Origin of the sequence: Pseudomonas sp. MYb327 (assembly GCF_040438925.1) — a bacterium.
Taxonomy (GTDB): Bacteria; Pseudomonadota; Gammaproteobacteria; order Pseudomonadales; family Pseudomonadaceae; genus Aquipseudomonas.
Genome location: NZ_CP159258.1, coordinates 1,254,249 through 1,369,591 on the forward strand (window position 1 = coordinate 1,254,249; position 115,343 = coordinate 1,369,591).

At 59.9% G+C, this 115,343-nt stretch carries 98 protein-coding genes (2 of these 98 cut by a window edge); 48 read left to right on the forward strand and 50 right to left on the reverse strand.

Features of this window, described 5'->3' with window-relative positions; translation table 11 throughout:
- From ABVN21_RS05600 to ABVN21_RS05660, 13 genes are all read left to right on the forward strand, one after another.
- On the forward strand, positions 1-275 hold the 3' end of the coding sequence (locus tag ABVN21_RS05600; RefSeq protein WP_339553019.1) for an acyl-CoA dehydrogenase family protein. It extends 889 nt beyond the left edge of the window; only the last 275 of its 1,164 coding nucleotides appear in the window; the start codon falls outside the window, past its left edge; it ends in the stop codon at positions 273-275.
- Positions 276-284: 9 nt separating this feature from the next.
- The gene (locus ABVN21_RS05605) at positions 285-1,343 is read left to right on the forward strand and encodes an acyl-CoA dehydrogenase family protein (protein WP_339553020.1); all 1,059 of its coding nucleotides are present in this window, start codon (positions 285-287) and stop codon (positions 1,341-1,343) included.
- Between the two features lie 3 nt (positions 1,344-1,346).
- Positions 1,347-2,498, forward strand: coding sequence for an acetyl-CoA C-acetyltransferase (locus ABVN21_RS05610; protein ID WP_339553021.1), 1,152 nt, complete (start codon positions 1,347-1,349; stop codon positions 2,496-2,498).
- A 57-nt stretch (positions 2,499-2,555) separates the two neighbouring features.
- The gene (locus ABVN21_RS05615) at positions 2,556-3,434 is read left to right on the forward strand and encodes an SDR family oxidoreductase (protein ID WP_339553022.1); all 879 of its coding nucleotides are present in this window, start codon (positions 2,556-2,558) and stop codon (positions 3,432-3,434) included.
- A 581-nt stretch (positions 3,435-4,015) separates the two neighbouring features.
- Positions 4,016-4,801 carry an SDR family oxidoreductase gene (locus tag ABVN21_RS05620; protein WP_339553023.1) on the forward strand — a complete coding sequence of 262 codons (786 nt, stop codon included), beginning with the start codon at positions 4,016-4,018 and terminating at the stop codon, positions 4,799-4,801.
- A 10-nt stretch (positions 4,802-4,811) separates the two neighbouring features.
- Complete coding sequence (locus ABVN21_RS05625) at positions 4,812-5,282, forward strand: MaoC family dehydratase (RefSeq protein ID WP_339553024.1); 471 nt, start codon at positions 4,812-4,814, stop codon at positions 5,280-5,282.
- Positions 5,283-5,289: 7 nt separating this feature from the next.
- A complete protein-coding gene (locus ABVN21_RS05630; protein WP_339553025.1) occupies positions 5,290-6,498 on the forward strand; it encodes an acetyl-CoA C-acyltransferase in 1,209 nt (402 codons plus the stop codon).
- A 76-nt stretch (positions 6,499-6,574) separates the two neighbouring features.
- Positions 6,575-7,777: a helix-turn-helix transcriptional regulator gene (locus tag ABVN21_RS05635; protein WP_339553026.1), complete on the forward strand. Its 1,203-nt coding sequence runs from the start codon at positions 6,575-6,577 to the stop codon at positions 7,775-7,777.
- Positions 7,778-7,878: 101 nt separating this feature from the next.
- On the forward strand, positions 7,879-9,255 hold the full coding sequence (locus tag ABVN21_RS05640; protein ID WP_339553027.1) for a DUF1329 domain-containing protein: 1,377 nt from the start codon (positions 7,879-7,881) through the stop codon (positions 9,253-9,255).
- Positions 9,256-9,433: 178 nt separating this feature from the next.
- Positions 9,434-10,474, forward strand: coding sequence for a Rieske 2Fe-2S domain-containing protein (locus tag ABVN21_RS05645; protein ID WP_339553028.1), 1,041 nt, complete (start codon positions 9,434-9,436; stop codon positions 10,472-10,474).
- Positions 10,475-10,597: 123 nt separating this feature from the next.
- Positions 10,598-10,771 carry a hypothetical protein gene (locus ABVN21_RS05650; protein ID WP_339553029.1) on the forward strand — a complete coding sequence of 58 codons (174 nt, stop codon included), beginning with the start codon at positions 10,598-10,600 and terminating at the stop codon, positions 10,769-10,771.
- A gap of 140 nt (positions 10,772-10,911) precedes the next feature.
- Positions 10,912-12,951, forward strand: coding sequence for an NADPH-dependent 2,4-dienoyl-CoA reductase (locus tag ABVN21_RS05655; protein ID WP_339553030.1), 2,040 nt, complete (start codon positions 10,912-10,914; stop codon positions 12,949-12,951).
- A 152-nt stretch (positions 12,952-13,103) separates the two neighbouring features.
- Complete coding sequence (locus ABVN21_RS05660) at positions 13,104-14,027, forward strand: pyridoxal-phosphate dependent enzyme (protein WP_339553125.1); 924 nt, start codon at positions 13,104-13,106, stop codon at positions 14,025-14,027.
- A gap of 46 nt (positions 14,028-14,073) precedes the next feature.
- Here the strand turns inward: ABVN21_RS05660 and ABVN21_RS05665 are convergent, their stop codons facing one another.
- The 3 genes from ABVN21_RS05665 to ABVN21_RS05675 all read right to left on the reverse strand — a co-directional run bounded on the left by ABVN21_RS05665 (position 14,074) and on the right by ABVN21_RS05675 (position 16,871).
- Positions 14,074-14,622, reverse strand: a complete 549-nt coding sequence (locus ABVN21_RS05665; RefSeq protein WP_339553031.1) for a cytochrome b — start codon at positions 14,620-14,622, stop codon at positions 14,074-14,076.
- Between the two features lie 188 nt (positions 14,623-14,810).
- Positions 14,811-15,638 (reverse strand): phosphonoacetaldehyde hydrolase, encoded by an 828-nt coding sequence (gene phnX / locus ABVN21_RS05670; protein ID WP_339553032.1) that lies wholly within the window; start codon positions 15,636-15,638, stop codon positions 14,811-14,813.
- Positions 15,639-15,761: 123 nt separating this feature from the next.
- The gene (locus ABVN21_RS05675) at positions 15,762-16,871 is read right to left on the reverse strand and encodes a 2-aminoethylphosphonate--pyruvate transaminase (RefSeq protein WP_339553033.1); all 1,110 of its coding nucleotides are present in this window, start codon (positions 16,869-16,871) and stop codon (positions 15,762-15,764) included.
- 109 nt (positions 16,872-16,980) lie between these two features.
- Between ABVN21_RS05675 and ABVN21_RS05680 the strand changes: the two genes are divergently transcribed.
- Positions 16,981-17,844: a LysR substrate-binding domain-containing protein gene (locus ABVN21_RS05680; RefSeq protein WP_339553034.1), complete on the forward strand. Its 864-nt coding sequence runs from the start codon at positions 16,981-16,983 to the stop codon at positions 17,842-17,844.
- 55 nt (positions 17,845-17,899) lie between these two features.
- On the opposite strand, the gene ABVN21_RS05685 is transcribed toward ABVN21_RS05680, so the two are convergent.
- Complete coding sequence (locus tag ABVN21_RS05685; RefSeq protein ID WP_339553035.1) at positions 17,900-18,772, reverse strand: LysR family transcriptional regulator; 873 nt, start codon at positions 18,770-18,772, stop codon at positions 17,900-17,902.
- A gap of 268 nt (positions 18,773-19,040) precedes the next feature.
- On the opposite strand from ABVN21_RS05685, the gene ABVN21_RS05690 reads away from it, so the two are divergent.
- Positions 19,041-20,366: an MFS transporter gene (locus tag ABVN21_RS05690; protein WP_339553036.1), complete on the forward strand. Its 1,326-nt coding sequence runs from the start codon at positions 19,041-19,043 to the stop codon at positions 20,364-20,366.
- Positions 20,367-20,436: 70 nt separating this feature from the next.
- A complete protein-coding gene (locus ABVN21_RS05695) occupies positions 20,437-21,828 on the forward strand; it encodes an FAD-dependent oxidoreductase (protein ID WP_339553037.1) in 1,392 nt (463 codons plus the stop codon).
- A 9-nt stretch (positions 21,829-21,837) separates the two neighbouring features.
- On the opposite strand, the gene tssI is transcribed toward ABVN21_RS05695, so the two are convergent.
- Entirely contained in the window at positions 21,838-23,253 is a 1,416-nt protein-coding gene (gene tssI, locus ABVN21_RS05700) for a type VI secretion system tip protein TssI/VgrG (RefSeq protein ID WP_339553038.1), read from the reverse strand.
- 218 nt (positions 23,254-23,471) lie between these two features.
- Between tssI and ABVN21_RS05705 the strand changes: the two genes are divergently transcribed.
- Entirely contained in the window at positions 23,472-24,176 is a 705-nt protein-coding gene (locus tag ABVN21_RS05705) for a YebC/PmpR family DNA-binding transcriptional regulator (RefSeq protein ID WP_034146852.1), read from the forward strand.
- 118 nt (positions 24,177-24,294) lie between these two features.
- Here ABVN21_RS05705 and ABVN21_RS05710 read toward each other — a convergent pair whose 3' ends face one another.
- The 4 genes from ABVN21_RS05710 to ABVN21_RS05725 all read right to left on the reverse strand — a co-directional run bounded on the left by ABVN21_RS05710 (position 24,295) and on the right by ABVN21_RS05725 (position 28,306).
- Positions 24,295-25,599 (reverse strand): leucine-rich repeat-containing protein kinase family protein, encoded by a 1,305-nt coding sequence (locus ABVN21_RS05710; protein ID WP_339553039.1) that lies wholly within the window; start codon positions 25,597-25,599, stop codon positions 24,295-24,297.
- 122 nt (positions 25,600-25,721) lie between these two features.
- On the reverse strand, positions 25,722-26,846 hold the full coding sequence (zapE, locus tag ABVN21_RS05715) for a cell division protein ZapE (RefSeq protein WP_339553040.1): 1,125 nt from the start codon (positions 26,844-26,846) through the stop codon (positions 25,722-25,724).
- Positions 26,847-27,050: 204 nt separating this feature from the next.
- Entirely contained in the window at positions 27,051-27,803 is a 753-nt protein-coding gene (locus ABVN21_RS05720) for an anti-sigma factor (protein ID WP_339553041.1), read from the reverse strand.
- Positions 27,800-28,306 (reverse strand): sigma-70 family RNA polymerase sigma factor, encoded by a 507-nt coding sequence (locus tag ABVN21_RS05725; RefSeq protein WP_339553126.1) that lies wholly within the window; start codon positions 28,304-28,306, stop codon positions 27,800-27,802. The genes ABVN21_RS05720 and ABVN21_RS05725 overlap by 4 nt, the downstream gene beginning before the upstream one ends.
- A 164-nt stretch (positions 28,307-28,470) precedes the next feature.
- On the opposite strand from ABVN21_RS05725, the gene ABVN21_RS05730 reads away from it, so the two are divergent.
- Both ABVN21_RS05730 and ABVN21_RS05735 read left to right on the forward strand, forming a co-directional pair.
- Positions 28,471-29,556: a catalase family peroxidase gene (locus ABVN21_RS05730; protein WP_339553042.1), complete on the forward strand. Its 1,086-nt coding sequence runs from the start codon at positions 28,471-28,473 to the stop codon at positions 29,554-29,556.
- Entirely contained in the window at positions 29,553-30,098 is a 546-nt protein-coding gene (locus ABVN21_RS05735; RefSeq protein ID WP_339553043.1) for a cytochrome b, read from the forward strand. The genes ABVN21_RS05730 and ABVN21_RS05735 overlap by 4 nt, the downstream gene beginning before the upstream one ends.
- Positions 30,099-30,200: 102 nt before the next feature.
- Here ABVN21_RS05735 and ABVN21_RS05740 read toward each other — a convergent pair whose 3' ends face one another.
- On the reverse strand, positions 30,201-31,340 hold the full coding sequence (locus ABVN21_RS05740) for a M14-type cytosolic carboxypeptidase (protein WP_339553044.1): 1,140 nt from the start codon (positions 31,338-31,340) through the stop codon (positions 30,201-30,203).
- 332 nt (positions 31,341-31,672) lie between these two features.
- On the opposite strand from ABVN21_RS05740, the gene ABVN21_RS05745 reads away from it, so the two are divergent.
- From ABVN21_RS05745 to ABVN21_RS05765, 5 genes are all read left to right on the forward strand, one after another.
- Entirely contained in the window at positions 31,673-32,341 is a 669-nt protein-coding gene (locus ABVN21_RS05745; RefSeq protein WP_339553045.1) for a GntR family transcriptional regulator, read from the forward strand.
- A 135-nt stretch (positions 32,342-32,476) separates the two neighbouring features.
- Positions 32,477-33,283, forward strand: a complete 807-nt coding sequence (locus ABVN21_RS05750) for an ABC transporter substrate-binding protein (protein WP_339553046.1) — start codon at positions 32,477-32,479, stop codon at positions 33,281-33,283.
- A gap of 11 nt (positions 33,284-33,294) precedes the next feature.
- Positions 33,295-34,062: an amino acid ABC transporter permease gene (locus tag ABVN21_RS05755; protein WP_150701265.1), complete on the forward strand. Its 768-nt coding sequence runs from the start codon at positions 33,295-33,297 to the stop codon at positions 34,060-34,062.
- A gap of 1 nt (position 34,063) precedes the next feature.
- A complete protein-coding gene (locus ABVN21_RS05760) occupies positions 34,064-34,843 on the forward strand; it encodes an amino acid ABC transporter ATP-binding protein (RefSeq protein WP_339553047.1) in 780 nt (259 codons plus the stop codon).
- A gap of 31 nt (positions 34,844-34,874) precedes the next feature.
- Positions 34,875-36,485 (forward strand): gamma-glutamyltransferase family protein, encoded by a 1,611-nt coding sequence (locus ABVN21_RS05765; protein ID WP_339553048.1) that lies wholly within the window; start codon positions 34,875-34,877, stop codon positions 36,483-36,485.
- A 407-nt stretch (positions 36,486-36,892) separates the two neighbouring features.
- Here ABVN21_RS05765 and ABVN21_RS05770 read toward each other — a convergent pair whose 3' ends face one another.
- On the reverse strand, positions 36,893-37,234 hold the full coding sequence (locus ABVN21_RS05770) for a DUF3077 domain-containing protein (protein ID WP_339553049.1): 342 nt from the start codon (positions 37,232-37,234) through the stop codon (positions 36,893-36,895).
- Positions 37,235-37,364: 130 nt separating this feature from the next.
- Between ABVN21_RS05770 and ABVN21_RS05775 the strand changes: the two genes are divergently transcribed.
- Entirely contained in the window at positions 37,365-38,003 is a 639-nt protein-coding gene (locus ABVN21_RS05775; RefSeq protein ID WP_339553050.1) for a LexA family transcriptional regulator, read from the forward strand.
- A gap of 39 nt (positions 38,004-38,042) precedes the next feature.
- Here the strand turns inward: ABVN21_RS05775 and ABVN21_RS05780 are convergent, their stop codons facing one another.
- From ABVN21_RS05780 to ABVN21_RS05795, 4 genes are read right to left on the reverse strand one after another with little or no spacing between them, the layout of a single operon-like run.
- Entirely contained in the window at positions 38,043-39,998 is a 1,956-nt protein-coding gene (locus ABVN21_RS05780; RefSeq protein ID WP_339553051.1) for an acetyl/propionyl/methylcrotonyl-CoA carboxylase subunit alpha, read from the reverse strand.
- Positions 39,998-40,813 carry a gamma-carboxygeranoyl-CoA hydratase gene (locus ABVN21_RS05785; protein WP_339553052.1) on the reverse strand — a complete coding sequence of 272 codons (816 nt, stop codon included), beginning with the start codon at positions 40,811-40,813 and terminating at the stop codon, positions 39,998-40,000. Before ABVN21_RS05785 ends, ABVN21_RS05780 begins: the two co-directional genes overlap by 1 nt.
- A gap of 13 nt (positions 40,814-40,826) precedes the next feature.
- Entirely contained in the window at positions 40,827-42,434 is a 1,608-nt protein-coding gene (locus ABVN21_RS05790) for a carboxyl transferase domain-containing protein (RefSeq protein WP_339553053.1), read from the reverse strand.
- A 12-nt stretch (positions 42,435-42,446) separates the two neighbouring features.
- Positions 42,447-43,610: an isovaleryl-CoA dehydrogenase gene (locus ABVN21_RS05795; protein WP_212627054.1), complete on the reverse strand. Its 1,164-nt coding sequence runs from the start codon at positions 43,608-43,610 to the stop codon at positions 42,447-42,449.
- A gap of 226 nt (positions 43,611-43,836) precedes the next feature.
- On the opposite strand from ABVN21_RS05795, the gene ABVN21_RS05800 reads away from it, so the two are divergent.
- On the forward strand, positions 43,837-45,531 hold the full coding sequence (locus ABVN21_RS05800) for an AMP-binding protein (protein ID WP_339553054.1): 1,695 nt from the start codon (positions 43,837-43,839) through the stop codon (positions 45,529-45,531).
- A gap of 662 nt (positions 45,532-46,193) precedes the next feature.
- Here ABVN21_RS05800 and ABVN21_RS05805 read toward each other — a convergent pair.
- The 3 genes from ABVN21_RS05805 to ABVN21_RS05815 all read right to left on the reverse strand — a co-directional run bounded on the left by ABVN21_RS05805 (position 46,194) and on the right by ABVN21_RS05815 (position 48,722).
- Positions 46,194-47,093 carry a hydroxymethylglutaryl-CoA lyase gene (locus tag ABVN21_RS05805; protein ID WP_339553055.1) on the reverse strand — a complete coding sequence of 300 codons (900 nt, stop codon included), beginning with the start codon at positions 47,091-47,093 and terminating at the stop codon, positions 46,194-46,196.
- A 142-nt stretch (positions 47,094-47,235) separates the two neighbouring features.
- Positions 47,236-47,637, reverse strand: coding sequence for a MerR family DNA-binding transcriptional regulator (locus ABVN21_RS05810; RefSeq protein WP_339553056.1), 402 nt, complete (start codon positions 47,635-47,637; stop codon positions 47,236-47,238).
- 149 nt (positions 47,638-47,786) lie between these two features.
- On the reverse strand, positions 47,787-48,722 hold the full coding sequence (locus tag ABVN21_RS05815; RefSeq protein WP_339553057.1) for a LysR family transcriptional regulator: 936 nt from the start codon (positions 48,720-48,722) through the stop codon (positions 47,787-47,789).
- Between the two features lie 165 nt (positions 48,723-48,887).
- On the opposite strand from ABVN21_RS05815, the gene ABVN21_RS05820 reads away from it, so the two are divergent.
- Positions 48,888-50,117, forward strand: a complete 1,230-nt coding sequence (locus tag ABVN21_RS05820) for an acyl-CoA dehydrogenase (RefSeq protein ID WP_339553058.1) — start codon at positions 48,888-48,890, stop codon at positions 50,115-50,117.
- Between the two features lie 53 nt (positions 50,118-50,170).
- Here ABVN21_RS05820 and ABVN21_RS05825 read toward each other — a convergent pair whose 3' ends face one another.
- Positions 50,171-51,511, reverse strand: a complete 1,341-nt coding sequence (locus ABVN21_RS05825; RefSeq protein ID WP_339553059.1) for a phosphate ABC transporter substrate-binding/OmpA family protein — start codon at positions 51,509-51,511, stop codon at positions 50,171-50,173.
- Positions 51,512-51,664: 153 nt separating this feature from the next.
- On the reverse strand, positions 51,665-52,477 hold the full coding sequence (gene xthA, locus ABVN21_RS05830; protein WP_339553060.1) for an exodeoxyribonuclease III: 813 nt from the start codon (positions 52,475-52,477) through the stop codon (positions 51,665-51,667).
- Between the two features lie 297 nt (positions 52,478-52,774).
- On the opposite strand from xthA, the gene ABVN21_RS05835 reads away from it, so the two are divergent.
- The 7 genes from ABVN21_RS05835 (at position 52,775) to ABVN21_RS05865 (ending at position 63,979) form a co-directional block, all read left to right on the forward strand.
- Positions 52,775-53,425, forward strand: a complete 651-nt coding sequence (locus ABVN21_RS05835; RefSeq protein ID WP_339553061.1) for a GNAT family N-acetyltransferase — start codon at positions 52,775-52,777, stop codon at positions 53,423-53,425.
- A gap of 65 nt (positions 53,426-53,490) precedes the next feature.
- The gene (locus tag ABVN21_RS05840; RefSeq protein ID WP_339553062.1) at positions 53,491-55,218 is read left to right on the forward strand and encodes an autotransporter assembly complex family protein; all 1,728 of its coding nucleotides are present in this window, start codon (positions 53,491-53,493) and stop codon (positions 55,216-55,218) included.
- Positions 55,215-58,889, forward strand: coding sequence for a translocation/assembly module TamB domain-containing protein (locus ABVN21_RS05845; protein WP_339553063.1), 3,675 nt, complete (start codon positions 55,215-55,217; stop codon positions 58,887-58,889). The genes ABVN21_RS05840 and ABVN21_RS05845 overlap by 4 nt, the downstream gene beginning before the upstream one ends.
- Before the next feature lie 238 nt (positions 58,890-59,127).
- Positions 59,128-59,610 (forward strand): MarR family transcriptional regulator, encoded by a 483-nt coding sequence (locus tag ABVN21_RS05850; protein ID WP_339553064.1) that lies wholly within the window; start codon positions 59,128-59,130, stop codon positions 59,608-59,610.
- Entirely contained in the window at positions 59,600-61,069 is a 1,470-nt protein-coding gene (locus ABVN21_RS05855; protein ID WP_339553065.1) for an efflux transporter outer membrane subunit, read from the forward strand. The genes ABVN21_RS05850 and ABVN21_RS05855 overlap by 11 nt, the downstream gene beginning before the upstream one ends.
- 15 nt (positions 61,070-61,084) lie before the next feature.
- Positions 61,085-62,287, forward strand: a complete 1,203-nt coding sequence (locus ABVN21_RS05860) for an HlyD family efflux transporter periplasmic adaptor subunit (protein WP_339553066.1) — start codon at positions 61,085-61,087, stop codon at positions 62,285-62,287.
- A gap of 159 nt (positions 62,288-62,446) precedes the next feature.
- Positions 62,447-63,979 carry a DHA2 family efflux MFS transporter permease subunit gene (locus tag ABVN21_RS05865; RefSeq protein ID WP_339553067.1) on the forward strand — a complete coding sequence of 511 codons (1,533 nt, stop codon included), beginning with the start codon at positions 62,447-62,449 and terminating at the stop codon, positions 63,977-63,979.
- A gap of 123 nt (positions 63,980-64,102) precedes the next feature.
- On the opposite strand, the gene lpxH is transcribed toward ABVN21_RS05865, so the two are convergent.
- Positions 64,103-64,855, reverse strand: a complete 753-nt coding sequence (gene lpxH, locus ABVN21_RS05870; protein WP_339553068.1) for a UDP-2,3-diacylglucosamine diphosphatase — start codon at positions 64,853-64,855, stop codon at positions 64,103-64,105.
- A complete protein-coding gene (locus ABVN21_RS05875; protein WP_339553069.1) occupies positions 64,852-65,355 on the reverse strand; it encodes a peptidylprolyl isomerase in 504 nt (167 codons plus the stop codon). The genes lpxH and ABVN21_RS05875 overlap by 4 nt, the downstream gene beginning before the upstream one ends.
- Before the next feature lie 265 nt (positions 65,356-65,620).
- Between ABVN21_RS05875 and ABVN21_RS05880 the strand changes: the two genes are divergently transcribed.
- Both ABVN21_RS05880 and cysS read left to right on the forward strand, forming a co-directional pair.
- On the forward strand, positions 65,621-67,318 hold the full coding sequence (locus tag ABVN21_RS05880) for a glutamine--tRNA ligase/YqeY domain fusion protein (protein WP_339553070.1): 1,698 nt from the start codon (positions 65,621-65,623) through the stop codon (positions 67,316-67,318).
- A gap of 39 nt (positions 67,319-67,357) precedes the next feature.
- Positions 67,358-68,740 carry a cysteine--tRNA ligase gene (cysS, locus tag ABVN21_RS05885; protein WP_007970481.1) on the forward strand — a complete coding sequence of 461 codons (1,383 nt, stop codon included), beginning with the start codon at positions 67,358-67,360 and terminating at the stop codon, positions 68,738-68,740.
- A 177-nt stretch (positions 68,741-68,917) separates the two neighbouring features.
- Here the strand turns inward: cysS and ABVN21_RS05890 are convergent, their stop codons facing one another.
- Entirely contained in the window at positions 68,918-70,753 is a 1,836-nt protein-coding gene (locus ABVN21_RS05890; RefSeq protein WP_339553071.1) for a sigma-54-dependent Fis family transcriptional regulator, read from the reverse strand.
- Positions 70,754-71,133: 380 nt separating this feature from the next.
- On the opposite strand from ABVN21_RS05890, the gene ABVN21_RS05895 reads away from it, so the two are divergent.
- Genes ABVN21_RS05895 through ABVN21_RS05920 form a run of 6 tightly spaced genes read left to right on the forward strand, consistent with a single transcriptional unit; the run spans position 71,134 to position 77,088 of the window.
- Positions 71,134-72,228, forward strand: a complete 1,095-nt coding sequence (locus tag ABVN21_RS05895) for an ABC transporter ATP-binding protein (protein WP_339553072.1) — start codon at positions 71,134-71,136, stop codon at positions 72,226-72,228.
- Positions 72,228-73,343, forward strand: a complete 1,116-nt coding sequence (locus tag ABVN21_RS05900; RefSeq protein WP_339553073.1) for an ABC transporter ATP-binding protein — start codon at positions 72,228-72,230, stop codon at positions 73,341-73,343. Before ABVN21_RS05895 ends, ABVN21_RS05900 begins: the two co-directional genes overlap by 1 nt.
- Complete coding sequence (locus ABVN21_RS05905; protein ID WP_034146896.1) at positions 73,340-74,206, forward strand: sugar ABC transporter permease; 867 nt, start codon at positions 73,340-73,342, stop codon at positions 74,204-74,206. The genes ABVN21_RS05900 and ABVN21_RS05905 overlap by 4 nt, the downstream gene beginning before the upstream one ends.
- A gap of 8 nt (positions 74,207-74,214) precedes the next feature.
- A complete protein-coding gene (locus ABVN21_RS05910) occupies positions 74,215-75,015 on the forward strand; it encodes a carbohydrate ABC transporter permease (protein WP_034146897.1) in 801 nt (266 codons plus the stop codon).
- Positions 75,016-75,025: 10 nt separating this feature from the next.
- Positions 75,026-75,298 carry a DUF2160 domain-containing protein gene (locus tag ABVN21_RS05915; protein WP_034146898.1) on the forward strand — a complete coding sequence of 91 codons (273 nt, stop codon included), beginning with the start codon at positions 75,026-75,028 and terminating at the stop codon, positions 75,296-75,298.
- A gap of 47 nt (positions 75,299-75,345) precedes the next feature.
- The gene (locus ABVN21_RS05920) at positions 75,346-77,088 is read left to right on the forward strand and encodes an ABC transporter substrate-binding protein (RefSeq protein ID WP_339553074.1); all 1,743 of its coding nucleotides are present in this window, start codon (positions 75,346-75,348) and stop codon (positions 77,086-77,088) included.
- Between the two features lie 284 nt (positions 77,089-77,372).
- Here the strand turns inward: ABVN21_RS05920 and nuoN are convergent, their stop codons facing one another.
- The 22 genes from nuoN to ABVN21_RS06030 form a co-directional block, all read right to left on the reverse strand.
- On the reverse strand, positions 77,373-78,836 hold the full coding sequence (gene nuoN / locus ABVN21_RS05925; RefSeq protein WP_339553075.1) for an NADH-quinone oxidoreductase subunit NuoN: 1,464 nt from the start codon (positions 78,834-78,836) through the stop codon (positions 77,373-77,375).
- Between the two features lie 7 nt (positions 78,837-78,843).
- A complete protein-coding gene (gene nuoM / locus ABVN21_RS05930; RefSeq protein ID WP_339553076.1) occupies positions 78,844-80,376 on the reverse strand; it encodes an NADH-quinone oxidoreductase subunit M in 1,533 nt (510 codons plus the stop codon).
- A 39-nt stretch (positions 80,377-80,415) separates the two neighbouring features.
- Positions 80,416-82,269, reverse strand: coding sequence for an NADH-quinone oxidoreductase subunit L (gene nuoL / locus ABVN21_RS05935; RefSeq protein WP_339553077.1), 1,854 nt, complete (start codon positions 82,267-82,269; stop codon positions 80,416-80,418).
- Positions 82,266-82,574 (reverse strand): NADH-quinone oxidoreductase subunit NuoK, encoded by a 309-nt coding sequence (nuoK, locus tag ABVN21_RS05940; RefSeq protein WP_007946416.1) that lies wholly within the window; start codon positions 82,572-82,574, stop codon positions 82,266-82,268. Before nuoK ends, nuoL begins: the two co-directional genes overlap by 4 nt.
- Positions 82,575-82,576: 2 nt before the next feature.
- Positions 82,577-83,080 carry an NADH-quinone oxidoreductase subunit J gene (nuoJ, locus tag ABVN21_RS05945; RefSeq protein ID WP_339553078.1) on the reverse strand — a complete coding sequence of 168 codons (504 nt, stop codon included), beginning with the start codon at positions 83,078-83,080 and terminating at the stop codon, positions 82,577-82,579.
- A 9-nt stretch (positions 83,081-83,089) separates the two neighbouring features.
- Positions 83,090-83,638: an NADH-quinone oxidoreductase subunit NuoI gene (gene nuoI, locus ABVN21_RS05950; protein WP_060543552.1), complete on the reverse strand. Its 549-nt coding sequence runs from the start codon at positions 83,636-83,638 to the stop codon at positions 83,090-83,092.
- Between the two features lie 9 nt (positions 83,639-83,647).
- On the reverse strand, positions 83,648-84,655 hold the full coding sequence (gene nuoH, locus ABVN21_RS05955) for an NADH-quinone oxidoreductase subunit NuoH (RefSeq protein WP_339553079.1): 1,008 nt from the start codon (positions 84,653-84,655) through the stop codon (positions 83,648-83,650).
- A complete protein-coding gene (nuoG, locus tag ABVN21_RS05960; protein WP_339553080.1) occupies positions 84,652-87,366 on the reverse strand; it encodes an NADH-quinone oxidoreductase subunit NuoG in 2,715 nt (904 codons plus the stop codon). The genes nuoH and nuoG overlap by 4 nt, the downstream gene beginning before the upstream one ends.
- Positions 87,367-87,502: 136 nt before the next feature.
- A complete protein-coding gene (gene nuoF / locus ABVN21_RS05965; RefSeq protein WP_339553081.1) occupies positions 87,503-88,858 on the reverse strand; it encodes an NADH-quinone oxidoreductase subunit NuoF in 1,356 nt (451 codons plus the stop codon).
- Complete coding sequence (gene nuoE, locus ABVN21_RS05970; protein ID WP_008020715.1) at positions 88,855-89,352, reverse strand: NADH-quinone oxidoreductase subunit NuoE; 498 nt, start codon at positions 89,350-89,352, stop codon at positions 88,855-88,857. Before nuoE ends, nuoF begins: the two co-directional genes overlap by 4 nt.
- A gap of 2 nt (positions 89,353-89,354) precedes the next feature.
- Complete coding sequence (gene nuoC / locus ABVN21_RS05975) at positions 89,355-91,139, reverse strand: NADH-quinone oxidoreductase subunit C/D (protein WP_339553082.1); 1,785 nt, start codon at positions 91,137-91,139, stop codon at positions 89,355-89,357.
- Between the two features lie 72 nt (positions 91,140-91,211).
- Complete coding sequence (locus ABVN21_RS05980) at positions 91,212-91,886, reverse strand: NADH-quinone oxidoreductase subunit B (RefSeq protein WP_007970441.1); 675 nt, start codon at positions 91,884-91,886, stop codon at positions 91,212-91,214.
- Between the two features lie 10 nt (positions 91,887-91,896).
- Positions 91,897-92,310, reverse strand: a complete 414-nt coding sequence (locus tag ABVN21_RS05985; protein WP_003223812.1) for an NADH-quinone oxidoreductase subunit A — start codon at positions 92,308-92,310, stop codon at positions 91,897-91,899.
- Positions 92,311-92,950: 640 nt separating this feature from the next.
- Positions 92,951-94,276, reverse strand: coding sequence for an isocitrate lyase (gene aceA, locus ABVN21_RS05990; protein WP_007970439.1), 1,326 nt, complete (start codon positions 94,274-94,276; stop codon positions 92,951-92,953).
- A 477-nt stretch (positions 94,277-94,753) separates the two neighbouring features.
- On the reverse strand, positions 94,754-95,515 hold the full coding sequence (locus ABVN21_RS05995) for a secretin N-terminal domain-containing protein (protein WP_339553083.1): 762 nt from the start codon (positions 95,513-95,515) through the stop codon (positions 94,754-94,756).
- Positions 95,516-95,705: 190 nt separating this feature from the next.
- Entirely contained in the window at positions 95,706-96,131 is a 426-nt protein-coding gene (locus tag ABVN21_RS06000; protein WP_339553084.1) for a GNAT family N-acetyltransferase, read from the reverse strand.
- Positions 96,124-97,293: a cupin domain-containing protein gene (locus ABVN21_RS06005; protein WP_339553085.1), complete on the reverse strand. Its 1,170-nt coding sequence runs from the start codon at positions 97,291-97,293 to the stop codon at positions 96,124-96,126. The genes ABVN21_RS06000 and ABVN21_RS06005 overlap by 8 nt, the downstream gene beginning before the upstream one ends.
- Before the next feature lie 85 nt (positions 97,294-97,378).
- Entirely contained in the window at positions 97,379-98,749 is a 1,371-nt protein-coding gene (gene purB, locus ABVN21_RS06010) for an adenylosuccinate lyase (protein ID WP_339553086.1), read from the reverse strand.
- Between the two features lie 124 nt (positions 98,750-98,873).
- Positions 98,874-99,497, reverse strand: coding sequence for a high frequency lysogenization protein HflD (hflD, locus tag ABVN21_RS06015; protein WP_339553087.1), 624 nt, complete (start codon positions 99,495-99,497; stop codon positions 98,874-98,876).
- Positions 99,494-100,627: a tRNA 2-thiouridine(34) synthase MnmA gene (gene mnmA, locus ABVN21_RS06020; RefSeq protein ID WP_339553088.1), complete on the reverse strand. Its 1,134-nt coding sequence runs from the start codon at positions 100,625-100,627 to the stop codon at positions 99,494-99,496. The genes hflD and mnmA overlap by 4 nt, the downstream gene beginning before the upstream one ends.
- A gap of 59 nt (positions 100,628-100,686) precedes the next feature.
- A complete protein-coding gene (locus tag ABVN21_RS06025) occupies positions 100,687-101,133 on the reverse strand; it encodes an NUDIX hydrolase (protein WP_339553089.1) in 447 nt (148 codons plus the stop codon).
- Between the two features lie 194 nt (positions 101,134-101,327).
- On the reverse strand, positions 101,328-103,553 hold the full coding sequence (locus tag ABVN21_RS06030; RefSeq protein WP_339553090.1) for an NADP-dependent isocitrate dehydrogenase: 2,226 nt from the start codon (positions 103,551-103,553) through the stop codon (positions 101,328-101,330).
- Positions 103,554-104,047: 494 nt separating this feature from the next.
- On the opposite strand from ABVN21_RS06030, the gene icd reads away from it, so the two are divergent.
- Positions 104,048-105,304 carry an NADP-dependent isocitrate dehydrogenase gene (gene icd / locus ABVN21_RS06035; protein ID WP_011062175.1) on the forward strand — a complete coding sequence of 419 codons (1,257 nt, stop codon included), beginning with the start codon at positions 104,048-104,050 and terminating at the stop codon, positions 105,302-105,304.
- A gap of 81 nt (positions 105,305-105,385) precedes the next feature.
- Here icd and cspD read toward each other — a convergent pair whose 3' ends face one another.
- Positions 105,386-105,658, reverse strand: a complete 273-nt coding sequence (gene cspD / locus ABVN21_RS06040) for a cold shock domain-containing protein CspD (protein ID WP_339553091.1) — start codon at positions 105,656-105,658, stop codon at positions 105,386-105,388.
- 218 nt (positions 105,659-105,876) lie between these two features.
- Here cspD and clpS point away from each other — a divergent pair, with 218 nt between their 5' ends.
- Positions 105,877-106,239, forward strand: a complete 363-nt coding sequence (gene clpS / locus ABVN21_RS06045) for an ATP-dependent Clp protease adapter ClpS (protein ID WP_046032480.1) — start codon at positions 105,877-105,879, stop codon at positions 106,237-106,239.
- A 30-nt stretch (positions 106,240-106,269) separates the two neighbouring features.
- Positions 106,270-108,540: an ATP-dependent Clp protease ATP-binding subunit ClpA gene (gene clpA, locus ABVN21_RS06050; RefSeq protein WP_339553092.1), complete on the forward strand. Its 2,271-nt coding sequence runs from the start codon at positions 106,270-106,272 to the stop codon at positions 108,538-108,540.
- A 246-nt stretch (positions 108,541-108,786) separates the two neighbouring features.
- On the opposite strand, the gene infA is transcribed toward clpA, so the two are convergent.
- The 4 genes from infA to trxB all read right to left on the reverse strand — a co-directional run bounded on the left by infA (position 108,787) and on the right by trxB (position 111,597).
- Positions 108,787-109,005: a translation initiation factor IF-1 gene (infA, locus tag ABVN21_RS06055; RefSeq protein WP_002553999.1), complete on the reverse strand. Its 219-nt coding sequence runs from the start codon at positions 109,003-109,005 to the stop codon at positions 108,787-108,789.
- Between the two features lie 111 nt (positions 109,006-109,116).
- Positions 109,117-109,824, reverse strand: coding sequence for an arginyltransferase (locus tag ABVN21_RS06060; RefSeq protein ID WP_034146921.1), 708 nt, complete (start codon positions 109,822-109,824; stop codon positions 109,117-109,119).
- 69 nt (positions 109,825-109,893) lie between these two features.
- A complete protein-coding gene (gene aat, locus ABVN21_RS06065; protein WP_339553093.1) occupies positions 109,894-110,574 on the reverse strand; it encodes a leucyl/phenylalanyl-tRNA--protein transferase in 681 nt (226 codons plus the stop codon).
- 63 nt (positions 110,575-110,637) lie between these two features.
- On the reverse strand, positions 110,638-111,597 hold the full coding sequence (trxB, locus tag ABVN21_RS06070; RefSeq protein WP_339553094.1) for a thioredoxin-disulfide reductase: 960 nt from the start codon (positions 111,595-111,597) through the stop codon (positions 110,638-110,640).
- A gap of 308 nt (positions 111,598-111,905) precedes the next feature.
- On the opposite strand from trxB, the gene ABVN21_RS06075 reads away from it, so the two are divergent.
- From ABVN21_RS06075 to ABVN21_RS06085, 3 genes are all read left to right on the forward strand, one after another.
- A complete protein-coding gene (locus ABVN21_RS06075) occupies positions 111,906-114,317 on the forward strand; it encodes a DNA translocase FtsK (RefSeq protein ID WP_034146924.1) in 2,412 nt (803 codons plus the stop codon).
- 65 nt (positions 114,318-114,382) lie between these two features.
- Positions 114,383-115,006: an outer membrane lipoprotein chaperone LolA gene (lolA, locus tag ABVN21_RS06080; RefSeq protein WP_339553095.1), complete on the forward strand. Its 624-nt coding sequence runs from the start codon at positions 114,383-114,385 to the stop codon at positions 115,004-115,006.
- A gap of 140 nt (positions 115,007-115,146) precedes the next feature.
- Positions 115,147-115,343 carry the 5' end (the start) of a replication-associated recombination protein A gene (locus ABVN21_RS06085; RefSeq protein WP_339553096.1) on the forward strand. It continues 1,126 nt past the right edge of the window, so only the first 197 of its 1,323 coding nucleotides appear in the window; it begins with the start codon at positions 115,147-115,149; the stop codon falls past the right edge of the window.

Here is a 115,343-nt window from a genome sequence, read left to right on the forward strand (position 1 = left end):
ATTACACCGTAGGACGCTTGAGCCGGGGTGAGCAGATTGGCGCCGAGTCGAGCATCAACAAAATCATCTGGTCGGAGCTCGACTTGAAGATGCACGAGACCGCCATGCGCATTCTCGGCACGCGTGGCGAGCTGGTGGCAAAGGGCGCGGAAGCGGGCGATGCGGCGGGCTGGCTGGAGGGCTTCCTGTTTGCCCAGTCCGGGCCGATCTACGCCGGTACCAACGAAATCCAGCGCAACATCATCGCCGAGCGCATGCTCGGTTTGCCGAAATAAGGAACCGCCATGGACTTCACTTTTAACGATGACCAGTTGGCGTTCCGCGAAGCCATCAGTCGTTTCCTGATGACCGAAGCCGCGCCGGAGATGCTCCGCGAAATCTGGGAGACCGATGTCGGGCGCTCCCGGGACTTGCGCAACAAGATCGCCGGCCAGGGACTGACCGCCTTGTCGGTGCCCGAGGCCGAAGGGGGTTTGGGCATGGACGATGTGACCTGGGCCTTGATGACCCCGGAGCTGGGCTACTACGCCATTCCCGACTCATTGGCCGATACCGCCTATGTTGCCACCGGTTTGCTCGCCGATCTGCCTGCGGAGCATCCGGCCCGCGCCGAGCTGCTGCCACGGATTGCCGACGGCAGCTTGCGGATGGCGATCAGTCATCCGGTCAATCCCTTGGTCAGCGACGCGCAACTGGCCGAAGTGTTGATTCTCACCCACGGCGATGAAATCCATGTGGTGCCGCGCTCCGAGGTCAACGTCGGCAATCACCTGAGTATCGATGCCTCGCGCCGCCTGGGCCAAGTGACCTGGACCCCGTCGGCGGCGACCTGCATAGCCAGTGGCGAGCAGGGCCGCGCCTTGCAGGAGCGCCTGCTCGACCGAGGTGCATTGTCAGTGGCCGGGCAACTGTTGGGGCTGGCGCAGCGCATGCTCGACCTGTCGGTTGACTACGTGGCCCAGCGCAAACAATTCGGCAAGCCGATCGGCAGCTTCCAGGCGGTCAAGCATCACTTGGCTGATGTCGCCCGATACATCGAACAGGCCAAACCGGTGCTGTACCGCGCCGCGCATGCCCTGGCCCGGGGCGACGTCAACGCGGGCGTCCGGGTTTCGCAAGCGCGCCTGGCGGCGAACGAGGCGAGCTGGATCGCTGCCCGCAAAGGCATCCAGGTGCACGGTGCGATGGGGTACACCTGGGAAGTGGATTTGCAGATGTTCATGAAGCGCGCCTGGGCCCTCGATGCGTCCTGGGGCGACCGCGGCTTCCACAAAACCCGTGTCAGCGACTACCTGTTCGCCGACGCCACTGGCCTTGCGCCGGGGCATACTTTCGAGGAATGAGTCATGGCCCAGGCCTACATTGTTGATGCATTGCGTAGCCCCACCGGCAAGCGCAAGGGTTCATTGAGCGAGATCCACGCGATTGACCTGGGCGCCCATGTGCTCAAGGCGCTGGTGGAGCGTAATGTGATCCCGGCTGAAGACTACGACGACGTGATATTCGGTTGCGTCGACACCATCGGTTCTCAGGCCGGCGACATCGCCCGCACCAGTTGGCTGGCCGCCGGGTTGCCGCTGACAGTGCCCGGCACCACGGTTGATCGCCAGTGCGGATCGTCGCAACAGGCGCTGCACTTCGCCGCGCAGGCTGTGATGAGTGGCACCCAGGATGTGGTCGCGGTGGGCGGGGTGCAAACCATGACCCAGATCCCGATTTCCTCGGCGATGCTCGCCGGCCAGCCCCTGGGCTTTACCGACCCGTTCTCGGGCAGCGTTGGCTGGCGCGCGCGTTTTGGCCAGCAACCGGTGAATCAATTTTACGCCGCACAACGGATTGCCGATCACTGGCAGATCAGCCGCGAGCAGATGGAAGCCTTTGCCCTGCAAAGCCACGAACGCGCCCTGGCAGCCATCGCCAGTGGTCGCTTTGCGCGGGAAATCGTCAGTTGCCAGGGCCTGGCGGTGGATGAAACCCCGCGCCACAGCAGCCTGGCGAAGATGGCCGAATTGCAGCCGGTGGACCCGCAGTTCCCGTCTATCACCGCTGCCGTGTCCAGCCAGACTTGCGACGCCTCGGCGGCGTTGCTGGTGGTTTCCGAGGCAGCGCTGAAGCGCTACGACCTGACGCCTCGGGCACGGATTCATCACCTGACGGTGCTGGGTGACGATCCGATCTGGCACCTCACCGCACCGATCGCCGCTACCCGCCGGGCCTTGGCCAAGAGCGGCTTGAGCATGGCTGACATCGACCGCGTCGAGATCAACGAAGCCTTTGCCTCGGTGGTCATGGCCTGGGCCAAGGAGCTGGATTACGACCCGGCGCGCACCAACGTCAACGGCGGTGCGATTGCCCTCGGCCACCCGTTGGGCGCAACCGGCGCCAGGCTGATGACCACGCTGCTCAACGAACTCGAATGCAGCGGTGGTCGCTACGGCCTGCAAACCATGTGTGAAGGCGGCGGCCAGGCCAACGTGACCATCATCGAACGCCTGTGATTTTTCACCGGTCGCCGCTTCCGGCGCGCGGCCACCCAATCTTTCAAGGAGTCAAACATGACGATGTGTGCAGACCGCACTGTGATCATTACCGGTGCCGGCGGCGGCCTCGGTCGCGCCTACGCCCTGGCGTTCGCCGCGCAAGGGGCCAATGTGGTGGTCAACGATATTCGCGCCGAAGCTGCAGAAGATGTGGCGGGCGAGATCCGCGCCAACGGTGGCCAGGCGATTGCCAACAGCGACGACATCACCACCCTGGCCACTGCGCAGCGCATCGTCGATGCAGCATTGGCGGCGTTCGGTGAGGTGCATGTGCTGATCAACAACGCCGGGGTCTTGCGCGACCGCATGTTCATCAGCCTCAGTGAAGAAGACTGGGACATGGTCATGCGCGTCCACCTCAAGGGCCATTACTGCCTGGCCAACATCCTCGGCCGACGCTGGCGCGACCTGGCCAAGGCCGGAACGCCGGTCGACGCGCGGATTATCAACACCAGCTCCGGCGCCGGCCTGCAAGGCTCGGTGGGGCAGTCCAATTATTCGGCGGCCAAGGGCGGCATCGCTTCCCTGACCCTGGTGCAAGCAGCGGAACTGGCCCGCTACGGCGTCACCGCCAACGCGCTGGCACCGGCCGCACGCACCTCGATGACCGAAAGCGCGATGCCCGACATGGTGAAAAAACCCGAGGACGGCAGCTTTGACGGCTGGGCCGCCGAAAACGTCGCGCCGCTGGTGGTGTGGCTGGGGAGCCCGGCGTCCGCCCACGTCAGCGGCCACATCTTCGAAAGCCAGGGCGGACGAATCTCCCTCGGTGACGGCTGGCGCACCGGCGTCACGCGCGACAAAGGCGCGATGTGGCAGGTAGAAGAAATCGGCGCGGCAATCGACGCGATCCTCGCCGAAGCGCCAAAGGCGCAGAAAGTCTGGGGGAGCTGAAGCGCCGACCTGACAACCGCCCCATTTCCCACGGCCGTACCCGATTCACTGTAGGAGCTGGCTTGCCGGCGAAGGCGTCCTCACAGTCGCTCCACCTCCCACGGCCGTACCCGATTCACTGTAGGAGCTGGCTTGCCAGCGAAGGCGTCCTCACAGTCGCTCCACCTCCCACGGCCGTACCCGATTCACTGTAGGAGCTGGCTTGCCAGCGATGGCGTCCTCACAGTCGCTCCACCTCCCACGGCCGTACCCGATTCACTGTAGGAGCTGGCTTGCCAGCGAAGGCGTCCTCACAGTCGCTCCACCTCCCACGGCCGTACCCGATTCACTGTAGGAGCTGGCTTGCCAGCGATGGCGTCCTCACAGTCGCTCCACCTCCCACGGCCGTACTCGATCCACTTTAGGAGCCGTCTTGCTGCAGGCGGCGTTCCGACGATAGCGCCCGAGAAGACCCGTGAGATCTTCAAGGACGTCTTCGCCAGCAAGCCGGCTCCTACGGATTCATACCCCATTTTGACGATGCGCCCGCTCAGCCCCCTGCGTACAACTGCAGCGTATTGATTTCTTCGGAGGTAGACGCTGTGAAACAAGCCCCCCCTTATGTTCCCGGTCATCAATTGCTGGCCGGCAAGTCGGTGTTGATTACCGCTGCCGCCGGTGCCGGTATCGGTTATTCGGCGGCCCGCCGCAGTGCCGAGGAAGGCTGTCGAGCGTTGATGATTTCCGACGTGCATGCGCGACGTCTGGAAGATGCCGTGGAGCGTCTCAAGGCCGAGACCGGTTTGCAGGCGATTTATGGTCAGCTCTGCAATGTCACTCAGGAAGAAGAAGTCCAGGCCCTGGTGGCTGCCGCCGAAGAGGTGCTGGGCGGGGTCGATGTGCTGATCAACAACGCCGGCCTGGGTGGCCAGAAACGCGTGGTGGAGATGAGCGACGAAGAATGGTTGCGCGTGCTGGATGTGACCTTGACCGGCACCTTCCGCATGACCCGGGCGATGTTGCCGCACATGCAGCGCCGTGGCGCCGGGGCCATCGTCAACAACGCCTCGGTGCTCGGTTGGCGGGCACAGAAGGAACAGGCCCATTACGCCGCCGCCAAGGCCGGGGTGATGGCGCTGACCCGCTGCAGCGCCTTGGAAGCCGCCGAGTTCGGCGTGCGCATCAATGCGGTTTCGCCCTCGATTGCATTGCACGACTTCCTCAAAAAAGCCTCCAGCGAAGAGCTGCTCGCCAGCCTCGCCGGACGCGAGGCGTTCGGTCGTGCCGCCGAAGTCTGGGAAGTGGCCAACGTGATGATGTTCCTGGCCAGTGACTATGCCTCCTACATGGTCGGCGAAGTGCTGTCCGTCAGTTCCCAGCAAGCGTGAGGAGTGAATCATGAGTCACGTTTTCAGCACGGCCCAGGCACTGCTTGCGGCAGAGGGTCTGTACCTGGGGCGCACCGAATGGCTGACCATCGACCAGCAGCGCATCGACCTGTTCGCCGAAGCCACCAGTGATCACCAGTGGATTCATGTCGACCCGGTGCGCGCCGCCAGCGGTCCGTTCGGTGCCTGCATTGCCCACGGCTACCTGACCCAATCCCTGGCCAACCTGTTCATGCCTCAGTTGATGACCATCGAAAATATGGCCATGGGTGTCAACTACGGCAGCGACCGGGTGCGCTTCCCGGCGCCGGTCAAGGTCGACTCGCGGGTGCGTGGCAGCGGCCAGATCATCCGGGCCGAAACCCTGGGCGACGCCGTGCAACTGGTTGTACGCATGACCATGGAAGTCGAGGGCCAGGCGCGACCGGGCTGCGTGATCGACACCATCAGCCGCTACACCTTCAACCCCATTTCCGAGTGAGTTCCCCATGGACCTGAATGAAGTCGTCATCGTCGCCACCGCCCGTACCGCGCTGGCCAAGTCGTTTCGCGGATCGTTCAACGATACCGAGGCCCCGGTGCTGGGCGGCCATGTGGTGCGCGCGGTGGTCGAGCGCGCCGGCATCGAGCCAGCTGACGTCGAGGATGTGATCATGGGCGCGGCCGTGCAGCAAGGCACCCAGGCCTACAACATCGGTCGACTCTGCGCCTACACCGGCGGCTTGCCGGACAGCGTACCGGGCATGGCCCTGGACCGGATGTGCGCCTCGGGCCTGATGAGTATCGGCGTGGCGGCCAAGGGCATCATGACCGGCGAGATGACCATCGCCATTGGCGGCGGCGTGGAGTCTCTGTCACTGACCCAGACCAAACACAAGAACAGCTTCCGCGCCCAGTCCGAAGCTGTGTTGCAGGTAATGCCCAGCGCCTACATCCCGATGATCGAAACCGCCGAGATCGTCTCGCGCCGCTATGGCATCAGTCGCGCCGCCCAGGATGAGTATTCGCTGCAAAGTCAGCTGCGCACCGCTGCCGCGCAGCGCGACGGCCTGTTCGACGAGGAAATCGTCGGCCTGAGCGTGGATAAATTGCTGTTCGCCGCGGATGGCCAGCCCAATGGCCATGAACGCGTGCAGGTCCTGCGCGACGAGTGCAACCGACCCAATACGCGCCTGGAAGACCTGGCTGGATTGAAACCGGTGTGGAAGGACGGCAAGTGGATCGAGCAGGGTGAATTCGTCACCGCCGGCAACGCTTCGCAGTTCTCCGACGGTGCCGCAGCCAGCCTGCTGATGAGTCGTGCCGAGGCCAAGCGTCGCGGGTTGACGCCATTGGGCATCTATCGCGGCATCGCCGTGGGCGGGTGCGCGCCGGAGGAAATGGGTATCGGCCCGGTGATCGCCATTCCCAAGCTGCTCAAGCGCTTTGGCCTTGGGATCGCGGATATCGGTTTGTGGGAGATCAACGAGGCTTTTGCCAGCCAGGTGTTGCATTGCCGCGATGCGCTGCAGATCCCGGCCGAGCGCCTGAACGTCAATGGCGGGGCGATTGCCATTGGGCACCCCTTTGGTATGTCCGGCGCGCGAATGGTCGGCCACGCCTTGCTCGAAGGTCGCCGGCGCGGTGTGCGCTATGTGGTGATTGCCATGTGCATCGGCGGCGGCATGGGCGCTGCCGGCCTGTTCGAGCTGCCGTGAGGCGAGCGGGGCGCCGCCGCTGATTCGATTCAATCCATGGGGGCCCGCAGGACGGGCCCGCTGCTGGGGAATGGTTATGCAAAGTTGTATGCCCAATGCACAGGTCCTGGCGCAAATGGGCCTGGAGCTGGCCGAGTACGAAAGGATCATTGGCAACATCTACGAAGCGGCGATGAACACCCGCTGCCTGAGCGACTCATTGCGCGAGATACGCGCGTTGTTCAAGGCCAATTTCGTGACCTTGATCCTGCGAGTCCAGGATGAGCCGCTGCTGTCACCGATGGTGGTCGCCGGTGATATCGAACTGGGGCAGGGCGGGATCAACCATTACGCCTACTACGCCAAATCCACCCTGTTCGACGGCTTGCCCACCGATACCGTGTTCACCATCGACGAACTGATGAGTGATGCCGAATGGGCCAGTTCGGCGTTTTACCTGCTGTACTGCCAACCCTACGATTGCTACCACATGCTCGGCGCCGATATCCGCATGCCGGATGGCGGCACGGTGCGTTTTCGGATCAATCGGCCCAAGGGGCAGCCAGGTTTCAGTGACACCGAACGGGCCATGTGCGCCATGTTGTTGCCGCACCTGCGGCGGACCTTGCATATGTATTCGCGGCTCGACCGCAGCGAGTCCCTCGGCAGTCTGTATTCGCAGACGATCAGCCGCCTCGCGGTGGCGACCATCGTCCTCGATGAAAACGGCAGCGTGGTGCAACTCAACCCCGTGGCCCGGGACATTCTCGACAGTCAGGACGGCCTCAAGGTAGTAGGCGGCCGGCTGGAAGCAACTTATCCCAGTGACAATCGCGAGTTGACGCGCCTGGTACGCAACGCCTTCCAGCGTGCCAGGCAGGGCGCCGCCAAGGGCGTGCAGATGGCCGAGGCGACGTCGATTTCCCGTCCTTCCGGGCAGGTCAGCCTGGGGGTTGTGGTGGAGTTGATTCCGTCCCGGGATCTGCTTGAAGGCAACGGCAAACCGACGGTGGTGGTGTACGTGCGCGATGCGGTGAGCAAGTCGCTGGTGAGCACGGTGCTGACGTCGCAACTGTACAACCTGACCCCGGCGGAAACCGCGCTGGCCCTGGAACTGGCCAACGGCCTGTCGCTGGAGGAAGCTTCGGAACTGCTCAATATCCGGCGCAATACCGCGCGTGCGCACCTGCGTTCGATTTTTTCCAAGACCGGCGTACGGCGCCAGACCGAGCTGGTGCGGATCATGCTCAACAGCGTGGTGGCGCTGGGTGCGCCGCAGCCAGCGGGGGCCCGGTTGTGAGGCGTGGCGGCGGTAATATGCGTTAGTCCGTGCGGACGATGCTGTCGGGTTCCTGGCCTGTCGATACTGGGCAACCGTTGTCGAATCCAAGGAGAATAAAAATGACCGGCAGTAATCAGGCCCATGGCTGGGCGTTGACGTTGTTGTTGGGATGCTGTGCCGTCGGCACGGTGAATGCCGCACCGGAGGACATCCCGCGTCTGGGCAACGACCTGACGTGCCTGGGCGCGGAAAAGGCCGGCAATGCCGACGGCAGCATTCCAGCTTTCAGCGGCAAGTGGCTGGGCGTGCCGCCCCACGTTGACTTCAAGGGCACAGGCAACCATCCGGTGGATCCTTACCCGGAAGAAAAGCCGCTGTTTGTGATCACCGCGCAGAACATCGCGCAATACAGCGCCTACCTGTCCGATGGCCAGAAAGCCCTGTTCAAACTGTACCCGGGCACCTACAAAATGCCCGTCTACCCTTCGCACCGGGATTTCCGTTACAACGACGCGGTCTGCCAGGCCACTCGCGAGAACGCCAGCGTGGCGCGTCTGGTGGATGAGGGCGAAGGGGTGGTCGGCAAGACCGGCGGCACACCCTTCCCGGTTCCGCGCAGCGGCCTGGAACTGTTGAAGAATGCCTCGACGTTTACCCTGCGCGCCTGGACCGAGGAATATGTCTCGGATAACGCCTATGTGCTCAAGGACGGCAACATCAACTGGGGCCGCGTCCATTCGCGCAACCTGGCACCGTCACTGGAGCCGGGCAAGATTGGCGAAACCAGTGGCAACTCGGCGTTCTATCTCAACGAAACCCTGCTGCCGCAACGGGACAAGGGCGAGATCAATACCGGCACCGAGTTCTGGAACGACAAGACCGAACCACGCCAGGCCTGGCGTTACGATCCGGGCACCCGTCGCGTGCGCCAGTCGCCGGGCTATGGTTTCGACATGTCGTTCCCCGGCAGCGGTGGCTCGATCACCGTCGACGAAGTGCGCCTGTTCAACGGCTCCGGCCAGCGCTATGACTGGAAGATCGTCGGCAAGCGCGAGATGTACATTCCCTACAACACCTACCGCCTGCATGCGGGCAATCTCAAGTACGCCGACCTGCTGACGCCCGGCCATATCAACCCCGAGGCCATGCGCTATGAGCGCCATCGCGTCTGGGAATTGGAAGGCACCCTCAAACCGGGCTATCGCCACCTGTATGGCAAACGCAAATTGTATGTCGACGAAGACACCTGGTTCCCGATGCTCGCCGACAACTATGACAACCGTGGCGAGCTGTGGCGTACCTCGATGGTCAACTACTTCTACGCCTATGAAAGCCAGCGTCAGCAGGCGGGCGTGGGCCTGTACTACGACCTAAATGCCGGCAGCTACCTGGCGTTCAACCTGATCAACGAGCAGCGCAACGGCTATCTGTTGAACAAACCCGGCTTCAGCCCCCGGGACTTCGGCCCCGAGGCCGCCCGGCGCTTCGGCCAGTAAGCGGGAGGCGCTGCGCCCGTTGTGCGATGGGCGCCGATTGAGAGTGGCTCGCATCTGATCTAGTCCAACTGAAGGATGTTCTCGTGCTGCGACTCCTCAATGATGTTCGCCATGGGATCACCCTGTATTTCTTGGGGGCATTGCCTGCCCCGAAGTCTGCATTCGAGGAACAATAACAATGACCAAACTCGCTGAAATCAACATCGAGAACGCCCAGCGTACCCATCGTTACGCGCGCGGCTGGCACTGCCTGGGCAATGCCAGCGATTACCGTGATGGCAAGCCCCATACCCTGGAAGTCTTCGGCACCCGCCTGGTGGCCTTTGCCGACAGCCAGGGCAACATTAGCATTCTGGATGCCTATTGCCCGCACATGGGTGCCGACCTGTCCCAGGGCACCATCGAGAACGACAAACTGGTGTGCCCGTTTCACCACTGGAAGTACGACACCGGCGGCAAGTGCGTGGAGATCCCATACTGCAAGCGCATTCCACCCAAGGCCAAGACCCGCAGCTGGCTGACCTGCGAAGAAAACAACCTGCTGTTCGTCTGGAACAACCCCGAAGGCCGTCCGCCAAAAGACGGCGTGGTCATTCCGCATCTTCCGGAGATGGACGATCCGGACTGGGTTCATGACTGGAACATCGACACCATGCACATCGAAACCAACCCGCGGGAGTTGGTCGATAATCTGGTGGATGCCCAGCACTTCGGGCCAGTGCACGGCACGCCGACCAAGTATTTCGCCAACGTCTTCGAAGGCCATATCGGCCATCAGATTTTCCATGGTGACTCCGAGCGCCTGGGCGGCGACCTGATCGCGCCATCGGCCTACTACGGGCCAGCCACTCACTTCACGCAGATCAGCTCGATGTTCGGCGACGTGCGCATCCACGCCATTTTGCTCAATAGCCACGTGCCGGTGACGCCGAACAGCTTCGACCTGCGCTTTGGTTGCATGGTCAAGCGCGTACCCGGCTGGACCGAAGAACAGAACCAGGAAGTGGCACGGGCCTACGTCCAGGGCAACCGCGATTCGTTCTATCAGGACGTGGTGATCTGGAAGCACAAGATCCGTATCGACAAGCCGGTACTGGCAGAAACCGACGGCCCGGTGTACCAGCTGCGCGAGTGGTACGAGCAGTTCTTCACCAATGAGGACGACGTGCCTGCGTTCATGGCCGAACGTCGTGAGTTCATTACCGTCGACGAACGTTGATAGAGCAGGGCGCCTTCGAACGATCGGCACCGGTCACTCGAAGGCGCCGTTCGCAAGGGCACTGCCACCCTTGATGTCATGGCAGCAACCAGGTCCGATTCAAAGGTCATGAGAGCACTGATAATGAAAATAAAAAGTCTTCTTGCCTATTACGTCCCCCTGCTGATCCTGTGTTTGCTGGTGTTGATCGTGCAGATCTCGGTGCCGCCAGAGTCGGCCAGCACCAAGGCCTGCAAGCGTTATGCGAGCTGTGTCGCGATGAGTTCGGGGGTGCCCAACTGGCTTAACTTGCGTTAGGTGGCTGCTCGTTTTGATCATTAAGTTGTAAGTTTCGGTCATTGAGCGAGCGCTACAGTGCTCATAATCTGTAACACATGACAGAGGGGCGCCAAAGAGCGCCCACACTTTTTCCGTGTTCGCTCGTTGTGGAGTTACCGATGACCGCCGCTCATTACCCGAACCTGTTGGCCCCGCTGGACCTGGGTTTTACCACGTTGCGCAACCGTACCTTGATGGGCTCGATGCACACCGGTCTTGAGGAAAAACCCGGTGGCTTCGAGCGCATGGCAGCGTATTTTGCCGAGCGTGCCCGTGGCGGCGTCGGCCTGATGGTGACTGGCGGTATTGGCCCGAACGATGAGGGCGGCGTGTACTCCGGCGCGGCCAAGCTGACCACCGAAGAAGAGGCGCTCAAGCACCAGATCGTGACCCGCGCGGTACACGAAGCGGGCGGCAAGATCTGCATGCAGATTCTCCACGCCGGCCGTTATGCCTACAGCCCGAAACAGGTCGCGCCAAGCGCCATTCAGGCACCGATCAACCCGTTCAAGCCTAAAGAGCTGGACGAGGAAGGCATCGAGAAGCAGATCCGCGATTTCGTCACCTGTTCGACCCTGGCGCAACAGGCTGAATACGACGGCGTCGAAATCATGGGCTCCGAAGGTTATTTCATTAACCAGTTCCTCGCGGCCCACACCAACCACCGTACAGACCGCTGGGGTGGCAGCTACGAGAATCGCATGCGCCTGCCGGTGGAAATCGTCCGCCGTGTGCGTGAAGCGGTGGGCCCGAACTTCATCATTATTTTCCGCCTGTCGATGCTCGATCTGGTGGAAGGCGGCAGCACTTGGGAAGAGATCGTGCTGTTGGCCAAAGCCATCGAGCAGGCCGGCGCGACCATCATCAACACCGGTATCGGCTGGCACGAAGCGCGGATTCCGACCATCGCCACTAAAGTGCCCCGTGCGGCCTTCAGCAAGGTCACGGCCAAGCTGCGCGGTTCGGTGAACATTCCGCTGATCACCACCAACCGCATCAACACCCCGGAAGTCGCCGAGCAGATCCTCGCCGAAGGCGATGCCGACATGGTTTCCATGGCGCGGCCGTTCCTCGCCGACCCGGATTTCGTCAACAAGGCTGCCGAAGGTCGCGCCGACGAAATCAACACCTGCATCGGTTGCAACCAGGCGTGCCTCGACCACACCTTCGGCGGCAAGTTGACCAGTTGCCTGGTGAACCCACGCGCCTGCCACGAAACCGAACTCAACTACCTGCCTGTGCGCGAGATCAAGAAGATCGCCGTGGTCGGTGCCGGGCCTGCCGGGTTGTCCGCCGCGACCGTGGCGGCCGAGCGTGGCCATCATGTGACGCTGTTTGATTCGGCCAGCGAGATCGGCGGCCAGTTCAACGTGGCCAAGCGTGTGCCGGGCAAGGAAGAGTTCTTTGAAACCCTGCGTTATTTCGGTCGCAAACTGCAGACCACCAACGTCGAGGTGTGCCTGAACACTCGTGTGGATGTGGCGAAACTCGTCGAGGGCGGGTTCGACGAGATCATTCTGGCCACCGGCATTGCCCCACGGACTCCGGCGATTCCGGGCGTCGAAAACGCCAAGGTGCTGAGTTACCTGGACGTGCTTCTGCAACGCAAACCGGTGGGCAAGCGTGTAGCGGTGATCGGCGCTGGCGGTATCGGTTTTGACGTGTCGGAGTTCCTGGTGCATCAGGGCCAAGCCACCAGCCTGAACCGTGATGAGTTCTGGAAAGAGTGGGGCATCGATACGCACCTCGAAGCACGCGGGGGTGTCGCCGGCATCAAGGCTGCGCCCCATGCACCGGCCCGTGATGTGTTCCTGCTGCAACGCAAGAAATCCAAGGTCGGCGACGGCCTGGGCAAGACCACCGGCTGGATTCACCGCACCGGTCTGAAGAACAAGCAGGTGCAGATGCTCAACAGCGTCGAGTACCTGAAGATCGACGACGAAGGCCTGCACATCCGCATCGGCGAAACCGGCGAGCCACAAGTTTTGCCGGTAGACAACATCGTGATCTGCGCAGGGCAGGACCCGCTGCGTGAGTTGCAGGATGGCCTGGTGGCGGCGGGGCAGAATGTGCATCTGATCGGTGGCGCGGATGTCGCGGCGGAGCTGGATGCCAAGCGGGCGATCAATCAGGGTTCGCGGTTGGCTGCGCAGTTGTAATAGACAGGACCAGCTTGCCAATGGCTATCGCGGGCAAGCCCGCTCCGACATTTGATCTGTGGCGCTCATAGATCCAGTGTAGGAGCGGGCTTGCCCGCGATGGCGCCCTCAAGGCTGCTAACATGCCGGTTCCATTCTCAGAGCCAGCGTTGATGTTTCTGCCTAGCCAAATATGGCAACCCCAAGCCCCCCTCGAACCCCTCCACCTCGACTGGCTCGCCAAGGCCAACATCGAAGTCGCCATCCTGCGCCTGGACCAGATCGACCCGCTGATCAGCGGCAACAAATGGTTCAAGCTCATCGAGCACCTGAAAGTCGCTGACCGGAACGGTTCGAAAGGCATCATCAGCCTCGGCGGCGCACACTCCAATCATCTTCATGCACTGGCCGCTGCGGGCAAGCGTTTCGGTTTCGCCACGGTCGGCTTGTTGCGCGGTCATCCTCAGCAAACGCCCACGGTAAAAGACTTGCAGGTTGGCATGCAACTGCATTGGCTCGGTTATGGCGGCTATCGGGCACGGCATGAAGCGGGTTTCTGGGAGCCGTGGCTGGCGCAGTATCCCGATCTGCTTGCGGTGCCGGAAGGCGGCGGCGGTTTGCCGGGGGCAAGGGGCTGCCAGCAGCTGAAAACATTGGTCGACCGACAGCTGAATACATTGGGCTGGAACGACTATGACGGCTGGTGGCTGGCCTGCGGAACCGGCACGACCCTGGCCGGCCTGGTAATGGCCGAAGCAGGCGAACACCCGGTTTACGGAGCGCTGGCGGTGCCGGACGATCACGGTGTGGCGCAGCAGGTCGAGAGGATCGTGGAGGAGGCAGGCGTGAATCATCCGTCTTATGAACTGCTCGACGCCAGCCGAGGTGGCTTCGCCAAGGTCGACCCGAAGTTGCTCGATTTCATCGAACAGACCGAGCAAGCCAGCGGCATTCCAATGGAACCGTTGTACACCGGCAAGGCGTTATTGGCGCTCAAGCAGCAGGTTGAGGCGGGGAAGTTTGTCCGTGGCACACGATTAATCTTTATCCACACTGGCGGTCTACAGGGCCGCCGGGGTTTCAACTCAAAAATCTGACCAATGTAGGAGCGAGCCTGCTCGCTCCTACAGGGGAGTGTTGAGGTCAAGTGCGCTTGGGCATCATCCGCAACAAGGTGTTATCGCCCACCACATAGTGGTGATACAGGCCTGCAACGGCATGCAAACCGATCAGCCAATAACCGATGGTGCCACCGAGCTCGTGCCAGCCCTGTATCTGCTTGGCCAGGTCTTTGTTTTCCGCGACCAACAGCGGCAGGTCGAAACCGTAGAACATCACCTGGTTGCCTTTGGCACTGGTGACCAGCCAGCCAAGAAGCGGCATGGCGATCATGAAAAGGTACAGCGCCCAGTGCATTAACTTGGCCAGCAGCGTTTGCCATTGCGGCGAAGCCGGGAAGATCTGTGGTGCCGGGCCGAGGCTGCGGGCGAACAAGCGTAACCAGACCAATACGAATACGGTCAGGCCAAGCATGAAGTGCGATTCCACGATCAGCGTTCGACCGCCGCTACCCTTGGGAAAGAAGCCACGCAATTCGATACAGGCATAAACCAGTGCCAGCAGGACCAGCATCAACCAATGCAGCGCAATCGATACGGTGCTGTAGCGCGAGTCGGAGTTTTTCCACGGCATACGGTGTTCCTCACAGGTCCGGTTTGAAGCGCCCGTTCTTGATCGACGGTGTGCTTTAACTGTAATCCTGTTTCTTCGCACTTGCCTGTGACGATTGGGCGTTCAATGCTCTATATCAGCTGATTGAGCAAAAAAAAGCGCCAGCCCCGTGTAAGGACTGGCGCTTTTTTATCAACAGAGAGGTGTTATCAATTGGTTTGCGGCATCTCGCCTTTGGCCAGACGTTTGTTGATGTCGGCGATCACTTCTGGCAAATCGGTGATGGTATCGATCATGTAGTGCGGACGCGAACCTTCGAACATCGCATGGATGCGTTCGCGCTCGCTGGCCAGTTCGTCGCTTCCGAGGGCGCGATAGCCTTCGTAGTCCAGGCCCAGCGCGTTGCCCGAGCAGATCAGCGCGACGGTCCACATGCCGGCGCGGCGGCCTTCGAGGATGCCCGGCACGGTGTCATCGATCTTCACGCACGCGGCCACGTCGTCGATGCCCAGGGCGATCACGTTCGCCAATGCCTGAGCTGGCCATGGGCGGCCGTTGGGTACTTCGTCGGTGGCGACTACGTGGTCGGCGACGTAACCGTTGGTGGCGGCCAGTTCGACCACTTTGTCCATGACTTGTTTCGGGTAGCCGGAGCAGGACCCGATCTTGATCCCTTGTTGGCGCAGGTTGGCGATGGTGTCCAGGGCGCCCGGAATCAGCGCCGAGTGCTCGGCGATTTTCTCGATTTGTAATGGCATGAAGCGTTGGTAAATGGCAGTCACATCATCGTCGGTTGGGGTGCGGCCAAACACTTTGCGATAGCGCTCGGCAACTTCCGGCTGGTCGCACAACGTACGGATGTGGTCCCACTTGCCCATGCCCATCGGGCCACGGGCTTCGTCGATGGAGACCTGGACGTCGAACTCGGCGAAGGCTTCGACGAAGATTTGCGTCGGCGCGAAAGAACCGAAATCGACCACGGTGCCGGCCCAGTCGAGGATGGCGGCCTGGAGTTTGGTTGGGTTGGTGTAGTTCATGATTATCAGTGTCCTGTAGGAGCTGGCATGCCAGCGATGAACAATAATTGGCTATGTCTATAGGACCGAGGTGATTGGATCGCTGGCAAGCCAGCTCCTACAAAAGCTCGGTCGTCCGGAATTTCAGATGTCGAGCACTTCCATCTCGCGCAACACTTCGCCGATGGCCGCGACGGCTTCGCGCATTTCGCTCGGTTGCACGTGACCAATGCAGCCGACGCGGAAGGTTTCGACCTGGGTCAGTTTGCCGGGGTAAAGGATGTAGCCCTTGGCCTTGACCCGCTCGTAGAAGTCTTTGAATGAATAGCGCGGATCTTTCGGAGCGTGGAACGTGGCGATGATCGGCGCCTGAATCGCGGCCGGCAGGAAGCTGCGCAGACCCAGTTTGCTCATTTCTTCCATCAGTGCCTGGCAGTTGGCGGCGTAGCGTTCGTGCCGAGCCGGCAAGCCGCCTTCTTCGTTGTATTGCAGCAGGGCTTCGTGCAGCGCGGCGACCACATGGGTCGGCGGAGTGAAGCGCCACTGACCGGTCTTGGCCATGTAGGTGTGCTGATCGAACAGATCCATCGCCAGCGAATGCGAGTTACCTGCCGCATTGGCCAGGGATTCCTTGCGAGCGAAGACAAACCCCATCCCCGGCACGCCTTCGAGGCATTTGCCCGATGCGGCGATCAGTGCGTCGAACGGCACCTGTTGCGCATCCACCGGCAGGGCGCCGAAGGAACTCATGGCGTCGATGATCAGGCGTTTGCCGTGTTGCTCGATGACCTGGGCGATCTCCGCCAACGGGTTGAGGATACCGGTGCTGGTTTCGCAGTGAATCAGTGCGACGTGAGTAATGCCTGGATCGGCGCGCAGCAGGCGGTCGACGTCTGCGGCGGTGGTCGGTTCGTCTTCGGCCGTTTCAAAGGTACTGAACGAGCGGCCCAGCACTTCGCAGATCTTCGCCAGGCGTTTGCCGTAGGCGCCGTTGATCAGCACCAGGACCTTGCCGTCACGCGGCACCAGGGTGCCGATCGCCGCTTCGACCGCGAAAGTGCCGCTGCCTTGCAGAGGTACGCAATGGTGGCTGGCGGCGCCGTTGATAATCGCCAGCAGTTGTTCGCAGAGGCTGGCGGTCAGTTGGTTGAAGCGGTCATCCCATGAACCCCAGTCAACCATCATCGCCTGACGGGTGCGGGCCGAAGTGGTCAACGGGCCGGGGGTGAGCAGGATGGGGGCGGCAATACTCATTCTCGTGTCCTCGCAATCGATGGGATGAAGCTACGGGGCTTAAATTGCAATTTGCCGAGTTATCAATCAAATTGTTTATTGTTATGCCAACCATCAGTGAGGCTTATTCATGAACCTGTTTCAACTCCGCGCCTTCGATGCCGTGGCCCGCGAGGGCAGCTTCACTCGGGCCGCGGCGCGGCTGTTCATCAGCCAACCGGCGGTCACCGGGCACATCAAGGCGCTGGAGGAGCACTACCAGATCACCCTGTTGCGCCGCACCGCGCGCCGGGTGGAGTTGACGGAGGAGGGCACCAAACTCGCGGCGATTACCCGGGCGATGTTCGGCCTGGCCGAAGAGGCGCAAGTGATGCTGGAAGCCAACCGGCAGTTGCTCACCGGTCGCCTGGAAGTGGCGGCGGACGGGCCGCACATGGTCATGCCGATGCTCGCCAGCCTGCGCGCGCGGTATCCGGGGATCACGGTGAACCTGCGTTTGGGCAACGCCCAGGAAACCCTCGCGGCGTTGTTGTCCGAACATGCCGACGTGGCGGTGTTGACTGAGGTCGAGCCGCGCAAGGGTTTACATTTGCAAGCCCTGAGCGAATCACGCATTTGTGCACTGGTACCCGAAGGTCATCCGTGGGCGCAGCGCAGCAAAGGCGTGCCGCTCAAGGAACTGGATCAAGTGATCATGGTGTTGCGCGAGCCGAGCTCGATTACCCGACGTACGTTTGATGAGGCCTGCGCTCAGGCCAACGTGCATCCTCGGGTGTTGCTGGAACTGGACAGTCGCGAAGCGGTGACCGAGGCGGTGGCAGCCGAGTTGGGCGTGGGCGTGGTGTCATCGGTGGAAGTGAGCCACGACCCACGGGTGGCGGCGGTGCCGATCATTGGCGAGGGTTTGGTGAATCGGCACATGATGGGGTGCATGGAGCGGCGGCGGGATTTGCGTTTGATTCAGGCGTTTTTTGGCTTGGCGCCGGGCAGGTAGACCGAGGCGCCTGTATCGCTAGCAGCTAGCCTGCTAGCGATGGGGCCGGGCCTGTCTACGCTAGACTCTCGCGCACCATCTCCAGAAACGTCGCCACCACCCGCCGAGAACTCTGCTCGCGCAAGCACACCAGCGTTTCCGTCAGCCGGCGTTTGCAGTCAGTAATCGGCAACGCACACACCCGCGAATCCGCACCGAATTCCGCGGCCGACACCACGCCCACGCCAATCCCCACCACCACCGCCTCCCGCGCGGCTTCCCTCCCTTCAACCTGAATTGCCGGACGGATACGGAAACCCGCACCGGCCATTTCTTCTTCCAGCGTTTGCCGGGTGACCGAGCCGATTTCCCGCAGGACCAGCGGCGTGTCGTCCAGGTCGGCCAGGCAAATGGATTCGCGATCCGCCCACGGATGGTTACGCGACACGAACGCGACCATCGGGTCGTTGCGCAGCGGCAGGGAGATCAAGCGTTCGTCGCTGACGTCGCGACCTAGCAGTGCCAGATCTGCCTGATAGTTGAAAAGCCGAAACAGCGACTCATCGGTGTTGCCGGTTTCAATCTTCACGCTGATGCCGGGGTAGCGGTCGCAGAATCGGGCGATTTGCGGCAGCACATGCACCGGCGCATCCACGGCGAGAATCAGGCTGCCAGTCTGCAACGCCTGGGAATCCTGCAACAGTTCCTGAGCTTCCGCCTCGATCACAAAAAGACGCTGGGTGACGCTCAACAAGCGCTCGCCCAGATCGGTCAGGCGCACCGAGCGTTTGTTGCGGTGGAACAGTAAAACACCGTAACGCTCTTCGAGTTTTCGCACTTGGTCGGAGATCGCCGGTTGCGTCAAAAACAACCGCTCGGCGGCTTTGGTAAAGCTTCCGTGAACGGCCACGGCGTGGAAGGCTTTGAGCTGGGCGTGGGAAACCGACATCGACAACTCCAGTAACAAGCTGAGCTTATATTGGAAATACGATAAATCGATTTCACTTATTAATCAGTAATTGTTTTTATCCGCTTCAGCCCCGGTGACTGCTCAGTCGATCAGCAACGATGGCCATGAGCCTGTGCGTGCAACAGCAGGACTCATCTGACCGGAATCGCCCACAGGGACAAGGTGATTTCGCAGTGCTTAACAATAAAAACACAGGCGTTTTCTTCCAATTCTGCCGGCACACTCACACCCTGAGGTCAGAACCACAATGAACAAGCACATCGGCACCATCAAGCGTTGGCGCGTGCAGATCTTCGCGATCACCTGGCTCGCCTACGCCGCTTTCTACTTCACCCGCAAAGCATTTTCCGTTGCCAAACTCGGCATCGGCGAAGACCCAACGTTCATGCTCGACAAAATGGCCATGGCCAACCTCGACGCCATTTACCTCACCGCTTACGCCATCGGCCAATTCACGTGGGGCATCCTGGCTGATCGCTTCGGCCCAAGGGTTGTGGTGCTCGGTGGGTTGTTGATCTCGGCAGCCGCCGCGCTGGTGATGGGCAGTTTTGCCACGTTGCCGATCTTCGCCACCTGCATGTTGATTCAAGGTTTGGCACAGTCCACCGGTTGGTCGGGGCTGTGCAAGAACCTGGGCAGTTTCTTTCCCTCCGAACAGCGCGGGCGAGTGCTGGGCCTGTGGAGTTCCTGCTACGCCTTTGGCGGTCTGGTGGCCTCGCCGTTTGCCGGGTGGTGGGCGTATACGCTGATCGGCAGCTGGCATGCGGCATTCATTTCCAGTGCGGTGGTGGTTGGGCTGGTCGCGGTGCTGTTTTTCATTTTTCAACGCAACAAACCGGAAGACGTCGGTTTGCCGGCAGTGGAACCGGAACCGGAGTTGACCGCGGAACAAGCCGAAGCACAAAGCAAGATCAGCATGTGGGAGCCCTTCAGGGAAATCCTGCGCAATCGCACGGTGCTGGTGCTGGGGTTGGCGTATTTCATGTTGAAACCAGCGCGCTACGCGATTCTGTTGTGGGGGCCGGTGATCGTTTTTGAACAGATGCCCTCGGTGGGCAAGGTCGGTGCGGCGATCATTCCCACGGCGTTTGAGCTGGCCGGGTTGCTCGGGCCGATCTTGATTGGTTTGGCCTCGGACAAACTGTTCGGCGCCCGACGCATGCCGGCCTGTGTGATCAGTCTGTTGGCGTTGACGATATCCCTGGCGTTTTTCATGGGCGCCTTGCAAACCGGCAGCGTGGTGCTGGTGGTGGCGCTGTTGTTTGTCATGGGCCTGACGCTGTATGGACCGGACTCGATGATCAGCGGCGCGGCGGCCATCGATTTCGGCACCGCCAAGGCCGGCGCAACGGCAGCGGGTTTCGTTAACGGCTGTGGCTCGGTCGGAGCGATTCTCGGCGGGCTGCTGCCGGGCTATTTCGACACCGTTACCGTGTTCATTGTCTTTGCCGGCTGCGCGATGTTCTCGGCATTGGTGTTGATCCCGCACTGGAACAGCCGTCCGGGTGGAGTGGGGACTCACTTTGCCTACGTACCCAATCAAGCGATAACCGTAAAACCCCTGCGTACCTGAACCCTGTCCCGCGCCGCCTGTTGCGCCCGCGGCAGGCGAGCGCGTGGACATCTGACCGGAGAAATGCCCCATGAGACCCTTTTGGCTGGACCAGGCCCTGAAGGCCGATACGTCCGAAACCTGCCCGCCACTGGAAGGCGACGCCCGCGCCGATGTCTGCATCGTCGGCGGCGGCTATACCGGGTTGTGGACGGCGATCATGCTCAAGGAGCAGAACCCCGAACTGGATGTGTTGCTGATCGAAGCGGACATCTGCGGTGCCGGGGCCAGTGGGCGCAACGGTGGTTGTGCATTGTCGTGGTCGGCCAAGTATTTCACCCTGGAGCGGTTGTTCGGCGTTGAAGAAGCCGTGCGCCTGGTCAAGGAATCCGAGAGCAGCATTCACGCCATTGGCGCCTTCTGCGACAAGTACGCGGTGGATGCCGATTACCGCCTCGATGGCACTCTCTACACCGCCACCAACCGCGCCCAGGTCGGCTCGACCGATGCTGTCATTGCGGCGCTGGAGCGCAACGGCATCAACTCGTTCACGCAGCGGCCGGTGGCGGATGTGCAGCGCATGGCGGGCTCCAGCAAACACCTCGAAGGCTGGTTTTCCCCGGCCGCCGCCAGTGTGCAACCGGGCAAACTGGTGCGCGGTTTGCGCCGGGTCGCGTTGCAACTCGGCGTGCGGATTCATGAAAACACCGCCATGACCGGACTGGAGGAAGGCAAGCCTGCGGGCATTCAAACCGCGAACGGCACCGTGCGCGCCGATCGAGTGGTATTGGCGATGAACGCCTGGATGGCTCGCGCGTTTCCGCAGTTCGAACGCAGCGTGGCGATCGTCTCCAGCGACATGCTGATCACCGAACCCCGGCCCGACCTGCTCAACGAAATCGGCTTGACCAGCGGTGTCACAGTGCTAGATTCGCGGATCTTCGTGCACTACTACCACAACACCCCGGACGGCCGGATCATGCTCGGCAAGGGTGGCAACACCTTCGCCTACGGTGGGCGGATGTTGCCGGTGTTCGATCAGCCGTCACCGTATGCGGGCCTGTTGCAAAGCAGCCTCGGGGATTTCTTCCCGGCCTTTGCCAACGTCAAGGTCGAAGCGACCTGGAACGGTCCGTCGGATCGTTCGGTTACGGGGCTGCCGTTCTTTGGGCAGATGAGTGCCAGCGGTAACGTGTTTTATGGTTTCGGCTATTCCGGCAGCGGCGTCGGACCATGCCACATGGGCGGGCAGATTCTCGCGTCGATGGTCCAGGGACTTGACAATGCCTGGACCCGTTCGCCCTTGGTCAATGGTCCGTTAGGCTTTTTCCCGCCAGAGCCGATTCGTTACCTCGGCTCTTTGATGGTGCGCAACGCCATCCGCCGCAAAGAGCGCGCCGAGGATCACGGACGTCGGCCACGGCACCTGGATGTGCGCCTGGCAAAGTTCGCCGCTGCGGCCGGCAAGGCTGACAAGGGTTGACGTTGAACGCTAACGATCCGAGGGATTGATCAGCCAGTCGAACAGCAGGCGGGCGTCGCTGCGGGGGTTGGGCTGGCGGGTGGGGCGCGGGTTGTGGCGCTGCACGCTGCTGGCACAGAACACCGGGCGGTCGGGGTCGCTGTCGAGGAAACTGACCAGCCCTTCGCTCCCCGCCAGCGGTAGCCCCGACGGATTGAACCGGGCGTCAGACGCATCCACCGCGACCGGCACCCAGACTCCTTCGGAATCAACATCCGTTGTCGGCCATATGTTTACCTGAATTCGACCTCGATCATCGAGCACGGCCGGTTGCCCGGCGGGTCCAGACACTCGCGCCGGCTGGTAACCGGGGATGCTCGGCTTCGTCTGTTTCAGCGCCGGCCTGAAGACGGTTGACCAGGGAATGGCCGTGAACTGATTGCGGTACCGCAGGGGCATGTCGGGTGTGTGCCCGACCAGAATCGAACCCTGTTGGCCCTGATGCAGCACTTGCGTGACCAGCCATTGATCGTTGAATCCCGGTAACGGATGTTCCTCAACCTGGACGATAGAGGCGCTTCGTAAAGCCTGTTGATTGCTTTGCCCGTGGGTCTGCACCTGCTGGCAACGCATTCGCTCCAGAAGTCGACGGGCCAGTTGATCGCAATGCCGTTGCTCGTGGGCGGGCCGGAGCATGGGCGTTGCGGGTCGGTGGTAAACGTGGTTGGCCGCTCCGTTATCGGTGTCCGGTGCTCCGCGGTTTCTAGTCGCCAGTCGAGGGGTCGACGACGGCGAATCATGGCGCTGGAACAACTCGCTGATGACCGGCTTGCGTTGAGTGTCGGGTTCATCATTGCGAAAAGGCATCAACAACGGTTCTTGCGGGAAACTCAGGCTGTCGTCGGCAAACACCAGCACATGCCCGTCGCTGCGATGTTCGAAGTGGTAGTGAATACCTTCTTCTTCGCACAGCCGTTGCAGCAGCGCCAGGCTGGTTTCTTCGTACTGGATGCAAAACGGCCGCAGCGGGTAGTGCCCGTGCGCCAGCTCAAAGCGATAGCTGTCATCGGGCAGCCCATGTTCTTCCAGCAACCGGCGCAGGATCATCGGTACGCTCAGTTGCTGAAAAATGCGTCTGGATCGATGCCGATCCAGCGTTTGCAGCGCCGGCACCAGCGCCAGTTTGTAACCGACCCGGTGCGGCCCGTGATGTTCGTAACTGGCGCTGTGCAGCACACCGTGAAATCCCGGGCCTTCTCCGAGGCTGAGCAGCGCCGGTTGCTCTAGCCAGTGATCGAGGTGCAGGGCCGGTGTCAGGCCGATCACTTCGATGTCGAATCGAAAGGGTTGATTGAGCGCCTCGCGGCCATTGAACTGCACCACCTGAAAACTCAAGTCATCGTCGAGCAGGGTCAGGGTGAAGGGACTTTCCTTGTCGTTGTGCATCGAACGCGCTTCTGCCATGGAGTACGGGCACAGAGGGTACGAAACCACAGCCCTTGATGGACACGCCAAATCGAAGTTTCAGAATCGCCCTACAACCGTTGGTGAAGATGTCGATCAGCCGCGAGAATTTTTGGTCGATTGCCAACTTTAGGCCGTATAAACTTGGCGCCATGCGTCGGCCAATAGATGTCTCGGCGCCATAGACAAGAGAGTGAGTAATGGGCGCACAGTGGAAGGTTAAACACAAAGAAGCGGCAGCCAACGCCAAGGGCAAGATCTTCGGCAAACTGGTGAAAGAAATCACCATCGCTGCGCGCAACGGTGCCGATACCGCCACCAACGCACACCTGCGTCTGGTGGTTGAACAGGCCAAGAAAGCTTCGATGCCCAAGGAAACACTGGATCGCGCCATCAAGAAGGGTGCGGGCCTGTTGGGCGAAACCGTGCAATACCATCGCGTGACGTATGAAGGCTTCGCACCGCATCAGGTGCCACTGATCGTTGAATGCGTGACCGACAACATCAACCGCACCGTCGCTGAAATCCGCGTCGCGTTCCGCAAGGGCCAATTGGGCGCTTCCGGTTCGGTGGCCTGGGATTTCAACCATGTGGGCATGATCGAAGCTTCGCCGGACAGCCCGGACGCCGATCCGGAAATGGCCGCGATTGAAGCCGGTGCCCAGGATTTCGAGCCGGGCGAAGACGGCGCAACCCTGTTCCTGACCGAACCTACGGACCTGGACGCGGTACAGAAAGCCCTGCCGGAGCAAGGGTTCACCGTGCTGTCGGCCAAACTGGGCTACCAGCCGAAAAATCCGGTCAGCGGCCTGAGCGATGAGCAGATGGCTGAAGTCGAAGCCTTCCTGGAAGGCCTCGATAACCACGATGACGTGCAGGACATGTTTGTCGGCTTGGCGGGTTAATTTGTTTCTTCAGTGAAGCCGTCTTCGCGAGCAGGCTCGCTCCCACAGTAGACCGGGTCCAATCGGACAACTCGGTCCACTGCAGGAGCGAGCCTGCTCGCGATTGACCGCGAAGCGGTCACCAGCCATACAACGCTTGAACAACCTCACCAAACCCCGGCCGATTCAACACATCTGCCTGACAGCAGCGCTGCTGCAAATCTTCCAGTCGCCGACGTTCCTCATTGCTCAACCCTGAGTCGATTCGCTCCAGCAATTCCCCCAACAAAACCCCAAATGCCCGCACTTCAATGCGTTGCAAGGCCCGACTCTCCAGGTTGTCGGCCGTGGCGTGGAAAGACGCTGCGCCAAAGTCCCCCAGCAGGCAATCGCCGTGTTCGTTCCGCAAGATATTGTGGCCATAGAGGTCGCCGTGGGTGATGCCGTGCTTGTGCAGATGCTCGGCCACTGAAGCGATGCCACGGGCGATGCGCAGGGCGGCCGCGGCACTGAACCGGGTGTCGTCGGCGTAAACGTCGCGGCTGCAGGACGCCAGGCTCGGGAGTCCGGCGAGGTTGCGGAAGCTCGGGTCGATCAAGTGCATCACCAGTCCGGCTGTTTGTTGCGGATGGTCGACAACCCGTCCTTCAACGCGGATCAGGTTGGGGTGAACGCCGGCGATGATGCAGGCGTTCATTTCGTGCAGCGGCGAGCCATCGCTGGTCATTTCGCCTTTGTAGAGTTTGACCGCGACCTGTGTGGCGGGTTGATCCGGCGTTGTCCATGTAGCCCGATGGATCACCCCCGAAGCGCCTTCGCCGAGTTGCTGCTCCAGGTGTAGATCCGACCAGGGAATACTCGCCGTCGCTTGAAGGGCGGCTTCGGTTTCCAGCGGATTGCCAGCGTAGGCCAACCAGGTCAGGCTCGGCAGGGTCAGCAGCCATTCGGGCAATTCGGTCAGTTGGTTGGCGGCGATGCGGATCAGTTCGAGTCGGTGGCAGTCGCGCAGACTCTCGGGCAAACACTGCAACTGATTGCCGGCGAGCATGAGTTTTTGCAGGTGCGGGCGTTCGCCCAGTTCGGTTGGCAGCTCACGAACGCAGTTGTCGGTCAGGATCAACCAGCGCAGCAGCGGTGGCAGCGCCTCGCCCGGCACCTGTTCAATGCGATTGGCCTTGAAACCGACCATGGTCAGCGCCGCGCATTGGCCCAGGCAGGCGGGCAGCTCGGTAAACCGATTGTCTGAACAGAACAGCACGCGCAAACGGGTCAGGCGGTACAAGTCATCGGGCAGGCTGCTCAAGGCATTGCCACTGAGGTTGAGCACTTCCAGGGAATCGGCGAGGTCGAATATTTCCGGGGGAAACTCTGTCAGGCCGTCGCTGAGGTCCAGGCGAGTGATGCCTGCCAGCGCGCCGGCGCGCAGTTGGGCGAGGGTGTGCATGAACGGGGTTCGCTATTGATCGAATGAGTGGGCGGCATGATAGCGGGAATGAGGTACTGCCTGTCATATAGCCATCGCGAGCAAGCTCGCAAAGGGGCGCCATTATTATCGGCGCTTATAGCTCACGCTGGCTCCCGTACTTCCACCAACTGCCCCAACCGACTACGCGTACGCGCCAGATCGATGGCATCGCCAACCAGGCTTTCGCATAACGAACGCTGACCCAGCAGGACCAAATGCTTGTCCTGATCGTACAAAACATCGATCAGGTTGATGAAGCGCTGCTGGGCGGCAATCGTGCAGTCGGCCAGGTTCGGCAGTTGGTCGATGATCCAGTGATCGAAGCGCCGGCACAATTCCAGGTAATCCATGACCGCCGTCGGGTGGTCGCACAGATCGGCGAAGGTGAAGCCGATGGTGCGTCCTTCGCAGTAACGGGCAGCTAAATGGCGAGTGCCGACGGGCAGCGCAATGGCCGGCGCATCGACTAAGGGCAGGTTCAACGCCTGACGTTGCGACAGCGAGGCGGGCCAGACGTATTGGCCTTGGGTGAACACCTGTTGCGCGTGGGTTCTGGCCTGACTGCGGTAGTCGTGCGGTCCGCCGACTTCCATGACTTGCATGCGCGCGTTGATCAGGTCGATCACCGGTTTGAAGCGCGCATGGTAAAGCGGGTTGGGCAGCAGGCCCTCCGGCGGATAGTTGGAGGTGACCAACAGCAGGATGCCTCGACGAAACAACGCCTTGAACAACCGCGTGATGAGCATCGCATCGCCGATGTCATGCACGTGAAACTCGTCGAAACATAACACCCGACAATCGCGCAGCAGCTCATCCAGCGTGGTCGCCAGTGCATCCGGCTGATCGCGATGGCTGAACATGCCCTGATGCAACCGGGCAAAAAACTCATGGAAGTGCAGGCGCTGTTTTTCCGCGAGGGGAACGGCCTGGAAAAAACCGTCGAGCAGCCAGCTCTTGCCACGGCCGACGGCGCCATGCAGGTAAAGACCGGGCAGTGTTTTTGCCCCGGCACCCAGCAGCGTTGTGGCGTGCTGTGCCATGCAGTCGATCACGCGTTGTTGGCTGTGGCTGAGGGTATAGCCCTGGGAATGGGCCTTGTGGTGGAAGTAATCGTGGATGACCCGACCTGTCGCGACTCCACTGGCGGGTGCAGCCTTGCCGAAGAGGCGGCGCAGCGATGGCCAGCGTGATGTGAGGCGCGAGCGGTTGGGTGTTCGAACGGTCACTGTGATGTCATCCCCTAATCTTCAGGCAGGCTCCCGACCTGCGGCGACATAGTGTAACCAGAGCGGCGAATTCGCTTCCAGTTGTGTTGGCAGAGGTTGTGGAAACACACATCCTGCAGGAGCTGGGTTGCCAGCGATGGCGGTGATCAGTTGCCTGAACGGACGCCATCGTCAGCAAGCCGGCTCCTACAGGGGAATGCGTACTCAGAAGTTTATGGTTTGCCTGAGCATCTGCGCCGCCGGTGTATCCGCCGGGCTGACCATCGCATAGTTATAACCACCCCCCGACCAGTACTCCGCCTGCAACCCGTCATCACGACGACTGCCCCGCGGCAGCAGGAAATTTTTCGGTCCCGGCGGGCGCACATAGAAGCTGATCTTGTGCCCGCCCTGATCCTCATAAACCACCATCGCCGCTGGTCCTTGCTCGGTGCTGAGCAGGCGCCCACTGACCGGTTTGAACCCGGCGCCAGCGAGGTCAGGCAAGCGATTGGCCTGTGTGAAGTAGCGGTCGAGCCAGCCCTGCATGTCGCCGTTGTCGCCGGTCTTATAGTCGGCCGGAAGGAGGCCTTGCTGGGCAATCAAACGGTAAGCCTGCATGGCATCGGCCATCGGTAGCGGTGCACTGGCGAGCGTCATTTCCCGTGCCTGCCAGCCACTGAAACCGCCGACGCTGACGGCGATCAGCAACATTGCGGCACTCGCCAGGTGGCGACGGGACTGGCGCTTCAGGCGTTGGCGAATCAGCCCAGGGTCGAGGTCCGGATTGGCCTCTTGCTTCAAGGCACCACTCAGGGCCGCGCGCAGTTGCTGGGCGTCCTGCTGCCAGGCGCGAACTTGCGCGGCAACTTCCGCGTTGCTCGCCAGAAAAGTCTCCACCAGCGCGCGGTCGGCGTCGTTGAGTTGGTGGTCGATATATGCGTGCAGTTCACGCTCACTCGGAGGGATGCTGATCATTTAAGTCTCCGCAGGGAAGGGCGGGTGATTTCACCCTCGCTGAGTTGGCGCAGAGCCTGGCGGGCCCGGGACAGGCGGGACATCACGGTGCCGGTGGGTACATCGAGAATCTGCGCGACCTCTTTGTAGCTCAAGCCTTCCACCGACACCCAAAGCAGCAGCGCGCGCTGTTCGGTGGGCAGTTGATCGAAGGCATTGAGGGTCGATTGCGCAATCACGGTGCGCTCCACAGAAGGCTGCGCATCATCGCGCCCGGTGAAGAATTCGAGCATTCGCGCATAGCGTCGGGAGCGCCGGTGAGCGTCGAGAAACTGCCGATATAGAATCGCAAACAGCCACGCCCGCAGGTCGCCGTCGGGCCGCTTGTCGCCCCAGCTCGACAGCGCCCGTTCCAGGCACGACTGCACCAGATCGTCGGCACTGCTGGGGTTGCGCGTCAGTGACACGGCAAACCGGCGCAATCTGGGAATGATTTCTCTCAGTTGTTCGTCGATGTCATTCATGAAGTTCTGACTAGTCACTACGCTGAGTTGAGTGTTCAGGAGGACGCCCGGCACTCGAGGTTATTCCACGCCTGAAAAAATAAATACCGCACGAGGGAATAAACCCTCGTGGGGTTCGTCTGCTTGGTTCTTCTCACTTGTGGCCGATGGCCCTGGAGCCCTTCATGGTAGATCGATCATCACCGCCCACCCGGCCACCCTTGAGTACTGCGAGCCTGATCTTGCGTCTGGCGGGCATCGCCGTGGTTGTAGCTGTTGTGGCCGGGGCGTTTGCCTACGTCAACGGCACACTTGACCCACAGCGCCTGACGCCAAAAAAACTCATCAATGTGCTGGAGACCAACAACGGCGTGCATCCCGGATTCCGCCGTAATCACTCCAAGGGCGTGTGCGTGATCGGCCATTTCGAGAGCAGCGGTGAAGCACGCAGCTATTCGTCGGCGCAGGTGTTCAATGAGGCACGCACTCCGGTGGTTGGACGTTTCGCGTTACCGGCGGGTAATCCGTACGCGCCGGACAACGCCGTGCCGATCCGTAGCCTGGCGCTGCGGTTCACTCAGGCCAACGGCCAGCAGTGGCGCACCGGGATGAACAGCATGCCAGTGTTCCCGGTAGGTACGCCCGAGGCGTTCTATCAATTGCAGCAGGCGCAATCCCCCCTTCCGGCCACCGGTAAACCGGACCCCGCCGCGGTGCCGGCGTTCTTCGGTTCGCACCCGGAAGCCGCACCGTTCCTGGCCTGGATCAAGACCGCCAAGCCATCGGCCAGTTACGTCACGGAAACCTACAACAGCGTCAACGCCTTTTACCTGGTGAACGCAGCGGGGCAACGCCAAGCGGTGCGCTGGAGCATGGTGCCAGTGGCTCAGGATGCACCGGGCGCCACAGCACCGGAAGGCAGTGACTATCTGGAAAAAGACCTGGTTCAGCGCATGGCCGCCGGGCCGTTGCGCTGGCAACTGAACATCACTCTTGCCAGCCCCGGTGATCCGGTCAACGACGCGAGCAAGGCCTGGCCCGATGGCCGCAAGGTGCTGAACGCCGGCACTCTGGTCCTTGAAAGCACTCAGCCACAACTCAATGGCGAGTGTCGTGACATTAACTATGACCCGCTGGTGTTGCCGGCCGGGATCGAAGGTTCCGACGACCCGCTGCTCGCCGCGCGTTCAGCCGGTTACGCCACGTCCTATCTGCGTCGCACCAGTGAAGTCAGCCAGTTACCCGCCGCCAAACAGGAGGCCAAGCAATGAGCGCCCAACCGAACCACTTCGTTCCACTGGCGCGTCTGCTGCACTGGCTGATGGCGTTAATGATCATTGCCATGCTGTTTATCGGCGCGGGCATGGTGGCGTCCGTGTCTGAACGCCATGAGTGGCTGATCAACCTGCACAAGCCCTTGGGTGTCGCCATTCTGTTGCTGGTGATTGTGCGTCTGGTTGTGCGCTTCTCGACTCAACAGCCACCATTGCCGGCTGATCTGCCGGGTTGGCAAGCGCTGGCGGCCAAGGCATCGCATGTATTGCTGTACGCGCTGATGCTGATTTTACCGCTGCTCGGTTGGGCGATGATTTCCGCGTCGGGCGAGCCGGTGATGCTCGGCAGTTCCGTGCAACTGCCATCGATCGTGGCGGCGAATGCGCAGGTGTTCGCGTTCCTGCGCAAGGCGCACGGGTACTTGGCTTATCTGCTGTTTTTGACGGTGTTGGTGCATTTGGCGGCGGCGTTGTTCCATGCCTGGGTGCGGCGTGATGATGTGCTGGACAGCATGTTGCGGGGTAAGGATCGCGGTTAATCGCTGCTCGAAAAAGATCGCAGCCTGCGGCGGCTCACAGGGGAGTGCATACCCTCTCAAGGAGCTGCCGCTGGCTGCGATCTTTTGATCTTAAAAGTGCAATCAACGCAAGGTATCGAGCATCTCTGCAACGGTGGTTAACACATCCTTGCCCAACTGCTTCGAACGCTTGCCCGACCAACCCGTCAGCGCATTCGGCGCGTCATTGTTGTCCTTGAACGGCATTTCCAGGGTTAGCGACAAACAGTCGTATTTCTGCCCCACGCTGTTACACGCCAAGGTCATGTTGGCTTTGCCCGGTTCGTCGCGGGTGTAGCCGTGCTTGGTCTGGAAGTCCTTGGTCAGGTGCTTCAGATGGCTGCGGAAGTGCTCTTCGAGTTTTTCGATTCGTGGCGTGTAGCCCGGGTTGCCTTCGCAACCAGCGGTGAACACGTAGGGAATTTCCTCATCGCCGTGGATGTCGAGAAACAGGTCGACGCCGTACTTTTCCATCTGCTGCTGTACGAAAAAGACTTCCGGGCTGATTTCCGGGCTGGCGTTCTGCCAGGCGCGGTTCAGGTCCTGGCCCATGGCGTTGGTGCGCAGGTGACCGTGATAGGCGCCGTCCGGGTTCATGTTCGGCACCAGATACAAATCGGCGCTGGCCAGCAGTTTGTTCATCACCGGATCGTCATGTTTTTCCAGGCGCTCGATCACGCCTTCCATGAACCATTCCGCCATGTGCTCGCCCGGATGTTGCTGGGCGATCATCCACACTTTGCGGCGGCCTTCGGCCCCTGTGCCTTTGCGCAATAGTTGAATGTCACGGCCTTCGACGCTCTTGCCGGTGGCCAGCAGTTCGGTGCCAGCCTTGGTCAGCGCCTGTTCGATGAGCCAGTCGTGACGGCCTCGGCTGTAGGGTTCGAAGTAGGCGAACCAGGCGTGGGTTTGCGTGGTTTCAAGGCAGAAACGCAGGCAGTCGCCTTCGAAAATGGTCGGCACGCGGAACCAGTTCACATGATCGTAAGAGGCGACGGCTTGATAACCGTCCCAAGCCTTGTTGTAAGAAGACTGGCTGGCATTGTTCAGGCGAAACCAGTGCTCCTGTCCGACGTGCAGGCCGCTCGCTTTGAAGTGGAACCATTGGAAGTGGTTGCTTTTGGTATCGGGGCGGATGGCCAGCAGTGGCTTGAGCGGGTCGCTGAGGTCGATGACCTGGATGTTGCCGCTGTCGAAATTGGCAGTGATATCGAGTTTAGCCACGGGCGGGTTCCTGTTTGAGATTTTATGGCGGCTACTTTACACGCAAGAGCAAGGGGTTAGGAGCGCATGAAAAATCGTTTCACTCGCTGTGACCCGTTCTCTCAAGCGTAGCGATCATCCGTGTTACCACCAGCACCGTTTTGAGGCTGACAGGTTACAAAATGGGACGTTTCCACTCGTCCACAAAGATGCTTGGTGCCACGTGCACGCTTCATCGATTCCCGATATATCAATCCAATCAATCACCTGCACGTCACGCGTGGAATCTGGCACGTCCTGTGCTTTATTGGCTTTATGGATAATTGGATACAAAAATACAAAAGGTGCAGTCGATGAAATTCGCCCCTGTCTATTCCGAGCGCCAGCCGATTACCGCCGAAGAGGAGGCCTATAACTTTCTTCTGGAGGCGATTTGCAAAGGGCGTTACCGCACCGGCGAACGGTTGATTGCCGAGGACATCGCCGGCGAAATCGGCATGAGCCGCATGCCGGTGCGCGAAGCGTTCCGACGCCTTGATGCCGATGGCCTGGTGACGCTGCGACCCAACCGGGGCGCCATCGTTCGTGGCTTGAATATCGACGAGATGCGTGAAGTGTTTGAGATGCGCAGTGCCCTCGAAGGCCTCGCCATCCGGGTGGCGGTGCCGAAACTCACCGAGCGCCATTTCAGTCATCTGGAGCGCTTGCTCGACGAAATGGACGACTACCGCGAAGACGGTGCCGAGTGGGTGAGCCGCCATCGCGCTTTCCACGAATACCTGTGCAGCCTGAGTGAACGTCCGCGCCTGATGCGGCAGATTTGCGCGTTGTACTCGGTGATCGAGCCGCACATGCGCCTGTGGCTGCAACACGCCGACAAACCCCGCAGCGCCCGTGACGAGCACGCCTCGATTGTCGCCGCACTGCGTACCGGCGACCCGGATAAAGCCGCGGAAGTCGTGTGCGAACACATCGAAGGCACCATCCCGCGACTGATTCAATTTCTCGAAGCCCACCAATAAACCAGACACCACACCCCTGTAGGTGCCGGCTTGCTGGCGATGGCTGTTGTATGAGCGAAGTCAGACTCAAGGGCCAAATCGCTGGCAAGCCAGCTCCTACCGGGGACATCCGTTGCAGCCAACTGGAGTCATGCCATGCACAAGCCTTGCGCGTTAGTTGCCGTGTTCACCTTGAGTCTGTGTTCGCAATGGGCGTTCGCCGCCCCTGAGTTACCCGAGCGCCTGAGCAAAAGCGAGAAGATCGTCTATTGCTCCGGCATGGACTCGCCACCGTTGGTGTCGTTCGACACCAAGCAAAAACCGGTGGGGCTGCAGGTTGATATGGGCGAAGCGATTGCCCAGCGCCTGGGTGACAAGAAGGTGGAGTGGCGAATCTCGCCTTTCGCCGGGCTGATCCCGGCGCTGCTGGCGCAACAGTGCGACATGATCGTCGACCAGTTATTCGACAAGCCTGAGCGCCGCGAGGTGATCGACATCGTCAACTTCATGTATTCCAGCCAGTCCATCGTGGTGCCCAAGGGCAACCCGAAATCGGTGAACACCCTGGAGGATCTGTCCGGTCTCAAGGTCGCGGTCAGCAACGGTTCAACCATTCGCATGCTGCTGGGCAAGGAGAACGAAAAGCTCGAAGCGGCCGGCAAACCACCGATGAAACTGGTGGTGTACAACGTCGACGCTGATGCCTTTCAGGCGCTGCGCATCAATCAGGTGGACGCCTTCGGCACCACGGTCGAATCCGCCGGTCACTATCAGCAGCTCGCTCCGGATCTGTTCCAGTCGGCCGTTCCGGCGTTCAACCGTATCCTTACCGGTTTTGGCGTGCGCAAAGGTGATCCACAGTTGACGGCGGCGCTGACTGAAGTCCTGCAAGGCATGCGCGCCGACGGCAGTTACACCGCGCTCCTCAGTAAATGGCATGTCGACAGCGACAAACTGGACTGAGGGCGAACCTGATGAATTTCAATTGGGATGTGTTCTGGCAGTACCTGTTGCAGCCCAGCGATGTCTACCTGACGGGGCTGTGGCTGACCTGCCTGATCAGCGTTTCGGCCATGTTGCTCGGTTGTGTGTTGGGGCTGATCGCGGCGTTGATGAAGCTGTCGAGTAATCCGTTGTTGCAGTACCCGGTGCGCTTTTACGTGTGGCTGATGCGCGGCACGCCGTTGCTGGTGCAGATCGTTTTTCTGTACACGGCATTGGCGGCGGGGGGCATTTTTCGCTTTGAAGACCTGGACCTGGGCTGGTTCATTGTGCCGGGAAACATTCAGGCCGCGATCATCGCCTTGGGCCTCAATGAAGGCGCGTACATGGCCGAGATCATTCGGGCCGGCATCGGCGCGGTGGACAAGGGGCAGTACGAAGCCGGACGTTCGCTGGGCATGACGTTTCCCAAGTTGATGCGGCGCATCGTCCTGCCGCAAGCGTTCCGGGTGATCGTCCCGCCGCTGGGCAACGAGTTCAACGTGATGCTGAAAAACACCACGCTGGTCAGCGTGATCGGCGTGCAGGAGTTGCTGCTGAGCACGCAAATGGTGACCTCGGCGACCTTCCGCGTGTTCGAGTTGTACCTGGTCGTGGCCATCTACTTCCTGGCATTGACCACGCTCTGGGGCTTTTTCCAGCGCTGGCTCGAAGCGCGCTTTGGACAGTCTGATCGTCCGGCACCGGCCGCCAGCCGCATGTTCGGTCGCAACACCATGAAATTGCTGAGGGGGCGTTGAGATGGCGCACATGAGTGAAGAACTGGTCATCGAAGCGCTGGATGTTCACAAGTCGTTCGGCGACCTGGAAATTCTCAAGGGCATTTCCCTGCAAGTGCGACGGGGCGAGGTGGTGGTGCTGATCGGCGCTTCCGGTTCGGGCAAAACCACGTTTATCCGCTGCATCAATCTGCTCGAAGACATTCAGTCTGGGCAAATCCGCGTCGGCGGTCGGCCGATGGGTTACCGCACCCGGGCCGATGGCAGTCTCGCCCGCGATTCGGAGCGCAATATCGCGCGGCAGCGCCGGGACATCGGCATGGTGTTCCAGCGCTTCAACCTGTTCCCGCACATGACCGCCCTGGAAAACATCATCGAAGCGCCGATTCAGGTACTCGGCGTGGCGCGCGCGGCAGCGGTCGAGCAGGCGCGGGCGTTGCTCAAGCGCGTTGGGTTGGCGGAGAAGGCTGATCACTATCCTTCGATGTTGTCCGGTGGACAGCAGCAGCGGGTGGCGATCGCCCGGGCATTGGCGATGAAACCGCAGGCAATGTTGTTCGACGAACCCACCAGCGCCCTCGATCCCGAGACGGTGGGTGAAGTGCTGCAAGTCATGAAGGAGCTCGCCGAGGAGGGCATGACCATGGTCGTGGTCACCCATGAAATGGGCTTTGCCCGCGAAGTGGCCGACCGGGTGGTGGTGCTCGATCAAGGTGAACTGATCGAGCAGGGACCGCCCGAGCAGATCTTCAGTCAGCCCAAGCACGCCCGTACCCGCGCTTTTCTCAGCCGCGTGCTGTGAGTCCATCCAACAAATTTGTGTGAGTCCTGCCATGTTCAAATTTTCTGCCCATGAGTATCCCTACGCCTCACAGCGTCAAAGTGTCTTCGCCAAGCGCGGCATGGTCGCCGCTTCACAACCGCTGGCCGCCGAGGCCGGGATCGAAATCATGCGTCGCGGTGGCAATGCCATTGATGCAGCGATTGCCACGGCAGCGGCGCTGACCGTGGTCGAGCCCACCGGTTGCGGTATCGGCGGTGACGCTTTTGCACTGGTGTGGACGCAAGACAAACTGCACGGTTTGAACGCCAACGGCTCGGCCCCACAGGCCTTAAGCATTGAAGCGGTGAAAGCTGCCGGCCATGAAAAAATGCCGTTGCATGGCTGGACGCCGGTGACGGTGCCGGGCTGTCCCTCGGCCTGGGCGGAGCTTTCCACGCGTTTCGGTCGTTTGCCCTTTGCCGACTTGCTGCAACCGGCGATCAGTCTGGCGCGAGATGGCTTTCCCGTGTCGCCGGTGGTTGCGTTGCAGTGGCAAACCGCGCTGGACGATTTCACCCCCGACCGCAGCAACGTACTTGAGAGCTGGTTCGAAACCTTTCTGATCGACGGCCGCGCACCGCGAGCCGGTGAATTGTTCCGCAATCCGGCGCAGGCGAAAACCTTGAGCGAACTGGCCAATACTGGTTGCGAAAGTCTGTACCGCGGCGCCCTGGCGCAACGGCTGGACGCACATTCGCGGGCCACGGGCGGCTATCTGCGCGCCAGTGATTTGCAGGATTACCGTGCGCAATGGGTCGAGCCGATCAAGGTTAGTTATCGCGGTGTCGATGTCTGGGAAATTCCGCCGAGCGGGCAGGGGCTCGTGGCATTGATGGCGTTGAAGATGCTTGAAGGGTTCGACTTTGATCACCGAGACAGTCAGCAGACCTGGCACCGTCAGCTTGAAGCGATGAAGCTCGCCTACAGCGATGGGTTGCACTACATCACCGACCCGGAGCACATGCGGGTCGCGGTGGCGGATTTGTTGAGCGACCACTACGCGGATCATCGACGCGCACAGATCGGCGAGCAGGCCGTGGCGCCGCAGCCAGGTGATCCCCACGCCAGTGGCACCGTCTATTTGGCCACCGCCGACGCCGAAGGCAACATGGTTTCGTTCATCCAGAGCAACTATCACGGTTTTGGCTCGGGCGTCGTGCTGCCCGACAGTGGCATCGCCCTGCAAAACCGCGGAGAGGAGTTCAGCCTTGATCCCGAGCATTCGAATTGCCTGGCGCCGGGGAAAAAGACGTTCCACACCATCATCCCGGGCTTTCTCAGCAAAGACGGCGTGGCGATGGGGCCTTTCGGCGTGATGGGGGGCTACATGCAGCCGCAAGGGCACGTGCAGATGGTCATGAACCTGGTGGATTTCGGGCTCAATCCCCAAGCAGCTCTGGATGCGCCGCGCTGGCAGTGGCTGGGCGGGTTGAAAGTCGGTATCGAGCAGAACGCTTCTCGGGATATGGCAGCGGCTTTGGCGCGCCGTGGGCACGACGTGCAAGTGGTCTGCGACCTGACCAGTTACGGGCGAGGGCAGATCATTTTGCGTGATCCTGAAACCGGTGTGCTGTGCGGCGGTACGGAGCCGCGGGCGGACTCGCATATAGCGGTTTATTGAGGTGGGCGAGGGGGGCGTCCTCCTTGACGCGGTCGCAGCTTAGAGATTATGCAATTGATTCTCAAGTGCTATTTGTCTTTAGTTTGACCCAATGATGCCGGGCTTCTCTTGCCAACAAATATTCTTTTGATATCATCCGCGCCATCTGATTTGCGACACCCAAAGACTTCATTAGCCTGAAGCCATAAGCCAGAAAACTGGCAAAAAAAGACCCGGCAAAAAGCCGGGTCAAAAACCGTGATTAGCCTGATGAGGAGATAGTCCAAGAGGCCGACCTAAGGTCCCTTGGTCCATCGACTGATCTCGCGATCAGCTGATGCAATAATAATCATTCTCGTTTGCAAGTCAAATGATTTTATCTGCGCGATTGGAAAACTCTTTCCAGTCCTTTCTCTGATTCCTTCGCCTCAACCGTTCTGATGTCCCTCCAGGGATCGATCTACCATGGCCTTGGCCATGTCGATCATATGCACCGCCGAGAACGCCAGATCCCGATTTGAACCCTGCAAGTGATTGGCTGACTCGTACGCAGTGGCTGCTGCACAACGCAGCAGATCCGAAGCATGCACCAACGCTTCTTCGCTGCTGATGTTGCGGTTCACGTCAAAGAAGCGTTCCTCTCCCCCTTCCTCTGAAACAGTCGGTTTCAAATAGTAATCAAGCGCTCGCTGGGCCGCGGCTGAGCCTTGGGGCGAGGTGAGGGAGGTGTCGATTTGCATTTCAGGCAGGTCGTTGGCGGGTTGGGTCATGGTGATGGCAAAGCTCCGTGATAGATTCAGATCCGTGAATTCATCCTAGTACGATCTGTATTTGTGACCCTAATTTTAATACTACAATTTGTGTTTTGATGGCCGGAGGCTGCCACGTATCGTGCCGCACATGGATAAATGGATCGAATTGGTCAAGGCCAAGATGAGTGAACTCAAAGTCACTCAAGAAATACTCGCCGAGCGCCTCGGAATGTCCCAGGGTGGCGTTGGTCATTGGCTGAATAAACGTCGTCAGCCCGGGCTCGATGACATGAATCGTGTCTTGCAGGCGCTGGGCCTGGGTTTTCTGGAGGTGGCGCTGGTGATCAGGGAGCCTGCAGACTCACAGGACGACGGGATTTGTCTGACACACAAGTACAACCCGTACTTCCGCTACCCGGTCAGTGACTGGCAGGAAACCGGTGAGCTGCGTGATGGCGAGTTGACGCAATACCGTTTCGAACTGTCCGACTACCACGCTCAGGGCGCGGCGTTCTGGCTAACCGTCTTGGGCGATGCGATGACCGCACCCAGTGGCCTCAGCATCGCCGAAGGCATGTTGATACTGGTGGACCCGGACGTGGAAGCGGTCCCAGGCAAACTGGTCATCGCCCAATGGCCAGACAGCAGCGAGGCAATCTTCCGCAAGCTGATCGAAGAGGGCGGGCAGCGTTACCTGGTCCCGCTCAATCCGACCTATCCGAAAGCGCTTTACACCGAAGAGTGCCGAATTATCGGCGTGGTGGTTCAGGCTACAGCCAAATTCTGATCAGATCGGTCCTCGCAAGGTGTAGGACCGATCGTCATTTCACGCTTCTTCCAGCTCAACCAACGCACTGCCTTCACTGACCATCTCGCCTTCCTGGCAATACAGCGCCTTGATCACCCCGGCGTGTGGCGCACGAATGCTGTGCTCCATCTTCATCGCTTCCAGCACCACCAGTTGCGCCCCGGCTTCGACCGTTTGCCCAGCCTCCACTAGCACGCGCACGATGCTGCCGTTCATGGGCGCGGTCAGTCCGCCGTGATGGCTGTGGCTGGCTTCAACGGCCCTGATCGGGTCGTAGGACTCGATGCGGCGCAGTTCCCCATCCCATTGCAGATACACAGAGTCGCCATGGCGGATCGCCTTATGCTGGCGACGCACGCCGTCGTGCTCGGTCAGTAAATGCCCGCCTTTGAGTTGCGCTGTACCGGAATTGACGGCACCCAAGGTCAGCGCGCGATCCTGACCTTCGCAGCTCAAGTGCAAGGTGATTTCTGTCGGCAATCCCGCCCGGAAACCGTTGCTGTTGGCCCAGGGCGAACTCGGGTCATCGGCGCGCGGTGAACGAGGCTGGCTCTGGGAAAATGCCTGGGCGGCGGCCAGCCAGAATTCATCGCTGAGCGCCGCCGGTTGCGGTAACAATTGTTCCTGATAACGCGGAATGAACCCGGTATCCAGCTCCGCCGAAGCAAACGCCGGGTGACCGATGATCCGGCGCAGGAAGTTGATGTTGGTCTTGAGCCCGCCAATCGCGAACTCATCGAGCATGCTCAACAGACGCAAGCGTGCCTGTTCACGGTCTTCGCCCCAGGCAATCAGCTTGCCGAGCATCGGGTCGTAGAACGGCGAAATTTCGTCGCCTTCCTCAACGCCGCTGTCGACTCGACGTCCCGGGCCTGCGGCCGATTCGCGATACAACTCCAGGCGCCCGGTAGCCGGCAGGAAATCATTGCCCGGGTCTTCGGCGTACAACCGCACTTCAATCGCGTGGCCGTTCAGCGGAACCTGAGCCTGAGTCATCGGCAGCGGTTCACCACGCGCCACACGAATCTGCCAGGCCACCAGGTCGAGGCCGGTGATGGCTTCGGTGACCGGGTGCTCAACCTGCAGGCGCGTGTTCATTTCCATGAAGAAGAACTCGCCGCGCGCATCCAGCAGAAACTCCACGGTGCCGGCGCCGACGTAACCGATGGCTTGCGCCGAACGCACAGCCGCTTCGCCCATGGCACGACGAAGTTCCGCGCTGAGGCCCGGAGCGGGCGCTTCTTCAACGACTTTCTGGTGTCGACGCTGAATCGAGCAGTCACGTTCGTTGAGGTACAGGCAATTGCCGTGCTGATCGGCGAACACCTGGATCTCCACGTGACGTGGTTTGAGCAGGTACTTCTCCACCAGCATCCGCGAATCGCCAAACGATGATTGCGCTTCACGCTGGGCCGAGGCCAGGGCTTCGGCCAACTGGCTAACGTCCTCGACCACTTTCATGCCTTTGCCGCCGCCACCCGCCGTGGCTTTGAGCAGCACCGGATAGCCGATGCGTTCGCAGGCATCGCGGAAGGTGTCGAGGTCTTGGGCTTCGCCGTGATAACCGGGCACCAGCGGCACGCCGGCGGTTTCCATCAAGGCTTTGGCTGCGGATTTGCTGCCCATGGCGTCGATGGCCGAGGCGGGGGGGCCGAGGAAAATCAGGCCGGCCGCTTCTATCGCACGGGCGAACCCGGCGTTCTCCGACAAAAAACCATAACCCGGATGAATCGCCTGGGCGCCGCTGGCCTTGGCGGCAGCGATCAATTTATCGATTTGCAGATAACTGTCCGCGGCTTTGCTGCCACCGAGGTCGACACGAATGTCGGCTTCGCGGCTATGGCGGGCGTCACGGTCAGTGGCGCTGTGCACGGCCACGGTGGTCAGGCCCAGGGCCTTGGCGGTGCGCATCACCCGGCAAGCGATCTCGCCACGGTTGGCCACCAGCAGGGAAGTGATAACAGGTGCGCTCATCAACGCGGCTCCTTGGCGGTGGTTTCGGCTTGCCAGCCCGGTGGACGTTTTTGCAGAAAGGCGCGCAGGCCTTCCTGGCCTTCGGGGCTGACGCGGATGCGGGCGATGGCGTTTTCGGTGTAGCGGCGCAATGCCGGGTTCAGCGAGCCGTCGCCGACTTCACGCAGCAGATCTTTGCTGGCGCGCATGGCGGCGGGGCTGTTGAGCAGCAGGTTATCGATCCACTGTTCGACCTTTTGCTCAAGTTCGGCTATCGGATAACTCTCCGACAGCAGACCGAGTTCGCGCGCTCGTTGACCGCCGAAGCGTTCGGCGGTCAAGGCATAGCGCCGCGTGGCACGTTCGCCGATGGCTTGCACTACGAACGGACTGATCACCGCCGGGGCCAGGCCAATGCGCACTTCCGACAGGCAGAACTGTGCGTCATCGGCGCCGATGGCCATGTCGCAGCAACTGATCAGGCCCAACGCGCCGCCGAAGGCTGCACCTTGCACCACCGCCAGCGTCGGGACTTTCAGTTTGGCGAGGTTGTACATCAACTCCGCCAATTCCCGGGCGTCGTCGAGGTTGGTGTGGTAATCAAGTTCTGCCGATTGCTGCATCCAGGCCAGATCCGCACCGGCGCTGAAATGCTTGCCGCGGCCGCGTACCAGCAGGAAACGCAGGCTGGTATCGCTCGATACCTTGTCCAGGGCCAGGATCAACTCGCGGATCATCTCGGCATTGAAAGCGTTGTTCTTTTCTTCGCGGCTGAGCCACAGGGTCGCAAAACCCCGTGGGTCGGTCAGCAGTTCGAGGGTATTGAAGTCGCTCATGATTTTCTCCCGATCACATCCGGAACACGCCGAAGCGGCTCGGTTCGATTGGCGCATTCAGCGACGCCGACAAGGCCAGGCCCAGGACATCGCGGGTCTGCGCCGGGTCGATGACGCCGTCGTCCCACAAGCGAGCGCTGGAATAGTAGGGGTGACCCTGTTCTTCGTACTGGTCGAGGATCGGTTGTTTGATCTCGGCTTCCTGCTCGGCGCTGAAACCCTGGCCACTGCGTTCGGCTTGTTCACGCTTGACCTGCACCAGTACGCCAGCGGCCTGTTCGGCCCCCATCACGCCAATGCGCGCGTTCGGCCACATCCACAGGAAGCGTGGATCGTAGGCGCGACCGCACATGCCGTAGTTACCGGCACCGAAACTGCCGCCGATGATCACCGTGAATTTCGGTACCTTGGCGCAGGCCACCGCGGTCACCAGTTTCGCTCCGTGTTTGGCGATGCCGCCGGCCTCGTACTTCTGGCCGACCATGAAACCGGTGATGTTTTGCAGGAACAGCAACGGGATGCCGCGCTGACAGGCCAACTCAATAAAGTGCGCGCCTTTTTGCGCAGCCTCGGCGAAGAGGATGCCGTTGTTGGCCAGGATCGCGATCGGGTAACCCTGCAAGTGGGCAAAGCCGCACACCAGCGTCGTCCCGAACAGCGCCTTGAATTCGTCGAACACCGAACCGTCCACCAGTCGCGCAATCACTTCGCGCACGTCGAACGGCTGCTTGGCATCGGCCGACACCACGCCGTACAACTCGTCGCTGCCATAAAGCGGGGCGATCGGCGTACGTTGCTGCACTTCGCCGAGCTTGCGCCAGTTGAGGTTCGCTACGCTGCGGCGGGCAATGGCCAAGGCATGTTCATCGCTCTCGGCGTAATGGTCGGCAACCCCGGAAATCTTGCAGTGCACATCGGCCCCGCCAAGGTCTTCGGCGCTGACCACTTCACCGGTCGCGGCTTTCACCAGTGGCGGGCCGGCGAGGAAGATGGTCGCTTGCTCGCGGACCATGATCGCTTCGTCGGCCATGGCCGGCACATAGGCGCCGCCAGCGGTGCAGGAACCCATGACCACGGCAATTTGCGGAATGCCCATGGCACTCATGTTGGCCTGGTTGAAGAAGATCCGCCCGAAGTGCTCGCGGTCCGGGAACACCTCATCCTGACGCGGCAGGTTGGCGCCACCGGAATCCACCAGATAGATGCACGGCAGGCGATTCTGCTGGGCGATGGTCTGGGCGCGCAGGTGTTTTTTCACGGTCAGCGGGTAATACGAACCACCTTTTACCGTGGCATCGTTGGCGACGATCATGCACTCGACGCCTTCCACACGGCCAATCCCGGCAATTACGCCAGCGGCGGGAACGTCTTCGCCGTACACCTCGTAGGCCGCCAGTTGGCTGATCTCAAGAAACGGCGACCCCGGATCGAGCAGACGATTGATGCGATCGCGCGGCAGCAGTTTTCCACGAGAGGTGTGGCGCTCTTGCGCCTTCGAGCCGCCACCTTGCGCCACTTGGGCGAGCAGGGTGTGCAGGGCGTCGACCTGTTTAAGCATCGCCGCGCTGTTGGCGGCGAACTCCGCCGAACGGGGGTTGAGCTGGGTATGCAGGATAGCCATGGACAACTCCGTTTAGCGGGTTTCGTTGAACAATTCACGCCCGATCAGCATGCGACGGATCTCACTGGTACCGGCGCCGATTTCGTACAGCTTGGCGTCACGCAACAGACGACCGGCCGGGAATTCATTGATGTAGCCGTTACCGCCGAGAATCTGGATCGCGTCGAGGGCCATTTGTGTGGCACGTTCAGCGCTGTAGAGGATCACGCCAGCAGCGTCCTTGCGGGTGGTTTCGCCGCGCTCGCAAGCCTGGGCCACCGCGTACAGATAGGCGCGGCTGGCGTTAAGTTGGGTGTACATGTCGGCGACCTTGCCCTGGATCAACTGGAACTCGCCGATGCTCTGGCCGAACTGCTTGCGGTCGTGGATATAAGGAACGATCAGGTCCATGCAGGCCTGCATGATGCCGGTCGGGCCGCCGGAGAGCACAACGCGCTCGTAATCGAGACCGCTCATCAGCACTTTCACGCCGCCGTTGAGCGCGCCGAGGATGTTTTCTTCCGGGACTTCGACGTCATCGAAAAACAGTTCGCAGGTGTTCGAACCGCGCATACCGAGCTTGTCGAACTTGTTGCTGCGGCTGAAGCCTTTCCAGTCACGCTCGACGATGAACGCGGTGATGCCGTGCGGACCTTTTTCCAGGTCGGTCTTGGCATAGATCACGTAGGTGTTGGCGTCGGGACCGTTGGTGATCCAGGTCTTGCTGCCGTTGAGCACGTACTTGTCGCCACGTTTATCGGCGCGCAGTTTCATCGAGACCACGTCGGAACCGGCATTCGGTTCGCTCATCGCCAGCGCGCCAATGTGCTCACCGCTGATCAATTTTGGCAGGTATCTGGATTTTTGTTCGTGATTGCCATTGCGGTTGATCTGGTTGACGCAGAGGTTGGAGTGCGCGCCGTAGGACAGGGCAACGGAAGCCGATCCACGGCTGATTTCTTCCATCGCTACCACGTGCGCCAGGTAACCCAGGCCGGCACCGCCGTACTCTTCCGGCACGGTAATGCCCAGCAGGCCCATGTCGCCGAATTTGCGCCACAGGTCAGCGGGGAACAGGTTGTCGATGTCGATCTGAGCAGCGCGCGGGGCGATCTCTTTGGCGACGAAGGACTGAACCTGATCGCGCAGCATGTCGATGGTTTCACCGAGGGCAAAGTTCAGGGATGGGTAGCTCATGGGACACCTTTTGGCTTTTTTGTAGGGTGGGAAGAGCAGTGATTCAGCTCTCACCTTTACGTTAACGTAAGCCTGTGGTGAATGGCTGTCAATCACCCTTTACGTTAACGTCAACTTGAGCGAGAGTAGGGGTGTTCTTACAGACTAGCGTCGCACTCTGTGGCGAGGGAGTTTGCTCCTCGCCACAAAAAGCCGCGCTCCGATAATAAAGACAATAGGGGTCGTCATGGATCAAACCAGTGCAAGCCCGCAACGCAGTTACACCCGTGGTTCCCAGGACAAAGCCTTGCTGGCGATGACCATAGGTCAGGCGTTCGATATCACCGCCGCGCAGTACCCGGATGGCGAGGCGCTGGTCGTGCGCCATCAACAGTTGCGCTACACCTGGCGGCAACTGGCGGAGGCGGCGGACGTGCATGCCAGGGCACTGCTGGCGTTGGGATTGCAGGCCGGTGACAGGCTCGGCATTTGGGCGCCGAACTGCGCCCAATGGTGCATAAGCCAGATCGCCAGCGCGAAAATCGGCGTGATCCTGGTCAACATCAATCCCGCCTATCGCAGTTCCGAACTTGAATATGTGTTGAAGCAATCCGGCTGCCAGTGGCTGGTTTGCGCCGGGGCCTTCAAGACCTCTGATTATCACGCGATGCTGCAAGGCCTGGTGCCGGAACTGGCGGATCAATCCATCGGCAAGCTACAGAGCGAACGTCTGCCGGAGTTGCGCGGCGTCATCAGCCTCGATGCGCAGCCTCCCGTCGGTTTCCTGCCGTGGTCGCAACTGGCCGATCTGGCGGGCAGCGTGTCGGTCGAGCAACTGCACGAGCGTGAGGGCAGCCTGCATTTCGATCAGGCGGTGAACATTCAGTACACCTCGGGCACCACCGGTTTCCCCAAGGGCGCGACCCTCAGTCACTACAACATTCTCAACAACGGTTACATGGTCGGCGAAAGCCTCGGCCTCACCGCCAATGATCGCCTGGTGATTCCGGTGCCGCTCTATCACTGCTTCGGCATGGTCATGGGCAACCTCGGCTGCATCACCCACGGCAGCACCATGATTTACCCCAACGATGCTTTCGATCCGTTGCTGACCCTGAGCACCGTCGCCGAAGAACAGGCCACCGCGCTGTACGGCGTGCCGACCATGTTCATCGCCATGCTCGATCAGCCCCAGCGTGCTGAATTCGATCTGTCGAGCCTGCGCACGGGGATTATGGCGGGGGCGACGTGCCCTATCGAAGTGATGCGACGCGTCATCAGTGAAATGCATATGAGCGAAGTGCAAATTGCCTACGGCATGACGGAAACCAGCCCGGTGTCGTTGCAGACCGGTCCGTCAGACGACCTGGAACTGCGTGTTACCACGGTTGGCCGCACTCAACCGCAACTGGAAAGCAAAATCATCGACGAGGCGGGCAACCTTGTACCGCGGGGCACCATCGGCGAATTGTGTACCCGCGGCTATAGCGTGATGCTTGGTTACTGGAACAACCCGCAAGGCACCGCAGAAGCCATCGACCAGGCGGGCTGGATGCACACCGGCGACCTGGCGAGCATGAACGACGACGGTTACGTGTGCATCGCCGGGCGCAACAAAGACATGATCATCCGTGGCGGCGAGAACATTTACCCGCGGGAGCTGGAGGAGTTCTTCTTCACCCACCCGGCCGTGGCCGATGTGCAAGTGATCGGCATTCCATGCTCGCGTTACGGTGAAGAGATTGTCGCCTGGATCAAGTTCCATCCCGGCCACAGTGCCACGGAGCAGGAACTGCAAGCCTGGTGCAAGGAGAGCATTGCGCACTTCAAGACACCGCGTTACTTCAAATTTGTCGAGGAGTTTCCGATGACAGTGACCGGGAAGATCCAGAAATTTCGCATGCGCGAGATCAGCGTCGAGGAACTCAAAGCGATACCGTAGGAGCCGGCTTGCTGGCGATGCAGGCGCCGCGGTCCATCAGGCAGACCGCGTCATCGTTCATCGCTAGCAAGCCAGCTCCTACAGGGCAGGAATTCCAAAACGCAGACAGCACAAAGGGGAGCCGAAGCTCCCCTTTAATTTTGTCGTTGCGCGTGCTCTTTTTTTATTATTGAGGGGCGGTCTGTTTTTGTTTTTGGTGACCGTTGACCCTTTACCGCTGTTTTTGTCGATCCCCATCCGGGATCAAGAGCAAACGTATTTTTTTGAGCGCTGATCTACTTTTTCGCTGAGCGATCCAACCAGTTCGGGAGCTACCTGAAGGTAGTTTTATTGTTCTCTGCCCGGTTGCGGGTAACTCCGAAAAGCACCCTGAAAAGCACACCTTCTCCAAAAAAATCTGTTAGCTGCGTCTCTGCCGTGTTGTTTTTGTTATGTCAGAGTCGTTACGTCTTATTTTTATTAGGGCTTTCTGCTTTTTTTGTTCTTGTTATGCAATAGAGATAGCAGGAGCCGTGCCAACTTTTAAAACTCCTTTAAAATCAATAGTTTAAGATTTTGTAGGATTTTTCTTTCAGGCAGAACCAGACAATATGTTTCCGTGTTACTCGCTTTCGCCCCACATTCCGGTCGTTGCGGTAACACCCCGCAGTCATCCGCCCACGTCAGTGTGCGCTGCGGGCCTTGGCTACGCGGGAACCGGTCGGGCGCCCCAACACGGAACAGATCTGCTGACCGGCCAGGATCAACGCATCGAGGTCGATTCCGGTTTCGATCCCGAGGCCGTTAAGCAGGTAAACCACGTCCTCGGTGGCGACGTTACCGCTGGCGCCCTTGGCATAAGGACAGCCACCGAGGCCAGCAATGGAGCTGTCAAACACCGAGATGCCTTCCAGCAGGCTGGCATAGATGTTGGCCATGGCCTGGCCGTAGGTGTCGTGGAAGTGTCCGGCCAGTTTGTCCCGTGGCACGACGGCCGAGACCACGTCGAACATTTTGCGTGTCGCACCGGCAGTGCCAGTTCCGATGGTGTCACCCAGCGAGACTTCGTAGCAGCCCATCGCGTTTAGCTCGCGGGCGACCCGGGCGACTTGCTCGGGTGCGACGTTACCTTCATAGGGGCATCCCAGCACACAGGACACATAACCGCGCACGCTCACGCCATGCTGTTTGGCGGCGTCCATGATCGGAACGAAGCGTTCCAGGCTTTCGCTGATTGAGCAATTGATGTTGCGTTGGGAAAACGCTTCGGAAGCTGCTGCGAACACCGCCACTTCCTTGACCCCGGAGGCGAGGGCATCTTCAAAACCACGCAGGTTCGGGGCGAGTGCGCCATAGGTTACGCCGGGTCTGCGCTGGATCTGCGCGAAGACATCGGCGGAGCCGGCCATCTGTGGCACCCATTTGGGCGAAACGAAACTGCCGACTTCTATGTAGCCGAGGCCCGCAGCGGTGAGCGCATCGACCAGTTGCACCTTGTCGGCGATGCTGATGGGTTGCGCTTCGTTTTGCAGACCGTCGCGGGGGCCGACTTCGACAATGCGTACGTGAGAGGGAAGGGACATGGCATTCACCTGAAGTAATGGGTGAGCGGTGATCAATTGTGGGGAGCGAGCTGCTCGCGATGGGGACAGCACATTAAACAATGAGGTCGACTGACCCGGCGCTATCGTGAACAGGCTCGCCCCACAGGGGATATGAGCAGATCTACTTAACCGATTCCTGGCTCTTGAGCGTCTGTTCAAGCGCCTGCACGCATCGCTCTTCCGCCGTATCCAGCTCCAGCTTCATCTGTTCGATGTCCAGCAGCTGTTGCTCCAGTTGATCCCGGCGTTCGCTGATTTTCGCCAGCATGCTGTGCAGTTGCTTGGTGTTACCGCTGGAAGGATCGTAGAGCTCGATCAGCTCGCGGCATTCGGCCAGGGAAAAGCCGATGCGCTTGCCCCGCAGGATCAGCTTCAGGCTGACCTTGTCGCGGGGTGAGTAGATGCGCTCCTGACCACGCCGCTCGGGGCTGAGGAGGCCTTGTTCTTCATAGAAGCGAATGGCCCGGGTAGTAATGTCGAGCTCGCGGGCGAGATCGGAAATGCTGTAGGTCTGGCTGCTCATGGAAGCGCTCGCAAAAGGTCATGGCGCTAAGCTAATGGCAGGTTGACGTTTACGTCAAGGGAGAAAAAATCGCAGCCTGCGGCCGCTTCTACAGGGTGAATACAAATCCCGTGTAGGACCTGCCGCCGGCTGTGATTTTTTGATTCTCCTCAAGCCATCTGCTTGTCCAATTTCTTCTCATGTGCCGTCACCTGCTGGCACAACTCGATCATCTGCTCACGCATCCAGCGGTTGGCAGGGTCCTGGTCGGTGCTTTCGTGCCAGTAGAGGTGGGTTTCCACCGGCGGCACGTCGTTGACCGGCAGGCTGAACGAATGCAGATCGTTTCGGCGAGCGAAGCGCTCCGGCACGGTCATGACCATGTCGGTCTGCTGCAGCACTTGCGAGGCCATCAAGTAGTGCTGGGAGCGCAGGGCGATCTTGCGCTGGATGCCCATCTTGCCAAGGGCCAGGTCGACATGACCCAGACCGCTGCGGCGGCTGGAGATATGGATGTGGGTCATGCCCAGGTAGTCATCGAGGCTGAGCTTTTCTTTGCCGGCCAGCGGATGGCCCTTGCGCATGGCGCAGACGTAGCGGTCTTCCATCAATTTGACGTGGCGCACCTGCGGGTCGGTGTTGAGCGGCGCATCCACCGCGAAATCGAGGCGACCAGCCGCCAGTTCCTTGGTGGTTTCGCGACGCTTGGACAGGAAACTCTCGATGATCACGGTCGGTGCAAGGCGGCGCAGGCGTTGGAACAGCGGCGGCAGGATCACCGCTTCGGTGAGGTCGGTCATGCTGATGCGATAGGTCTTGACCGCCTGCAGCGGGTTGAAAATGCGGCTTTCCTGTACGGATACGCGCAGCAAAGAGAGCGCGTTACGCACCGGGCCGATGATGTTCTGGGCCATGGGCGTTGGCACCATTCCCTGGGCTGTGCGCACGAACAAAGGGTCGTTGAAAGTCTCGCGCAGGCGGGCCAGCGCATTCGATACCGCCGGTTGGGTGATGCCAACAATCTGCCCGGCGCGGGTCAGGTTGGCCTCGGTGTAGATCGCGTCGAAGACGATGAAAAGGTTGAGGTCGACCTTGCTCAGATTCATTGCGCTGCACTCTTGTTTTAGGTGGGCTCGATCAGTCGATCATATATCGGTGATGAATGTTAATACACGCCGAGAATAGGCTAGGTAAATTTTCATAGCTGTTCTAGCATCGATTGCATGATCTGAACAACTCCTCTGAACCCCGTTAAAAAGGTAGAGCTGCCCATGGATTTCGCTTATTCGCCCAAGGTGCAAGAACTGCGTGAGCGCGTGACCGCGTTCATGGACACCTACGTTTATCCCGCTGAAGCCGTGTTCGAACGCCAGGTCGCCGAGGGCGATCGCTGGCAGCCGACCGCGATCATGGAAGAACTCAAACACAAGGCCAAGGCCGAAGGCCTTTGGAATTTGTTTCTGCCTGAGTCCGAGCTCGGCGCCGGCCTGACCAACCTCGAGTACGCGCCCCTGGCAGAAATCATGGGCCGCTCGCTGCTCGGCCCCGAGCCTTTCAATTGCTCGGCGCCGGACACCGGCAACATGGAAGTGCTGGTGCGCTACGCCAATGAAGAACAGAAACAACGCTGGCTCGAACCGCTGCTACGTGGCGAGATCCGCTCGGCGTTCGCCATGACCGAGCCGGACGTCGCGTCCTCCGACGCCACCAACATGGCCGCCCGTGCCGTGCGCGATGGTGACGAGTGGGTGATCAATGGCAAGAAATGGTGGACTTCAGGCGCCTGCGATCCGCGCTGCAAGATTCTTATCTTCATGGGCCTGAGCAACCCTGAAGCGCCACGTCATGCCCAACACTCGATGATCCTGGTGCCGGTCGACACCCCCGGCGTGAAGATCCTGCGTCCGCTGCCAGTGTTCGGTTATGACGACGCGCCACACGGTCATGCCGAAGTGTTGTTTGAAAACGTCCGGGTGCCGTACGAAAACGTCCTGCTGGGCGAAGGACGCGGCTTTGAAATTGCGCAAGGTCGCCTTGGTCCAGGCCGGATTCACCACTGCATGCGTTCGATCGGCATGGCCGAGCGTGCGCTGGAACTGATGTGCAAACGTTCGGTGAACCGCACGGCGTTCGGCAAACCCCTGGCGCGTTTGGGCGGTAACATCGACAAGATCGCCGACTCGCGGATGGAAATCGACATGGCGCGCCTGCTGACATTGAAAGCGGCGTACATGATGGACACCGTCGGCAACAAAGTGGCCAAGAGCGAAATCGCGCAGATCAAGGTTGTCGCGCCGAACGTGGCATTGCGGGTGATCGATCGGGCGATCCAGATGCACGGCGGGGCAGGGGTTTCCAACGATTTCCCGCTGGCCTACATGTATGCGATGCAGCGCACCCTGCGCCTGGCCGACGGCCCGGACGAGGTGCACCGCGCGGCGATTGGCAAGTTCGAGATCGGCAAGTACGTGCCTAAAGAAATGATGCGTAGCGGGCAATAACAGCCCTGTGGCGAGGGAGCAAGCTCCCTCGCCACATTTGTCAGTGTTTCAATTCAATACACCCAAACCTCAACCCGCCGATTTTTGATCCGCCCCTCATCTGCGCTATTGGCCGCCACCGGCATCTCGGCGCCGAAGCCACGAACCTCGCGCAACACCACGCCGCTTTTCACTAATTCCCGCCGCACCGCCATTGCCCGCAGTTTCGACAACAGATCGGCGCGCGCGGGATCGCTTTTGGCATCGCCAAACCCCACAAGTGTTACCTGCCGATCGCTTTTGTCGTGCTGCTTTATATAGTCGAGTACCCGAGACAGATCCTGACGAGCCTTGTTATCCAGGCTGGCGCTGCCTTCCTCGAAGCGAAAGTTCACCGACAAACGCTCGGCGTGCCGGCTGAGTCCCTGATAACCCTCGGGCATCAACGCATTCGGAGTGACGGCCATGGCCTGCACGGTCTGGGCGATAAAGCCGTTGGCGGCCACAATCGCCTGGCCCTGGCGGCTTTGGGCGAATGCCACCAGCGCTTTGGCCCAGGGATTTGTGCCGTTAGGCGGCAAGTAAAAGAACAATCGCCGGGACAGGGGATAGTCTTCCGTGGCGATCAGGCTGTTGATGGGCAACATGGCTTGCGATTGACCATCGACAATCGCCACGGCTTTGGCTGATCGCACGTAGGGCAGGCCAATGAAGCCGATACCTTGCGGGTCGCTTCTGACCGCGTCGGACAATTGCTCGCTGGATTCGAAGCGTTTTGCGCCACTGCTCAGACTTTTCCCACGACCGCTGAGGACCAATTCCTTGAACGTGTCGTACGTTCCGGACTGGTCATCTCGCGCATAAAGGTGAATCGTCCCGCCGCTGCCGCCGAGCTCTTCCCAGGTTTTGACTTCACCGCTGAAAATGCGCGCCAGTTGCACGGTGTCGAGTTGATTCAGCGGATTGTCCGGATGAAGGATGATCGCCAGTCCGTCGATAGCGATGACCTGTTCGGCACTGGCACTTTTCAAGTCGCCCAGTGATTCGAGATCAACCAGCTCTTTGTCTTTGATCGGGCGCGATGAGGCGGCGAGATCGGCGCTGGCGGTTTTCAGCGCGGTAAAACCGGTGCTGGACCCGTGTGCCGCCAGTTCTACCTCGACCCGGCGGCCCTGAACGGTTTCGCCGACGATCCGCAATTCGTTGGCCTTGTCCGGCGCTTCGCTGTGCACTTTGATCAGGCCCTGTTCGCGCAACATCCCTTCGACCAGCGCCGGGCCTAATGCCGCGCCGATGGTGTTGGAGCCCTGGATGCGCAGCACCGGGCCTCGTTCGGGCATCGGCAAGTCGCTGGCCGATGCCGTCAGTGGCAGCCAGTTGCACAGCATCAACAGGAACAACACGCGCAGCGTCATGCCGGCACCTTGAATGGCTAAAAGAGGTGCCGGGAGATTAAGTCAGAAAGGTTTCCAAAAGATGACAGTCAAAAGATCGCATCCTGCGGCCGCTTATGCAGGAAAGCGGCGTTCCCCCTGTAGGAGCTACCGCAGGCTGTGATCTTTCGCTTTTCAGCTCAACTCAAGCCAGATCGGCGCATGATCCGATGGTTTTTCCATACCACGCAGTTCGTAGTCAACGCCGGCATCTTTCACCCGTGGCAGCAAACCATGGGAGGCGAGGATCACATCGATGCGCAGCCCACGCTTAGGCGCGTCTTCAAAACCGCGACTGCGGTAGTCGAACCAGCTGAAAACATCCGCCACTTCCGGATTCAGGTGACGGAAGCTGTCCACCAGACCCCAGTTTTTCAAGCGGGCCATCCACTCGCGCTCTTCCGGCAGGAAGCTGCATTTACCGGTTTTCAGCCAGCGTTTCATGTTGTCCGGGCCGATGCCGATGTCGCAGTCTTCCGGGGAAATGTTCACATCACCCATGACAACAACGGGTTGATCATTTTTGAACTGGGTTTCCAGCAATTGCTGCAGATCGCTGTAGAAGCGTTGCTTGGCCGGGAATTTGGTCGGGTGGTCGCGGCTTTCGCCCTGTGGGAAATAGCCGTTCATGATCGTCACCGGCACGCCATTGGCGTCGGCGAACGTGCCCCAGATGAAGCGTCGTTGCGCGTCTTCTTCATCGGTGGCGAAACCTTTGTACAAGGCCAGCGGTTCCTGGCGCGAGAGCAGCGCGACGCCGTAGTGACCTTTTTGCCCGTGGAAATACACGTGGTAGCCCAAGGCCCTGACTTCATCGAGCGGGAACTGGTCGTCATGGACCTTGGTTTCCTGCAAACCGATCACGTCGGGCTGATGCTTTTCGATCAGCGCCGCCAGCTGATGGGGACGGGCGCGCAGCCCGTTGATGTTGAAGGAGACAATCTTCATGGTCGGCAGTCCTGGCAAAAGGGCGATGCTAGCTGACCTGTAGGAATCGGGCCAGTCTGGGGTGAGGTGAATCACTGTGTTCTGTCAGATCTATATTGATAGTTGCGGCCTCTTCGCGAGCAGGCTCGCTCCCACAGGGTTTGAGTCTGGTCTATACCTGTGTAGGAGCGAGCCTGCTCGCGAAGACGACTTCATTGCCTACATTGATTCCGGATCAGGAAGGAACTGTGTCGCCACCCAAAGGCTCGTACCAATAAGAGCGCAGCCATTCGAGCTGTGCCGGGGAGAATGACCGTCATGCCCGAAACGTCCACCGCCATCGCCGATATCCACATGCTCGACAGCGGCTATTCCCGCGAAGCGCGTTCGCTGTTGTACCAGGCTTACCGCCATGAGCCGACGTTCGGCTACCTGTTCGAGGCCGAGCGCCCCGGCTATGAACAGCGGGTCCGCGCCACCGTGCGCGAATTGGTCAAACAGCACTTTTTGCAGGACTTGCCGGCCATCGGACTGCTGGTCAATGACCGCTTGATCGGTATCGCCCTGATCGCACCGCCACAACGTCGGCTGGGTATTACTGAAAGTTGGGCGTGGCGTTTGCGGATGGTGCTCAGCACCGGGTTTCGCTGCACGCGTCGCTACCTCGAATACCATGACGCGGTGGCGGCGTGTGCGCCGTCCGACGCGGTGCATGTCCTGCCGTTGCTGGGCATTCATCCACAATTCCAGGGTAAACATTTCGGCGAGCAACTTCTTCAGGCCGTACATAACTGGTGCGCGGTGGATGAGAACTCCCAGGGCGTAATTCTCGATACCGGCAACCCGCGTTATCTGGAGTTCTACAAGCGACAGGGCTACGAGGAAATCGGTGAAGTCGCCGTAGGACCGATCCGCGAGCACGTGTTTTTCCACGCCAACCCCCAGGTCGTACAAACGGCAACGGCATAACTGTCGAACTTTCCGGGCGCGCCAGGCTCTATCCCGCTCCCAAGCTCGTGATAGCATCCGCGCCTATGAAGTTTCCAGGAAGAATTACCAGTGGCGTGCTGATGCTGATTTCCAGCTGCGCGGCGCTGGCGCAAAGTGAATTGGATGTGCGGATCAAACCGTCCAACGATGAACTGAAAGCCAATATAGAAGGCTATATCGGCAGTCTCGGCGATCGTGACGAAGAAGCGCTGCTTCGCTTCAGTCGTGGCGCCGAAGAGCAGGCGCGCAAGGCCGCCCAGGCCTTGGGTTACTACCAGCCGCACATCGACAGCGACGTAAAGGGCGGCAAGACCCCGCGCCTGATACTGACCATCGATCCCGGCGAACCGGTGCATTTGCGCAACGTCACCATCCGCGTCGACGGCCCGGCAGCCTCGCTCAAATCCTTTCGTGAGCCTGACGACCATGCGTTGAAAACCGGTGCGGTGCTCAACCATGGCCACTATGAAGACGCCAAACGGCTGATCCAGAACCAGGCGTCGCGCTACGGCTTTTTCAGCGGACGTTTTACCAGCTCTAAACTGTCCGTCGACCCGCGCGCCGGCGTCGCCGATATCGAGTTGATCTACAACAGCGGCCCGCGTTATTCCCTGGGCAAGGTCAATTTTGAAGGCGACACGCCGTTCGACGAAGACCTGCTGCAACGCATGGTGCCTTTCAAGGCCGGTACGCCGTATGACTCTGAACTGATCGCCGAACTCAATCAGGCGCTGCAATCGAGCGGCTATTTCGAGGGCGTGCGTGTCGACGCGGCACCGACAGCCTCGAAAAATGATGTGATCCCGGTGGACGTCAAGCTTGAAACCCGCAAGCCGCGGACCATGGGCCTTGGTCTCGGTTATTCCACCGACGTCGGGCCGAGGGTCAAGGCCAACTGGACCCGGCACTGGGTCAACCCGCAGGGGCACAGCTATGGCTGGGAGACGGAAGTCTCGGCGCCAAGGCAAAACGTCGGTTTGTTTTATGACATTCCGCTGGACCCGCCACTGACCGACAAACTGCGTTTCGCCGGTGGTTACCAAAAAGAAGAAATCGCCGACAAGGACAGCCTGAGCAAGTTGCTGACCGTCGGCCCCGAGTGGCACAGCAAATTGCCGAGCGGCTGGCAGCGCGTGGTTTCGCTGAAATGGCAACGCGAGGAATATCGACTCGGTGACGACTCCGGGCTTAGCACCCTGTTGATGCCGGGCGTGAGCTATTCGTACCTCAAAAGCGACAACCGCATCGACCCGCACAACGGGTATCGCCTGCAATTCGAAACCAAAGTGGCCAAGGAAGGCTTGGGCTCGGACAACAACTTGCTGTACGGCACGGCCCTGGTCAAAGGCTTGACCACGGTGTTCGACAAACATCGCCTGCTCGGTCGGGTACAGGTCGGTGGCAGCGCCACCAATGGCTATAAATCAATCCCGCCGTCACTGCGATTCTTCGCCGGCGGCGACCAGAGTGTGCGCGGTTACGACTATCAAAGCCTGTCCCCGGAAAACTCCGACGGTGACCGTATCGGTGGTCGCTACATGGTCACCGCCAGCGCCGAATACCAATATTCCATCGCCGAAAAATGGCGGGTCGCGACCTTTATCGACCAAGGCAATTCTTTCAATTCACTCGAACTGCCGAACCTCAAGACCGGGGTCGGTATCGGCGTGCGCTGGGTCTCGCCGGTGGGGCCGATTCGCCTCGACCTGGCCCATGCGATGGACGACGATGGCGGCATTCGACTGCACTTTTCCATGGGGCCTGAGCTGTGAAGCGTGGTTTGAAAATAACGCTGCTGGCGATTCTGGCGCTGCTGCTGCTGATAGTCCTGACGCTGACCACGGTGCTGAGCACGGCGACGGGCAGTCGATGGGCGCTGGGATTTGTGCCGGGTCTGACCCTGGACAATTTCCAGGGTCGCTTGGGCGGGCAGTGGAGCGCTGACCATGTGTTGTGGCAGCAAGGCACCAGCAAGGTTGAGCTGACCCAAGTGATTTTTGCCTGGTCGCCGCTGTGCCTGACGCGCATGACGCTGTGCATCGAGCAATTACAGGCCGATCAGGTCAGCCTGCAATTTGCGCCGGGCACCGATGAAGAAAGCAGCGGGCCGATCAGCCTCCCGGATCTGAAATTACCTGTCGCACTGGAACTCGGTGACGTAAAGGTTGGCAGCCTGTTGTTCAACGGCAGCGAACAGCTCAAGGGTCTGCAACTGGCTGCACACTGGACCGCAAAGGGTTTGCAGATTGATTCCGTCGCGTTGCAAAGGGATGAATTGAGCCTGAATTTGTCTGGCCTGCTGCAACCCAGCGGCAACTGGCCGCTTAATGTCGAAGGCAAACTGACCCTGCCGGCGCCAGGCACCATGCCATGGGCGTTGGCCCTGAAGATCGACGGCGATCTGCTGAAAACCCTGAATCTGAAAGCCGACAGCAGCGGCTATCTCAATGGGCAACTGACCGGCGAATTGCAACCGTTGGTGGAAAACCTGCCGGCCAAGGTGCGCATCACCGCGGACGGCTTCAAGCCCGGCGCTGACCTGCCGGACACCCTGCAACTCAATCAACTGGAACTCAGCGGCGCGGGCGACCTGAAAAATGGCTATGCGCTGATCGGTAGCGCCACGTTGCCCGCCGAGGAAGGCCCTGTCGCGCTGGTGCTGCAAGGCAAGGTCGACGCCAATGGCGCGCAAATAGCTGCGCTGGACCTCACCGCCAACGAAAAACAAAACTTCAAACTCACCGGGCAACTCGACTGGAGCAAAGGCCTGAGCGCCGAGGCGAAAATCAACTGGCTGGACTTCCCGTGGCACCGGCTCTATCCGCTGATCGACGAACCGGAAGTGGCGCTGCGCAGCTTCAACGGTGAAGTCTCCTACACCGATGGCAAATACCTTGGCAACTTCAAAGCCGCCCTGGACGGCCCGGCGGGGGCGTTCAGCCTGACCAGCCCGTTTGCCGGCGACTTGAGCAAAATTTACCTGCAACAGATTCAACTCGTTGCGGGGCAGGGCAAGGCTGAAGGTCATTTGAACCTGCAATTTGCCGATGGCATCGCCTGGGACACCGCGCTGGATCTGTCGGCGATCAATCCCGCGTACTGGGTCGCGGAATTGCCGGGCATTCTCGCTGGACCGCTGCGCAGCAAAGGCGAGATGAAAAACGAAAAACTCAGCCTGACCGCCGATCTCGATCTGAAGGGCAAGCTGCGTGGCCAACCGGCCGTCCTGCAAGCCAAGGCCGATGGCGGCGGCGAGCAATGGAACCTCAGCGCGCTGCAAATTCGCCTGGGCGACAACAGCATCAACGGCAAGGGCAGCCTGCAACAGAAACTTTCCGGTCAGATCGATATCAAGCTGCCGCGACTGGCGCAGCTCTGGCCGCAACTGCGCGGCCAAGTCAATGGTCGGGTCGATGTCGCCGGCACACTCAAGGCACCGCAAGGCAAGCTCGGTCTGCAAGGTTCGCAACTGGCGTTCGCCGATAATCGCCTGCAAAGCCTGAACCTGGATGCCACGCTCGACAGCGCGCAACGGGCGAAAATCGATCTCAAGGGCAGCGGCATCCAGGCCGGCGATACTTCGCTAGGGACGCTGACCGCCAGTGGTCAGGGCGACATCAAGAACCAGAAACTCACCCTCGACTTGCAAGGGCCGAAGCTGAAATTGGCTCTCGGGCTGGACGGTGCGCTGGACAAAGGCAACTGGCGCGGACGCCTCGCCAGCGGTGACATCCAGGCCGGCGGCCAGGACTGGAAGCTGCAAGGTCCGGCGAAGCTCGAACGGCTGGCGGACGGCAAAATCAACTTTGGCGCTCATTGCTGGATGTCCGGTCCAGCCAGTTTGTGCGGTGAAGACCAACGGCTGATGCCCGAGCCGAAGTTGCGTTATCACCTCAAGCAATTCCCCATCGACAGCCTCGCGCAGTGGTTGCCGAAAGACTTTGCATGGCAGGGCCGGCTCAATGCCGACGTGCAGCTTGATCTTCCCGCGAGCGGCCCGAATGGCCTGATCAGCATCGATGCCGGCGGTGGTACGTTGCGGGTGAAGGATAAGGACCAATGGCTGGACTTCCCGTACCAGACCCTGAAACTCACCAGCAAACTCACACCCAAACGCATCGACACCGATCTCAACTTTGTCGGCGGCAAACTCGGTGAACTGATGGTTCAGGCTCAGATCAACCCGCTGCCGAAGAACAAACCGGTCACTGGCTCATTCCGCTTGAGCGGCCTGGACCTGTCGGTGGCGCGGCCGTTCGTGCCCATGGTCGAGAAACTGACTGGTCGCTTGAACGGCAGCGGCACGATTTCCGGTGGTTTGCTGGCGCCGCAAGTCAACGGTAATTTGCTGCTCAGCGACGGCGAAGTGTCCGGGCCTGAGTTGCCGATGGAGCTTAAAGCCTTGCAGCTTCGCGCGCTGATCGCTGGCGAAACCGTGCAGTTGAACGGCGACTGGAAAAGCGGCAAGACCGGCCAGGGTACGTTGACCGGCGATATCGCCTGGGGCCAGGCGCTGGTAGTGGATCTGGCGCTCAAGGGCTCGCAATTGCCGGTCACTGTCGAACCGTACGCCAAGCTCGAAGTGGCTCCGGACCTGAAGATCTCGATCAAGGACGACAAACTGGCGGTCGCCGGTAAAGTGCTGGTGCCCAAGGGCGATATCACCATTCGCGAGCTGCCGCCGTCGACGGTCAAGGTCTCCGATGACACGGTGATCGTCGGCCAGCAGACCGAAGAGGGCAAACCGCCGATAGCCACGGTCATGGACATCGATGTGGTGGTCGGTCAGGACAAACTCAGCTTCGCCGGGTTTGGCCTCACGGCGAACCTGCAAGGTCACGTGCACATCGGCGATAACCTCGACACCCGAGGCGAACTCTGGCTCAACGACGGGCGTTACCGTGCCTACGGCCAGCGCCTGACGGTGCGCCGGGCGCGGTTGCTGTTTGCCGGGCCGATCGATCAGCCGTACCTCGACATCGAAGCCATTCGCCAGACCGACGACGTGATTGCGGGCATCCGCTTGAGCGGCAACGCCGAGCAGCCGACCACGCAGATTTTCTCCGAACCGGCGATGAGTCAGGAGCAGGCGCTGTCCTATCTGGTGCTGGGGCGTCCGCTGGCCAGCAACGGTGAAGACAACAACATGCTCGCCCAGGCCGCCCTCGGGTTGGGCTTGATGGGCAGCTCCAAGGTGACGGGCGGTTTAGCGAAGAACCTCGGCATCGAGGATTTTCAGCTTGATACCGAGGGCAGCGGCGATGCGACCAGTGTGGTGGCCAGCGGCAACCTCTCAGAGAAACTCAGCCTGCGCTATGGCGTTGGCGTGTTTGAACCGGCTAACACCATTGCCTTGCGTTACAAGCTGAGCAAAAAAGTCTACCTCGAAGCCGCTGGCGGCGTGGCCAGCTCACTGGACATCTTCTACAAGCGGGATTTCTAAGCCGCGTTCCTTTCTGGATATTGCCTCTCCCCCAATCGCTGGCAAGCCAGCTCCTACAGGGCTCACATCGCACCTGTAGGAGCTGGTTTGCCAGCGATTGCGTTCATGCGTCCACCGTAATACCCGACACCACTGGTCAACTAAATACAAAGCAAACTATCTATTAGGTTGACATCGGCTGCCTAGGCAGTAACATCTCGACATACATTCACTGCCTAGGCAGCTAATTGGTGGTCAGATGAAACATTTCACCCCAGACAACTTCCACAATTGCCATCTCGGTCTATTGCTCGGGCGCGCGGCGCTGCTTAAGGACCGCATCATCGACACGCACATGGAACCCCATGGCATCACCGCCGCGCAGTTCAAAGTGCTGATCATCATGGCTCAGTTCGGCGTCGATACGCCGGGTGAACTGTGCCGGCACTTGTCCCTCGACAGCGGTTCGATGACCCGCATGCTCGATCGTCTGGAACAGAAAGGTTTCCTCGCCCGCCAACGCTCTGAAGCGGATCGCCGTCAGGTGCGACTGGTGCTGACCGAAGAGGGCCAGATTCTGGCCGATCGCCTTCCGCACATCGGTGCCGACGCGATGAACCAACTGGTCGAGGTCGTCACGCCGCAAGAGCTGGAGACCCTGGAAAAGATCCTCAAGAAAATTTTGGTCGCAGCCGGTGACTCGATCACTTTGCTGCGAGTAGGTGGTCATGATGAACAGTAAAACCTTGCGCAGCAGCCTGAGCCTGCTGCTGTTGGCCTTGGGTCTGGCCGGTTGCGCCAGTTACAGCGGCCTGAATACCGAAGGCGTCAGCCTCGATGCGAAAAACCTCAAGGCCGGGCAATCCCTCAGCGGCGTGACACTGTCGCCCGCAGCCTGGCCGAAAAGCGACTGGTGGAAAAGCCTCGGCGACCCTCAACTCGACGGTCTGATCCGCGAAGCACTGCGCGACAGCCCGGACATGCAAATCGCCGATGCCCGCGCCCATCAGGCCAGCGCCGCCGCGTATGCTGCCGACGCGGCACGGATGCCGACCCTGGATGCCAGCGCCGGTGTCAGCCGTTCGCGTCTGGCGCGCGATCAAGACCCGTTGGGGCAGGGCGACAACTACGCCACCGTGCGCAACATCAGCGCCAGCTTCAATTACAACTTCGACCTCTGGGGCGGCCAGCGTGACGCCTGGGAAGCTGCATTGGGCCAGGCTCGCGCCGCCGAAGTCGATCAGCAGGCTGCGCAGTTGACCTTGTCTGCCGACGTCGCCCGCGCCTACAGCGATTTGGGGCAGGCGCACATCGTTTACGACTTGTCCGCTGAAGACCTCAAGCGCACCAAGCAAATGCTCGACCTGAGCCAGCGTCGCCTGAGTTCCGGGATCGACAGCCAGTATCAGTTCCAGCAGACCGAAAGCCTGGCAGCCACTTCCGAAGCCAACCTGATCGACGCCGAAAAACGCCTGCAAAGCGCGAAAATCGCCTTGGCGGTGCTACTGGGCAAAGGCCCGGATCGCGGCAATGAAATCGCTCGGCCGAAAATCCTCCAGGCCAGCGCCGTGGCGTTGCCGTCGGTGCTTCCAGCCGAGTTACTCGGTCGTCGTCCAGACCTGGTGGCCGCGCGCTGGCGGGTCGAGGCGGCGAGCAAAAATATCGACGCCGGCAAGACCCAGTTCTATCCAAACTTGAATCTCAGCGCCGCGGCCGGTGCCGAATCTTTGTTGGGCGATGCGATGTTCGGTTCGGCCAGTCGTTTCTTCAATGTCGCGCCGACGATTTCGGTGCCGATTTTCGACGGTGGTCGCCTGCGCGCCGACCTCGATTCCCGCGACGCCGACTACGACCTCGCGGTGGCGCAGTACAACAAAAGCCTGGTGCGAGCGTTGGGGGATGTCAGTGACAGCATCAACCAGCTGCGCGATATCGGCCGGCAGATTGCCGCCCAGCAGCATGCGACTGATATCGCCCAGGATTCTTACAACACCGTGGTACAGCGGTACGGTTCCGGCATCGGTAACTATCTGGACGTGCTCAGCATCGAGCAACAATTGCTCCAGGCCCAGCGTCAGCTGGCCAACCTGAATGCCGAGCAGATCGACCTGTCGATCCAACTGATGCAAGCGCTGGGCGGCGGTTATCAGCCTGAGGCCATTGCCTCGGCCAACGCCACGCCCGCCACGCTGACTCACTAATTCAAGGTATTCATCATGGCTACTGCCGATACAACTCAACCCACTGACAATGCCTCCGCCAACCCAAATGCCGGCAAGCGCAAAATCATGATATTGGTGCTCGCCGTGGTGGTTGCGCTAGGTGGCGCCGGCGTCTGGGCTTACCACGAGTTCTATGGTCGCTGGAGCGAAAGCACCGACGACGCCTATGTGAACGGCAACGTGGTGGAAATCACGCCGCTGGTCACCGGCACCGTGGTCAGCATTGGCGCCGACGATGGCGATCTGGTCCACGAAGGCCAGGTGCTGGTGAACTTCGACCCGAACGATGCCGAAATCGGGTTGCAAAGCGCCCAGGCCAATCTGGCCCGCACCGTGCGTCAGGTGCGTGGCCTGTACAGCAACGTCGATGGCCAGAAAGCCCAGGTCAACGCCCAGCAAGCTGAAGTGCAGAAAGCGCAAGACAACTTCAATCGCCGCAAGAACCTCGCCGCTGGCGGGGCGATTTCCCAGGAAGAACTGTCCCACGCTCGCGATGACCTGACCTCGGCGCTAAACGCCTTGGCCGACGCCAAACAGCGACTGAAAACCACCAGCGCCTTGGTGGATGACACCGTGGTGTCATCGCATCCGGACGTGATGGCCGCCGCCGCGCAACTGCGTCAGGCGTATCTGAACAATGCCCGCAGCACCTTGATCGCGCCGGTCACCGGTTACGTGGCCAAGCGCACCGTGCAACTCGGCCAACGGGTGCAGCCGGGCGAGGCGCTGATGGCGGTGATTCCGCTGGATCAGCTGTGGATCGACGCCAACTTCAAGGAAACCCAGCTGCGCGACATGCGCATCGGCCAACCGGTGGAGATCGAAACCGACCTCTACGGCAGTGACGTGACCTACAGCGGCACCGTCGACAGCCTTGGCGCCGGGACCGGCAGCGCGTTCGCCCTGTTGCCGGCGCAGAACGCCACGGGTAACTGGATCAAGATCGTGCAGCGGGTGCCGGTGCGGATTCACGTCAATGCCGAAGAACTGGCCAGGCACCCGTTACGGGTCGGCCTGTCGACGGTGGTCGATGTCAACCTGCGCGACCAGAGTGGCCCGGTGCTGGCGCAACAGCCAGCGCAAAAGGCCTCGTTCAGCACCAGCATCTATGACCGCCAATTGGCCGAGGCCGACGCGATGATCACCCAACTGATCCACGACAACAGCGCTGCGGCCAGCAAGACCGCGCAGCGCTGATTCACACCGACCCCTGTGGGAGCGAGCCTGCTCGCGATAGCGTCCGATCAGTCAACGTTGATGTTGAATGTCATTGCGCCTTCGCGAGCAGGCTCGCTCCCACAAGGTCAGCTGCGCCTGTAATGGGCGCAACGCAACCCGAGTTTCAAAGGATTCGCGATGAGCAATAACGCGTCTTTCACGCCACCCAGCCTGCTGCTCAGCACCATCGGCCTGTCGCTGGCGACCTTCATGCAGGTGCTCGACACCACCATCGCCAACGTGGCGCTGCCGACGATATCCGGCAACCTCGGGGTGAGTTCGGAACAGGGCACCTGGGTGATCACCTCGTTTGCAGTCAGCAACGCGATTGCACTGCCGCTGACCGGCTGGCTCAGTCGCCGCTTCGGCGAGGTGAAGCTGTTTGTCTGGGCGACGCTGTTGTTTGTGCTGGCTTCGTTCCTGTGCGGGATTTCCACGTCCATGCCGGAGCTGGTGGGCTTCCGCGTCTTGCAAGGCGTGGTGGCGGGGCCGTTGTACCCGATGACCCAGACCCTGCTGATCGCGGTTTACCCCCCGGCAAAACGGGGGCTGGCACTGGCGCTGCTGGCGATGGTCACGGTGGTGGCGCCGATTGCCGGGCCGATCCTCGGCGGCTGGATCACTGACAGTTACAGCTGGCCGTGGATCTTCTTCATCAACGTGCCGATCGGTTTGTTCGCCGCGTGGGTGGTCACGCAACAAATGAAGAAACGCCCGGTGGTCACCAGCCGCCAGCCCATGGATTACGTCGGTCTCATCGCGTTGATCATCGGTGTCGGTGCGCTACAGATCGTCCTCGATAAAGGCAACGATGCCGACTGGTTCGAGTCCAGTTTCATTATTGTCGGTTCGGTGATCTCCGTGGTCGCCCTGGCGTTCTTCGTGATTTGGGAAATGACCGACGAACATCCGGTGGTCAATCTGCGGCTGTTCGCCCACCGCAACTTCCGCTACGGCACCATCGTGTTGATTCTGGGTTATGCCGGGTTCTTCGGGATCAACCTGATCCTGCCGCAATGGCTGCAAACGCGACTGGGCTACACCGCGACCTGGGCCGGTTTTGCCGTGGCACCGCTGGGGATACTGCCGGTGCTGCTGGCGCCGTTTGTTGGCAAGTACGCACCAAAATTCGACATGCGGCTGCTGGCGGGCGGGGCGTTCCTGGCGATCGGCCTCAGCTGTTTCATGCGCGCCGGGTTTACCAATGAAGTGGACTTCCAGCACATCGCCATGGTGCAGCTGTTCATGGGTATTGGCGTGGCGCTGTTCTTCATGCCGACCCTGACCATTCTGCTGTCGGACCTGCCACCGAGCCAGATTGCCGACGGCTCGGGCCTGGCCACGTTCCTGCGGACGTTGGGCGGTAGTTTCGCGGCCTCGTTGACCACCTGGATCTGGATCCGCCGCGCCGACCAACACCATGCTTACTTGACCGAAAGCATCACCCAGTTCGATCCGGCAACCCGCGAGGCGTTGAGCCAGTTGGGCGGGGCAGGGGCCAAGGCCTATACGCAGCTGGATCAAATGGTGATCAGCCAGGCGTACATCATGTCCACCGTGGATTACTTCACGCTGCTGGGCTGGATGTTCATGGGGTTGATATTGATTGTGTGGCTGGCCAAGCCGCCATTTACCGCGAAGGCCGGGCCGGCGGCTTCCGCGGGGCATTGAACCAAGCGCGATCAATGTAGGAGCCGGCTTGCTGGCGATCGCGGAGTGTCAGATGCAATTCATCCAGCTGACACAACGCGATCGCCAGCAAGCCGGCTCCTACAAGGGTTTGATGTTCGGTCGTTATTTGGTGGGGGCTGCCAATTGCGGTGGCGGGGCGAAATCAAACGGCGCCAATGCAAACCCGTGTTCATCCACCTGCAACGCCCAACCCTGACGATCCCAATCCCCCAGCACAATACGCTTGGCCGCCTGGTCACCCAGCTGCAGCTTATGGATGGCGGGACGGTGGGTATGGCCATGGATCAGGGTCTTCACGCCATATTGCTGCATGATCCGCGGAATCTCTTGCGGCGTGACATCAACAATATCGTTAGCCTTCATCCGCGTTTGCGCACGGCTTTCGCTGCGCAGCTTGCGCGCCAGCTTATGCCGCGTGCGCAGCGGCAGGTGGCGCAGGATGAACAGGGTTATCGGGTTACGCAGGTAGCGACGCAGCTTCATATAGGCTTCGTCGCGAGTGCAGAGGCTGTCGCCGTGCATCAACAGTACGGGTTCGCCGTAAAACTGCACGACACTCGGATCCTTCAGCAAGGTGCAGCCGGCCTGTTTGCAAAAGGCCTGGCCGAGCATGAAGTCGCGATTGCCGTGCATCAGAAAAATCGCCGTGCCGCTGTCGCTGAGGTCGCGCAGGGCCTGGCAGATGGAACGCTGGAAGGGTGTCATGGCATCGTCGCCAATCCACGCCTCGAAAAAGTCGCCCAGAATGTACAGCGCACTCGCCGAGCGGGCGCGTCCGGCGAGCAAATCCAGAAACGCCCGGGTAATGTCCGGGCGCTCCTCTTCCAGATGCAAATCTGAAATCAGCAATATCACTCAATGATCTCGGCTTTCTCGATGATCACGTCGTCTGCTGGTACGTCCTGGTGGCCGGACTTCATGGTGGTGGAAACACCTTTGATCTTGTCGACAACGTCAGTGCCGGCAGTCACTTTGCCGAATACCGCGTAGCCCCAGCCCTGGGCGGTCTTGGCGCTGTGGTTCAGGAAGCTGTTGTCAGCCACGTTGATGAAGAACTGCGCGGAAGCCGAATGCGGCTCCATGGTGCGAGCCATGGCGACGGTGTATTTGTCGTTGGAAAGACCGTTGTCGGCTTCGTTCTGGATGCTTGGGCGCTTGTCTTTCTTTTCTTTCATGCCTGGCTCGAAACCACCGCCCTGGATCATGAAGTTACCGATAACACGGTGGAAAACGGTGTTTTCGTAGTGACCGGCTTTGACGTACTCAACGAAGTTGGCCACGGTGAGCGGGGCTTTCTCGGCGTTCAGTTCGAGGACGATGTCGCCATGGTTGGTGGTCAGTTTGACTTGGGTCATGATCGGTACTCTTTATAGGAGAGGTGTTTCAAAGAATTCGTGGTTTTGGAACGCGCAGTCCCGCAACCGGTTCAGCCTGTATTGGCCAAGGTGCGCAGTTTAGCGCGACGGGCGCGAATTTCGAGGCTGTTTTTCATTTACGGGCTATTAAATGCGACCGTTTGCAGGCCTGCTCTGTCAGCTGCTTGACGGCATCGGCTATGATAGCGGCTTTGTTTTGTCAGGCCCTTATTCCCGGCCACGCACTTGTACGTTCAAGGATCCTATGAGCAAGCCCACTGTCGACCCTACCTCGAATGCCAAGACCGGCCCTGCCGTACCGGTCAACTTCCTGCGGCCGATCATCCAGGCCGACCTGGACTCGGGTAAGCACACCCAGATCGTCACTCGTTTCCCGCCTGAGCCCAACGGCTACCTGCACATCGGCCACGCCAAGTCGATCTGCGTGAACTTCGGCCTGGCCCAGGAGTTCGGCGGCGTCACGCACCTGCGTTTCGACGACACCAACCCGGCCAAGGAAGACCAGGAATACATCGACGCGATCGAAAGCGACGTCAAATGGCTGGGCTTCGAATGGTCCGGTGAAGTGCGCTATGCCTCGCAGTATTTCGACCAGTTGCACGACTGGGCGGTCGAGCTGATCAAGTCCGGCAAAGCCTACGTTGACGACCTGACCCCTGAGCAAGCCAAGGAATACCGTGGCAGCCTGACCGAGCCGGGTCGCAACAGCCCGTTCCGCGACCGCAGCGTCGAAGAGAACCTGGACTGGTTCGCCCGCATGCGTGCCGGCGAGTTCCCGGACGGCGCGCGCGTGCTGCGGGCCAAGATCGACATGGCCTCGCCGAACATGAACCTGCGCGACCCGATCATGTATCGCATCCGTCACGCGCATCACCACCAGACCGGTGACAAGTGGTGCATCTACCCGAACTACGACTTCACTCACGGTCAGTCGGATGCCATCGAAGGCATCACCCACTCGATCTGCACCCTGGAATTCGAAAGCCATCGTCCGCTATACGAGTGGTTCCTCGAAAACCTGCCGGTCCCGGCCAACCCGCGCCAGTACGAGTTCAGCCGCCTGAACCTGAACTACACCATCACCAGCAAGCGCAAGCTCAAGCAGCTGGTCGATGAAAAGCACGTCAACGGCTGGGACGATCCGCGCATGTCCACGCTGTCGGGCTTCCGCCGCCGTGGCTACACGCCGAAATCGATTCGCAACTTCTGCGAAATGATCGGCACCAACCGTTCCGACGGCGTGGTGGACTTCGGCATGCTCGAATTCAGCATCCGTGACGACCTCGATCACAGCGCTCCGCGCGCCATGTGCGTACTGCGTCCGCTGAAAGTCGTGATCACCAACTACCCGGAAGGCCAGGTCGAGAACCTCGAACTGCCGTGCCACCCGAAAGAAGACATGGGCGTGCGCGTTCTGCCGTTTGCCCGTGAAATCTACATCGACCGTGAAGACTTCATGGAAGAGCCGCCAAAAGGCTACAAGCGCCTGGAGCCGAACGGCGAAGTGCGTCTGCGCGGCAGCTACGTGATTCGCGCCGACGAAGCGATCAAGGACGCCGACGGCAACATCGTCGAGCTGCGTTGCTCGTACGATCCGGACACGCTGGGCAAGAACCCTGAAGGTCGCAAGGTCAAAGGCGTGGTGCACTGGGTGCCGGCGGCTGCCAGCGTCGAGTGCGAAGTGCGTCTGTACGACCGTCTGTTCCGCTCTCCGAACCCGGAGAAGGCCGAAGACAGCGCCAGTTTCCTGGACAACATCAACCCTGACTCGCTGCAGGTACTGACCGGTTGTCGTGCTGAACCCTCGCTGGGCAATGCACAGCCGGAAGACCGTTTCCAGTTCGAGCGCGAAGGCTACTTCGTCGCGGATATCAAGGACTCGAAACCGGGCGCTCCGGTCTTCAACCGTACCGTGACCCTGCGTGATTCGTGGGGCCAGTGATTACAGGCCTGACCGGCTCTGATAAACAGGCGATTTAACGTGCTAACGATCTACAACACGCTCACCAAGAGCAAAGAAGTCTTCAAGCCGCTCGATGGCAACAAGGTGCGCATGTACGTGTGCGGCATGACCGTCTACGACTACTGCCACCTGGGGCACGGCCGCAGCATGGTCGCGTTCGACCTGGTGACCCGCTGGTTGCGCTTCAGCGGTTATGACCTGACTTACGTGCGCAATATCACCGACATCGACGACAAGATCATCAATCGGGCCAACGAGAACGGCGAGTCGTTCGAAGCCTTGACCGAGCGCATGATCGCGGCGATGCACGAGGATGAAGCGCGCCTGAACATCAAGAAGCCGGACATGGAACCGCGCGCCACGGATCACATTCCGGGCATGCACGCGATGATCCAGACCCTGATCGACAAGGGTTACGCCTACGCCCCGGGCAATGGCGACGTGTACTACCGCGTCGGCAAGTTCATGGGCTACGGAAAGCTGTCGCGCAAGAAGATCGAAGACCTGCGCATCGGCGCGCGCATCGAAGTCGACGAGTCCAAGCAGGACCCACTGGACTTCGTGCTGTGGAAAGCCGCCAAGCCGGGTGAGCCGAGCTGGGAGTCGCCGTGGGGCGCCGGGCGTCCGGGCTGGCACATCGAATGCTCGGTGATGTCGACCTGCTGCCTCGGTGAGACCTTCGATATTCATGGCGGCGGCAGCGATCTTGAGTTCCCGCACCACGAAAACGAAATCGCCCAGAGCGAAGCGGCCACCGGCAAGACCTACGCCAACGCGTGGATGCATTGCGGCATGATCCGAATCAATGGCGAGAAGATGTCCAAGTCCTTGAACAACTTCTTCACCATTCGCGACGTGCTCGACAAGTACCACCCGGAAGTCGTGCGTTACCTGCTGGTGTCGAGCCACTACCGCAGCGCGATCAACTATTCGGAAGACAACCTCAAGGACGCCAAGGGCGCACTCGAGCGTTTCTATCACGCGTTGAAAGGCCTGCCGAACGTGGCTCCTGCTGGCGGCGAGGCGTTCGTCGAGCGCTTCACCCAAGTGATGAACGACGACTTCGGCACGCCGGAAGCCTGTGCGGTGCTGTTCGAGATGGTGCGTGAGATCAACCGTCTGCGTGAGAGCGATCTCAATGCAGCGGCCGGTCTGGCTGCCCGTTTGAAAGAACTGGCCAGCGTGCTGGGTGTGTTGCAGCTTGAAGCCGATGATTTCCTGCAGGCCGGCGCCGAAGGGCGCGTGGATGCAGCGGAAGTCGAAGCGCTGATCGCTGCGCGCCTGGCGGCACGTGCCGGCAAGGACTGGGCCGAATCCGACCGCATCCGCGACCAGCTCACCGCCATGGGCGTGGTGCTGGAAGATGGAAAGGGCGGCACGACCTGGCGTCTGGCTGACTGATTGCTGTGTTTGTTACAGACAAAACCCGCCTTGTGCGGGTTTTTGTTTTTGGATTGCGGTGTTTGAACTGACGTCATCGCCAGCAAGCCGGCTCCTACAGGGTCGCGTCGTTCGCCAAAATTACGTAAACCACGGGAACTGTAGGAGCTGGCTTGCCAGCGATTGACCGCGTAGCGGTCAGCTGTCCGAATGACGCAACCGCTTATAGAGGGTATTACGGCTAACGCCCAGCCTACGGGCAAGATGTGAAATATTCCCCCCCACCGCCTGCAACTCCCGATTCAACTCCTCGGCATCATCAAGATCCACCGCCAGCGGTTCCGGCGTATCCACCGGCTCCATTTCCAGGTCGACAAAAAAATCATCCGGCAAATGCTCCGGCCGCACCGGTTGTTCCTCGGCCATGGCCAGCGCTACCTGCATCACGCTGCTGACCTGACGTAAATTCCCCGGCCACGGGTGGCGATCGAACAACGCCAAGACTTCACGGCTCAATCCGGCCCACTGACTCGGTTCGCGATGCTGCTCCCACAAGCGTTTGAACAACGCCTCCTTATCACTGCGCTCCCTTAACGGCGGCAGTTCCAGGGTCAAGCCGCCGATGCGGTAGTACAAATCCTCGCGGAAGCGCCCCAACTGCACCTGCTCGCGTAGCGAGCGGTTGGTTGCCGAGATGATGCGGATGTCCACCGGAAACAACTCACTGCTGCCCACCGGTTGCACGCAACGCTCTTGCAAAACCCGTAGCAAGCGAGCCTGGGTGGGCAGCGGCATGTCACCGATTTCATCAAGAAACAGCGTGCCTTTGTCGGCCTTGCGGATCAGGCCGATGCTGCCTTTCTGGTTGGCGCCGGTGAACGCGCCTTTTTCGTAGCCGAACAGCTCGGATTCCACCAGTTCGGCGGGAATCGCCGCACAGTTCACGGCAATGAACGCTTGTTTGCTGCGAGAGCTGGCATGGTGCAAGGCTTTCACGAAGACTTCCTTGCCGACCCCGGTTTCGCCGTGGATCAACAACGGAATGTCTTTCTCCAGCAAGCGCTCGGCCTGGCGCACGGCTTTTTCCACGCGGCTGTCGCCAAAGTGCAGGGTATTAAGGCTAATCACTGCCGGCGCCGGAGTGGCGGGCTCGACGAACACTCTGGCCTGGATCGGCACTTGTTTCGGCCGTTTCAGCAGGCATTGAAAGCGATTGCGACCGGAGGCCTGGAGCGAAAAGGGCAGGCCTTCGGGTTGATTCAACAACTCCAGCAGCGAGACCTTGAACAGGCTCTCGACACTGACCCGCGACAGGCGTACGCCGAGCAAATTGTCAGCGCGACGGTTGGCGGACAACACCTGGCCGCTCTCGTCGAAAATCAGCAATCCGGCCCACTGGCTGTCCAGGTTGTTCAGGCCGGTGTTGAACGTCAGTTGAAAATGCTGCCCGTGGAACAGGTTGAGTATCAGCCGGTTCTCCACGGTCTGACTCATCATCTTGACCATGCCCAGGGTGTGGGATGGCGGCAGGTAGCTGTCGCTCGACACATCCAGCACGGCGATGACCTTGCGCTCGGCATCGAAAATCGGCGCGGCGGAACCGGTCATGAAGCGGTTGGCCTTGAGAAAGTGTTCATCGTGCTCAATGTGCACCGCTTGCTCGCAGGCCAGCGCGGTACCTATCGCATTGGTGCCGCTGCAACGCTCCATCCAACTCGCGCCGGCGCTGAAGCCACGGGTCAGGCTCGGCTCGATGAAACGTTGGGTACCCCAGGACGTCAGCACTTGGCCCTGATTGTCGGCGAGCATGATCAGGCAGTTGGAGTTGCTCAGGATGTTCTCGTAATACGGCAACACTTCCTGGTGGGTGGTTTGCACCAAAGAGTGCTGGCTCTCCAACAATTGCGCGATGCCCTCGGCCGGCAGTTGGTCGAACGCCGGAGCACTCTGATGGTTGAGGCCGAACGCGAGGCAACGTTTCCAGGAGTCCTGGATGATTGCGTCGTGGGACAGCGGCGAGGCGGGTACGGCCATGGCAGTCAGTCTCTGAACAAGCTTTTATTGTTTTTATGGGTTTTGCACATCACGTTGAATCTCACACGTGACGGTTCTGGCGCGCCATGCCTTTGTAGGAGCCGGCTTGCTGGCGATGGTGATTTCATTGACGCCATCGCCGGCAAGCCGGCCCCTACAGGGACCGCGAACAGTTCATAGAGTGTTGTTCACTATTGTTCACTGTCAATGGGCGGACTGTTCAATTGTTCATTTCCGATTGTTCATTTGTGTTCAGCTTTGAACGTACTTTTCTCTTGATTTTCACGATTTCATAGCTGAATCAATAGTTTGAGATTTCTGGCACGAAAGTCGCTCTATAGCTCCGGTCGCTTGATTCCAAAAATAAAAAAGGCCGAGCCATGTCATTAACCCTGGAGCATGTCAGCCGCACCGTCGAGGGCCAGACCTGGATCGATGATGCGAGTCTCAGTTTCGAACCCGGTTCCTTTAACGTTTTGCTCGGCCGCACGCTGTCCGGCAAAACCAGTCTGATGCGCCTGATGGCCGGGCTGGACAAGCCGGACAGCGGTCGCATCCTGATGAATGGCGTGGATATCACTCAACGCCCGGTACGCCTGCGCAACGTTTCGATGGTGTATCAGCAGTTCATCAACTACCCGACCATGACGGTGTTCGAAAACATCGCCTCGCCGCTGCGCCAGGCCGGTATTTCCAACGAACTGATCCAGAACAAAGTGCTGGAAACCGCCAGGATGCTGCGCATTGAGAAGTTCCTGAAGCGCTATCCCCTCGAACTCTCCGGCGGCCAGCAACAGCGCACGGCCATGGCCCGGGCGCTGGTCAAGGACGCCGAACTGATCCTGTTCGACGAGCCCTTGGTCAACCTCGATTACAAGCTGCGCGAAGAGTTGCGCCAGGAAATGCGCGAGCTGTTCAAGGCTCGCCACACCATTGCCATCTACGCCACCACCGAGCCCAATGAGGCGCTGGCACTGGGCGGCACCACCACCATTCTTCACGAAGGTCGGGTGATCCAGAGCGGCAAATCTTCTGAGGTCTATCACCAGCCGCAGTCCGTATTGGCTGCCGAGCTGTTTTCCGAGCCGCCGATCAACCTGATGCCGGGTCGTATCGCCGGCAACGAAGTGAGTTTCGCCAACTTCGTGCACTTCCCGCTGAACGTCGATTTGCGCCCGGTGGGCGAGGGCGAGTTTCGCTTCGGTGTGCGCCCCAGCCATATCTCGCTGGTGCCGAGCAACGACGATGACCTCGAACTGGCCGTGACCGTTGAAGTCGCGGAAATCAGCGGCTCGGAAACCTTCCTGCACGTGCGCAACGAACATTTCCTGCTGGTGCTGCACCTGCCCGGCGTTCACGAATACGACGTCGATGCGCCGATCCGCATCTACATTCCGACCCATAAACTGTTTGTGTTCGATGCGCAGGGGCGGCTGGTCCAGGCGCCGGGCCGGCGCATTGCGAGGGTTGCCTGATGGCCGAAATCCGTTTGCAGAACCTCGCCCACAGTTACACCAAATCGCCCAGCGGTCCCGAGGACTACGCGATCCGCGAGATGGACCACATCTGGGAGCAGGGCGGTGCCTATGCGTTGCTCGGGCCTTCGGGGTGCGGTAAGTCGACCTTGCTCAACATTATTTCCGGATTGCTCAGTCCGTCCCAGGGTCATGTCCTGTTCGACGGCAAAGCGGTCAACGACCTGACCCCGGAAAAGCGCAACATCGCCCAGGTTTTCCAGTTTCCGGTGGTCTACGACACCATGACGGTGTTCGACAACCTGGCATTCCCGCTGCGAAACCAGGGCATGGCCGAGGCGAAAGTTCACACCAAGGTGCAGGAAATCGCCGAAGTCCTGGACCTCCAGGCACTGCTGGACAAGAAGGCACGCAACCTGACCGCCGACGAAAAGCAGAAAGTTTCCATGGGCCGTGGTCTGGTGCGCGATGACGTGTCGGCAATCCTCTTCGATGAACCGCTGACGGTGATTGACCCGCACCTGAAGTGGAAATTGCGGCGCAAGCTCAAGCAGATCCACGAGCAATTCAACATCACCATGGTCTACGTCACCCACGATCAACTGGAAGCCTCAACCTTTGCCGACAAGATCGCTGTGATGTACGGCGGGCAGATCGTGCAGTTCGGCACGCCACGGGAATTGTTCGAGCGGCCGAGCCACACCTTTGTCGGCTACTTCATCGGCAGCCCGGGGATGAACCTGATCGAAGTCCAGCCGCAACCGGGCGGCGTCGGGTTCGCCTCGACCCATCTGCCGCTGTCCGAGGCCATGCAGAAGCGCATCGCCGAATCCGAGTGGCACACCCTGAAGGTCGGTATTCGCCCGGAGTTCGTGCACGTGTGGGACGAACCTTTTGATGACGCGATGCAAGCACAAGTCGTACACGTCGAAGACCTCGGCACCTACAAGATCATGACCCTGAATCTCGACGGCGCGCCGCTGAAAGTGCGCCTGGCCGAAGACAAACCGGTTCCACAGGGTACGGCGTACATCAGTTTTCCGTCGCAGTGGCTGATGGTCTACGCCGACGAGTTCCTGCTGGAAACACAAGCGATCATCGAGGAGCAGCCATGAACAAGGTGCAGAACAACAAGGCCTGGTGGCTGGTCCTGCCGGTGTTCCTGCTGGTGGCGTTCAGTGCGGTGATCCCGATGATGACGGTGGTCAACTATTCAGTGCAGGACATCTTCGATCAGTCCAGTCGCTATTTCGTCGGCGCCGACTGGTACAAGCAAGTGCTGCTCGATCCGCGCCTGCACGACTCGCTGCTGCGCCAGTTCATCTACTCGGCCTGTGTGTTGCTGATCGAAATTCCGCTGGGGATTGCGATTGCCCTGACCATGCCGACCAAGGGTCGCTGGTCGTCGGTGGTGTTGATCATTCTGGCGATTCCGCTGCTGATTCCGTGGAACGTGGTCGGCACCATCTGGCAGATATTCGGCCGCGCTGACATCGGTCTTCTCGGTTCGGCCCTCAACGGCATGGGCATCAGCTACAACTATGCCGCGAACACGATGGACGCCTGGGTCACCGTGCTGGTGATGGACGTCTGGCACTGGACGTCGCTGGTGGCTCTGTTGTGCTTCTCCGGGTTGCGGGCGATTCCGGACGTGTATTACCAGGCGGCGCGGATCGACCGGGCCTCGGCCTGGGCGGTGTTCCGGCACATCCAGTTGCCCAAGCTCAAGAGCGTGCTGCTGATTGCGGTGATGTTGCGCTTCATGGACAGCTTCATGATCTACACCGAGCCGTTCGTGCTGACCGGTGGCGGACCGGGCAATGCCACGACGTTCCTCAGCCAGACCCTGACGCAGATGGCGATCGGGCAGTTCGACCTGGGCCCGGCCGCGGCGTTCTCGTTGGTGTACTTCCTGATCATCTTGTTGGTGTCCTGGCTGTTCTATACCGCCATGACTCACTCCGACGCCAACCGCTGAGGCCCGCCATGAGCAAAAGAAAGCTGATTCCACTGCTGCTCTACATTCTGTTCCTGCTGGTGCCGATCTATTGGCTGCTGAACATGTCGTTCAAGAGCAACACCGAAATCCTCGGTGGCCTGACGTTGTTTCCCCAGGATTTCACCTTCCACAACTACAAGGTGATCTTCACTGATCCGGCCTGGTACACCGGTTACCTCAACTCGCTGTACTACGTGAGCCTGAACACGGTGATCTCCCTGAGCGTGGCGCTGCCGGCAGCCTATGCGTTCTCGCGTTATCGCTTCCTTGGCGACAAGCACCTGTTCTTCTGGCTGCTGACCAACCGCATGGCGCCACCGGCGGTGTTCCTGCTGCCGTTCTTCCAGCTGTATTCGTCGATTGGGCTGTTCGACACCCACATCGCCGTGGCCCTGGCCCACTGCCTGTTCAACGTGCCATTGGCGGTGTGGATTCTGGAAGGCTTCATGTCCGGCGTGCCGAAAGAAATCGACGAGACCGCCTACATCGACGGCTACAGTTTCCCCAAGTTCTTCGTGAAGATTTTCATCCCGCTGATCGGTTCCGGCATCGGTGTCACGGCGTTTTTCTGCTTCATGTTTTCCTGGGTCGAACTGCTGCTGGCGCGAACCCTCACCTCGGTGAACGCCAAACCGATCGCGGCAGTGATGACGCGTACGGTGTCGGCGTCCGGCATCGACTGGGGCGTGCTGGCGGCAGCGGGGGTGTTGACCATCCTGCCGGGCATGCTGGTGATCTGGTTTGTTCGCAACCACGTGGCCAAGGGCTTTGCCCTGGGCCGGGTCTGAGGAACTGATGATGGAATGGATGAGTTGGACCGTCCCGACGACGGTGTTCTTCAGCGTCATTGCCCTGATCCTGGTGGGCATGACGACCTGGGAGTTGCGTTCGCCGAGCATCCTTCGGCGGGGCTTTTTGCCGATTGCCACCACCCGTGGCGATCGGCTGTTTATCGGTCTTCTCGGCAGCGCCTACCTGCATTTGCTGGTAATCGGCGTGACCGACTGGAGCATCTGGGTAGCGTCCGCGTTGTCCCTGGTGTGGCTGTTGGCTGTGATGCGTTGGGGCTAGTCGAATCGCTCGGCAATGTTGCTCCGAAATTCAATAAGGAGGTCTCTATGTTCGACAAAAACAATAAGCTGCGACATAGCATTTCATTGGCAGCCATGCTGGCACTCAGCGGTTTGAGCGCTTCGGCCTGGGCCGATGCCTACGAAGACGCAGCGAAGAAGTGGATCGGCAGTGAGTTCAAGCCGTCGACCCTGACGGCGGACCAACAGCTGGAAGAGCTGAAGTGGTTCATCAAGGCGGCGGAGCCGTTTCGCGGCATGAGCATCAAAGTGGTGTCGGAAACCATCGCCACACACGAATACGAGTCCAAGGTACTGGCCAAGGCTTTCACCGAGATCACCGGGATCAAGCTGACCCACGACTTGCTGCAGGAAGGCGACGTGGTGGAGAAGCTGCAGACCCAGATGCAATCGGACAAAAACATCTATGACGGCTGGGTCAACGACTCGGACCTGATCGGTACGCACTTCCGCTACGGCAAGACTGAAGCGATCACCGACTTGATGGCCAACGAGGGCAAGAACTTCACCTCGCCGACTCTCGACATCAAGGACTTCATCGGCATCTCGTTCACCACCGCACCGGACGGAAAGATCTATCAATTGCCCGACCAGCAGTTCGCCAACCTGTACTGGTTCCGCGCCGACTGGTTCGAGCGTGCGGACCTGAAAGCCAAGTTCAAGGAAAAGTACGGCTACGAATTGGGCGTGCCGGTGAACTGGTCGGCCTATGAAGACATCGCCAAGTTCTTCACCGAAGACGTCAAAGAGATTGACGGCAAGCGTGTCTACGGGCACATGGACTACGGCAAGAAAGACCCGTCCCTGGGCTGGCGCTTCACCGATGCCTGGTTCTCCATGGCCGGCGGCGGCGACAAAGGTATCCCCAACGGCCTGCCGGTGGACGAGTGGGGCATCCGCGTCGAGGATTGCCACCCGGTCGGTTCCAGCGTGACCCGCGGTGGCGACACCAACGGCCCGGCCGCGGTGTTCGCTACCACCAAGTACGTCGACTGGCTGAAGAAGTACGCGCCACCGGAAGCGGCGGGCATGACCTTCTCCGAATCCGGGCCGGTGCCGTCCCAGGGCAACATCGCCCAACAGATCTTCTGGTACACCGCCTTCACGGCCGACATGACCAAACCGGGCCTGGCGGTGATGAACGCCGATGGCACGCCGAAATGGCGTATGGCGCCGTCGCCACGCGGGCCGTATTGGGAGGAGGGCATGAAGCTGGGGTATCAGGACGTGGGTTCCTGGACGTTCATGAAGTCCACGCCTGAAAAGCAAAAACTCGCGGCTTGGCTGTACGCGCAGTTCGTCACTTCGAAAACCGTTTCGCTGAAGAAAACCATCGTTGGCCTGACGCCAATTCGCGAGTCGGACATCAACTCGCAGGCCATGACCGACCTGGCACCGAAACTCGGTGGACTGGTGGAGTTCTACCGCAGCCCGGCCCGTGTGCAATGGACCCCGACCGGGACCAACGTGCCTGATTATCCTCGTCTCGCGCAGTTGTGGTGGAGCCACATTGCCGAAGCCGCGAGCGGCGAGAAAACCCCACAACAAGCGCTCGACGGTCTGGCCAAGGATCAGGACGCGATCATGTCCCGCCTGGAACGCTCGAAGGCACAAGCCACCTGCGCACCGAAAATGAACCCGGAACGCGATGCGCAATACTGGTTCGATCAGCCAGGCGCCCCGAAACCGAAACTGGACAACGAAAAACCTAAAGGCGAGACCGTGAGCTATGCCGAACTGCTGAAATCGTGGGAGGCGGCGCGTAAGTAAGTGCTGAAGTCGTGAAATGCGAACGGCACCGGAAGGTGCCGTTTTCTTTTGTGCCTGACCCACCGCTATCGCTGGCAAGCCAGCTCCTGCAGATACGGTGTTTGCCGCAGACCGTGCGTTGCCCAACGCCCCCCTGTAGGAGCTGGCTTGCCAGCGATGGCGTTCTGTTGGTCAGCACAGAAAGAAAGGGTCGGCACTTGCGGTCGAACAAGGGCAATGGTCAGAGCGCAAAAACGGCACCCTAAGGTGCCGTTTCTGTTTGTTGCCGCGTATCGCTTAAGCGATCAACCCGCCAGGCCCGATTGCTGAACCAGGGTCAGCAGCGGTTGTGGGTAGACGCCTAGGAAGAACGCGACCAGGGCGATGGCCAGCAGCATCACGCCGCCTGCTTTCTGTTCCCAATGCAACTGGGCATCGTGGCGACGCAGGTTCGGTTCGATCAGGTACAGGGTGACCATGACGCGCAGGTAGTAGAACACGCCGATGGCGCTGCCCAGTACCAGCGAGCCGACCAGCCACCATTGATGCGACTCTACGCCAGTGGCGATGATGTAGAACTTGCCGATGAAGCCCGCGGTCAGCGGGATACCGGCCAGGGACAGCATCATCACGGTCAGCACGGCGGTCAGGTACGGACGGCGCCAGAATAGGCCGCGGTATTCGTACAGGGCGTCCGCGTCACGGCCGTTGTACGGCGAGGACATCAGGGTGATCACGCCGAAAGCGCCGAGGCTGGTGATCACGTAGGTGACCAGGTACACGCCAATGGCTTCGACGGCCAGGCCTTTGCTCGCCACCAGGGCGATCAGCAGGTAGCCGAAGTGGGCGATCGACGAGTAACCCAGCAGACGCTTGAGGTTACTTTGGGTCAGGGCCAGCAGGTTACCGAACAGAATCGACGCGATGGCGATAATGGTCAGTACGTTGCTCAGCACGCCGCTGCTCGCCGCTGGTGAGATCTGGAACAGACGCACCATCACCGCGAACACGGCCACTTTAGAAGCCGTGGCGAGGAACGCTGCAACCGGCGCCGGAGCACCTTCGTAAACGTCCGGAGTCCACAGGTGGAACGGCACCAGCGACAGTTTGAACGCCAGGCCGATCAGCATCATGCCCAGGCCCAGTTGTGCCAGGGAGCTTGGCATGCCGGTGGCCGCCAGGGCCTGGCCGATGCCGTTGAAGCTCAGGGAACCGGCGTCAGCGTAGAGCAGGGCCATACCGAACAACAGGAACGCGGAACCGGCGGCCGACAGCACCATGTACTTGATACCGGCTTCCAGCGAGCGCTTGTTGAAGAAGGCGTAGGCCACCAGACCGTAGACCGGTACCGACAGCAGTTCCAGGCCGATGAACAATCCGGCCAGGTGCTGCGCGCTGACCAGAACCAGGCCACCGGCGGCGGCCATAAGGATCAGCAAGTACAGTTCTTCACGGTTGCCCGGGTAACCCGAACCGCCATCGCCGAGGTAGGCGTGGGCGAGGGTCACACAGGCGAGGGTGGCGACCAGGATCAGCGCCATGTACAGGCAGGCAAAGGTGTCGATTTGCAGCAATGGAGTCACGGCCAGAGGCGCGACTTTCAAGGCTGGCAGGATCGACAGCAGTGCCAGGTTCAGACCTGCCACGGAAATCAGGAAGGTCTGCGAGTGGTTGCGGCGCCAGGCGATCGCCAGCATCACCACGATAATGGTGAGGCTGGTAATCAACAGCGGCGCTAGCGCGATAAAGTGTTGAGTCGTGAATTCCATAGCGCTCTTACCGGGCCGAAGCGAGTTGAGTGAAGGCGGTGCCGAGCCATTGCTGCACGCCATGCATCGTCGCGGCAGAGGTATCGAGGAACGGTTGCGGGTACACGCCGAGGTAGATCAGCAGTGCAGCCAGACTGACCACCATGATCAGTTCGCGACCGTCCATGCCATGCAGTACCGCGTCCGATTTGGCCGGGCCGAAGTAGGCACGGTGGATCATGATCAGCGAGTAGACCGAACCAAATACCAGGCCGGACGTGGCGATGATGGTGACCCATGGTGCGATCGGGAAGGAGCCGATCAGGATCAGGAACTCACCGACGAAGTTACCGGTACCCGGCAAGCCCAGCGACGCGGCGGCGAAGAACAGGCTGAGGGCTGGCAGGTAAGCGATCTTCGACCACAGGCCGCCCATTTCACGCATGTCGCGGGTGTGGGTGCGTTCGTACAACTGACCACTCAGGATAAAGAGTGCCGCGGCCGACAGACCGTGAGCCAGCATCTGCATCACCGCGCCTTGCAGCGCCAGTTGGCTGCCGGAGTAGATGCCGATCAGTACGAAGCCCATGTGGGAAACGGACGAGAAGGCAATCAGGCGCTTGATGTCGGTTTGTGCGAACGCCAGGAACGCACCGTAGAAGATCCCGATCAGACCCAGGGTCATGGCAATCGGCGCGAACTCGGCCGACGCGTTCGGGAACAGCGGCAGGGCAAAACGCAGCAGACCGTAGGCAGCAGTCTTCAGCAAGATACCGGCGAGGTCGACGGAACCTGCGGTCGGCGCCTGGGCGTGAGCGTCAGGCAACCACGAGTGGAACGGTACGACCGGCAGTTTGACCGCGAAGGCGATGAAGAAGCCGAGCATCAGGATGTACTCGGTGGTCATCGACATCTTGGTCTTCAACAGGTCGGCGTAGTTGAAGGTAATCACGCCGGTGTCGTTGAAGTTGACCAGTACCAGGCCCAGGATCGCCACCAGCATGATCAGGCCGGAAGCCTGAGTGAAGATGAAGAACTTGGTCGCTGCGTAGATCCGGGTTTTCTTGCCGTCCGAAGAACTGTGACCCCAGAGCGCGATGAGGAAGTACATCGGCACCAGCATCATTTCCCAGAAGAAGAAGAACATGAACAGGTCGAGGGCGAGGAACACGCCGACGACACCGCCCAGGATCCACATCAGGTTCAAGTGGAAGAAGCCCACGTGACGCTGGATTTCTTTCCACGAGCAGAGTACCGAGAGGACACCCAGCAGACCGGTCAGCATGATCATCAACAGCGACAGGCCGTCGAGGGCCAGGTGCACGTTGATGCCGAAACGCTGGATCCAGACGTGCTTGAACTCAAGCGCCCAGGTCGGGTCGGCGCCAGGCGCCGGGGCAAATGAATAATCACCGTTGGCCCACAGCCAGAGGCCGAGGGAGAGCAACAGGGACATGGTGATCAGCGCAATCCAGCGGGGGAGGGTGGCGCCGAAGCGCTCACCCATCCAGCACAGCAGGCCGCCGATGAAGGGGATCAGGATTAGCCAAGGCAGAATCATGACGGGTTCGTTTCCTTTCGCAAATTCGCAAGGTTCATATCAGACCGCTACCAGCACGACGGCGCCGATTACCAGCACGGCACCCGCAGCCATCGAGGCGGCATACCAACGCAGTTGACCGGTCTCGGTACGGCTCAGGGCGGTGTGACCGCCTTTGGCCATGCGCGGGATCAGACCGATGGTCTGGTCGAGCGGGTCTTTGCGCAGGATGTGGCTGATCGCCAGGTAAGGCTTGACGAACAGTTTGTCGTAGATCCAGTCGAAGCCCCAGGCAGCGAACCACCAGGCCGAGAGGAAACGGCCGATGCCGCTGTTGGCGATCGCAGTAACGAAGCGACGCTTGCCGAGGAACAGCAGCGCGGCCAGCAGGATACCGGCCAGGGCGATGGCGCCCGAGGCGATTTCCAGGCTGTGCTTGGCTTCGCCACCGGCATGGCCGACGCTTTGCGGAAGTACGCCGTGCAGCGGTGGCACGATCATCGCGCCGACAAATGTCGACAGAACGATCAGCACCGACAGTGGCAGCCAGTGGGCAATGCCGTGACCGGCGTGGGCTTCGGTCTTCGCTTCACCGTGGAACGCGATGAAGATCAGGCGGAAGGTGTAGAGCGAGGTCATGAACGCGCCGACCAGACCTGCGTAGAGCAGACCGTTGTTGCCGCTGGCGAACGCTTCCCAGAGGATTTCGTCCTTGGAGTAGAAGCCTGCGGTCACCAGAGGCAGGGCCGCCAGGGCCGCGCCGCCGACGATGAAGCTGGCGTAGGCCAGTGGCAGTTTCTTCCACAGGCCGCCCATCTTGAAGATGTTCTGCTCGTGGTGGCAAGCAACGATCACCGCACCGGAAGCAAGGAACAGCAGGGCCTTGAAGAAGGCGTGGGTCATCAGGTGGAAGATCGCGCCATCCCAGGCACCAACGCCCAGGGCCAGGAACATGTAGCCGATCTGGCTCATGGTCGAGTAGGCGAGGATACGCTTGATGTCAGTCTGAACCAGTGCGGCGAAACCAGCCAGAACCAGGGTCACACCGCCGACGATGCCGACGAGGTGCAGGATTTCCGGCGCCAGGGTGAACAGGCCGTGGGTACGGGCGATCAGGTAGACACCCGCGGTCACCATGGTCGCGGCGTGGATCAGTGCCGAAACCGGGGTAGGACCGGCCATCGCATCCGCCAGCCAGGTTTGCAGTGGCAGTTGCGCGGATTTACCGACAGCGCCGCCCAGCAGCATCAGGGTGGCCATGACCATCCAGAAGTCGCCGGCCTGGAATTTCTGCGGTGCCAGCACCAGCAGTTCCTGGACGTTCAGCGTGCCCAATTGGGCAAACAGAATGAACAGGCCGATGGCCATGAACACGTCACCGATACGGGTCACGATGAAGGCTTTGAGTGCCGCGTTACCGTTGTTGCGGTTGCTGTAGTAGAAACCGATCAACAGGTACGAGCACAGGCCCACGCCTTCCCAACCGAAGTACAGGAACAACAGGTTATCGCCCAGGATCAGGAACAGCATGCTGGCGATAAACAGGTTGGTGTAGGCGAAGAAACGCGAGTAACCGGCTTCACCGCGCATGTACCAGGACGCGAACAGGTGAATCAGGAAGCCGACGCCAACGACCACGCCGAGCATGGTCACGGACAGGCCGTCCAGATACAGCGCGAAGTTCGGCGTGAAGCCTTCCACCGCCATCCACTGCCACAACACCTGGGTGTAGTGACCGCCTTGCGGCGGGGCGACGTTGAATTGCCAGATCACGTAGGCAGTAACGATCGCCGACAGACCGATGGAACCGACGCCAATCAGCGCGGCAAGGTTTTCCGAGATGCGTCCACGGGAGAACGACAGCAGCAGGAAACCTATGAGAGGGAATACGAAAGTCAGATAGAGAAAATTCATCCGCGCATCTCACTGGCAGCGTCGATATCGAGCGTGTGGAAGCGGCGATACAGTTGCAGCAGGATCGCCAGGCCAATACTGGCCTCGGCGGCTGCCAGGCTGATCACCAGAATGAACATGATCTGTCCATCCGGCTGCGCCCAGCGGCTACCGGCAACGATGAACGCCAAAGCGGAGGCATTCATCATGACCTCCAGGCTCATCAGCACGAAAAGGATGTTGCGGCGGACCATCAGGCCGACCAGACCGAGGCAGAACAGGATGCCGGCGACCGCCAGACCATGCTCCATGGGGATAGCAGGCATCGTCATTGCTCCTTGGCTTCGTTGCGGCCCAAGTGGAACGCCGTGACGGCTGCGGCGAGCAGCAGCATCGAGGCGAGTTCGACCACCAGCAGGTAAGGACCGAACAGGCTGATGCCCACGGCCTTGGCGTCTACGGTGGTGTGGCCGACGGCCTGGCCGCTCTGGTGGGCGAACAGCACGTACAGCAGTTCAGCCAGCAGCAGGGCGCCGAGAATGACCGGGCCGAGCCAGATGCCGGGCTTGAGCCAGACGCGCTCTTGCTGAACCGAGGCCGGGCCGAGGTTCAGCATCATCACCACGAACACGAACAGCACCATGATGGCGCCAGCGTAGGCGATCACTTCCAGGACACCGGCGAACGGTGCGCCGAGGGCGAAGAACGTCATGGCCACGGCGATCAGCGAAATGATCAGGTAGAGCAGGGCGTGCACAGGGTTGGTGTTGGTGATCACGCGAAGCGTGGACACCACAGCGATACCCGATGCGAAATAGAAAGCGAATTCCATCTTTCTTCCTTAAGGCAGCAAGCTCTTCACGTTGATCGGTTCGGCTTCATTCTGCGCGGAGCCTTTCGGCTTACCGGCAATTGCCATACCTGCAACACGATAGAAGTTGTAATCAGGGTTTTTGCCGGGGCCGGAGATCAGCAGATCTTCTTTCTCGTACACCAGGTCCTGACGTTTGAACTCGGCCATTTCGAAATCCGGCGTGAGCTGGATCGCGGTGGTCGGGCAGGCTTCCTCGCAGAGGCCGCAAAAGATGCAGCGCGAGAAGTTGATGCGGAAGAAGTCCGGGTACCAGCGACCGTCTTCGGTTTCAGCTTTCTGCAACGAGATGCAACCGACCGGGCATGCCACGGCGCACAGGTTGCACGCTACACAACGCTCTTCGCCGTCGGGGTCGCGGGTCAGGACGATACGGCCACGGTAGCGCGGCGGCAGGTAAACCGGTTCTTCCGGGTACTGCAGCGTGTCGCGCTTGCGGAAGGCGTGGCCGAAAATCATCACCAGGCTGCGAAGCTGGGTGAAGAAGCCATGCACGATGTCAATTATGTACTTCATGATTCTCTATCCTCACTGAGCCGCGACGGCGGGCGTGTTGAGCAACACGATCGCAGCGGTCACCAGCATGTTGACGAGGGTCAGCGGCAAGCAGAACTTCCAGCTGAAATCCATCACTTGGTCATACCGTGGGCGCGGAATCGAGGCGCGCAACAGGATGAAGATCATGATGAAGAACGCGGTTTTCAGTGCAAACCAGATGAACGGGATCTGCGGCAAGATGCCGAACGGACCGTGCCAGCCACCGAAGAACAAGGTCACCAGCAGCGCCGAAATCAACACGATGCCGATGTACTCACCGACGAAAAACATGCCCCATTTCATGCCGGCGTATTCAATGTGGTAACCGTCGGCCAGTTCCTGTTCCGCTTCCGGCTGGTCGAACGGGTGACGGTGAGTCACGGCCACGCCAGCAATGAAGAAGGTCAGGAAACCGAAGATCTGCGGAATGATGAACCACAGGTTCTGCGCCTGATATTCAACGATGTCGCGCATGTTGAACGAGCCGACCTGGATCACGATGCCCATCAGCGACAGGCCCATGAACACTTCGTACGACACGGTCTGCGCCGAGGCCCGCAAGCTGCCCAGCAGGGCGAACTTGTTGTTACTCGACCAACCGGCGAACAACACCGCGTAGACCGACAGGCCGGCCATGGCGAAGAAGAACAGGATGCCGATGTTGATGTCCGCCACGCCCCAGGTCGGGGTGATCGGGATGATCGCGAAGGCAATCAGCAGGGCGCTCATGGCCACAACCGGTGCCAGGGTAAAGATCATCTTGTCGGCGAATGGAGGCGTCCAGTCTTCCTTGAAGAACATCTTGATCATGTCGGCAGCGATCTGGAACGCGCCGAACGGGCCAACGCGGTTCGGACCGTAACGGTCCTGCCAGAGGGCGAGCAAACGACGCTCGACCCAGCTGAGCAGGGCGCCGCAGACCACCACGGCGAGCAGAATCACCACGGCCTTGAGGACCGCGATGATGATGTCGATCACTTCAGGAGTGAACAAGGTCATTGAGCTGCCTCCTGCAGACCGTCAACGGATTTGCCAAAGATCGCAGGCGGAATGCCGGCGATGCCCGCCGGCAGTGCAACCAGCCCAGCGCCCAACTCTTCATTGATGCGCAGCGGCAGACGCAGGGTCTGGCCGGCCACGTTCAAGCTGAGCATGGCGCCATCGTTGACACCCAAGCGGTCGGCTTCGGACTTGGCCAGAGCAACATAAGCAGCCGGAATGCGTTCCTGGACCGGGGCGGCTTTCGAAGAGTTCTCTTCGCTGCCGAACAGGTGGAAGAACGGCACGACTTGCCAGGTGCCTTGAGCCGGGTTGAACGCGCGCGGGACACTGGCGAACCAGTTCAGCGAGTCACCATTGCTTTCGATCAGGCGGGTGCCCGGGTCGCCAGCACGGATGTGACCACCGACTTCGTCCTGGAACTTGTTCCAGGCCTGCGGCGAGTTCCAGCCCGGAGACCAGGCGAATGGCACTTGCTGACGCGGTTCGGCCGAGCCCGAGTAACCTTCCATCGAGAAGGCGAACGCGGTGTCTTTGTCCTGCGGAGTACGCGGTTCATGGACGCTGATGTCAGCACGCATGGCGGTACGACCGGAGTAACGCAGCGGTTCACGGGCCAGTTTCATGCCCTTGATGCGGAACGCGGCGGACGGTGCGGCATCGACGATACGGTTCAGGATCGAAGTGCTGTCTGCGACAGCGGCGGTGACGTGGTCCAGTTGGGTCCAGTCAATCGGCTGGTTCAGCAGGGTTGCGCGCAGGGCATGCAGCCAGCGCCAGCCTTCGTGAACCAGAATGCTCGCGTCCATGTACTTCGGATCGAAAACCTGGAAGAAGCGCTGGGCGCGGCCTTCCTGGCTGACCAGCGTACCGTCGCCTTCAGCGAAGCTGGCGGCTGGCAGAACCAGGTGCGCGCGATCGCTGGTGGCGGTCTTCTGGTGGTCAGCCACGATCACCACTTTCGCGGCGGTCAGGGCGGCATCGACCTTGGCTTTATCGGTACGGGTGTACAGATCGTTTTCCAGTACGACGATGGCGTCGGCCTGGCCGTCGATCACGGCTTGCAGCGCGGCGTCGACCGATTCACCACCGAGCATGGCCAGGCCGAGGCTGTTGGCCTCTGGCACGATCAGGCTGATGGAACCGTTCTTCTCGCGCAGCTTCAGGGCTTTGGCGATGTTCGCAGCCGCTTCGATCAGCGCCTTGGAACCCAACGAGGTACCGGCAATGATCAGTGGACGCTTGGCCGCGAGCAGGGCGTCGGCGATGCGCTTGGCCAGTTCGAGGGCTTCAGCGTCCAGGCCTTCAACGGCTGGAGCGCTCGCGTCGAGGGCGTGAGCCACGGCGAAACCGATGCGGGCCAGGTCGTCGGGAGCAGCGTGAACGCACTCTTCGGCGATGTCGTCGAGCTTGGTTTCAGCCAGGCTGGCGATGAACAGTGGGTTCAGCGCGTGCTGGCCAATGTTCTTCACCGCGGCGTCGAGCCAAGGCTGAACGCGCATGGCGTCGGCCATGTCTTCGGCCTTGCCCTTGACCGATTGACGCAGGGACAGCGCCACGCGGGCAGCGGTCTGGGTCAGGTCTTCACCGAGGACGAAAATCGCATCGTGATCTTCGATGTCGCGCATGTTCGGCACTGGCAGCGGGCTGTCTTTCAGCACTTGCAGAACCAGACGGATGCGCTCCAGTTCGGCGGCTTCGATACCGGAGTAGAAGTGCTCGGCACCGACCAGTTCGCGCAACGCGTAGTTGCTTTCGAGGCTGGCGCGAGGCGAACCGATACCGACGATGTTACGACCGCGCAGCAGGTCGGCGGCTTTATCCAGCGCTTCGTCGAGGCTCAGCTTGGTGCCGTTGGCCAGCAGCGGCTGACGCGGACGGTCTTCGCGGTTGACGTAGCCATAGCCGAAACGGCCACGGTCGCACAGGAAGTACTGGTTTACCGAACCGTTGAAGCGGTTTTCGATACGACGCAGTTCACCGTAGCGCTCACCCGGGGAGATGTTGCAACCGCTGGAGCAGCCATGGCAGATGCTCGGCGAGAACTGCATGTCCCACTTGCGGTTGTAGCGCTCGGAGTGAGTCTTGTCGGTGAACACACCGGTCGGGCAGACCTCGGTGAGGTTGCCGGAGAACTCGCTTTCCAGGGTGCCGTCTTCAACGCGACCGAAGTACACGTTGTCGTGCGCGCCAAACACACCGAGGTCGGTGCCGCCAGCGTAGTCCTTATAGAAGCGCACGCAGCGGTAGCAAGCGATGCAGCGGTTCATTTCGTGGGAAATGAACGGGCCCAGTTGCTGGTTCTGGTGAGTACGCTTGGTGAAGCGGTAACGGCGCTCGTTGTGGCCGGTCATTACCGTCATGTCTTGCAGGTGGCAGTGACCGCCTTCTTCACAGACCGGGCAGTCGTGAGGGTGGTTGGTCATCAGCCATTCAACAACACTGGCGCGGAACGCCTTGGACTCTTCATCTTCGATGGAGATCCAGGTGTTGTCGGTGGCAGGGGTCATGCAGGACATGACGATACGACCACGGGTGTCGTTTTCGTCGGTGTACTGCTTGACCGCGCACTGGCGGCAAGCGCCAACGCTGCCGAGGGCAGGGTGCCAGCAGAAATACGGAATATCGAGGCCCAGAGACAGACATGCCTGTAACAGGTTGTCTGCCCCATCGACTTCGAGCGCTTTGCCGTCTACGTGGATAGTGGCCATGGTTCAAAGTTCTTCGTTGGCCCGGTGTCAGCGGGCGTGGCTAATGGAATCTTGTTGTCCGCGTGAATCAACACAGCCGTTAAAGGCGTCATCACACGAAAAGCGAAGGGCACGGACCCTTCGCTTTTTTAAGCGTTTACGCGCCGATTACGATCGGCCTTGCCAGAGGCGGGACGGCGGCGCTGACTGGCGCGATACCGGCTTCGAACTCATGGCGGAAGTATTTGATTGCGCTGCCCAACGGCTCCACGGCGCCCGGTGCGTGAGCACAGAAGGTCTTGCCTGGGCCAAGGAAACCGACCAGACCCAGCAGGGTCTCGATGTCGCCTGGCTGGCCTTCACCGTTCTCGATGGCCATCAGGAGCTTGACGCTCCATGGCAAACCATCGCGACAAGGGGTGCAGAAGCCGCAGGATTCGCGAGCGAAGAACTGCTCCATGTTGCGCAGCAGGGACACCATGTTGACGCTGTCGTCCACCGCCATGGCCAGGCCGGTACCCATACGGGTGCCCACTTTGGCGATGCCGCCGGCGTACATTTGTGCGTCGAGGTGTTCCGGCAACAGGAAACCGGTACCGGCGCCGCCTGGCTGCCAGGCTTTGAGCTTGAAGCCGTCGCGCATGCCGCCGGCGTAGTCTTCGAACAGCTCGCGACCGGTGACGCCGAACGGCAGTTCCCACAGACCCGGGTTCTTGACCTTGCCGGAGAAGCCCATGAGCTTGGTGCCCATGTCTTCGCTGCCTTCGCGGGCCAACGATTTGTACCAGTCTACGCCGTCGGCAATGATCGCCGGGACGTTGCACAGGGTTTCGACGTTGTTCACGCAAGTCGGCTTGCCCCACACGCCAACGGCGGCAGGGAAGGGCGGTTTGGAGCGCGGATTGGCGCGGCGGCCCTCGAGGGAGTTGATCAGTGCGGTTTCTTCACCGCAAATGTAACGCCCGGCACCGGTGTGGACGAACAGCTCGAAATCGAAGCCGCTGCCCAGGATGTTCTTGCCCAGCAGGCCCGCTGCCTTGGCTTCTTCCACGGCACGGTTGAGGTGCTTGGCGGCAGTGGTGTACTCGCCACGCAGGAAGATATAGCCGCGGTAGGTTTTCAGCGCGCGGGCACTGATCAGCATGCCTTCGATCAGCAGATGGGGCAGTTGCTCCATCAGCATGCGGTCTTTCCAGGTGTTCGGCTCCATTTCATCCGCGTTGCACAGCAGGTAGCGGATGTTGATGGATTCGTCCTTTGGCATCAGGCCCCACTTGACACCCGTGGGGAAGCCTGCACCGCCGCGACCCTTGAGGCCGGCGTCTTTCACGGTCTGGACGATATCGTCCTGAGCCATGTCGGCGAAGGCTTTGCGCGCAGCGGCGTAACCGTTCTTGGCCTGGTACTCGTCGAGCCATACGGCTTCGCCGTCGTCACGCAGACGCCAGGTGAGCGGGTGGGTCTCGGCCGAACGCTTGATGCGGTTGGCCGGGCCGAAAGAAGTCAGGGTCATACGTAGCCCTCGAGCAATTTGGCAACGCCTGCTGGCTGCACATCACCGAAAGTGTCGTCGTCGATCATCAACGCCGGCGCCTTGTCGCAGTTGCCGAGGCAGCAGACCGGCAGCAGGGTGAAACGACCGTCGGCGGTGGTTTGACCCAGGCCGATGCCGAGTTTGCTCTGGATTTCGCTGACCACGGATTCATGGCCGCCGATGTAGCAGACCATGCTGTCGCAGACGCGAATGATGTGACGACCCACCGGCTGACGGAAGATCTGGCTATAGAAAGTTGCCACACCTTCAACGTCGCTCGCTGGAATGCCGAGGATCTCGCCGATGGCGTACAGAGCGCCATCCGGCACCCAACCACGTTCCTTCTGGACGATCTTCAGGGCTTCGATGGACGCCGCGCGCGGGTCTTCGTAGTGATGCAACTCGTGCTCGATGGCCGAGCGCTCGGTTTCACTCAAGGTGAAACGGTCTGTCTGGATAAGCGTGCTGTTCATGCTTAGCGGTCCACGTCGGCCATAACGAAATCGATACTACCCAGGTACGCAATCAAGTCCGCGACCATGCTGCCTTTGATCACCGAAGGGATCTGCTGCAAGTGCGGGAAGCTTGGGGTACGAATCCGGGTGCGGTAGCTCATGGTGCCGCCATCGCTCGTCAGGTAATAACTGTTGATGCCCTTGGTCGCTTCGATCATCTGGAAGGATTCGTTGGCCGGCATGACCGGGCCCCACGAAACTTGCAGGAAGTGCGTGATCAAGGTTTCGATGTGCTGCAGGGTGCGCTCTTTCGGCGGCGGCGTGGTCAGCGGGTGATCCGCCTTGTACGGGCCTTCCGGCATGTTGCGCATGCACTGCTCGATGATCTTGATGCTCTGGCGCATTTCTTCGACGCGCACGATGCAGCGGTCGTAGGCATCGCCATTGGCGGCCAGCGGCACTTCGAATTCGAAGTTTTCGTAGCCCGAGTACGGACGCGCTTTACGCAGGTCGAAGTCGCAACCGGTCGAACGCAGGCCGGCACCGGTGACGCCCCATTCCAGGGCTTCCTTGGTGTTGTAGGCGGCGACGCCGATGGTCCGGCCACGCAGGATGCTGTTGTCCAGGGCGGCTTTCTGGTATTCGTCCAGACGCTTTGGCATCCACTCGACGAAGTCTTTCACCAGTTTTTCCCAGCCGCGAGGCAGGTCGTGGGCGACGCCACCGATGCGGTACCAGGCCGGGTGCAGACGGAAACCGGTAATGGCTTCGATCACCGTGTACGCCTTCTGGCGGTCGGTGAAGGTGAAGAACACCGGGGTCATGGCGCCGACGTCCTGGATGTAGGTACCCAGGAACAGCAGGTGGCTGGTGATCCGGAAGAACTCGGCCATCATGATGCGGATGACGTCGACCTTCTCGGGCACCTTGATGCCAGCGAGCTTCTCGACCGAGAGCACGTACGGCAGGTTGTTCATCACGCCGCCGAGGTAATCGATACGGTCGGTGTACGGGATGAAGCTGTGCCAGGACTGACGCTCGGCCATCTTCTCGGCGCCACGGTGGTGGTAACCGATGTCCGGAACGCAATCGACGATCTCTTCGCCGTCCAGCTGCAGGATGATGCGGAATGCACCGTGGGCCGAAGGGTGGTTCGGGCCGAGGTTGAGGAACATGTAGTCCTCGTTCGGGCCGGAACGCTTCATGCCCCAGTCTTCAGGCTTGAAGCGCGCGGCTTCTTCCTCGAGTTGTTGCTTGGCCAGGGTCAGGCTGAACGGATCGAACTCGGTGGCGCGCGCCGGGAAGTCCTTGCGCAGCGGGTGACCTTCCCAGGTCGGCGGCATCATGATGCGCGTCAGGTGCGGGTGGCCTTTGAAGTCGATACCGTACATGTCCCAGACTTCACGCTCGTACCAGTTGGCGTTCGGCCAGATGCTGGTGACGGTCGGCAGGCTGAGGTCGCTTTCGGACAGGGCGACCTTGATCATGACGTCGCTGTTACGCTCGATCGACATCAAGTGATAGAACACGGAGAAGTCGGCGCCGCTTGGCAGCCCTTGACGCTTGGTGCGCAGACGCTCGTCCACGCCGTGCAGGTCATAGAGCATGACATACGGCTTGGGCAGGTTGCGCAGGAAGGTCAGGACTTCGACGAGTTTGGCGCGGGCAACCCAAAGCACCGGCATGCCGGTGCGGGTAGGCTGGGCGGTGAACGCCTCCGGGCCAAAACGATTGTTCAGTTCGACGACCACATCCTGGTCGTCTGCCTTATAAGGCGGGATGTACAGAGCACTGCCTGTAGTCATGGTTATTTATCGCTTTCGGTCAACGTAAAGAATGAAGCCAGTTGTTCGTTTCTTTGAAACAGCAGAACTGGATCAGACTTCGTCGGGGCTGCGCAGGTTGGTTACCTGAATACGCTGTTCGCGGCGCTTTTCCTTTTCGGAAGGCATCTCGGCGCGATAAACGCCTTGATCACCAACGACCCAGGAAAGTGGGCGACGCTCCTGGCCAATCGACTCCTGCAACAGCATCAAGCCTTGCAGAAAAGCTTCAGGGCGGGGCGGGCAGCCAGGCACGTAGACGTCCACGGGCAGGAACTTGTCCACCCCTTGAACCACGGAGTAGATGTCGTACATGCCACCGGAGTTGGCGCACGAACCCATGGAGATGACCCATTTAGGTTCGAGCATTTGCTCGTAGAGACGCTGAATGATCGGCGCCATCTTGATGAAGCAGGTACCGGCGATAACCATGAAATCCGCCTGACGCGGCGATGCCCGGATAACCTCGGCGCCAAAGCGCGCGATGTCGTGGGGCGCCGTGAAGGCGGTGGTCATTTCCACGTAGCAGCACGAAAGACCGAAGTTATACGGCCACAGGGAGTTCTTGCGCCCCCAATTGATCGTGCCGTTAAGCACGTCTTCGAGCTTGCCCATGAAAATGTTTTTGTGAACTTGATCTTCTAACGGATCGGAAACGGTTTCCCGCTGGCCAATCGGATACTGCTCGTTAGGAGCATCGGGGTCGATCCTGGTGAGATTGTATTGCATTGCCAAAGCCTCATTGTTTCAGCTTCGCTTGCCGCTTGCGCCGAGCTTCCGGAGCCCAGTCAAGGGCGCCCACTCGGAATAGGTAGACAAGACCTGCCAACAGAATTGCTATGAAAACGAGAGCTTCGACGAATCCGGTCCAGCCGCTTTCGCGGACGGACACAGACCATGCAAAGAGAAAGAGGGCTTCGATATCGAAGATCACGAAGAGCATCGCGACCAGATAGAATTTGGCTGAGAGCCGCAAGCGGGCGCCACCTGTAGGTAGCATGCCGGACTCGAACGGTTCGTTTTTGCTGCGGCCCCAGGCTTTTGACCCGAGGAGGCTGGAAACACCGAGCATGAAGGCGCAGAGGCCGACAACACCTAGAAGGAAAATGGCAAAGCCCCAGTTGTGGGCCATGAGTCCTGTCGCTTCGGGCATGCTGGTAATCCTTAACAGAGAGCAAAGGTCTCTGAGCTTGAAAAGAAACAAAGCAGTGACGATATGTCGCAGCAATCAATCCCGCTGATTTTATGGCTAAACACCCAGCAAGTAAAATTCCTATAGCGAAATTATTTATAGGAATAAGGACATGGCGCGCGGCAAAAGCGCCGTAGCCCATGCGTTGCGGGCATTACCCGGTATTTCATCAATTATGTTTTGTAGGGAATGTAACGAACATAGTTATCGCTAAATGATAATCAATATTGATTAGGTTGGTTTTTAAACTGATTAATGCGCAGGGGGTCGGGAAGTTGTCTTAAATGCGCGTTATTGCAAGTAGTGGCGATGCTCGTTTTAGCGGATTTTTTCCAGGCTGATCGTGCCCCGGATCAGTTTTTTCGCTTGAGGTCGTCACTAATCCTGTAGGAGCGGGCTTGCCCGCGATAGCGGAGTTTCAGTCGACATGGTTGTTGGGGGCTGAAACCGTCATCGCGGGCAAGCTGCTCCCACAGAATTCATGCTGATTTCGAAATTGCACGCAAAAAAAACGCCCCGAACCAGTCGGGGCGTCAGATGTGCAGCGCTGCGGTTAGCTTTCTATCCGGCCCGCAGCGGCTGATGTCTCAAGCGAAGCAGATCAGTGGAACTGTTCTTCTTCAGTCGAACCGGTCAGCGCGGTAACCGAAGACGAGCCACCCTGAATCACAGTGGTCATGTCGTCGAAGTAGCCGGTGCCCACTTCCTGCTGGTGAGCCACGAAGGTGTAACCCTTGGCAGCGTCAGCGAATTCCTGCTCTTGCAATTTCACGTAGGCAGTCATGTCGTTGCGGGCGTAGTCGTGCGCCAGGTTGAACATGCTGTGCCACATGTTGTGAATGCCGGCCAGGGTGATGAACTGGTGCTTGTAGCCCATGGCGGACAGTTCGCGCTGGAACTTGGCGATGGTCGCGTCGTCCAGGTTTTTCTTCCAGTTGAAGGAAGGCGAGCAGTTGTACGACAGCAGTTGGTCCGGGTATTCCTTCTTGATCGCTTCAGCGAAGCGACGAGCCTCGTCCAGGTCTGGTTTAGCGGTTTCGCACCAGATCAGGTCGGCGTACGGAGCGTAGGCCAGGCCGCGAGCGATGGCTTGGTCCAGACCGGCGCGCACTTTGTAGAAGCCTTCCTGGGTACGTTCGCCAGTCACGAATGGCTGGTCGTACGGGTCGCAGTCGGAAGTCAGCAGGTCAGCAGCGTTAGCGTCAGTACGAGCCAGAATGATGGTCGGAGTACCGGCAACGTCGGCCGCCAGACGCGCAGCGGTCAGCTTCTGTACGGCTTCCTGAGTAGGAACCAGTACCTTGCCGCCCATGTGGCCGCATTTTTTCACGGAAGCCAGTTGGTCTTCGAAGTGAACGCCGGCGGCGCCTGCTTCAATCATGCTCTTCATCAGTTCGTAAGCGTTCAGTACGCCGCCGAAACCGGCTTCGGCGTCAGCAACGATCGGCGCGAAGTAGTCGATGTAGCCAGCGTCGCCCGGGTTCTTGCCGGCTTTCCACTGGATCTGGTCAGCACGACGGAACGAGTTGTTGATGCGCTTGACCACGGTAGGAACGGAGTCTACCGGGTACAGCGACTGGTCCGGGTACATCGATTCGGCGGAGTTGTTGTCCGCAGCCACTTGCCAGCCCGACAGGTAGATCGCCTGGATGCCGGCTTTGACTTGTTGCACAGCCTGGCCGCCGGTCAGGGCGCCCATGCAGTTGACGAAATCTTTCTCAGGACGGAAGGCTGGCTTGGCACCCTGGGTAACCAGGTTCCACAGCTTCTCGGCGCCCATTTTTGCAAAGGTGTGCTCAGGTTGAACCGAGCCACGCAGACGGACGACGTCAGCAGCGGAGTAAGTGCGTGTCACGCCTTTCCAGCGCGGGTTTTCAGCCCAGTCTTTTTCGAGGGCTGCAATTTGCTGTTCGCGTGTCAGTGCCATGGGAGATAAACCTCGTCGCGTCTTTATGAAAAGTTGTTCTGCGGTGGAAAATTCCTGCGCTCGCTGACCAGAAGCTTAGGTGGTCAAGTCGTATTCGGCGGGGCTGGCGACGGGATGAACGATGGGCTCGAGGGGAAGTGAGCAGGTAAGGGCGAAACTGGCGGGCGCATTCGGGCGTCGTGGGCCTTGGTGCGAACTTCAGTGTGATGCCGGGTTTACCTAAATACGCTTCCGTCCCTCGGGACAACTTCGTTCCAGTCGGCAACCTCGTCAAACACACCTTGTGGGCGGTACAGACACGAAGCGGTTCGCGGGGTAGGTGCGAACATCGCCTCGAAGGCCCTTGCCAGGGCCCCTGATTAGCGGGAGCGAGGCCATCATGCCTTTGCTTTTTTGGCTCGTCAAACGTTTTGTAGTGCTTTTTTTCAGGCACTACATCTTTGGTCTAATACGACTTGTCAGTCAGTTTTTGGTGTCTCAGTCCAAAGTATCGACTTTCACTCGAAGGGTCATGTCGTTCCGGCTCTGGGTAGAGTAGCTGCGGGTTACGCCCTGTTTATCGGCCTGCGTCTGGCCATTCATACCGGCCAGCAGGATCCACTCACCCAGGCGCCCGGTGACGGTTGTGTCGGTGCTTTGCACGTTCACTACATCGGGACGTTCCTGGCTCATGCGGTCACGGTTGGTACTGATCGACAGATGGACGATTTCGCCGGTGACGTTTGCAGTGACGTAGAAGCCCTGAGTGACGTTGCGGTATTCGGTCTGGCTGCGTAGGTCGCCGTAGGAATCGGACTGCGTGCTGGTGAGCGGAACGCTCTGGCCGACCTGGATCAATGCGGGCATGCCGTCGGTGGCCTGCACTTGCTGGATACCGCCGTCGCGGCTGTCGGTGCTGCGGCTGATAATGCGGGTCTGGCTTGGCTTGGCACCATTGACTGAATACCCCTGGTCGCCCTGGACATTGTTTTCGTTGGTGTCGACGGTAATCAGCAGGCGTTTCGGCGCTATGTCGAGTTGGCTGAGCAGGGCCTTAAGTTCGTCGATCTTGCGCTGATCAGCGTTGACGATGAGTTGATTGCCGTAGGCGCTGACCTGACCGTCCTTGCCGATGAAATCCTGCGCCACCGGCAACATATCGGCGCTGGTGTGGTAATTCAGTGGCACGATTTCGGTGGCTGCCATGACCGAAAAACTGCAGGTCACCAACAGGGTGGTGAGCAGGGTGCGTAGGGACATATCCGTTATCTCCGCCAACTTCAAAGTGTTGATATTGCCAGTTTGTCGGCTCGCAGTGGGGCAAGTTGAATCGTAGACAGCAAAACGCCCCGGCATTCGAAAATGGCGGGGCGTTTTGTGGTGTTCATCAGGGCAGGTCTAGCTCAATCCCTGTAGGAGCAAGCTTGCTCGCGATGGCCGCAACTCGGTATCAAGCCGAATGACGAACCATGTCCACATGCGGAATCCCGGCCTCCAGGAATTCCTCACTGACCATGCTGAAACCCAGGCGCTCATAAAACGCCGTGGCTTGCACCTGTGCGCTGAGTTGCTGCTGCTTCAGGCCGCGCTTCTCGGCTTCACCGATGACGGCTTGCATCAACGCATCGCCAACTTTCAAGCCGCGCCAGTCCTTCAGGACCGATACCCGGCCGACGTGACCGTCAGGCAGCAGGCGCGCTGTGCCAATCGGAAAGTCGCCTTCGTAAGCGAGGAAATGCACTGCATCAATGTCATCGGCATCCCATTCCAGCTCTGGCGGAACGGACTGTTCGGCGACGAATACCGTTTCACGAATGCGCCGGATCTCGGCGTTGTCCTTTTGCCAGTCTGCGACACGTACGTGAATCTTATTCATCGGCGAACCCCAGGCTCCCTTGCTTGACCAGTTCACACAGCAGGCCGCGGCCGTCTTCGTCGGACAGCCAATCACCCAGGTTGTCGGCGTGCAGGGCGTCGGCAGCGCAGATCATTTTCAGCAGTTCACGCAGTTTGCCAGGCAGATAACGGCTCTGGCCGCTGGCGAACAGCAGCAGGTCGTCATCGACTTCGGACCAGGCCAGGCGCGCGCTCGGATTGCGGATCAGCACGGCGCCTTGTTCCAGTGCGCCGAGGACGTCGTCTTCTTCGAGGTCTTCCGGGCCAACCACCAGTTCCGGGTAACGCGGCTCGGTCATGAACTGGCCGAACCAGGTCAGCAGCAGACGCTCATCGCTCATGTGCTCGGCCAGCAGGCTTTTCAGGCGGTCCAGAGCGTCATGCTGAATCTGGTGCGGATCGGCCGCAGGCAGGGCGTCGGCGTCGGTGTAGCGCTCTTCGTCCGGCAGGAACTGGCTGAGGAAGTCGGTGAAATGGGTCAGTACTTCAGCGGCGCTCGGCGCGCGGAAACCAACGGAGTAGGTCAGGCAGTCATCGACCGCGACGCCGCAGTGGGCCAAGCGCGGTGGCAGGTAGAGCATGTCGCCCGGTTCGAGGACCCACTCATCAGTGGCTTCGAAATCAGCCAGGATACGCAGGTCGGCGTGTTGCAGCAGCGGGCTTTCGGAGTCGCACATCTGGCCGATTTTCCAGTTGCGCTTGCCGTGGCCTTGCAGCAGGAAGACGTCGTAGTTGTCGAAGTGCGGACCGACGCTGCCACCTGGCGCGGCGAAGCTGATCATCACGTCGTCGATGCGCCAGCTCGGCAGGAAGCGGAAGTTCTCCAGCAACTCGCTGACTTCCGGTACGAACTGGTCGACGGCTTGAACCAGCAGGGTCCAGTCGCGTTCAGGCAATTTGCTGAATTCGTCTTCGGCAAACGGACCGCGGCGCAATTCCCACGGGCGCTCACCATTTTCGATGATCAGGCGCGATTCGACTTCTTCTTCCAGCGCCAGGCCGGCCAGTTCGTCGGCATCGATCGGGCTTTCGAAGTCAGGAATCGCCTGGCGGATCAACAACGGTTTCTTCTGCCAGTAGTCGCGCAGGAATTCCCGTGCCGTGATGCCGCCCAGAAGTTGAAGAGGAATATCAGGATTCATGTGTAACCTATTGAAAAAAAGCACTTTTCAGACGGGAATAAAAACGCCCGGCGCGGCCGGGCGTCTTCAAGGGTCTAGCGGTCGATCAGATGCGTTTGGCTTGCGCTACAGCGTTACCGATGTAGTTGGCCGGGGTGAGCAATTTCAGCTCCGCTTTCGCGGCGGCTGGCATGTCCAGGCCGTCGATGAAAGTTTGCAGCGCTTCTGGGCTGATGCCCTTGCCGCGGGTCAATTCTTTCAGCTTTTCGTACGGGTTTTCGATGTTGTAGCGACGCATGACAGTCTGGATCGGCTCGGCCAGGACTTCCCAGCAGGCGTCCAGGTCAGCGGCGATTTTCTGCTCATTGAGCTCCAGTTTGCTGATGCCTTTGAGGCTCGCTTCGTACGCGATCACGCTGTGGGCGAAGCCGACACCGAGGTTGCGCAGTACGGTGGAATCCGTCAGGTCTCGCTGCCAGCGGGAAATCGGCAGTTTGCTCGCCAGGTGCTGGAACAGTGCGTTGGCGATACCCAGGTTGCCTTCGGAGTTTTCGAAGTCGATCGGGTTGACCTTGTGCGGCATCGTCGACGAACCGATTTCGCCAGCGATGGTGCGCTGTTTGAAATAACCCAGGGAGATGTAGCCCCAGATGTCGCGGTCGAAGTCGATCAGGATGGTGTTGAAGCGGGCGATCGCGTCGAACAGCTCGGCGATGTAGTCGTGCGGCTCGATCTGCGTGGTGTACGGGTTGAAGCCCAGGCCCAGTTCGTCTTCGATGAAGGCGCGAGCGTTGGCTTCCCAGTCGATCTCAGGGTAGGCCGACAAGTGAGCGTTGTAGTTGCCGACGGCGCCGTTGATCTTGCCCAGCAGTGGAACGGCAGCGACTTGAGCGATCTGACGCTCGAGACGGTAAACCACGTTCGCCAGTTCTTTGCCCAGGGTGGTCGGCGAGGCCGGTTGACCGTGGGTGCGCGACAGCATCGGTACATCGGCGAAGCGGATGGCCAATTCACGGATAGCGTTGGCGGTCTGACGCATCAGCGGCAGCATCACGTCATCACGGCCTTCGCGCAGCATCAGGGCGTGGGACAGGTTGTTGATGTCCTCGCTGGTGCAGGCAAAGTGGATGAATTCGCTGACTTTGGCCAGTTCCGGCAGCTTGGCCGCTTGCTCTTTGAGCAGGTATTCGATGGCTTTGACGTCGTGGTTGGTGGTGCGCTCGATCTCTTTGACGCGCTCGGCGTGCTCCAGAGAGAAGTTTTCCGCCAGGGTGTCCAACACCGCGTTGGCTTCGGCGGAGAACGCCGGCACTTCGCTGATGGCAGGGTGAGCGGCCAGGCGCTGGAGCCAGCGCACTTCAACCAGAACGCGGGCACGGATCAGGCCGTACTCGCTGAAAATTGGGCGCAGGGCCTGGGTTTTGCCGGCGTAGCGGCCGTCAACAGGGGAAACCGCAGTGAGCGAAGAGAGCTGCATGGGGTGTTCTCGGACAGTCGGGCAACGAAATGGGGCGCGTATCATACATGAAAAAATCCGCCGGTCCGTCGCCAACTGACCGGCGTATTACGCGTATTGCTAAGTTCAATTCTGTCGATGCGGGTTATTCGTTACGCATCAATGGGTAAAGCTCTTTCAGCAATTTGCGGCGGCTGATCACCAGCTGCCAGCGATGCCCGCCCAATTGCCGCCACAGACGTGCTGAACGGATGCCGGCCAGCAACAGGGCACGAATTTTCGAGGCGTTGCTCGGTTGCTGCAGGTTGCGCATGTCGCCGTGCACCTGAATGCGTTGGCGCAGGGTGCTCAAGGTGTCCTGATACAGCGCGCCGCAGGCAGCGATCACGTTTTCATGGGCCGGGCCGAAGTGTTCGACTTGGGACTGAATCTGCGGCAGGCGCTTGCCGATGATGTCCAGCATGTCGTTGCGCTTGGCCAGCTGACGCTCAAGGCCAAGCATGGCCAGCGCATAGCGCAGCGGCTCGCGTTGCAGGGCGCTCGGATCGCGCTCCAGGGCACCGATCAGCGCGCGATAGCCTTCGCGCAGATTGATGTCGTCGCCGCCATAAACTTCCAGAGTGTCCTTTGGATCGCGGATCAGCAGGCTGCCGAGCATACAGGTCAGGCCGGCCTCGTTGGTCTGGCCGGTCTTGGCGATCTTGTCGACCAGCACGGCGGCGAGGAATACGCCGCCTAGCGCGGTCAGTTGCTCCTGGGTCGGGCTCATTGGGCCTGGCCTTTGCTGGTCCACGGTTCCGCTACTTCGATCACGCCGCCGCCGAGGCAAATCTCGCCGTCGTAAAACACCACGGACTGGCCCGGGGTGACCGCGCGTTGCGGGTCATCGAAGGTTGCGCGATAGCCGGTGGCGGTTTTTTCCAGGGTGCAGGGCTGATCGCTCTGGCGATAACGGACCTTGGCGGTCAGTTTGCGCGGTTCAGTCAGATCGATCGGGTTGACCCAATAGATGTCCGAAGCGAGCAGGGCGCGGGAGAACAACCATGGATGGTCGTTGCCCTGGCCGACGATCAATTCGTTGTGCTCCAGGTCCTTGATCAGCACATACCACGGCTCGTCGCTGGCGTCTTTCAGACCACCGATGCCCAGACCCTGACGCTGGCCGATGGTGTGATACATCAAGCCGTGGTGACGGCCAATGATTTCACCTTCGGTGGTCTTGATCTCGCCTGGTTGCGCCGGCAGGTATTGCTTGAGGAAGTCGCTGAAGCGGCGCTCGCCGATAAAGCAGATTCCGGTGGAATCCTTCTTCTTCGCGGTCGCCAGTTCGTATTTCTCGGCAATCGCGCGAACCTGGGGTTTTTCCAGTTCGCCGACCGGGAACAGTGTCTTGGCGATCTGTTCCCCGCCGACGGCGTGCAGGAAATAGCTCTGGTCCTTGTTTGGGTCCAGGCCTTTAAGCAGCTCGGTGCGGCCGTCGATGTCGCGGCGGCGCACGTAGTGACCGGTGGCGATCAGGTCGGCGCCAAGCATCATGGCGTAGTCGAGAAACGCCTTGAACTTGATCTCACGGTTACACAGGATGTCCGGGTTCGGCGTGCGTCCGGCCTTGTATTCGGCCAGGAAATGCTCGAACACGTTGTCCCAGTACTCGGCGGCGAAGTTGGCGGTGTGCAGCTTGATGCCAATTTTGTCGCACACAGCCTGGGCGTCCGCCAGGTCATCCATGGCGGTGCAATATTCCGTTCCATCGTCTTCTTCCCAGTTCTTCATGAACAGGCCTTCCACTTCATAACCCTGCTCGATCAGCAGGAGAGCGGAAACGGAAGAGTCCACGCCGCCGGACATGCCGACAATGACGCGCTTCTTTTGTGAGTCAGAAGGGGCTGGATCACGCATAGGGATTCAATGAGTGTCTTGAAAAAGGACGCGATTCTAACAGGCTGGAGCCCGCAAGGCTAAAGAGAAGGGCGGATCAATTCGAGGTCGAAGTGTTTACCGTCCAGATAGTCGTCGATGCAGCGGATGATCAGCTCGCTGCGCCAGTTGTCGCGCTGCTGGATTAATTCGTCACGGGTCAACCACTTGGCGCCGACGATGCCGTCGTCCAGCTGATAATCGGGGTGGTGTTTCAGCGGCTTGGCGATGAAGCAGACCCGTTGGTAAGTCACGCCGTTGCTCGGTGCGGTGTAGAGATAGATTCCCACCACGCCAGTGGCTTCAACGTCCCAGCCGGTTTCCTCGAGGGTTTCGCGCACGGCGGCTTCGGTCAGCGTTTCGTTGGGATCAAGGTGGCCGGCGGGCTGATTGAGCACGACACGGCCGTGTTTGAGTTCCTCGACCATCAGGAAGCGGCCGTTGTCTTCGACAATGGTGGCGACGGTGATGTGGGGTTTCCAGTCCATAAAACACCTCAATTTAAATGTTGAAACGCAAGCCTTGTAGGAGCCGGCTTGCCAGCGATAGCAGTTTATTATCCAGCATCTTCATTGATTGATCCGCCGCTATCGCCAGCAAGCCGGCTCCTACAGGGATTTGTGCAGGTTTTAAAACACAAACCCCGGCACAGGGCCGGGGTTTGTGATGCAGCCTTGCAGCCTTACACCAACGCAGCAATCGCCGCGTTGAGCGTGGCGCTTGGACGCATGGCCTTGCTGATCAGCTCGGCGTCGGCGTGGTAGTAGCCACCGATGTCCACTGGCTTGCCCTGAACGGCGTTGAGCTCGGCAACGATGGTCGCTTCGTTCTCGGTCAGGGTTTTGGCCAGGGTCGCGAACTGCGCTTGCAGTGCAGTGTCTTCGGTCTGGGCAGCCAGGGCCTGAGCCCAGTACAGCGCCAGGTAGAAGTGGCTGCCGCGGTTGTCGATGTTGCCGACTTTACGCGATGGCGACTTGTTGTTGTCCAGGAACTGGCCGGTAGCCTGATCCAGGGTCTTGGCCAGAACCAGCGCCTTCGGGTTGTTGTAGGTTACGCCCAGGTGTTCCAGGGACGCAGCCAGTGCCAGGAATTCACCCAGCGAATCCCAACGCAGGAAGTTTTCTTCCAGCAGTTGTTGAACGTGCTTAGGAGCCGAACCGCCAGCGCCGGTTTCGAACAGGCCGCCACCATTCATCAGCGGAACGATCGACAGCATCTTGGCGCTGGTGCCCAGTTCCATGATCGGGAACAGGTCAGTCAGGTAGTCGCGCAATACGTTACCGGTCACCGAGATGGTGTCCTTGCCTTCGCGGGTGCGTTGCAGGGTGAACTTCATTGCATCGACTGGCGCCATGATCTGGATGTCCAGGCCGGCAGTGTCGTGATCCTTCAGGTAAGCCTGAACTTTCTCGATCACCACGCCGTCATGGGCGCGCATCGGGTCCAGCCAGAAAATCGCTGGCGTGCTGCTTGCGCGAGCACGGTTGACGGCCAGTTTGACCCAGTCCTGGATCGGCGCGTCTTTGGTCTGGCACATGCGGAAGATGTCGCCGGCTTCAACCGACTGTTCCAGCAGCAGAGTGCCATCGGTGCCGGTCACGCGGACAACGCCGTTGGTCTTGATCTGGAAAGTCTTGTCGTGGGAACCGTACTCTTCGGCTTTTTTCGCCATCAGGCCAACGTTCGGCACGCTGCCCATGGTGGTTGGATCGAAAGCGCCATTGGCCTTGCAGTCTTCGATGACCGCCTGGTAGATGGTGGCGTAGCAGCGGTCCGGGATCACAGCCTTGGTGTCGTGCAGCTGGCCGTCGGTGCCCCACATTTTGCCGGAGTCACGGATCATCGCTGGCATCGAGGCGTCGACGATGACGTCGCTCGGCACGTGCAGGTTGGTGATGCCCTTGTCGGAGTTGACCATGGCCAGCGACGGACGAACGGCGTAGACCGCCTGGATGTCGGCTTCGATGGCGGCTTGCTGCTCGGCAGGCAAGGCCTTGATGCGCGAGTACAGATCGCCGATGCCGTTGTTCAGGTTGAAGCCGATCTGCGCCAGCACGTCAGCGTGCTTGGCCAGTGCGTCTTTATAGAACTCGGCTACGATCTGGCCGAACATGATCGGGTCGGAGACCTTCATCATGGTGGCTTTCAGGTGAACCGACAGCAGCACGCCCTTGGCCTTGGCGTCTTCGATCTCTGCAGCGATGAAGCTGCGCAGAGCGTTTTTGCTCATGACCGCGCAATCGAGGATCTCACCGGCTTGGACGGTGGTTTTTTCTTTCAGGACGGTGGTGGTGCCGTCTTGAGCGATCAGTTCGATTTTCACGGCGCCAGCGGCGTCGATCAGGGCAGCTTTTTCGCTGCCGTAGAAATCACCGGTGCTCATGTGCGCGACGTGGGACTTGGAGTCCGCAGCCCAGGCGCCCATTTTGTGCGGGTGCTTGCGCGCGTAGTTCTTGACCGACAGCGGAGCGCGACGATCGGAGTTGCCTTCGCGCAAAACCGGGTTTACGGCGCTGCCCTTGACCTTGTCGTAACGGGCCTTGGCTTCCTTGTCGGCATCGCTGGTCACGGTTTCCGGGTAGTCCGGCAGTGCGTAGCCCTGGGCTTGCAGTTCCTTGATCGCGGCTTGCAGCTGCGGAACCGAGGCGCTGATGTTCGGCAATTTGATGATGTTGGCTTCAGGCGTGACGGCCAAGGCGCCCAGTTCGGCGAGGTGGTCGGCTACGGCTTTGTCACCCAATTGCTCGGGGAAGCTGGCCAAGATGCGCCCTGCAAGAGAGATATCGCGGGTTTCAACGGCGATATCAGCCGAGGCGGTGAAGGCCTCTACGATAGGCAACAGTGAATAGGTGGCGAGGGCGGGAGCTTCGTCGGTGAAGGTATAGATGATCTTCGAGCGGGTGGGCATATTCGGATTAACTCTCTCTTCTTTGCTAAAGCGTGCGCAGAAACTCGAGGGGCGCCGGGTAAGCGCGTTCGTTCAAAGTCATCCATGAGCCGAATATCGAGATTTCGTTGCTGTGATGTTGGGTGCATCAGTAGGGCGTCAAGCAGACGGGCTGCGATAGCAAGCCGTCTCATCGGGTGGAAACACTCGTCGTAGAGCTGTTCAACCTGACGTGACCCTTTAGTCAGCGGGCGCATTATACATAGGTAGCTGGCAATCTGCCGATGGTTCATACACAACGAATGTCGTCCATTGGTCTAAAGGTCGCAGGAGCGAGCGAGGCGCAAGGTCATTCGTCGTGCTTGAGTTTGGCGCTTTTCCCTTTGCTTTCAGGCTTGTAGGTCGCGGGTTGTGCAGCTTTACGGCATATGGATAGAACATAGGGTTTGCGCGCCGTTTCAACTGGGTTACGCTCGAATGAAGCCAGATGTTCAATCCAATCAATGGAGTTCAGCATGGGTTACAAGAAGATTCAGGTTCCAGCCGTCGGCGACAAAATCACCGTCAACGCAGACCATTCTCTCAATGTTCCTAATAACCCGATCATTCCCTTCATCGAAGGCGACGGCATTGGGGTTGATATCAGCCCGGTCATGATCAAGGTTGTCGATGCTGCTGTGAAGAAGGCTTACGGCGGCGAGCGCAAGATTTCCTGGATGGAAGTGTACGCTGGAGAAAAAGCGACTCAGGTTTACGATCAGGACACCTGGCTGCCTCAGGAAACCCTGGACGCGGTCAAGGATTACGTGGTTTCCATCAAGGGCCCGTTGACCACGCCGGTCGGCGGCGGCATCCGCTCCCTTAACGTGGCGCTGCGCCAACAACTCGACCTCTACGTGTGCCTGCGCCCGGTGCGCTGGTTCGAAGGCGTGCCGAGCCCGGTCAAGAAGCCAGGTGACGTCGACATGACCATCTTCCGCGAGAACTCGGAAGACATCTATGCCGGCATCGAGTGGAAGGCCGGTTCGGCTGAAGCCACCAAAGTCATCAAATTCCTTAAAGAAGAAATGGGCGTTACCAAGATCCGTTTCGACGAAAATTGCGGCATCGGCGTCAAGCCGGTTTCCCTGCAAGGCACCAAACGTCTGGCGCGCAAGGCTCTGCAATATGTCGTCGATAACGACCGCGATTCGCTGACCATCGTGCACAAAGGCAACATCATGAAGTTCACCGAAGGTGCCTTCAAGGAGTGGGCCTACGAAGTGGCGGCTGAAGAATTCGGCGCGACCCTGCTCGACGGCGGTCCGTGGATGCAGTTCAAAAATCCGAAAACCGGCAAGAACGTCATCGTCAAGGATGCCATCGCCGACGCCATGCTCCAGCAAATCCTGCTGCGCCCGGCCGAGTACGATGTGATCGCGACCCTGAACCTCAACGGTGACTACCTCTCCGACGCCCTGGCGGCGGAAGTGGGTGGTATCGGTATCGCGCCAGGTGCCAACCTGTCCGACACCGTGGCCATGTTCGAAGCCACCCACGGTACCGCACCAAAGTATGCCGGCAAGGACCAGGTGAACCCGGGTTCGCTGATCCTGTCGGCAGAAATGATGCTGCGCCACATGGGCTGGACCGAAGCGGCCGACCTGATCATCAAGGGCACCAATGGCGCGATTTCCGCCAAGACCGTGACCTATGACTTCGAACGTTTGATGGACGGCGCCACGCTGCTCTCGTCTTCGGCGTTCGGCGATGCCCTGATCTCGCACATGTAAGCGAATCCAGGCAACGAAAAAACCGCCCGACTCGAGAAACCGAGTCGGGCGGTTTTTTTTATGACTGGAGGGCGGGCGGTCTTACGACGTAACGGTTTGTTGCGTGGCAGGTGCAGCGGTATTCGAAACATCCACAGGATTGCCAATGTTAACGGCGTGCAGACCTTTAGGCCCCTGGATAATCTCGAACACGACAGCTTGCCCGGCTTTCAGGGTTTTATAGCCATCCATTTGAATGGCCGAGAAATGGGCGAACAGGTCTTCGCTTTTGCCATCCTCATTGATAAAGCCGTAACCCTTGGCGTTGTTAAACCATTTCACCTTGCCGCTGACCTTGACGCCTGACATACCCATATCCCTCTGCTACAGACTCCATCACTGGAGTATCATCCAGTTCATCCGCAGTCATTTCTTCGAAAAAAGTTGACTCCGCGGACCTTTTTTACCCACTGTGGGCTCTATTGGTTGTAACACCGTTTTGCCGATAGTCAAGGTAACCTGGCAGTCGGAGTTGAAAACGCTGATAGCCGCCCCCACCACTGTATTTGAACCACTGACGAACCTTTCTTTCCATGCATGCAATCAGCCAGATTCGACTAACATTCAATCAGGATCGCCCTGATTCACACGACGACGATTCCGCAGGCATTGCTGTTCAGGAGGCAAAGCCTGCATTACAGGCGCCGCCGATGTACAAGGTGGTTTTGTTCAATGATGACTACACACCGATGGATTTCGTCGTCGAAGTGCTCGAGGTGTTTTTTAACCTGAATCGCGAGCTGGCGACCAAGGTCATGCTGGCCGTCCATACAGAAGGACGGGCAGTATGTGGAGTGTTTACCCGCGACATCGCCGAGACCAAGGCCATGCAGGTCAACCAGTACGCCAGGGAAAGCCAGCATCCGCTACTCTGTGAAATCGAGAAGGACGGTTAATCGCCGGACACTTGGGTATGAGGTGAAGCTATGTTAAACCGCGAGCTCGAAGTCACCCTCAATCTTGCCTTCAAGGAGGCCCGTTCGAAACGTCATGAGTTCATGACCGTCGAACACCTTTTGCTGGCCCTATTGGACAATGAGGCTGCCGCCACCGTTCTGCGTGCCTGCGGCGCAAACCTCGACAAACTCAAGCACGACCTGCAGGAGTTCATTGACTCCACCACGCCATTGATCCCCGTGCATGATGAGGATCGCGAAACCCAGCCAACCCTGGGATTCCAGCGTGTACTGCAACGTGCTGTGTTCCACGTACAGAGCTCGGGCAAGCGTGAAGTGACTGGCGCCAACGTGCTGGTCGCGATCTTCAGTGAGCAAGAGAGTCAGGCAGTGTTCCTGCTGAAACAGCAGAGCGTTGCCCGCATCGATGTCGTCAACTACATCGCCCACGGTATCTCCAAGGTGCCAGGGCACGGCGATCACTCTGAGGGCGAGCAAGATATGCAGGACGACGAGGGCGGTGAGTCTTCTTCTTCAGGCAATCCTCTGGATGCTTATGCAAGCAACCTTAACGAACTCGCGCGCCAGGGCCGTATCGACCCGTTGGTAGGTCGTGAGCTGGAAGTCGAACGCGTCGCGCAGATCCTGGCGCGTCGTCGGAAAAACAATCCGCTGCTGGTGGGTGAAGCGGGCGTGGGTAAGACCGCGATTGCGGAAGGCCTGGCCAAGCGCATTGTCGACAACCAGGTGCCAGACCTGTTGGCCAACAGCGTGGTGTATTCCCTTGATCTGGGTGCCTTGCTGGCCGGGACCAAATACCGCGGTGATTTCGAGAAGCGCTTCAAGGCGTTGCTCAATGAATTGAAAAAACGTCCGCAGGCGATTCTGTTCATCGACGAAATTCACACCATCATCGGTGCGGGTGCCGCTTCGGGTGGCGTCATGGACGCCTCGAATCTGCTCAAGCCGCTGCTGTCGTCCGGTGATATCCGGTGCATCGGTTCGACCACCTTCCAGGAATTCCGCGGGATCTTCGAGAAGGACCGTGCTTTGGCTCGGCGCTTCCAGAAGGTCGATGTGTCGGAGCCTTCGGTGGAAGACACCATCGGCATTCTGCGCGGCTTGAAAGGGCGTTTCGAGAGTCATCACAATATCGAATACAGTGATGAAGCCCTGCGTGCCGCTGCTGAACTGGCGTCGCGATACATCAATGATCGGCACATGCCGGACAAGGCTATCGATGTCATCGACGAAGCGGGTGCCTACCAGCGCCTGCAACCGCTCGAGAAGCGCGTAAAACGCATCGAAGTGCCTCAGGTCGAGGACATCGTTGCGAAAATCGCGCGGATTCCGCCAAAACACGTCACCAGTTCCGATAAAGAACTGTTGCGTAACCTTGAGCGAGATCTGAAGCTGACGGTGTTTGGTCAGGATGCGGCGATTGATTCGTTGGCGACCGCGATCAAACTGTCCCGTGCCGGCCTCAAATCGCCTGACAAGCCTGTCGGTTCATTCCTGTTCGCCGGTCCTACCGGTGTCGGTAAAACCGAAGCGGCGCGTCAGTTGGCCAAGGCGTTGGGCGTCGAGCTGGTTCGCTTCGACATGTCCGAGTACATGGAGCGGCACACCGTATCGCGTTTGATCGGTGCTCCTCCGGGGTATGTCGGGTTTGATCAGGGCGGTCTGCTGACCGAAGCCATCACCAAGCAGCCACACTGCGTACTGTTGCTCGATGAAATCGAGAAGGCGCATCCGGAAGTCTTCAACCTGCTGCTGCAGGTCATGGACCACGGTACGCTGACCGATAACAACGGGCGCAAAGCCGACTTCCGGAACGTGATCGTCATCATGACGACCAACGCCGGCGCGGAAACTGCAGCGCGTGCTTCGATCGGTTTCACTTATCAGGATCACTCTTCCGATGCGATGGAAGTGATCAAGAAGAGCTTCACGCCGGAATTCCGCAACCGTCTGGACACCATTATCCAGTTTGGTCGCCTCAGTCACGAGGTCATCAAGAGTGTGGTGGACAAGTTCCTTATCGAGCTTCAGGCGCAGTTGGAAGACAAGCGTGTATTGCTGGAAGTCACCGATGCGGCTCGCAGCTGGCTGGCGGCCGGAGGTTACGACGTAGCGATGGGCGCTCGACCAATGGCTCGCCTGATCCAGGACAAGATCAAGCGTCCGCTGGCGGAGGAGATTCTCTTTGGTGAACTGGCCGAGCATGGCGGTGTGGTGCACATCGACATCAAGGACGGCGAGCTGACCTTCGAGTTCGAAACCACGGCTGAAATGGCCTGACGTTAAACCGCAGCAAAGCAAAAAGGCGCCGATTGGCGCCTTTTTGCTATCTGCAACATTTCAAGCCTAACCATTAACGCTGTGTGAGCGAGCCTGCTCGCGAAAGCGTTGGGTAGCTTGCATCAATGTTGAGTGTGCTGACGACATCGCGAGCAGGCTCACTCCCACAAGGAATTGGGTGTAACAGATAAATCCCGGACAAACAAAAACGCCCGGCATAAAGCCGGGCGTCTTGTATTGACTTGATTAGCGAGCGCGGTAAGTGATGCGCCCTTTGCTCAAGTCATAGGGCGTCAGCTCGACGCGCACCTTGTCACCGGTAAGAATACGGATGTAGTTCTTGCGCATCTTGCCGGAAATATGCGCGGTTACGACGTGCCCATTTTCCAACTCCACACGAAACATGGTGTTGGGCAGGGTGTCGACGACAGTGCCTTCCATTTCGAAGCTGTCTTCTTTCGACATGCAGTAAAGCCCTCGGTGTCCAATGAATGGCCCGGTGCAACTGCGCCAGGCAAAAGCGGCGTGCATTGTGCCCGAAAAGTGGGGTTCAAGCCAAGGGGTTTAGGCCGTGCTCTAGTTCAGAACGACCCAGCGCTGGTTAATCAGCAGTTCAATGGGCCGATATTGGGTCTTGTAGCTCATTTTTTTGCAGTTTTTGATCCAGTAACCTAAGTAAACCGCGTCCAGCCCCAGGCGCCGGGCTTCGGCAATTTGCCAGAGAATGGCAAAGCGTCCCAAGCTTCGGCGTTCTTCGGCGGGTTCATAGAAGGTGTAGACCGCCGACAGACCGTTCGGCAGAAGGTCGGTGACGGCGATGGCCAACAGCCGTCCGTCGAGACGAAATTCGTAGAAGCGTGAAAACGGCAAGTCGCGAACCAGGAAGGTCGAAAACTGATCGCGGCTGGGCGGGTACATGTCCCCATCGGCATGGCGCTGTTCGATGTAGCGCTGATAGAGGTCGAAATACTCTTCGCTGAAACCCGGTTTGGCCGGGCGCACCTGCAAGTCTGCGTTACGTTTGAAAATGCGTTTCTGCTGACGGTTGGGCGTGAATTGACCTACAGGAATACGCGCCGGTACGCAGGCATTGCAGTTCTGGCAATGAGGCCGATACAAGTGGTCGCCACTGCGACGAAAACCCATTTCCGACAGGTCTGCATAGACATGCACATCCATGGGCTGGCTGGGATCGAGGAACAGGGTCGTGGCCTGCTCCTCAGGCAGATAGCTGCAAGAGTGGGGCTGAGTGGCATAGAACTTCAAACGCGCCAACTCGGTCATGATCAACCCTCGGGATAAGCTTTTAATTAGGGGGCGTCTCTAAGTGTAAGCCACGCGCGCAAAAGACGCTCAGCAAACCCAGGTTGCGCCGCTGGGCTGGTCCAGATACTGCGCCAGATAGCCGGCAAACGCGCTACGGGCGATCGCTCGGGCACCCAGGCTATGCAGATGGTCGGTTGGCATCTGGCAATCGATCAGCATGAAACCGGAGTCTTTCAGATGCCGCACCAGTGTGGCAAAGCCATATTTCGAGGCGTTGTCGGCGCGACTGAACATGGACTCGCCGAAAAATAGCCGCCCCATGGCCAGGCCATACAGCCCGCCGACGAGTTCTCCCTGGTCCCAGACCTCCACCGAATGCGCATGGCCACGCCGGTGCAATTCTATGTACGCGTCCTGCATGGCTTCGGTGATCCAGGTGCCATCGGCGTATTCCCGCGGTGCGGCGCAGGCGCGGATGACCGCGGCAAAATCCTGGTCGAAGGTCACTTGATAGCGTTGTTGGCGCAGCAGTTTGCCCAGGCTGCGGGAGACGTGCAGTTCGTCGGGAAACAAAACGGTGCGGGGATCCGGCGACCACCAGAGAATCGGCTGGCCTTCCGAGAACCATGGGAAACAACCGTGGCGGTAGGCGCGGATGAGCCGATCGGCGGACAGGTCGCCGCCGGCGGCCAGCAGCCCGTTGGGCTCGCGCATGGCTTTTTCCAGCGGCGGGAAAGTCAGGGTGTTGCGTTGTAACCAAGTCAGCATGGCGTCCGGGCTTGCAGAAGGGGAGGGCGGTGGCGGGTTATCGGCCCGCCACTTAGTGTGCCGTCAAACGACGGGAATGTCGTCGAGGTATTTTTCCGCGTCCAGTGCCGCCATGCAGCCCGCACCGGCGGAGGTGACCGCTTGACGGTAAACGTGGTCGGCCACGTCGCCGGCTGCAAACACACCTTCGATGGCAGTCGCGGTAGCGTCGCCTTCGCTGCCGCCCTTGACCAGTAGATAGCCGTCACGCATTTCCAGTTGCCCGGTGAAAAGGTCGGTGTTGGGTTTGTGGCCGATGGCAATGAATACGCCGGCAAGGGGTAATTCCCGGGTGGCGCCGGTATGGCTGTCGCGCAGGCGGGCACCGGTCACGCCGCTGGCGTCGCCGAGGACTTCATCCAGATTCTGGTTCCAGTGCAGGCGAATATTGCCGTTCGCGGCTTTTTCGAAGAGTTTGTCCTGCAGTATTTTCTCCGAGCGCAGTTTGTCGCGACGATGAATCAGATGGACTTCCTTGGCGATGTTCGACAGGTACAGCGCCTCTTCAACCGCTGTGTTGCCACCGCCAACCACCGCGACCACCTGATTGCGATAGAAAAAACCATCGCAGGTCGCACAGGCTGAAACGCCCTTGCCGGCGAACGTTTCTTCCGACGGCAGTCCCAGATATTGGGCTGAAGCGCCGGTGGCAATGATCAGCGCGTCGCAGGTGTAGGTGCCGCTATCACCGATCAGTTCGAACGGGCGTTGTTGCAACTTGGCCGTATGGATGTGGTCGTAGACGATCTCTGTGTCAAAGCGTTCGGCGTGTTTTTGCATGCGTTCCATCAGCACCGGACCGGTCAGGCCCTCGACATCGCCGGGCCAGTTATCGACTTCGACGGTGGTGGTGAGCTGGCCACCTGCCTGTATGCCGGTAATGACTACGGGTTTGAGGTTGGCGCGGGCGGCATAAACGGCTGCGCTGTAACCAGCAGGACCGGAACCGAGGATGATCAGGCGGGAATGCTTCGCTTCGCTCATAGAAACACCTCATAAGCCTTTGTCACAAAAGAGAATGCGTGCTCAAATTGAGTCGCATGTAATGTGTTTTTGACTATGCTACAGCCAAGGATTTCAGGCATGGCATCGGGCGAACAAACCCGTACAATGCCTGGCTGTAACAGTGTTTGTAACAAAATAAGCATCGCGCTCTGTGTTTATAAAAACCAGGGTGCAGTGTTAAAAGTAGTCCCAGTTACGCCTGTTAACTTTTTTACCTGCCTGGATTGGGCAGTTTTTTATAGTCATTCAACAGATGGACGCGCCATAGGCGCAGGAATAGTAGCGTTTTGAAGAAATCCACCGCAGCACCTAAACCAGCCGTGGTTCCGCTCTGGCGCCAACATTTGCACTACCGACTCAAGGAAGGTGCGCTGATCGCCATCGGCGCCCTGTGCCTGTTCCTGATGATGGCCTTGCTGACCTATGGCAAGGACGATCCGGGCTGGAGCCACAACAGCAAGATCGACGACGTTCAGAATTTCGGCGGTCCGGCCGGCTCCTACAGCGCCGACATCCTGTTCATGGTGCTCGGTTACTTTGCCTACATCTTCCCGCTGCTACTGGCGATCAAGGCTTACCAAATATTCCGTCAGCGCCACGAGCCGTGGCAGTGGAGCGGCTGGCTGTTTTCCTGGCGCCTGATCGGCCTGGTGTTCCTGGTGCTGTCCGGTGCTGCGCTGGCGCACATCCATTTCCATGCCGCGACCGGGTTACCGGCCGGGGCTGGTGGTGCGCTGGGCGAAAGCCTTGGCGACCTGGCGAAGAACGCCCTGAATATCCAGGGCAGCACGTTGCTGTTCATCGCCCTGTTTCTGTTCGGTCTGACGGTGTTCACCGACCTGTCTTGGTTCAAGGTGATGGACGTTACCGGCAAGATCACCCTCGACCTGTTCGAGCTGTTCCAGGGCGCAGCCAATCGCTGGTGGGCGGCCCGTACCGAGCGCAAGCAACTGGTTGCGCAGTTGCGTGAAGTCGACGACCGCGTGCATGACGTGGTGGCGCCGACGGTCACCGATAAGCGTGAGCAAGCCAAGGTCAAGGAACGCCTGATCGAGCGCGAGCAGGCGCTGAGCAAGCACATGTCCGAACGCGAGAAGCAGGTGCCGCCGGTGATTGCGCCGGCTCCGCCGAAACCTCCCGCGCCGAGCAAACGCGTGGAAAAAGAGAAGCAGGCGCCGTTGTTCGTCGACAGCGCCGTGGAAGGCACCTTGCCGCCAATCTCGATCCTCGACCCTGCGGAAAAGAAACAACTCAATTACTCGCCTGAATCCCTGGCTGCGGTTGGCCATTTGCTGGAAATCAAGCTCAAGGAATTCGGCGTCGAAGTCACCGTGGACTCGATCCACCCGGGTCCGGTCATTACCCGTTACGAAATCCAGCCGGCAGCGGGGGTCAAGGTCAGTCGCATCGCCAACCTGGCGAAAGACCTCGCACGTTCCTTGGCCGTGACCAGTGTGCGTGTGGTGGAAGTGATTCCGGGCAAGACCACGGTCGGTATCGAGATTCCCAACGAAGACCGGCAGATCGTGCGCTTCTCCGAGGTCTTGTCGACCCCCGAGTACGACAACTTCAAATCGCCGGTCACCCTGGCCCTGGGCCATGACATCGGCGGCAAGCCGGTCATTACTGACCTGGCGAAAATGCCTCACTTGCTGGTGGCAGGTACGACCGGTTCCGGTAAGTCGGTGGGTGTGAACGCGATGATCCTGTCGATCCTGTTCAAGTCCGGCCCGGAAGACGCCAAGCTGATCATGATCGACCCGAAAATGCTGGAGCTGTCCATCTACGAAGGCATTCCGCACCTGTTGTGCCCGGTGGTCACCGACATGAAGGATGCGGCCAACGCCTTGCGCTGGAGCGTTGCCGAGATGGAGCGCCGCTACAAACTGATGGCGAAGATGGGCGTCCGAAACCTGTCGGGCTTCAACGCCAAGGTCAAGGAAGCCCAGGACGCCGGCGAGCCATTGAGCGATCCGCTGTACAAGCGCGAAAGCATCCACGACGAAGCGCCGCTGCTACAAAAGTTGCCGACTATCGTCGTGGTGGTGGATGAGTTCGCCGACATGATGATGATTGTCGGCAAGAAGGTTGAAGAACTGATCGCCCGCATCGCACAGAAGGCGCGTGCGGCGGGTATCCACTTGATCCTCGCGACCCAGCGACCGTCGGTAGACGTGATCACCGGCCTGATCAAGGCCAACATCCCGACCCGCATGGCGTTCCAGGTATCGAGCAAGATCGATTCGCGGACCATCATCGACCAGGGCGGCGCCGAACAATTGCTCGGCCACGGTGACATGCTGTACATGCCGCCAGGCACCAGCCTGCCGATCCGTGTCCACGGTGCCTTCGTCTCCGACGATGAGGTTCACCGTGTGGTCGAGGCTTGGAAGCTGCGCGGTGCGCCGGAGTACAACGACGACATTCTTAACGGTGTCGAAGAGGCCGGCAGCGGCTTCGAAGGCAGCAGCGGCGGCGGTGACGGTGATGATCCTGAAGCCGACGCGCTGTACGACGAGGCGGTGCAGTTCGTCTTGGAAAGTCGTCGTGCGTCCATTTCCGCGGTTCAGCGCAAGTTGAAAATTGGCTACAACCGCGCCGCGCGCATGATCGAAGCCATGGAAATGGCCGGGGTCGTGACGTCCATGAACACCAACGGTTCGCGTGAAGTCCTGGCCCCCGGCCCGGTGCGCGACTGACCTGAATTTGAAGGGTGGCGCCCTCGGTCGCCACCCGTAATCCCACGAATGTTATGAGGACTCCCATGCGTCTTATCCGCATGCTGTTGCTGCCGGTACTGGCTTTGACCACGCTCTCGGCCCACGCCGACGAGAAGGACGTGGCGCGTCTGACTCAACTGTTGGAAAAATCCCAGACCCTGAGCGCACGTTTCTCTCAGCTGACCCTCGACGGTTCTGGCACGCAGTTGCAGGAAACCGCCGGTGAAATGTCCCTGCAGCGCCCGGGGCTATTCTACTGGCACACCAATGCGCCAGCCGAGCAAACCATGGTCTCCGATGGCAAGAAAGTGACCCTGTGGGACCCGGATCTGGAGCAGGCAACCATCAAGAATCTCGATCAGCGCCTGACCCAGACGCCTGCGTTGCTGTTGTCCGGTGACGTGTCGAAGATCAGCCAGAGCTTCGACATCAGCGCCAAGGAAGCCGGCGGCGTGATCGACTTCACCCTGAAGCCGAAAACCAAGGACACCCTGTTCGACAGTCTGCGCCTGTCGTTCCGTAATGGTCTGGTCAACGATATGCAGATGATTGACAGCGTCGGTCAACGCACCAATATCCTGTTCACCGGGGTGAAGGCCAACGAGCCGATCCCGGCTTCGAAGTTCAAGTTCGACATCCCTAAAGGCGCAGACGTGATCCAGGAGTAACACGCAAAACCCTTGTAGGCGCCGGCTTGCTGGCGATGGCGGTTTGTCATTCAACATTAATGCCGACTGACCCACCATCGCCAGCAAGCCGGCTCCTACAGTGGGATGCGGTGTTCATAGCGAGGTTTTAAAAGTACGTGATGGACCTGTTTCGCAGTGCCCCGATCGCTCAACCGTTAGCCGCCCGTTTGCGCGCGACCAATCTGGACGAGTACGTCGGTCAGGAACACGTGCTCGCTCGAGGCAAGCCATTGCGCGAAGCGCTGGAGCAGGGTGCCCTGCATTCGATGATTTTCTGGGGGCCGCCGGGGGTGGGCAAAACCACCCTGGCGCGTCT

What these genes read in the sequence shown, in the direction of transcription:
- ABVN21_RS05980 (WP_007970441.1), bottom strand. Translation starts at nt 91,886, where the DNA reads ATGCAATACAATCTCACCAGGATCGACCCCGATGCTCCTAACGAGCAG.
- ABVN21_RS05710 (WP_339553039.1), bottom strand. Translation starts at nt 25,599, where the DNA reads ATGCACACCCTCGCCCAACTGCGCGCCGGCGCGCTGGCAGGCATCACT.
- ABVN21_RS05660 (WP_339553125.1), top strand. Translation starts at nt 13,104, where the DNA reads ATGTTTCTGCCTAGCCAAATATGGCAACCCCAAGCCCCCCTCGAACCC.
- ABVN21_RS05680 (WP_339553034.1), top strand. Translation starts at nt 16,981, where the DNA reads ATGAACCTGTTTCAACTCCGCGCCTTCGATGCCGTGGCCCGCGAGGGC.
- icd (WP_011062175.1), top strand. Translation starts at nt 104,048, where the DNA reads ATGGGTTACAAGAAGATTCAGGTTCCAGCCGTCGGCGACAAAATCACC.
- ABVN21_RS05780 (WP_339553051.1), bottom strand. Translation starts at nt 39,998, where the DNA reads ATGAGCGCACCTGTTATCACTTCCCTGCTGGTGGCCAACCGTGGCGAG.
- ABVN21_RS05920 (WP_339553074.1), top strand. Translation starts at nt 75,346, where the DNA reads ATGTTCGACAAAAACAATAAGCTGCGACATAGCATTTCATTGGCAGCC.
- ABVN21_RS05675 (WP_339553033.1), bottom strand. Translation starts at nt 16,871, where the DNA reads ATGAGTATTGCCGCCCCCATCCTGCTCACCCCCGGCCCGTTGACCACT.
- cspD (WP_339553091.1), bottom strand. Translation starts at nt 105,658, where the DNA reads ATGGGTATGTCAGGCGTCAAGGTCAGCGGCAAGGTGAAATGGTTTAAC.
- ABVN21_RS05645 (WP_339553028.1), top strand. Translation starts at nt 9,434, where the DNA reads ATGACCAAACTCGCTGAAATCAACATCGAGAACGCCCAGCGTACCCAT.
- clpA (WP_339553092.1), top strand. Translation starts at nt 106,270, where the DNA reads ATGTTAAACCGCGAGCTCGAAGTCACCCTCAATCTTGCCTTCAAGGAG.
- nuoC (WP_339553082.1), bottom strand. Translation starts at nt 91,139, where the DNA reads ATGACTACAGGCAGTGCTCTGTACATCCCGCCTTATAAGGCAGACGAC.
- nuoE (WP_008020715.1), bottom strand. Translation starts at nt 89,352, where the DNA reads ATGAACAGCACGCTTATCCAGACAGACCGTTTCACCTTGAGTGAAACC.
- ABVN21_RS06000 (WP_339553084.1), bottom strand. Translation starts at nt 96,131, where the DNA reads ATGAATAAGATTCACGTACGTGTCGCAGACTGGCAAAAGGACAACGCC.
- ABVN21_RS05725 (WP_339553126.1), bottom strand. Translation starts at nt 28,306, where the DNA reads ATGAATGACATCGACGAACAACTGAGAGAAATCATTCCCAGATTGCGC.
- ABVN21_RS06060 (WP_034146921.1), bottom strand. Translation starts at nt 109,824, where the DNA reads ATGACCGAGTTGGCGCGTTTGAAGTTCTATGCCACTCAGCCCCACTCT.
- ABVN21_RS05855 (WP_339553065.1), top strand. Translation starts at nt 59,600, where the DNA reads ATGAACAGTAAAACCTTGCGCAGCAGCCTGAGCCTGCTGCTGTTGGCC.
- ABVN21_RS05835 (WP_339553061.1), top strand. Translation starts at nt 52,775, where the DNA reads ATGCCCGAAACGTCCACCGCCATCGCCGATATCCACATGCTCGACAGC.
- ABVN21_RS06025 (WP_339553089.1), bottom strand. Translation starts at nt 101,133, where the DNA reads ATGGACTGGAAACCCCACATCACCGTCGCCACCATTGTCGAAGACAAC.
- aat (WP_339553093.1), bottom strand. Translation starts at nt 110,574, where the DNA reads ATGCTGACTTGGTTACAACGCAACACCCTGACTTTCCCGCCGCTGGAA.
- ABVN21_RS05735 (WP_339553043.1), top strand. Translation starts at nt 29,553, where the DNA reads ATGAGCGCCCAACCGAACCACTTCGTTCCACTGGCGCGTCTGCTGCAC.
- ABVN21_RS05905 (WP_034146896.1), top strand. Translation starts at nt 73,340, where the DNA reads ATGAACAAGGTGCAGAACAACAAGGCCTGGTGGCTGGTCCTGCCGGTG.
- nuoK (WP_007946416.1), bottom strand. Translation starts at nt 82,574, where the DNA reads ATGCCTGCTATCCCCATGGAGCATGGTCTGGCGGTCGCCGGCATCCTG.
- hflD (WP_339553087.1), bottom strand. Translation starts at nt 99,497, where the DNA reads ATGAGCCCGACCCAGGAGCAACTGACCGCGCTAGGCGGCGTATTCCTC.
- ABVN21_RS05795 (WP_212627054.1), bottom strand. Translation starts at nt 43,610, where the DNA reads ATGAGCTACCCATCCCTGAACTTTGCCCTCGGTGAAACCATCGACATG.
- ABVN21_RS05755 (WP_150701265.1), top strand. Translation starts at nt 33,295, where the DNA reads ATGAATTTCAATTGGGATGTGTTCTGGCAGTACCTGTTGCAGCCCAGC.
- aceA (WP_007970439.1), bottom strand. Translation starts at nt 94,276, where the DNA reads ATGGCACTGACACGCGAACAGCAAATTGCAGCCCTCGAAAAAGACTGG.
- ABVN21_RS05775 (WP_339553050.1), top strand. Translation starts at nt 37,365, where the DNA reads ATGGATAAATGGATCGAATTGGTCAAGGCCAAGATGAGTGAACTCAAA.
- clpS (WP_046032480.1), top strand. Translation starts at nt 105,877, where the DNA reads ATGCATGCAATCAGCCAGATTCGACTAACATTCAATCAGGATCGCCCT.
- tssI (WP_339553038.1), bottom strand. Translation starts at nt 23,253, where the DNA reads ATGCACAACGACAAGGAAAGTCCCTTCACCCTGACCCTGCTCGACGAT.
- ABVN21_RS05655 (WP_339553030.1), top strand. Translation starts at nt 10,912, where the DNA reads ATGACCGCCGCTCATTACCCGAACCTGTTGGCCCCGCTGGACCTGGGT.
- phnX (WP_339553032.1), bottom strand. Translation starts at nt 15,638, where the DNA reads ATGAACTACACCAACCCAACCAAACTCCAGGCCGCCATCCTCGACTGG.
- ABVN21_RS06030 (WP_339553090.1), bottom strand. Translation starts at nt 103,553, where the DNA reads ATGCCCACCCGCTCGAAGATCATCTATACCTTCACCGACGAAGCTCCC.
- ABVN21_RS05985 (WP_003223812.1), bottom strand. Translation starts at nt 92,310, where the DNA reads ATGCCCGAAGCGACAGGACTCATGGCCCACAACTGGGGCTTTGCCATT.
- ABVN21_RS05915 (WP_034146898.1), top strand. Translation starts at nt 75,026, where the DNA reads ATGGAATGGATGAGTTGGACCGTCCCGACGACGGTGTTCTTCAGCGTC.
- ABVN21_RS05630 (WP_339553025.1), top strand. Translation starts at nt 5,290, where the DNA reads ATGGACCTGAATGAAGTCGTCATCGTCGCCACCGCCCGTACCGCGCTG.
- ABVN21_RS05705 (WP_034146852.1), top strand. Translation starts at nt 23,472, where the DNA reads ATGGGCGCACAGTGGAAGGTTAAACACAAAGAAGCGGCAGCCAACGCC.
- trxB (WP_339553094.1), bottom strand. Translation starts at nt 111,597, where the DNA reads ATGAGCGAAGCGAAGCATTCCCGCCTGATCATCCTCGGTTCCGGTCCT.
- ABVN21_RS05635 (WP_339553026.1), top strand. Translation starts at nt 6,575, where the DNA reads ATGCAAAGTTGTATGCCCAATGCACAGGTCCTGGCGCAAATGGGCCTG.
- ABVN21_RS05605 (WP_339553020.1), top strand. Translation starts at nt 285, where the DNA reads ATGGACTTCACTTTTAACGATGACCAGTTGGCGTTCCGCGAAGCCATC.
- ABVN21_RS05875 (WP_339553069.1), bottom strand. Translation starts at nt 65,355, where the DNA reads ATGACCCAAGTCAAACTGACCACCAACCATGGCGACATCGTCCTCGAA.
- xthA (WP_339553060.1), bottom strand. Translation starts at nt 52,477, where the DNA reads ATGAAGATTGTCTCCTTCAACATCAACGGGCTGCGCGCCCGTCCCCAT.
- nuoJ (WP_339553078.1), bottom strand. Translation starts at nt 83,080, where the DNA reads ATGGAATTCGCTTTCTATTTCGCATCGGGTATCGCTGTGGTGTCCACG.
- nuoH (WP_339553079.1), bottom strand. Translation starts at nt 84,655, where the DNA reads ATGACCTTGTTCACTCCTGAAGTGATCGACATCATCATCGCGGTCCTC.
- ABVN21_RS05860 (WP_339553066.1), top strand. Translation starts at nt 61,085, where the DNA reads ATGGCTACTGCCGATACAACTCAACCCACTGACAATGCCTCCGCCAAC.
- ABVN21_RS05865 (WP_339553067.1), top strand. Translation starts at nt 62,447, where the DNA reads ATGAGCAATAACGCGTCTTTCACGCCACCCAGCCTGCTGCTCAGCACC.
- ABVN21_RS05760 (WP_339553047.1), top strand. Translation starts at nt 34,064, where the DNA reads ATGGCGCACATGAGTGAAGAACTGGTCATCGAAGCGCTGGATGTTCAC.
- nuoN (WP_339553075.1), bottom strand. Translation starts at nt 78,836, where the DNA reads ATGGAATTCACGACTCAACACTTTATCGCGCTAGCGCCGCTGTTGATT.
- ABVN21_RS05900 (WP_339553073.1), top strand. Translation starts at nt 72,228, where the DNA reads ATGGCCGAAATCCGTTTGCAGAACCTCGCCCACAGTTACACCAAATCG.
- ABVN21_RS05650 (WP_339553029.1), top strand. Translation starts at nt 10,598, where the DNA reads ATGAAAATAAAAAGTCTTCTTGCCTATTACGTCCCCCTGCTGATCCTG.
- purB (WP_339553086.1), bottom strand. Translation starts at nt 98,749, where the DNA reads ATGCAGCTCTCTTCGCTCACTGCGGTTTCCCCTGTTGACGGCCGCTAC.
- lolA (WP_339553095.1), top strand. Translation starts at nt 114,383, where the DNA reads ATGCGTCTTATCCGCATGCTGTTGCTGCCGGTACTGGCTTTGACCACG.
- nuoL (WP_339553077.1), bottom strand. Translation starts at nt 82,269, where the DNA reads ATGAATTTTCTCTATCTGACTTTCGTATTCCCTCTCATAGGTTTCCTG.
- ABVN21_RS06005 (WP_339553085.1), bottom strand. Translation starts at nt 97,293, where the DNA reads ATGAATCCTGATATTCCTCTTCAACTTCTGGGCGGCATCACGGCACGG.
- ABVN21_RS05820 (WP_339553058.1), top strand. Translation starts at nt 48,888, where the DNA reads ATGGATTTCGCTTATTCGCCCAAGGTGCAAGAACTGCGTGAGCGCGTG.
- nuoF (WP_339553081.1), bottom strand. Translation starts at nt 88,858, where the DNA reads ATGACCCTGACTTCTTTCGGCCCGGCCAACCGCATCAAGCGTTCGGCC.
- ABVN21_RS05815 (WP_339553057.1), bottom strand. Translation starts at nt 48,722, where the DNA reads ATGAATCTGAGCAAGGTCGACCTCAACCTTTTCATCGTCTTCGACGCG.
- ABVN21_RS05790 (WP_339553053.1), bottom strand. Translation starts at nt 42,434, where the DNA reads ATGGCTATCCTGCATACCCAGCTCAACCCCCGTTCGGCGGAGTTCGCC.
- infA (WP_002553999.1), bottom strand. Translation starts at nt 109,005, where the DNA reads ATGTCGAAAGAAGACAGCTTCGAAATGGAAGGCACTGTCGTCGACACC.
- ABVN21_RS05890 (WP_339553071.1), bottom strand. Translation starts at nt 70,753, where the DNA reads ATGGCCGTACCCGCCTCGCCGCTGTCCCACGACGCAATCATCCAGGAC.
- ABVN21_RS05880 (WP_339553070.1), top strand. Translation starts at nt 65,621, where the DNA reads ATGAGCAAGCCCACTGTCGACCCTACCTCGAATGCCAAGACCGGCCCT.
- nuoG (WP_339553080.1), bottom strand. Translation starts at nt 87,366, where the DNA reads ATGGCCACTATCCACGTAGACGGCAAAGCGCTCGAAGTCGATGGGGCA.
- ABVN21_RS05745 (WP_339553045.1), top strand. Translation starts at nt 31,673, where the DNA reads ATGAAATTCGCCCCTGTCTATTCCGAGCGCCAGCCGATTACCGCCGAA.
- ABVN21_RS05995 (WP_339553083.1), bottom strand. Translation starts at nt 95,515, where the DNA reads ATGTCCCTACGCACCCTGCTCACCACCCTGTTGGTGACCTGCAGTTTT.
- ABVN21_RS05750 (WP_339553046.1), top strand. Translation starts at nt 32,477, where the DNA reads ATGCACAAGCCTTGCGCGTTAGTTGCCGTGTTCACCTTGAGTCTGTGT.
- mnmA (WP_339553088.1), bottom strand. Translation starts at nt 100,627, where the DNA reads ATGCGTGATCCAGCCCCTTCTGACTCACAAAAGAAGCGCGTCATTGTC.
- ABVN21_RS05800 (WP_339553054.1), top strand. Translation starts at nt 43,837, where the DNA reads ATGGATCAAACCAGTGCAAGCCCGCAACGCAGTTACACCCGTGGTTCC.
- ABVN21_RS05850 (WP_339553064.1), top strand. Translation starts at nt 59,128, where the DNA reads ATGAAACATTTCACCCCAGACAACTTCCACAATTGCCATCTCGGTCTA.
- ABVN21_RS05895 (WP_339553072.1), top strand. Translation starts at nt 71,134, where the DNA reads ATGTCATTAACCCTGGAGCATGTCAGCCGCACCGTCGAGGGCCAGACC.
- ABVN21_RS05765 (WP_339553048.1), top strand. Translation starts at nt 34,875, where the DNA reads ATGTTCAAATTTTCTGCCCATGAGTATCCCTACGCCTCACAGCGTCAA.
- ABVN21_RS05805 (WP_339553055.1), bottom strand. Translation starts at nt 47,093, where the DNA reads ATGTCCCTTCCCTCTCACGTACGCATTGTCGAAGTCGGCCCCCGCGAC.
- ABVN21_RS05810 (WP_339553056.1), bottom strand. Translation starts at nt 47,637, where the DNA reads ATGAGCAGCCAGACCTACAGCATTTCCGATCTCGCCCGCGAGCTCGAC.
- ABVN21_RS05610 (WP_339553021.1), top strand. Translation starts at nt 1,347, where the DNA reads ATGGCCCAGGCCTACATTGTTGATGCATTGCGTAGCCCCACCGGCAAG.
- ABVN21_RS05910 (WP_034146897.1), top strand. Translation starts at nt 74,215, where the DNA reads ATGAGCAAAAGAAAGCTGATTCCACTGCTGCTCTACATTCTGTTCCTG.
- nuoM (WP_339553076.1), bottom strand. Translation starts at nt 80,376, where the DNA reads ATGATTCTGCCTTGGCTAATCCTGATCCCCTTCATCGGCGGCCTGCTG.
- ABVN21_RS05770 (WP_339553049.1), bottom strand. Translation starts at nt 37,234, where the DNA reads ATGACCCAACCCGCCAACGACCTGCCTGAAATGCAAATCGACACCTCC.
- ABVN21_RS05625 (WP_339553024.1), top strand. Translation starts at nt 4,812, where the DNA reads ATGAGTCACGTTTTCAGCACGGCCCAGGCACTGCTTGCGGCAGAGGGT.
- ABVN21_RS05840 (WP_339553062.1), top strand. Translation starts at nt 53,491, where the DNA reads ATGAAGTTTCCAGGAAGAATTACCAGTGGCGTGCTGATGCTGATTTCC.
- ABVN21_RS05640 (WP_339553027.1), top strand. Translation starts at nt 7,879, where the DNA reads ATGACCGGCAGTAATCAGGCCCATGGCTGGGCGTTGACGTTGTTGTTG.
- ABVN21_RS05695 (WP_339553037.1), top strand. Translation starts at nt 20,437, where the DNA reads ATGAGACCCTTTTGGCTGGACCAGGCCCTGAAGGCCGATACGTCCGAA.
- ABVN21_RS05665 (WP_339553031.1), bottom strand. Translation starts at nt 14,622, where the DNA reads ATGCCGTGGAAAAACTCCGACTCGCGCTACAGCACCGTATCGATTGCG.
- ABVN21_RS05720 (WP_339553041.1), bottom strand. Translation starts at nt 27,803, where the DNA reads ATGATCAGCATCCCTCCGAGTGAGCGTGAACTGCACGCATATATCGAC.
- ABVN21_RS05685 (WP_339553035.1), bottom strand. Translation starts at nt 18,772, where the DNA reads ATGTCGGTTTCCCACGCCCAGCTCAAAGCCTTCCACGCCGTGGCCGTT.
- ABVN21_RS05690 (WP_339553036.1), top strand. Translation starts at nt 19,041, where the DNA reads ATGAACAAGCACATCGGCACCATCAAGCGTTGGCGCGTGCAGATCTTC.
- ABVN21_RS05730 (WP_339553042.1), top strand. Translation starts at nt 28,471, where the DNA reads ATGGTAGATCGATCATCACCGCCCACCCGGCCACCCTTGAGTACTGCG.
- ABVN21_RS05615 (WP_339553022.1), top strand. Translation starts at nt 2,556, where the DNA reads ATGACGATGTGTGCAGACCGCACTGTGATCATTACCGGTGCCGGCGGC.
- ABVN21_RS05825 (WP_339553059.1), bottom strand. Translation starts at nt 51,511, where the DNA reads ATGACGCTGCGCGTGTTGTTCCTGTTGATGCTGTGCAACTGGCTGCCA.
- ABVN21_RS05785 (WP_339553052.1), bottom strand. Translation starts at nt 40,813, where the DNA reads ATGAGCGACTTCAATACCCTCGAACTGCTGACCGACCCACGGGGTTTT.